This is a genomic window from Rhodanobacter aciditrophus (assembly GCF_042679525.1).
Lineage (GTDB): Bacteria > Pseudomonadota > Gammaproteobacteria > Pseudomonadales > Marinomonadaceae > Marinomonas > Marinomonas aciditrophus.
Genome location: NZ_JBHTMN010000007.1, coordinates 225,072 through 340,414, shown reverse-complemented (window position 1 = coordinate 340,414; position 115,343 = coordinate 225,072). Strand labels below are relative to the sequence as shown.

Annotated in this window: 103 protein-coding genes and 1 riboswitch (2 of these 104 cut by a window edge); of the genes, 44 read left to right on the top strand and 59 right to left on the bottom strand. The window is 49.1% G+C overall.

The genetic code is table 11. The annotated features are described in order from the left end of the window. The 7 genes from urtE to speB form a co-directional block, all read right to left on the bottom strand. On the bottom strand, nt 1-345 hold the 5' portion of the coding sequence (gene urtE, locus ACFQ45_RS06910; RefSeq protein WP_377366265.1) for an urea ABC transporter ATP-binding subunit UrtE. It extends 345 nt beyond the left edge of the window; 345 of the gene's 690 nt are visible here — the first part of the coding sequence; the start codon lies at nt 343-345; the stop codon falls past the left edge of the window. Nucleotides 346-347: 2 nt separating this feature from the next. Continuing rightward, entirely contained in the window at nt 348-1,205 is an 858-nt protein-coding gene (urtD, locus tag ACFQ45_RS06905; RefSeq protein WP_377366264.1) for an urea ABC transporter ATP-binding protein UrtD, read from the bottom strand. Next, nucleotides 1,202-2,335, bottom strand: coding sequence for an urea ABC transporter permease subunit UrtC (urtC, locus tag ACFQ45_RS06900; protein ID WP_377366263.1), 1,134 nt, complete (start codon nt 2,333-2,335; stop codon nt 1,202-1,204). Before urtC ends, urtD begins: the two co-directional genes overlap by 4 nt. Continuing rightward, nucleotides 2,332-3,927: an urea ABC transporter permease subunit UrtB gene (gene urtB, locus ACFQ45_RS06895; protein ID WP_377366262.1), complete on the bottom strand. Its 1,596-nt coding sequence runs from the start codon at nt 3,925-3,927 to the stop codon at nt 2,332-2,334. Before urtB ends, urtC begins: the two co-directional genes overlap by 4 nt. Before the next feature lie 92 nt (nt 3,928-4,019). Then, nucleotides 4,020-5,303, bottom strand: coding sequence for an urea ABC transporter substrate-binding protein (gene urtA, locus ACFQ45_RS06890; protein ID WP_377366261.1), 1,284 nt, complete (start codon nt 5,301-5,303; stop codon nt 4,020-4,022). Nucleotides 5,304-5,469: 166 nt separating this feature from the next. Next, a complete protein-coding gene (locus ACFQ45_RS06885; protein WP_377366260.1) occupies nt 5,470-6,867 on the bottom strand; it encodes a YjiH family protein in 1,398 nt (465 codons plus the stop codon). 121 nt (nt 6,868-6,988) lie between these two features. Next, entirely contained in the window at nt 6,989-7,987 is a 999-nt protein-coding gene (speB, locus tag ACFQ45_RS06880) for an agmatinase (RefSeq protein WP_377366259.1), read from the bottom strand. 151 nt (nt 7,988-8,138) lie between these two features. Here speB and ACFQ45_RS06875 point away from each other — a divergent pair, with 151 nt between their 5' ends. From ACFQ45_RS06875 to ACFQ45_RS06825, 11 genes are all read left to right on the top strand, one after another. Then, nucleotides 8,139-9,050 carry a LysR family transcriptional regulator gene (locus ACFQ45_RS06875; RefSeq protein ID WP_377366258.1) on the top strand — a complete coding sequence of 304 codons (912 nt, stop codon included), beginning with the start codon at nt 8,139-8,141 and terminating at the stop codon, nt 9,048-9,050. Between the two features lie 79 nt (nt 9,051-9,129). Next, nucleotides 9,130-9,783 (top strand): peroxiredoxin, encoded by a 654-nt coding sequence (locus ACFQ45_RS06870; protein WP_377366257.1) that lies wholly within the window; start codon nt 9,130-9,132, stop codon nt 9,781-9,783. Between the two features lie 156 nt (nt 9,784-9,939). Then, entirely contained in the window at nt 9,940-10,464 is a 525-nt protein-coding gene (locus tag ACFQ45_RS06865) for a sigma-70 family RNA polymerase sigma factor (protein ID WP_377366256.1), read from the top strand. Then, a complete protein-coding gene (locus ACFQ45_RS06860) occupies nt 10,457-11,407 on the top strand; it encodes a FecR family protein (protein WP_377366255.1) in 951 nt (316 codons plus the stop codon). The genes ACFQ45_RS06865 and ACFQ45_RS06860 overlap by 8 nt, the downstream gene beginning before the upstream one ends. 105 nt (nt 11,408-11,512) lie before the next feature. After that, the gene (locus ACFQ45_RS06855) at nt 11,513-13,909 is read left to right on the top strand and encodes a TonB-dependent siderophore receptor (RefSeq protein ID WP_377366254.1); all 2,397 of its coding nucleotides are present in this window, start codon (nt 11,513-11,515) and stop codon (nt 13,907-13,909) included. A gap of 140 nt (nt 13,910-14,049) precedes the next feature. Further along, nucleotides 14,050-14,148, top strand: a riboswitch (TPP riboswitch). A gap of 80 nt (nt 14,149-14,228) precedes the next feature. Continuing rightward, nucleotides 14,229-15,047: a bifunctional hydroxymethylpyrimidine kinase/phosphomethylpyrimidine kinase gene (gene thiD / locus ACFQ45_RS06850; RefSeq protein ID WP_377366253.1), complete on the top strand. Its 819-nt coding sequence runs from the start codon at nt 14,229-14,231 to the stop codon at nt 15,045-15,047. A 52-nt stretch (nt 15,048-15,099) separates the two neighbouring features. Next, nucleotides 15,100-15,324, top strand: a complete 225-nt coding sequence (locus tag ACFQ45_RS06845) for a ParD-like family protein (protein WP_377366252.1) — start codon at nt 15,100-15,102, stop codon at nt 15,322-15,324. Further along, nucleotides 15,321-16,097 carry a type I methionyl aminopeptidase gene (gene map, locus ACFQ45_RS06840; RefSeq protein ID WP_377366251.1) on the top strand — a complete coding sequence of 259 codons (777 nt, stop codon included), beginning with the start codon at nt 15,321-15,323 and terminating at the stop codon, nt 16,095-16,097. The genes ACFQ45_RS06845 and map overlap by 4 nt, the downstream gene beginning before the upstream one ends. Nucleotides 16,098-16,170: 73 nt before the next feature. Further along, complete coding sequence (locus tag ACFQ45_RS06835) at nt 16,171-16,575, top strand: DUF6088 family protein (protein ID WP_377366250.1); 405 nt, start codon at nt 16,171-16,173, stop codon at nt 16,573-16,575. Next, on the top strand, nt 16,556-17,524 hold the full coding sequence (locus tag ACFQ45_RS06830) for a nucleotidyl transferase AbiEii/AbiGii toxin family protein (protein ID WP_377366249.1): 969 nt from the start codon (nt 16,556-16,558) through the stop codon (nt 17,522-17,524). The genes ACFQ45_RS06835 and ACFQ45_RS06830 overlap by 20 nt, the downstream gene beginning before the upstream one ends. Nucleotides 17,525-17,550: 26 nt before the next feature. Further along, entirely contained in the window at nt 17,551-18,990 is a 1,440-nt protein-coding gene (locus ACFQ45_RS06825; protein WP_377366248.1) for a KAP family P-loop NTPase fold protein, read from the top strand. Nucleotides 18,991-19,065: 75 nt separating this feature from the next. Here ACFQ45_RS06825 and ACFQ45_RS06820 read toward each other — a convergent pair whose 3' ends face one another. The 4 genes from ACFQ45_RS06820 to ACFQ45_RS06805 form a co-directional block, all read right to left on the bottom strand. Continuing rightward, nucleotides 19,066-19,458 carry a GNAT family N-acetyltransferase gene (locus ACFQ45_RS06820; protein WP_377366247.1) on the bottom strand — a complete coding sequence of 131 codons (393 nt, stop codon included), beginning with the start codon at nt 19,456-19,458 and terminating at the stop codon, nt 19,066-19,068. A gap of 269 nt (nt 19,459-19,727) precedes the next feature. Then, the gene (locus ACFQ45_RS06815) at nt 19,728-20,237 is read right to left on the bottom strand and encodes a lipocalin family protein (protein ID WP_377366246.1); all 510 of its coding nucleotides are present in this window, start codon (nt 20,235-20,237) and stop codon (nt 19,728-19,730) included. Between the two features lie 79 nt (nt 20,238-20,316). Then, nucleotides 20,317-20,931: a LysE family translocator gene (locus tag ACFQ45_RS06810; protein WP_377366245.1), complete on the bottom strand. Its 615-nt coding sequence runs from the start codon at nt 20,929-20,931 to the stop codon at nt 20,317-20,319. A 107-nt stretch (nt 20,932-21,038) separates the two neighbouring features. After that, nucleotides 21,039-21,914, bottom strand: a complete 876-nt coding sequence (locus tag ACFQ45_RS06805) for an EamA family transporter (RefSeq protein WP_377366244.1) — start codon at nt 21,912-21,914, stop codon at nt 21,039-21,041. Between the two features lie 135 nt (nt 21,915-22,049). Between ACFQ45_RS06805 and ACFQ45_RS06800 the strand changes: the two genes are divergently transcribed. Further along, nucleotides 22,050-23,468 carry an aminotransferase-like domain-containing protein gene (locus ACFQ45_RS06800; protein ID WP_377366243.1) on the top strand — a complete coding sequence of 473 codons (1,419 nt, stop codon included), beginning with the start codon at nt 22,050-22,052 and terminating at the stop codon, nt 23,466-23,468. 115 nt (nt 23,469-23,583) lie between these two features. Then, nucleotides 23,584-24,402: a sugar phosphate isomerase/epimerase family protein gene (locus ACFQ45_RS06795; protein WP_377366242.1), complete on the top strand. Its 819-nt coding sequence runs from the start codon at nt 23,584-23,586 to the stop codon at nt 24,400-24,402. Here ACFQ45_RS06795 and ACFQ45_RS06790 read toward each other — a convergent pair. Together ACFQ45_RS06790 and ACFQ45_RS06785 are read right to left on the bottom strand one after the other, a co-directional pair. Continuing rightward, a complete protein-coding gene (locus tag ACFQ45_RS06790; protein ID WP_377366241.1) occupies nt 24,399-25,013 on the bottom strand; it encodes a hypothetical protein in 615 nt (204 codons plus the stop codon). The two genes, ACFQ45_RS06795 and ACFQ45_RS06790, sit on opposite strands and share 4 nt — an antisense overlap. A gap of 111 nt (nt 25,014-25,124) precedes the next feature. Then, nucleotides 25,125-25,853: a GntR family transcriptional regulator gene (locus ACFQ45_RS06785; protein ID WP_377366240.1), complete on the bottom strand. Its 729-nt coding sequence runs from the start codon at nt 25,851-25,853 to the stop codon at nt 25,125-25,127. A gap of 182 nt (nt 25,854-26,035) precedes the next feature. Between ACFQ45_RS06785 and ACFQ45_RS06780 the strand changes: the two genes are divergently transcribed. The 4 genes from ACFQ45_RS06780 to ACFQ45_RS06765 all read left to right on the top strand — a co-directional run bounded on the left by ACFQ45_RS06780 (nt 26,036) and on the right by ACFQ45_RS06765 (nt 30,756). Beyond that, complete coding sequence (locus ACFQ45_RS06780; protein WP_377366239.1) at nt 26,036-27,070, top strand: TRAP transporter substrate-binding protein; 1,035 nt, start codon at nt 26,036-26,038, stop codon at nt 27,068-27,070. A 108-nt stretch (nt 27,071-27,178) separates the two neighbouring features. Beyond that, nucleotides 27,179-29,257: a TRAP transporter large permease subunit gene (locus tag ACFQ45_RS06775; protein WP_377366238.1), complete on the top strand. Its 2,079-nt coding sequence runs from the start codon at nt 27,179-27,181 to the stop codon at nt 29,255-29,257. A gap of 15 nt (nt 29,258-29,272) precedes the next feature. Next, a complete protein-coding gene (locus ACFQ45_RS06770; protein WP_228190183.1) occupies nt 29,273-29,395 on the top strand; it encodes a dihydroxy-acid dehydratase in 123 nt (40 codons plus the stop codon). An 89-nt stretch (nt 29,396-29,484) separates the two neighbouring features. After that, a complete protein-coding gene (locus ACFQ45_RS06765; RefSeq protein ID WP_377366237.1) occupies nt 29,485-30,756 on the top strand; it encodes a glucarate dehydratase family protein in 1,272 nt (423 codons plus the stop codon). A 95-nt stretch (nt 30,757-30,851) separates the two neighbouring features. Here the strand turns inward: ACFQ45_RS06765 and ACFQ45_RS06760 are convergent, their stop codons facing one another. The 15 genes from ACFQ45_RS06760 to ACFQ45_RS06690 form a co-directional block, all read right to left on the bottom strand. Beyond that, the gene (locus ACFQ45_RS06760) at nt 30,852-31,742 is read right to left on the bottom strand and encodes a LysR family transcriptional regulator (RefSeq protein WP_377366236.1); all 891 of its coding nucleotides are present in this window, start codon (nt 31,740-31,742) and stop codon (nt 30,852-30,854) included. Nucleotides 31,743-31,787: 45 nt separating this feature from the next. After that, nucleotides 31,788-32,936, bottom strand: coding sequence for an L-talarate/galactarate dehydratase (locus tag ACFQ45_RS06755; RefSeq protein ID WP_377366235.1), 1,149 nt, complete (start codon nt 32,934-32,936; stop codon nt 31,788-31,790). 179 nt (nt 32,937-33,115) lie between these two features. Further along, nucleotides 33,116-34,066 (bottom strand): 2-hydroxyacid dehydrogenase, encoded by a 951-nt coding sequence (locus tag ACFQ45_RS06750; RefSeq protein WP_377366234.1) that lies wholly within the window; start codon nt 34,064-34,066, stop codon nt 33,116-33,118. Between the two features lie 87 nt (nt 34,067-34,153). Then, complete coding sequence (locus ACFQ45_RS06745) at nt 34,154-35,092, bottom strand: AEC family transporter (protein WP_377366233.1); 939 nt, start codon at nt 35,090-35,092, stop codon at nt 34,154-34,156. Between the two features lie 97 nt (nt 35,093-35,189). Continuing rightward, complete coding sequence (locus ACFQ45_RS06740) at nt 35,190-36,770, bottom strand: aldehyde dehydrogenase (NADP(+)) (RefSeq protein WP_377366232.1); 1,581 nt, start codon at nt 36,768-36,770, stop codon at nt 35,190-35,192. Between the two features lie 62 nt (nt 36,771-36,832). Beyond that, nucleotides 36,833-37,591 (bottom strand): FadR/GntR family transcriptional regulator, encoded by a 759-nt coding sequence (locus tag ACFQ45_RS06735; RefSeq protein WP_377366231.1) that lies wholly within the window; start codon nt 37,589-37,591, stop codon nt 36,833-36,835. A gap of 45 nt (nt 37,592-37,636) precedes the next feature. Then, nucleotides 37,637-38,962 carry an enolase C-terminal domain-like protein gene (locus ACFQ45_RS06730; protein WP_377366230.1) on the bottom strand — a complete coding sequence of 442 codons (1,326 nt, stop codon included), beginning with the start codon at nt 38,960-38,962 and terminating at the stop codon, nt 37,637-37,639. 52 nt (nt 38,963-39,014) lie between these two features. Then, nucleotides 39,015-39,926 carry a 5-dehydro-4-deoxyglucarate dehydratase gene (locus ACFQ45_RS06725; protein WP_377366229.1) on the bottom strand — a complete coding sequence of 304 codons (912 nt, stop codon included), beginning with the start codon at nt 39,924-39,926 and terminating at the stop codon, nt 39,015-39,017. A gap of 117 nt (nt 39,927-40,043) precedes the next feature. Beyond that, nucleotides 40,044-41,615 carry a galactarate dehydratase gene (gene garD, locus ACFQ45_RS06720; RefSeq protein ID WP_377366228.1) on the bottom strand — a complete coding sequence of 524 codons (1,572 nt, stop codon included), beginning with the start codon at nt 41,613-41,615 and terminating at the stop codon, nt 40,044-40,046. Between the two features lie 2 nt (nt 41,616-41,617). Continuing rightward, a complete protein-coding gene (locus tag ACFQ45_RS06715; RefSeq protein ID WP_377366227.1) occupies nt 41,618-43,120 on the bottom strand; it encodes a tripartite tricarboxylate transporter permease in 1,503 nt (500 codons plus the stop codon). Between the two features lie 17 nt (nt 43,121-43,137). Then, nucleotides 43,138-43,572 (bottom strand): tripartite tricarboxylate transporter TctB family protein, encoded by a 435-nt coding sequence (locus tag ACFQ45_RS06710; RefSeq protein WP_377366226.1) that lies wholly within the window; start codon nt 43,570-43,572, stop codon nt 43,138-43,140. A 68-nt stretch (nt 43,573-43,640) separates the two neighbouring features. Next, a complete protein-coding gene (locus tag ACFQ45_RS06705; protein WP_377366225.1) occupies nt 43,641-44,693 on the bottom strand; it encodes a hypothetical protein in 1,053 nt (350 codons plus the stop codon). Between the two features lie 414 nt (nt 44,694-45,107). Further along, complete coding sequence (locus ACFQ45_RS06700; protein WP_377366224.1) at nt 45,108-45,542, bottom strand: hypothetical protein; 435 nt, start codon at nt 45,540-45,542, stop codon at nt 45,108-45,110. Between the two features lie 68 nt (nt 45,543-45,610). After that, the gene (gene pdxR / locus ACFQ45_RS06695; protein WP_377366223.1) at nt 45,611-47,011 is read right to left on the bottom strand and encodes a MocR-like pyridoxine biosynthesis transcription factor PdxR; all 1,401 of its coding nucleotides are present in this window, start codon (nt 47,009-47,011) and stop codon (nt 45,611-45,613) included. 74 nt (nt 47,012-47,085) lie between these two features. Beyond that, on the bottom strand, nt 47,086-48,444 hold the full coding sequence (locus ACFQ45_RS06690; protein WP_377366222.1) for an amidohydrolase family protein: 1,359 nt from the start codon (nt 48,442-48,444) through the stop codon (nt 47,086-47,088). Between the two features lie 540 nt (nt 48,445-48,984). On the opposite strand from ACFQ45_RS06690, the gene ACFQ45_RS06685 reads away from it, so the two are divergent. After that, a complete protein-coding gene (locus ACFQ45_RS06685; protein WP_377366221.1) occupies nt 48,985-49,989 on the top strand; it encodes an ABC transporter substrate-binding protein in 1,005 nt (334 codons plus the stop codon). A 51-nt stretch (nt 49,990-50,040) separates the two neighbouring features. Here the strand turns inward: ACFQ45_RS06685 and ACFQ45_RS06680 are convergent, their stop codons facing one another. Continuing rightward, nucleotides 50,041-50,958: a choline sulfate utilization transcriptional regulator gene (locus ACFQ45_RS06680; RefSeq protein ID WP_377366220.1), complete on the bottom strand. Its 918-nt coding sequence runs from the start codon at nt 50,956-50,958 to the stop codon at nt 50,041-50,043. 129 nt (nt 50,959-51,087) lie between these two features. On the opposite strand from ACFQ45_RS06680, the gene betC reads away from it, so the two are divergent. The 6 genes from betC (at nt 51,088) to ACFQ45_RS06650 (ending at nt 58,557) form a co-directional block, all read left to right on the top strand. Next, nucleotides 51,088-52,620: a choline-sulfatase gene (gene betC / locus ACFQ45_RS06675; RefSeq protein ID WP_377366219.1), complete on the top strand. Its 1,533-nt coding sequence runs from the start codon at nt 51,088-51,090 to the stop codon at nt 52,618-52,620. 110 nt (nt 52,621-52,730) lie between these two features. Then, nucleotides 52,731-53,672 carry a choline ABC transporter substrate-binding protein gene (gene choX / locus ACFQ45_RS06670; protein WP_377366218.1) on the top strand — a complete coding sequence of 314 codons (942 nt, stop codon included), beginning with the start codon at nt 52,731-52,733 and terminating at the stop codon, nt 53,670-53,672. Between the two features lie 238 nt (nt 53,673-53,910). After that, complete coding sequence (locus ACFQ45_RS06665; RefSeq protein ID WP_377366217.1) at nt 53,911-54,558, top strand: pyridoxamine 5'-phosphate oxidase family protein; 648 nt, start codon at nt 53,911-53,913, stop codon at nt 54,556-54,558. Between the two features lie 101 nt (nt 54,559-54,659). Continuing rightward, nucleotides 54,660-55,097 carry a hypothetical protein gene (locus tag ACFQ45_RS06660; RefSeq protein WP_377366216.1) on the top strand — a complete coding sequence of 146 codons (438 nt, stop codon included), beginning with the start codon at nt 54,660-54,662 and terminating at the stop codon, nt 55,095-55,097. A gap of 123 nt (nt 55,098-55,220) precedes the next feature. Further along, nucleotides 55,221-56,963: a potassium/proton antiporter gene (locus tag ACFQ45_RS06655; RefSeq protein ID WP_377366215.1), complete on the top strand. Its 1,743-nt coding sequence runs from the start codon at nt 55,221-55,223 to the stop codon at nt 56,961-56,963. Nucleotides 56,964-57,147: 184 nt separating this feature from the next. Continuing rightward, entirely contained in the window at nt 57,148-58,557 is a 1,410-nt protein-coding gene (locus ACFQ45_RS06650; RefSeq protein WP_377366214.1) for an alanine/glycine:cation symporter family protein, read from the top strand. A 411-nt stretch (nt 58,558-58,968) separates the two neighbouring features. On the opposite strand, the gene ACFQ45_RS06645 is transcribed toward ACFQ45_RS06650, so the two are convergent. From ACFQ45_RS06645 to ACFQ45_RS06625, 5 genes are all read right to left on the bottom strand, one after another. Next, nucleotides 58,969-59,517 (bottom strand): hypothetical protein, encoded by a 549-nt coding sequence (locus ACFQ45_RS06645; RefSeq protein WP_377366213.1) that lies wholly within the window; start codon nt 59,515-59,517, stop codon nt 58,969-58,971. 13 nt (nt 59,518-59,530) lie between these two features. Further along, nucleotides 59,531-60,619: a hypothetical protein gene (locus ACFQ45_RS06640; RefSeq protein WP_377366212.1), complete on the bottom strand. Its 1,089-nt coding sequence runs from the start codon at nt 60,617-60,619 to the stop codon at nt 59,531-59,533. Nucleotides 60,620-60,734: 115 nt separating this feature from the next. Beyond that, on the bottom strand, nt 60,735-61,526 hold the full coding sequence (locus tag ACFQ45_RS06635) for a hypothetical protein (protein WP_377366211.1): 792 nt from the start codon (nt 61,524-61,526) through the stop codon (nt 60,735-60,737). 582 nt (nt 61,527-62,108) lie between these two features. Further along, on the bottom strand, nt 62,109-63,230 hold the full coding sequence (locus tag ACFQ45_RS06630) for an extracellular solute-binding protein (protein WP_377366210.1): 1,122 nt from the start codon (nt 63,228-63,230) through the stop codon (nt 62,109-62,111). An 84-nt stretch (nt 63,231-63,314) separates the two neighbouring features. Further along, nucleotides 63,315-64,658, bottom strand: a complete 1,344-nt coding sequence (locus tag ACFQ45_RS06625; RefSeq protein ID WP_377366209.1) for a glutamine synthetase family protein — start codon at nt 64,656-64,658, stop codon at nt 63,315-63,317. Nucleotides 64,659-64,900: 242 nt separating this feature from the next. On the opposite strand from ACFQ45_RS06625, the gene ACFQ45_RS06620 reads away from it, so the two are divergent. Continuing rightward, a complete protein-coding gene (locus ACFQ45_RS06620) occupies nt 64,901-66,178 on the top strand; it encodes an NAD(P)/FAD-dependent oxidoreductase (protein ID WP_377366208.1) in 1,278 nt (425 codons plus the stop codon). 118 nt (nt 66,179-66,296) lie between these two features. Next, nucleotides 66,297-66,950, top strand: coding sequence for a TetR/AcrR family transcriptional regulator (locus tag ACFQ45_RS06615; RefSeq protein ID WP_377366207.1), 654 nt, complete (start codon nt 66,297-66,299; stop codon nt 66,948-66,950). Nucleotides 66,951-67,008: 58 nt separating this feature from the next. On the opposite strand, the gene ACFQ45_RS06610 is transcribed toward ACFQ45_RS06615, so the two are convergent. The 3 genes from ACFQ45_RS06610 to ilvC all read right to left on the bottom strand — a co-directional run bounded on the left by ACFQ45_RS06610 (nt 67,009) and on the right by ilvC (nt 72,229). Beyond that, nucleotides 67,009-68,916, bottom strand: coding sequence for a methyl-accepting chemotaxis protein (locus tag ACFQ45_RS06610; RefSeq protein ID WP_377366206.1), 1,908 nt, complete (start codon nt 68,914-68,916; stop codon nt 67,009-67,011). A gap of 175 nt (nt 68,917-69,091) precedes the next feature. After that, the gene (gene modF / locus ACFQ45_RS06605; RefSeq protein ID WP_377366205.1) at nt 69,092-70,534 is read right to left on the bottom strand and encodes a molybdate ABC transporter ATP-binding protein ModF; all 1,443 of its coding nucleotides are present in this window, start codon (nt 70,532-70,534) and stop codon (nt 69,092-69,094) included. Between the two features lie 222 nt (nt 70,535-70,756). Further along, on the bottom strand, nt 70,757-72,229 hold the full coding sequence (gene ilvC / locus ACFQ45_RS06600) for a ketol-acid reductoisomerase (RefSeq protein WP_377366204.1): 1,473 nt from the start codon (nt 72,227-72,229) through the stop codon (nt 70,757-70,759). A gap of 199 nt (nt 72,230-72,428) precedes the next feature. On the opposite strand from ilvC, the gene ilvY reads away from it, so the two are divergent. Next, nucleotides 72,429-73,304: an HTH-type transcriptional activator IlvY gene (gene ilvY, locus ACFQ45_RS06595; RefSeq protein WP_377366203.1), complete on the top strand. Its 876-nt coding sequence runs from the start codon at nt 72,429-72,431 to the stop codon at nt 73,302-73,304. Between the two features lie 130 nt (nt 73,305-73,434). On the opposite strand, the gene ACFQ45_RS06590 is transcribed toward ilvY, so the two are convergent. The 3 genes from ACFQ45_RS06590 to ACFQ45_RS06580 all read right to left on the bottom strand — a co-directional run bounded on the left by ACFQ45_RS06590 (nt 73,435) and on the right by ACFQ45_RS06580 (nt 77,057). Next, nucleotides 73,435-73,704 (bottom strand): hypothetical protein, encoded by a 270-nt coding sequence (locus tag ACFQ45_RS06590; RefSeq protein WP_377366202.1) that lies wholly within the window; start codon nt 73,702-73,704, stop codon nt 73,435-73,437. Nucleotides 73,705-74,203: 499 nt separating this feature from the next. Then, entirely contained in the window at nt 74,204-75,928 is a 1,725-nt protein-coding gene (locus ACFQ45_RS06585; protein WP_377366201.1) for a choice-of-anchor I family protein, read from the bottom strand. A gap of 166 nt (nt 75,929-76,094) precedes the next feature. Further along, nucleotides 76,095-77,057, bottom strand: coding sequence for a hypothetical protein (locus ACFQ45_RS06580; protein WP_377366200.1), 963 nt, complete (start codon nt 77,055-77,057; stop codon nt 76,095-76,097). A 129-nt stretch (nt 77,058-77,186) separates the two neighbouring features. Here ACFQ45_RS06580 and ACFQ45_RS06575 point away from each other — a divergent pair, with 129 nt between their 5' ends. Both ACFQ45_RS06575 and ACFQ45_RS06570 read left to right on the top strand, forming a co-directional pair. After that, complete coding sequence (locus ACFQ45_RS06575; RefSeq protein WP_377366199.1) at nt 77,187-77,651, top strand: Lrp/AsnC family transcriptional regulator; 465 nt, start codon at nt 77,187-77,189, stop codon at nt 77,649-77,651. 149 nt (nt 77,652-77,800) lie between these two features. After that, a complete protein-coding gene (locus ACFQ45_RS06570; protein WP_377366198.1) occupies nt 77,801-79,672 on the top strand; it encodes a methyl-accepting chemotaxis protein in 1,872 nt (623 codons plus the stop codon). A gap of 76 nt (nt 79,673-79,748) precedes the next feature. Here the strand turns inward: ACFQ45_RS06570 and ACFQ45_RS06565 are convergent, their stop codons facing one another. The 7 genes from ACFQ45_RS06565 to ACFQ45_RS06535 all read right to left on the bottom strand — a co-directional run bounded on the left by ACFQ45_RS06565 (nt 79,749) and on the right by ACFQ45_RS06535 (nt 86,341). Beyond that, on the bottom strand, nt 79,749-79,970 hold the full coding sequence (locus ACFQ45_RS06565) for a hypothetical protein (protein WP_377366197.1): 222 nt from the start codon (nt 79,968-79,970) through the stop codon (nt 79,749-79,751). Nucleotides 79,971-80,104: 134 nt separating this feature from the next. After that, nucleotides 80,105-80,815 (bottom strand): glutamine amidotransferase-related protein, encoded by a 711-nt coding sequence (locus ACFQ45_RS06560; RefSeq protein WP_377366196.1) that lies wholly within the window; start codon nt 80,813-80,815, stop codon nt 80,105-80,107. Between the two features lie 28 nt (nt 80,816-80,843). Then, the gene (locus ACFQ45_RS06555; RefSeq protein WP_377366195.1) at nt 80,844-81,656 is read right to left on the bottom strand and encodes an ABC transporter permease subunit; all 813 of its coding nucleotides are present in this window, start codon (nt 81,654-81,656) and stop codon (nt 80,844-80,846) included. Beyond that, nucleotides 81,653-82,585 (bottom strand): ABC transporter permease subunit, encoded by a 933-nt coding sequence (locus tag ACFQ45_RS06550; protein WP_377366194.1) that lies wholly within the window; start codon nt 82,583-82,585, stop codon nt 81,653-81,655. Before ACFQ45_RS06550 ends, ACFQ45_RS06555 begins: the two co-directional genes overlap by 4 nt. Then, nucleotides 82,582-83,736 (bottom strand): ABC transporter ATP-binding protein, encoded by a 1,155-nt coding sequence (locus ACFQ45_RS06545; protein ID WP_377366193.1) that lies wholly within the window; start codon nt 83,734-83,736, stop codon nt 82,582-82,584. Before ACFQ45_RS06545 ends, ACFQ45_RS06550 begins: the two co-directional genes overlap by 4 nt. 77 nt (nt 83,737-83,813) lie before the next feature. Next, entirely contained in the window at nt 83,814-84,905 is a 1,092-nt protein-coding gene (locus ACFQ45_RS06540) for a polyamine ABC transporter substrate-binding protein (RefSeq protein ID WP_377366192.1), read from the bottom strand. Nucleotides 84,906-85,006: 101 nt separating this feature from the next. After that, on the bottom strand, nt 85,007-86,341 hold the full coding sequence (locus ACFQ45_RS06535) for a glutamine synthetase family protein (protein WP_377366191.1): 1,335 nt from the start codon (nt 86,339-86,341) through the stop codon (nt 85,007-85,009). A gap of 571 nt (nt 86,342-86,912) precedes the next feature. On the opposite strand from ACFQ45_RS06535, the gene ACFQ45_RS06530 reads away from it, so the two are divergent. Beyond that, the gene (locus ACFQ45_RS06530) at nt 86,913-87,731 is read left to right on the top strand and encodes a response regulator transcription factor (protein ID WP_377366190.1); all 819 of its coding nucleotides are present in this window, start codon (nt 86,913-86,915) and stop codon (nt 87,729-87,731) included. A 32-nt stretch (nt 87,732-87,763) separates the two neighbouring features. Here the strand turns inward: ACFQ45_RS06530 and ACFQ45_RS06525 are convergent, their stop codons facing one another. Continuing rightward, nucleotides 87,764-88,420 (bottom strand): nitroreductase family protein, encoded by a 657-nt coding sequence (locus ACFQ45_RS06525; RefSeq protein ID WP_377366189.1) that lies wholly within the window; start codon nt 88,418-88,420, stop codon nt 87,764-87,766. A 186-nt stretch (nt 88,421-88,606) separates the two neighbouring features. Between ACFQ45_RS06525 and ACFQ45_RS06520 the strand changes: the two genes are divergently transcribed. Beyond that, nucleotides 88,607-89,551: a LysR family transcriptional regulator gene (locus tag ACFQ45_RS06520; RefSeq protein WP_377366188.1), complete on the top strand. Its 945-nt coding sequence runs from the start codon at nt 88,607-88,609 to the stop codon at nt 89,549-89,551. A gap of 120 nt (nt 89,552-89,671) precedes the next feature. Here the strand turns inward: ACFQ45_RS06520 and ACFQ45_RS06515 are convergent, their stop codons facing one another. Both ACFQ45_RS06515 and ACFQ45_RS06510 read right to left on the bottom strand, forming a co-directional pair. Then, entirely contained in the window at nt 89,672-90,955 is a 1,284-nt protein-coding gene (locus ACFQ45_RS06515; protein ID WP_377366187.1) for an NAD(P)/FAD-dependent oxidoreductase, read from the bottom strand. Between the two features lie 119 nt (nt 90,956-91,074). Then, the gene (locus ACFQ45_RS06510; RefSeq protein ID WP_377366186.1) at nt 91,075-92,565 is read right to left on the bottom strand and encodes an aldehyde dehydrogenase; all 1,491 of its coding nucleotides are present in this window, start codon (nt 92,563-92,565) and stop codon (nt 91,075-91,077) included. A 192-nt stretch (nt 92,566-92,757) separates the two neighbouring features. Here ACFQ45_RS06510 and aguB point away from each other — a divergent pair, with 192 nt between their 5' ends. The 4 genes from aguB to ACFQ45_RS06490 all read left to right on the top strand — a co-directional run bounded on the left by aguB (nt 92,758) and on the right by ACFQ45_RS06490 (nt 95,454). After that, a complete protein-coding gene (aguB, locus tag ACFQ45_RS06505; protein WP_377366185.1) occupies nt 92,758-93,636 on the top strand; it encodes an N-carbamoylputrescine amidase in 879 nt (292 codons plus the stop codon). A gap of 13 nt (nt 93,637-93,649) precedes the next feature. Further along, nucleotides 93,650-94,726: an agmatine deiminase gene (aguA, locus tag ACFQ45_RS06500; RefSeq protein WP_377366184.1), complete on the top strand. Its 1,077-nt coding sequence runs from the start codon at nt 93,650-93,652 to the stop codon at nt 94,724-94,726. 132 nt (nt 94,727-94,858) lie between these two features. Then, nucleotides 94,859-95,182, top strand: coding sequence for a type II toxin-antitoxin system RelE/ParE family toxin (locus ACFQ45_RS06495; RefSeq protein WP_377366183.1), 324 nt, complete (start codon nt 94,859-94,861; stop codon nt 95,180-95,182). Then, the gene (locus tag ACFQ45_RS06490) at nt 95,179-95,454 is read left to right on the top strand and encodes a helix-turn-helix domain-containing protein (protein ID WP_377366182.1); all 276 of its coding nucleotides are present in this window, start codon (nt 95,179-95,181) and stop codon (nt 95,452-95,454) included. The genes ACFQ45_RS06495 and ACFQ45_RS06490 overlap by 4 nt, the downstream gene beginning before the upstream one ends. 90 nt (nt 95,455-95,544) lie before the next feature. On the opposite strand, the gene ACFQ45_RS06485 is transcribed toward ACFQ45_RS06490, so the two are convergent. Together ACFQ45_RS06485 and ACFQ45_RS06480 are read right to left on the bottom strand one after the other, a co-directional pair. After that, nucleotides 95,545-96,360 carry a toll/interleukin-1 receptor domain-containing protein gene (locus ACFQ45_RS06485; protein ID WP_377366181.1) on the bottom strand — a complete coding sequence of 272 codons (816 nt, stop codon included), beginning with the start codon at nt 96,358-96,360 and terminating at the stop codon, nt 95,545-95,547. Nucleotides 96,361-96,854: 494 nt separating this feature from the next. Further along, the gene (locus tag ACFQ45_RS06480; protein WP_377366180.1) at nt 96,855-97,094 is read right to left on the bottom strand and encodes a DUF2798 domain-containing protein; all 240 of its coding nucleotides are present in this window, start codon (nt 97,092-97,094) and stop codon (nt 96,855-96,857) included. Nucleotides 97,095-97,195: 101 nt separating this feature from the next. Here ACFQ45_RS06480 and ACFQ45_RS06475 point away from each other — a divergent pair, with 101 nt between their 5' ends. After that, entirely contained in the window at nt 97,196-98,080 is an 885-nt protein-coding gene (locus ACFQ45_RS06475) for a LysR family transcriptional regulator (RefSeq protein ID WP_377366179.1), read from the top strand. 54 nt (nt 98,081-98,134) lie between these two features. After that, the gene (locus ACFQ45_RS06470; protein WP_377366178.1) at nt 98,135-98,944 is read left to right on the top strand and encodes a TSUP family transporter; all 810 of its coding nucleotides are present in this window, start codon (nt 98,135-98,137) and stop codon (nt 98,942-98,944) included. Between the two features lie 62 nt (nt 98,945-99,006). Here ACFQ45_RS06470 and ACFQ45_RS06465 read toward each other — a convergent pair whose 3' ends face one another. The 4 genes from ACFQ45_RS06465 to ACFQ45_RS06450 all read right to left on the bottom strand — a co-directional run bounded on the left by ACFQ45_RS06465 (nt 99,007) and on the right by ACFQ45_RS06450 (nt 104,955). Continuing rightward, on the bottom strand, nt 99,007-101,865 hold the full coding sequence (locus tag ACFQ45_RS06465; RefSeq protein ID WP_377366177.1) for an FAD-binding and (Fe-S)-binding domain-containing protein: 2,859 nt from the start codon (nt 101,863-101,865) through the stop codon (nt 99,007-99,009). Nucleotides 101,866-101,885: 20 nt separating this feature from the next. Next, complete coding sequence (locus ACFQ45_RS06460) at nt 101,886-103,274, bottom strand: TRAP transporter large permease (protein ID WP_377366176.1); 1,389 nt, start codon at nt 103,272-103,274, stop codon at nt 101,886-101,888. Between the two features lie 4 nt (nt 103,275-103,278). After that, on the bottom strand, nt 103,279-103,806 hold the full coding sequence (locus ACFQ45_RS06455) for a TRAP transporter small permease subunit (protein ID WP_377366175.1): 528 nt from the start codon (nt 103,804-103,806) through the stop codon (nt 103,279-103,281). Nucleotides 103,807-103,884: 78 nt separating this feature from the next. Then, entirely contained in the window at nt 103,885-104,955 is a 1,071-nt protein-coding gene (locus tag ACFQ45_RS06450) for a TRAP transporter substrate-binding protein (RefSeq protein ID WP_377366174.1), read from the bottom strand. Between the two features lie 340 nt (nt 104,956-105,295). On the opposite strand from ACFQ45_RS06450, the gene ACFQ45_RS06445 reads away from it, so the two are divergent. Then, entirely contained in the window at nt 105,296-106,063 is a 768-nt protein-coding gene (locus ACFQ45_RS06445; protein ID WP_377366173.1) for a GntR family transcriptional regulator, read from the top strand. Here the strand turns inward: ACFQ45_RS06445 and ACFQ45_RS06440 are convergent, their stop codons facing one another. Both ACFQ45_RS06440 and ACFQ45_RS06435 read right to left on the bottom strand, forming a co-directional pair. Then, nucleotides 106,064-106,651 (bottom strand): outer membrane beta-barrel protein, encoded by a 588-nt coding sequence (locus ACFQ45_RS06440; protein ID WP_377366172.1) that lies wholly within the window; start codon nt 106,649-106,651, stop codon nt 106,064-106,066. A 183-nt stretch (nt 106,652-106,834) separates the two neighbouring features. After that, nucleotides 106,835-108,115 (bottom strand): MATE family efflux transporter, encoded by a 1,281-nt coding sequence (locus tag ACFQ45_RS06435; RefSeq protein ID WP_377366171.1) that lies wholly within the window; start codon nt 108,113-108,115, stop codon nt 106,835-106,837. Here ACFQ45_RS06435 and ACFQ45_RS06430 point away from each other — a divergent pair. The 6 genes from ACFQ45_RS06430 to ACFQ45_RS06405 all read left to right on the top strand — a co-directional run bounded on the left by ACFQ45_RS06430 (nt 108,103) and on the right by ACFQ45_RS06405 (nt 114,668). After that, nucleotides 108,103-108,438 (top strand): hypothetical protein, encoded by a 336-nt coding sequence (locus ACFQ45_RS06430; protein WP_377366170.1) that lies wholly within the window; start codon nt 108,103-108,105, stop codon nt 108,436-108,438. The two genes, ACFQ45_RS06435 and ACFQ45_RS06430, sit on opposite strands and share 13 nt — an antisense overlap. An 80-nt stretch (nt 108,439-108,518) precedes the next feature. After that, entirely contained in the window at nt 108,519-108,719 is a 201-nt protein-coding gene (locus ACFQ45_RS06425) for a hypothetical protein (RefSeq protein ID WP_377366169.1), read from the top strand. Beyond that, nucleotides 108,712-109,143 (top strand): group II truncated hemoglobin, encoded by a 432-nt coding sequence (locus ACFQ45_RS06420; RefSeq protein ID WP_377366168.1) that lies wholly within the window; start codon nt 108,712-108,714, stop codon nt 109,141-109,143. The genes ACFQ45_RS06425 and ACFQ45_RS06420 overlap by 8 nt, the downstream gene beginning before the upstream one ends. 201 nt (nt 109,144-109,344) lie before the next feature. Next, nucleotides 109,345-112,200 carry an AMP-binding protein gene (locus tag ACFQ45_RS06415; RefSeq protein WP_377366167.1) on the top strand — a complete coding sequence of 952 codons (2,856 nt, stop codon included), beginning with the start codon at nt 109,345-109,347 and terminating at the stop codon, nt 112,198-112,200. Nucleotides 112,201-112,245: 45 nt separating this feature from the next. Next, entirely contained in the window at nt 112,246-113,376 is a 1,131-nt protein-coding gene (locus tag ACFQ45_RS06410; protein ID WP_377366166.1) for an amidohydrolase family protein, read from the top strand. 2 nt (nt 113,377-113,378) lie between these two features. Beyond that, a complete protein-coding gene (locus ACFQ45_RS06405; protein WP_377366165.1) occupies nt 113,379-114,668 on the top strand; it encodes a cytochrome P450 in 1,290 nt (429 codons plus the stop codon). A 9-nt stretch (nt 114,669-114,677) separates the two neighbouring features. On the opposite strand, the gene norR is transcribed toward ACFQ45_RS06405, so the two are convergent. Next, on the bottom strand, nt 114,678-115,343 hold the final stretch of the coding sequence (gene norR, locus ACFQ45_RS06400; protein WP_377366164.1) for a nitric oxide reductase transcriptional regulator NorR. 912 nt of this gene lie beyond the right edge of the window; 666 of the gene's 1,578 nt are visible here — the last part of the coding sequence; its start codon lies beyond the right edge, outside the window; its stop codon occupies nt 114,678-114,680.

Below are 115,343 nucleotides of genomic sequence, written 5' to 3'. Positions count from 1 at the left end.
CTCAAAAATTTTCTCCGGGATCTCTTTGCTTTTGCGCACTGGCAAACCAATACGTAGGTTTTCTTCCACCGTCAGCATAGGGAAGATGTCGCGACCTTGGGGCACATAGCCAATGCCTGCGTAGGCGCGGCGTTCGGCGCTTTGCTTATGGAGCGCTTCATCACCCATGGTGATCTCACCTTTTTGGATTGGCAACAGGCCCATAATAGCCTTCATCAGGGTGGTTTTACCCACTCCGTTGCGCCCCATGATGCAGGTAATGGAACCCGGCACTATATCTAAGTTCAAATCCCAAAGAATTTGCGTACCGCCGTAAAGCTGGCTGACGTTATTAATCGAAATCATGTTTAAGCCTCCGCCGCTTCTTCGCCAAGGTACACTTCGATGACGTCCTTGTTGTTTTGAATTTGATCCATGGTGCCTTCTGCTAAGACGGAACCTTGGTGCAATACTGTTACTGTGCGGGCAATGCTGCGAACAAATTCCATATCATGCTCCACCACAATAACGGTGCGCTCCCCAGCCAAAGACGTGAGCAACTCGGCGGTGCGTTCCGTCTCCTGAGCCGTCATGCCCGCCACCGGTTCGTCGATCAATAACAACCTAGGATCTGATACAAGGAGCATGCCAATCTCCAGCCATTGCTTTTGTCCATGGGACAAGGCACCAGCCTTCATAAAGCGTTGATCTTTAAGGCCAATTATCTTCAGCACTTCATCAATCCGATCAATTTCACTAGGAGATAAACGGGCAAACAAAGTCTGAATCACACGCTTGTCGGTCTTCAGGGACAACTCTAAATTGTCGAACACGGTTTGTTCTTCAAACACCGTAGGTTTTTGGAATTTACGTCCAATCCCCAACTGGGCAATGTCCGCTTCGTCCTTGGTCAGTAGATTGTGGGTCTGACCAAAATAGACGGTGCCTGAGTCACATTGGGTTTTACCTGTAATCACGTCCATTAGGGTGGTTTTACCGGCGCCATTGGCACCGATCAAACAACGCAATTCCCCATCTTTTACGTACAGGTTCAGGTCATTTAGAGCCTTAAAACCGTCGAAGCTCAGATTTAAGCCTTCCACATAGAGAATCATCTGATTCGAGACATCCACCTTAGCGGCTTGCTCCGGCGCTAAAAATGGCCACACTTGGTCACGGCGAAAAGTCTCTCGCAGGCCTTGAATGGATTGATCTAATGCACTCATGATTGCACCTCCTGACCGCTGGGTTGACGACGTTTAGACTTCAGCTGGCCGTACAAGCCGACCAGACCTTTTGGTAGGAACAAGGTCACCAAGACAAACAGAGCCCCCAGTGCAAATAACCAGCCGTCTGGCATGATGGCGGTAAAACGTGTTTTCGCATAATTCACTAACAGGGCACCAACGATGGCGCCGATCAAGGTGCCACGACCGCCAACAGCTACCCAAATCACCACTTCAATGGAGTTGATCGGAGAGAACTCACCTGGGTTAATGATGCCCACCTGAGGTACGTATAACGCCCCAGCCACCCCAGCAATCACAGCGGAGTAAACAAACAACCATACTTTGTAGCGCTCCGTGCGATAGCCGATAAAGCGAGTACGTGCTTCGGCATCACGAACCGCCAAGGTCACCTTACCCAAACGGGACGAAAGAATACGCTGACTGACCACCAAGATGAGGGCCAGCATCAAGGCCGTGATCACAAATAAGGACACACGGGTGCTGTCTGCCTGCAAGTCGAAGCCAATGATTTCTTTAAAATCCGTCAGACCATTATTGCCACCAAAGCCCATTTCGTTACGGAAGAAGGCCAACAAGAGCGCATAGGTCAGGGCTTGAGTCATGATCGACAAATACACCCCAGTCACACGGGAGCGGAACGCCAACCAGCCAAACACAAAGGCCAATAACCCCGGCACTACCACCGCCATGATCATGGCGAACCAAAACTGATCCATCCCCAGCCAAAACCAAGGCAACTCCTGCCAGTCCAAGAACACCATGAAGTCAGGCAACACCGGGTGACCATATACACCACGGTCACCGATCTGGCGCATCAGGTACATACCCATGGCGTAACCACCCAAGGCAAAGAACGCCCCGTGGCCCAAACTCAAGATGCCGCAGTAGCCCCAGATGATGTCCACTGCAAGAGCCAGCATGGCGTAGCACAAATACTTGCCCAACAAGGTAATGCTGTAGGTACTGACGTACAGAGGCGAATCCGGCGGCAGCAATAGGTTTGCCCCCGAAGCCAACACAGTAATCGCCAGCAATAGAATCACGAATGGCAGGGTGTACTTGCCTGATGAGCGACCTTCTGAGAACCACTTGATCACCTTGCTCATTCTGCTGCCCTCCCTTTTTGTGGAAACAGCCCTTTAGGACGTTTTTGAATAAATAGGATGATGAACACCAGCACCAAGATCGCAGCCAACACAGCCCCAGTGGTGGGTTCCAAGAATTTCGTTGCGATACCTAAAGTGAACGCTGCCACCAAGGTGCCAAGCAGATTGCCCACACCGCCGAACACCACCACCATGAAGGAATCAATGATGTAGGCTTGGCCCAAGTTTGGCCCTACGTTGGTTAGCTGGGACAAGGCCACACCGGCAATACCAGCAATGCCAGAACCAAGACCAAACGTCATGGCATCGACCCATTCGGTTTTGACCCCCATGGCTTTTGCCATGCTGCGGTTTTGGGACACGGCACGCACATTTAGGCCCAAGGAGCTTTTCTTCAAAATGAGCACCAAGGCGATGAATACCAAGAGCGCAAACGCCAAGATATACAAACGGTTAAGGGTGAGGGACAGCACTGGGTTGATGTCCCATGAGCCGCTCATCCAGCTTGGTGCAGAAACCTGACGGTTAAGGGGAGAGAAAATCGTACGCACCAACTGTTGTAAGATCAGACTGATACCAAAGGTCGCCAGTAGCGTTTCCAAAGGGCGGCCATGCAAACGACAAATCACAAGACGCTCGATCAATACGCCCATTAAGCCCGATACCAAGAATGCCGCCGGGATCGCGACGATAATGGAGTAATCGATGTAATTCGGCATCAACAACTGCACCACATAAGTCGTGTAAGCCCCCAGCATGATCATCTCCCCGTGGGCCATATTGATTACGCCCATCACACCAAAGGTGATCGCCAAGCCAATGGACGCCAGCAAGAGCACAGAGCCAAGGCTTAAACCGAAGAACAACTGATCCACCAAGGCGTAGCGCTCTACCTGCTGATTAATGCTGACCAAGGCCTTTTCTGCGGCGCTGGCAATGGCGGGAGCCGGATCGTTTTGCAAACGAACAAGGACGTTACGCACGTCATTTTCTAGGCTGTCCCCAAGACGCTCAATGGCATCCAAACGCACGCTGACAGAGTTATCCGATTGCTGGGCGATGTACATGGAAAGCGCCGTGCTCATCATGTCTTTTACATCGCTGTTGGTTTCCTCAGGGTATAACGATTCCAAGGTTGCGAAGGTGTCATCATCTAACTCGGTGAGCAATGCGCGAACTGCCCCTTCGCGCACCCCAGCGTCTTTAGACGTCAACTGAATACGTGCGATCACACCTCGTAATAGGCCTCGCAGCTTGTTGTTTACTTTGATTTTTCTGACATCACGACTGGTCAAAGTGGCAATCGTTTCAGCCGTAAAAGGATCTTGATAGGTGTCTTCGCCTTTGACTTCCACCTCCACGACTAATCGACCTTGGTCGCGGGTATAATGAAGATCACCTTCCAGCCAAGCGCGAAACACGGGCAGCAATTCTTCACCACCGGCGGTCTCCAGCTGCTCGACCATATCAGGCATTTTGGATAATTTGGCTTCGGTTAGATCTTGCAACAAGCCTTGTGTGGTCGGCGTCAGGGCCGCTGCGGTGTTGCAAAACACACTTAAGAAGAGAAACAGAGAGATAAGAACTTTCAAGGTCATTCTCCAGGATTGATCAAATTTAGGCAGTCGAAAAAAGGCTCCTTGAATCTCAAGGAGCCAAGTTTTAACCCTGGGAGGCAGTCAGATTAGTAGTTCTGACCAGAACAGGTTTTCGTTTTGGTGTTGTAGTTGCCACACTTGATCGGAGCCGTCCAATCGGCAATCAGATCTTTAGAGCCAGGCAAGAAGTCAGACCAAGCGTCACCTGCCACCACACCGTCAGTTTCCCAAACCGTTTCAAACTGACCGTCGTCTTGAATCTCGCCAATCAGTACTGGCTTGCTCAAGTGATGGTTTTTGTTCATCACGGCGATACCGCCAGTTAGGTTAGGGGTTTCTTGACCGATCATGGCTTGCTCAACCGCATCCACGTCTGTTGTACCCGCTTCTGTTACCGCATTTACCCACATGTTAAAGCCGATGTAAGTGGCTTCCATTGGGTCGTTACTTACGCGCTCTGGGTTCTTAGTGAAAGCTTGCCACTTAGTGATGAACTCTTCGTTTTCATCGGTTTCAACACTTTGGAAGTAGTTCCAAGCAGCCAAGTGACCTACCAATGGTTCAGTATCCAAACCAGACAACTCTTCTTCACCTACAGAGAAGGCCACCACAGGAATGTCTTCAGAGGAAATACCTTGGTTACCTAGCTCTTTGTAGAAAGGCACGTTAGCGTCACCGTTGATGGTCGATACCACAGCAGTTTTCTTGCCTTCGCTACCGAACTTAGAAATATCCGATACGATAGACTGCCAATCAGAATGACCAAATGGCGTGTAGTTGATCATGATGTCTTCGTCCGCCACACCCATATCTTTTAGGTAAGCTTCTAGAATCTTGTTCGTAGTACGTGGGTACACGTAATCAGTTCCCGCCAATACCCAACGCTCAACACCCAATTCATCTTTCAAGTAGTTAACCGCTGGGATTGCTTGTTGGTTCGGCGCAGCGCCTGTGTAAAACACGTTTTTGGACGACTCTTCCCCTTCGTACTGAACGGGGTAAAACATCAAACCATTTAACTCTTCGATTACTGGCAATACGGACTTACGAGAGACCGATGTCCAGCCACCGAAAATGACGTCTACGTCGTTTTCAGTCAGTAGCTCACGAGCTTTTTCTGCAAACAAAGGCCAGTTAGACGCAGGGTCAACAACAACTGCTTCTAACTTTTTGCCTAGCAAGCCGCCTTTTTTGTTTTGCTCGTCCACCATCATCAACACAGTGTCTTTTAGAGTTGTTTCAGAAATCGCCATGGTGCCTGACAAAGAGTGCAGCACGCCGACTTTGATGGTATCGGCTGCCATAGAAGGCAGAGCGATGAGCGTTGCACCAGACAGTGCAATCGCAGAAGCAATCGTCTTGAGTTTCATGATTTAAGTCGTCCTATGTGATTTTTGATTTTATGAGCCGATCAGCAAGTGGCAGGTAGAACACCTACCACTTCATAACCAGTTCACTCAGTATTCAAAAATCACATGGAAAACGGTATGCGCTAAACACCCTAGTGATATACGTCATTTGACGTAGTGGCGTCTGTTACACCCACCAGTGCCCAAGCAACGCGATGATAGGAAGTGTGATTAAGGTACGCAGAATGAAGATAACCGCCAGTTCAACAAAATTCAGAGGAATCTTAGATTTCATCAGCAGCAAACCGACTTCTGACATGTAAATAAGCTGAGTCATGGAGACACCGGCGATCACAAATCGTGTTAATTCACTCTCGATACCCTTGCCAACAATAGCGGGCAAGAACATATCCGCGAAACCAACTAAAAACGCAGGTGCAGCCTTAGCGGCCTCAGGAATTTGCAGCAAATCAAGCAGTGGAATAATAGGCTTCGACAACCACACAAAAATTTGAGTGTACTCGGTCAACGCCATCGCAATGGTGCCAATCGCCATCACCAGAGGCAGCAAGCCAAACCAGATATCAGCCACATTATGCAGACCCATTTTCACCACTTGCCCAGCTTTAGGCGCCTTGCTAGCCCGAGCTACTGCTTGATGAAGCCCCCACCTAAACAGAGAAATATCCCCATGATTGTCTTCTGTCAGTTGCTTACCCACTCCTTCAACGTATTCGTCTTTTTTCCAGCACAAGGGCGGTAGCCTTGGGGTAATAATCGCTGCAATCAAACCGGCAATTAAAACTGAAGCATAAAATTCAATAAATAGGTGATCGATACCAATAAAGCTAGCAACCACCAAGCTGAATGCGATGGAAGCAATAGAAAAATTCGTGGCAATGACGGCGGATTCTCGCTTTGAGTAAAATCCCCCTTCATACTGTTGCGTAGTAATCAGAACACCAACCGTCCCAGAGCCAATCCAAGACGCTACCGCATCAATAGATGAACGCCCTGGCAGGCGAAAAATTGTCCTAAAAACATTACGTACCAAAGTCCCTACAAATTCCATTAAGCCAAAATCGACTAATAAGGGCAGCAACAATGATGCAAAAAAGAAAAAGGTAATTAAGGCAGGAGCCAAGTCGTATAAAACAACGCCACCAGTATTGCGATCCCAAATCCACTCAGGCCCTACTTCTTGCCAAGTACAGATCACAAATACTGCACCTAATACCCGTAGCAGTAACCATGGCAAACTTACCTTAAAAATTGATTGAAGAGCCTTTTTCTTCGGGGAAATGAAAAGAGAAAACACCACTGATAGCACGGCAGAAAAACTGAGCAAGAACACAGTAATACCAGGCAAATAATCCTTAAGCACAAGCTTAAAGTAATCGGAGATAACCCCCATACCAATGGTCACTTTGCCATCAATGAAAATGGGGACTAAAAAAAATAGCGCCCCGATAAGAGAGGGAATAATAAATTTCAAATAATCTGATTGGGTAAAGCAACGATTACCATCATCCTGATCACCCAAAACCACCTGCCCTGCTTCCAAGGTATCTTTATTCTGGCTCATATTTGTTCCTGCTTTATATTATTGTATATGACATTTTTTCGCCTCGTCAGCCACTGAATCAATATCTGCGAGATCTAGTTTTAAAGTGCTTGGCGCTCAGGCTTCATGGTCTGGGAGGACGCTAAAAACACGCTGAAGAAAGCACCTGAACGCCTAGCATAAGACTTTGATTTTTATAACTTATCTGTATGCCACACCGGGCAATACGCAGAGCATTTCGTAGAGCAAGCTGGGAGGTGTTGCCACTCACGTCGTAAGGAGGAGACACTTCCACTAGGTCACCACCAACGATGTTCAATCCTTTACAACCACGGACGATTTCCAACGCTTGGATCGAAGTCAAACCACCCACTTCTGGAGTACCTGTACCCGGTGCCCAAGCAGGGTCGATGCCGTCGATATCAAAGGAAATGTAGATCGGTGTATCTCCCACTTTTTCGCGGATTTCCGCCATCAGCGGCGCTAGGGATTTGTGCCAGCAGTCTTCTGCGGTATACAAGGTAAAGCCCTGCTGGGTTCCCCATTTAAAGTCTTCTGAGGAGTAGCCTTGGGCGCGCTGACCAATCTGGAACACGCGGTCACAGTCCAGCAAGCCTTCTTCCACTGCACGACGGAAGGTGGTGCCATGGGCGATCTTCTCACCAAACATGTTGTCATTGGTGTCCGTATGGGCATCGATGTGGATCAAGGCCACAGGGCCATGTTTCTCTTTGATAGCACGCAAGATAGGGAGCGTCAGAGTGTGATCACCGCCCAACGTCAGAGGGATCAGTGAGTATTGGTTTAGAGCTTTGTAATACTGCTCAATGATGTCCACAGACTTCAGCAGGTTATAGGTGTTGATCGGCACATCACCGATGTCTGCCACCGAAAGGGCATCAAATGGTGCTGCCCCCGTCGCCATGTTGTAAGGGCGAATCATCACAGATTCGGCGCGAATCTGGCGGGGACCGTAACGCGTTCCCGCACGCTGGGAAGTACCCACGTCCAGCGGGATGCCGATAAAGGCCGCATCCAAGCCTTCTAAGTTTTCGACAAATGGCAGACGCATCATGGTGGCACGGCCGGCGAAACGCGGTACGTCGTTGCCACTCTGCGGTTGATGGAAGATTTTGTCCATAGAACGTTAACCTTAATTCTTTTATTCGTGACTGGTTTTTTAATCTGGCTTAAATCAATATTGTTAAAATAAATATTCGAATTAAATAGAAGATTAGAAATAGTTACTTCATGAATTACTGAAGTATTAAAACCGTTAGAGTCATACCCTTATGAAGAACAAAAGAGTCAACATCCGTCTGCTAGAAGTGTTTGTGTCCGTAGTACGTCACCAGGGCTATTCCGGTGCGCAACAGGACTTAAACCTGACAACCTCAGCCATCAGCAACTACATGAGTGAACTAGAAGAGCATGTGGGGTTTGTATTATGTCGACGAGGGCGATCAGGCTTTATGCTGACGGAAAAAGGCCAAAAGTATCTGCAATATGTGGAGACCTTTTTAGAAGAATTCGACGTTTTAGAGAAAGCTTCTCTGGCTTTGGACGGCAATGAAATAGGCACTTTCAATCTTGCCATACTAGACGCCACAGTGATGGATAAAACCCTAAACATCCCAGAAATCATTGGCGCGTTTCACGATACCTTCCCCGCCATGCAGTTAAATCTCTTGATTCGCAGCCCCCATGAATTAGCACAAGGGGTACTGGATGAGCGCTTTGATGCGGCCATTGGCACCTTCCCTTCCAAGGTGAACAACCTTGTGGACATGCCTCTTTACAAGGAACAACATTGGCTCTATTGCAGCGATCAGCACCCCCTGTTTAACAGTCAGATGCCCGCCATTGAAGAAATCAAAAACTACGGCGTTGTCAGTCGCAGTTATTGGAAAAGTTCCGATTTGCGCAAACGGGGTTTCGGCTACAGCACCGCCACCGTTGATACCATGGAAGCGCAACTGGCGCTGATCTTGTCAGGCCGTTACGTTGGCTATTTGCCGGAACATTATGCGGAGCAATACATGAAGCAAAACCTGCTTAAGCCTATTAATCCCAGCGTTTTCGGCTTCCAAGCGCCATTTTCGCTAGTCTTTAAACGAGGGCGATCAAGGGACGTGGCCATCAAAAAGCTTCGTGATTTGACCCTTAACCACAGTCGCTCCAAATCAGGCCAACCAAAACATTAGGTAAACCTAATAAATGAATTGTCGACCACATTAAGCTACATTAGTACCTTAAGTAGTTTAGACATTGAAGAGGACACTCATGTCATTACGCATCAACGAAATACTGCCCAATTTAACAGTGAATACAGATCAGGGCCGTTTCGATCTACATGATTGGATCGGTGATAGCTGGGCCATTTTATTCAGCCACCCAAAGGACTTCACCCCTGTATGCACCACAGAATTTGGCGCAGTATCCTTGTTGGATAATGCTTGGAAAAAGCGTAACGCCAAGGTTATCGGACTTTCTGTGGACAGTGTTGAAGAGCATGCGGCTTGGAAAGCTGACATCGAAACATTTTCTGGCGCGAAGCCTAATTTCCCTATCATTGCTGACGAGTCACTGGAGATTTCTAAAGCACTCAATATGTTACCAGAGGATGCTTACCTGCCAGATGGCAGAACCGCCGCGGACTCAGCCAGCGTACGAGTGGTGTTTATCATTAGCCCAGATAAAAAGATCCAGTTATCCATCGCTTACCCCATGGCAGTCGGTCGTAATTTCGCAGAAATTTTAAGAGCGTTGGATGCGCTTCAGGCTACTTATCAAGCGCCCATCGCCACCCCCGCCAACTGGACAGTCGGCGAGGACGTGATCATAGATTTAAGCCTTAACGATGACCAAGCAAAAGAGCGATTTGGTCAGATCAACGTCAAACTCCCCTATTTACGCACCACAAAAGCTCCCAAATAACTCTATCGCACCCTACTGCTAACATCCCTTCAGGGTGTTAGCACCTTTAACCATGCCATCAGACAAGTCACTCTTTACACTGGTGAATGATTGATCTTATGATCATTTAATGATCTAATGATAATAATTATCATTAGTCTTTTTGTTGAGGAGTTTATGTCGCTACCTGCGAGTAATGTTGCACAAAGCCACTTCAACTCTTTCTATTCTGAGCACCAAACTTGGCTTTATAAGTGGATCCATCGTCGGCTGGAGTGCCATTTCGATGCGAGCGACCTCACTCAAGATACGTTTTTACGTCTTTATGAGCGCCGTGAAATCCAATCCATCGATAGCCCACGTGCCTATTTGGCAACGATCGCAAAAGGACTGATCAGCCACTTTTACCGTAGAAAGAGCATTGAGCAGTCTTATCTAGAGCACCTTGCGCTATCCCCTGAGGTGTTCCAGCTCGATGAGTTACAACGGCAGATTTTAATCGAGACTCTGACAGAACTTGACGCAAGCTTGGACCGTTTACCCGCTCAGGTTAAGCAGGCATTTTTAATGTCACAACTGGAAGGACTTACCTACAAAGTCATCGCGGAACACATGCAGGTATCCGAGATAACAGTAAAACGTTATATGAAACAAGCCTTTATGCAGTGCTTGTTACTTATGGAGGATGACCTTTTTGAGTGATGCGAGCCATTTAAAAAGCTTAGAAGAAGCCTCGGAATGGCTCGTCAAAATGGCGGAAGAAGGAACCCTCTCCAAAGCAGATCAAGCCCAGTGGGAAACTTGGTACGCCCAGCCCAATAACGCTAGAACTTGGAAACGTGCCGAGCGCCTGCTCGGGCAAATGAACGGCTTGCCATCAGAGATTGCCCTACCGGTATTGAACCGACCAGCAGACCTCAGAAAACGTAAAGCCTTGCGCAATAGCTTTTACCTGGCGCTACTGGCTCCCATGGGATTTGCTTCTTATCAAGGTACCCAACACTTTAATTTGTTAGCCCAATATCGCACCAACAAAGGTGAGCGAGAAACTATTGAGCTTCCTGATACCAGCCAAGTCACGTTAAATACCGAGTCTGCTATCAATACTCATTTTAGCGACACCACTCGTCATGTGGATTTGCTGGACGGAGAAATCTATCTCGCCGTCGCCAACAAACCTACCTTAGCGCCATTAACCCTCGCCAGCAAAGAATGCCAAATCGCCAGCGACAACGGGACGCTCTGTGTACGCCAGTACCCTGGAATCACTAAGGTATCCCTGCTCACGGGTAGTGCCACCGTCATCACTGCGAACAACACCCATAGGTTCTCTCTCCAAGCAGGGGAAGTGGCCACCTACTCTAAAGAGGCGCAACTAGGCCAAGCAAGGATTGGCAATATCCAAGCCCAAAAGGCGTGGCTTTCAGGCATGCTGGCAGTCAACGCCATGCCCATGGAGGACTTCGCAGAGGAGCTTATGCGCTATCAATACGGGTTAATTCGTGTTGCGCCGAATAAACGTAAGCTGCTTATATCCGGATCTTTCCCTGTCACAGACAGTCGCCAACTGTTTGCCATGCTGGAGCGTTCCTACCATTTAAACGTGGAGCAAAACCTAGCGGGCTTTTGGGTCAATATTTCTTAGCTGATCAAAAAAATAGAAATAAATCTCATTTGTATTGATACCTTTTTAAATCTTAAGTGGCCTATCTAGTAAATGATTCCCATTTATCTGAGGTAATTCGTTCCAATGCTTAAAGTAAACTCTTTACGTGCTGCCGTTAGAGCGGCGCTTTTCGGCTCTTCTATTGCCCTTGTGGCGGTCAGCTCTCCGGCGTTGTTGGCGCAAACAGCCAACCCTACCGCCCAAGCAGAACAGTATTTTGATATTCCTGCTGGGGATCTAGGCGTCGCCCTAACGACAGTAGCGGCACAAGCGCAGATTCCATTGGCCTTTGACCCATTGCTGACCTTTGGGAAACAAAACCCAGCAGTAAGCGGCGAATACGCCCCCCTTGAAGTGATCAACCTGTTATTGGAAGACTCAGGTCTGTACCTTGTGGCCGGCAATGACAACAGCTACTACATCGAAGCAGCGGCAAACCATGAGCTAGGCGCGGTTTCCGTCACCGCACCTTCTTTGATTCAAACTGCACCACGCTTTGCTGCTGGCCAAGTGGAAACAGGCGCGCGCTTGGGTGTTCTAGGCAACCAACAAGCGAAAGACACGCCGTTCAGCATTGTGTCTTACACTGCTCAGGTCATCGAAGACCAACAACTTGAATCCATCGGCGATGTGTTGAGCAACGACGCCAGTGTTCAATCCGGCTTCGGCTATGGTAACTACTCTGAAATCTTCATGGTGCGAGGCTTCAACCTTTACAGCGATGAAATCTCTTATGGTGGTTTATACGGCATCCTGCCACGTCAATTGGTCTCCACCAACCCAGTGGGAAGCGTACAACTTCTGAAAGGCGCAAACGCCTTTGCCAATGGCGTTACTCCAGGGAACTCAGGTATCGGTGGCGCCATCAACATCGAGCCTAAAATCCCAACCTATGACTACACCCGCTTAACCCTAGACACCACAGCACAAGGCCGCACTGGCGTGTCAGGTGATGTGGCTCGACGTTTTGGCGATCACGACCAGTATGGTGCCCACGCTAGTGTACTTCACCGTGCGGGCGACACTGCCATTGATGACGAAAACCGTGAAGAAACGTCCATCAACGTGGGCGTAGATTACCGGGAAGGCAAGGTACACACTGCCCTTGAAGCCGGTTATCAAAAACTTAATATCGAAGGCGGCCGCTCAGTGGTCTATCAAGGCTCTCTAACCGAGATCCCAGACGCACCTTCAGCAGATACAAACTATGCGCCATCTTGGGCTAGCTCTGAGCTAGAAAACACCTTTGCTATGGCGACTGCAGACTATCAGTTGTCCGAAAACTGGCTAGCCCACGGTGCCCTGGGTGTGAACCACAACAAAGAATACGGTGATTATTCCTCTCCAACCCCCACGGACAATGAGGGTAATGCCACGCTCTACCGCCTATCCGTCCCTTACGAGTCGGATACTGTGTCCTCTGCGTTTGGCCTAAAAGGTGATGTACAAACGGGCAATGTGAGCCATGACATTAACCTTGGGTTTTCTAGCTTCGACACCAAGGTGTATACGGCTTACACCATGTCTGGCAACTCTGCCACCAACCTATACGATCCAGCAGACGTTGACTATCCTGCCACTTTATATTCAGGCGGCAGCATGGATGACCCGAATATCCGCAGCCGCACGACCGCACAGGGCCTTGCCTTGTCTGACACCCTAGGCTTCCTAGATGACACCCTACTTGTGACAGTAGGTGCTCGTTACCAACAGCTTCAGGTTAAAAACTACAGCTATGAAGGCGTAAAAGAATCAGACTACGACGAAAACGCCATCTCCCCTGTGTACGGCGTGGTGTACAAGGTCACTCCATCTGTGTCCCTTTACGCCAACCATGTTGAATCCCTACAAAAAGGGGATACGGCCCCTAGTAGTGCCAGCAACAGCGGCGAAGTGTTTGAACCGTACAAAGCCAAGCAAAACGAAGTGGGGGTCAAATATGAGTCTGACGACCTAGCTACCAGCTTCGCCGTATACGAGATCAAAAAGCCTTCCGCTTACACGGAAAACGGCACCTACGGTGTCTACGGAGAGCAGGTTAACCGTGGTCTAGAAGTGAGCGTATTTGGCTCACCTGCCAACGATATCCGCTTGAATTCTTCCTTTGCTTGGACGGATGCGGAGCTGACCAGCACACAAAATGGCACTAATGACGGCAATCAAGCCGTAGGTGTTGCCAAGTACAGCGTCGTGCTTGGGGGTGAGTACGATCTACCGATCGAGCGCGCCATTACCCTAGGCGGTAAAATCATCCACACGGGGCCTCAATACCTAGACGCAGGCAACACGCTTAAACTAGACCCTTGGACACGTTTAGATCTTAGCGCCCGTTACGAAACTCAATGGTCTGATCTGCCTTTAACTTGGCGTCTAAACATCACTAATGTGACCAACGAAGCTTACTGGGCTTCTGCCGCTGGAGGCTACCTTAGCCAAGGTGACCCACGAGAAATCAAACTGTCTGTGAGCACAGAGTTTTAAGATCCCCTTTAAACCTGTCATGACGGTAAAGGCGAATAACAAAGGTTATTCGCCTTTTTTATTGATCCGCTTTTTTGCTTCTATCAATCTGAGCAACGAGAGATTAGGCCAACTCCTCATTCGTTTGATATGATCTACAACACACATAGTCGGGGAGCAGAAATGCTGAGATCGCCAGCGCGAGACCCGTTGAACCTGATTCAGTTAGTACTGACGGAGGGAACTATGGGGAACGCAATTGCTCTAGCGCTCGGCTTGTATTAGCACGTTGGAGATCTCCCCTTTTTTCCTCCCTTTGAGAGGAATAAGAGGGAGATCCATGAGCCAAACACCGATCACATTAAGCATAGCTGGGTCCGATAGTGGCGGCGGTGCCGGTATCCAAGCTGACATCAAAGCCATCTCTGCCACAGGCGGTTACGCCTGCACTGTCATCACCGCCACCACAGCACAAAACACCCTAGGTGTGACCGATGTACACCCAATCCCCCTGACGCACATCGAAGCACAACTCGATGCGGTTTTCTCAGATTTAAACGTCCGCGCCGTGAAAATCGGTATGCTGGCAAATGCCGACATCATTCGACTAATTGCTCGCAAACTGAAGCAATATCACCCCCCTCACGTCGTACTCGACCCTGTGATGATCGCATCCAGCGGCGATGCTTTACTTGAATCTGCTGCGGTACAAACCATGCTCGACGAGCTACTGCCATGCGCCTCGCTGATCACCCCCAATTTGCCTGAAGCCGCAGTGCTGGTGAATCAAACCGCACCACAAACAGAAGCACAGGCTGAAGCCTTGATCCCGTTGCTTAGCAACTTGCCCGTGAGCGCGGTCTTACTTAAAGGCGGACACTTAAGCGAGTCTCCCGACAGTACCGATTGGTTGCTACAAAACGATCAGGTGATGCCGTTTTCGACACCTCGCATTAAGACACACAACACCCACGGCACAGGCTGTACCTTGTCATCTGCCATTGCCTCCTACTTGGCCCAAGGCGCGACCTTACCTGTTGCCGTAAAACGTGCCAAAAACTACATCGCAAACGCCATCGCGCACGCGGATGAACTGCGAGTTGGCCAAGGTCACGGCCCAGTTCATCATTTTTATAATCTGACTCGACTTTCCAATTGAAGATAAAAACCATAGAATATGGTCTATATACGTTTTATATATGGATCATATCATGGGAATCATTAAAATCTCTGACGACGTACATGATGATGTACGCCGCGCTTCGCAAGTCATGTCTCGCTCGATCAACGCGCAGGCCGAGTTCTGGATCAAGATCGGCCGCTTAGCAGAGCGCAATCCAACCATGAGCTTCTCTGAAATCATACAAATGGAGCTGGACAAAGCCGATCTAGAAGAGCAAGCAATGACTGAAGTGCCCAAGCAGGCCTTAGCATGAGCGATCAGATTCACATCAAAACCGCACCAGAGATCGAACTGATGCGAGAGGCAGGTCGCCTGCTTGCCAAAGTCTTCAAACACCTCGACAGCATCGTCAAAGAAGACGTCACCACCATGGCCATCAACGACGAGGTAGAACGCTACATTCGTCAAGAATTACAGGCACGTCCAGCTAGCCTCGGCCAATACGACTACCCGTACGTGTTAAATGCTTCAGTGAACGAAGTGGTGTGTCATGGTATGCCAAAAGAACACTACGCCTTGCGCCCAAGAGACATCATCAACCTCGATATCACCCTCGAGAAAAACGGTTTCATCGCCGACTCCAGCAAGATGTACGTCATGCCTAGCGCTGGCCCAGAGGCACGCCGCCTGGTGAAGGAAACCTACAACGCCATGTGGCAAGGGATCAAACAAGTGAAGCCCGGTGCCACCCTGGGGGACATTGGTCACGCCATCGAAGCCCACGCCCGCGCTAACGGTTACAGCGTGGTACAGGAGTACTGCGGCCATGGCATCGGTCGAGAGATGCACGAAGGCCCACAAGTGCTGCACGTTGGTAAACCGGGTAAAGGCTTGAAGCTCAAGCCAGGCATGACCTTCACCATCGAACCCATGATCAACCAAGGCCGTGCCAAGACCAAAACCAAAAAAGACGGCTGGACGGTAGTCACAGCGGATCGCAAACTCTCCGCACAATGGGAACACACCATCTTAGTGACGGAAACAGGCTATGAAGTGCTGACGCTGAGGGAGGAAGAGCGTATTTAAAATGTCGTATTTTTGCTTTTGAGAAATGTCGTATTTTTGTCTATTATATAGACAACATTAACGAGGTGACGTCATGACCATTCAAAGCAGAATACAAAATAGAGTAAAGCGCTCAAAGCGTTCTGTTTTCATGCGTTCAGACTTTAAAGATATTGCAGATTACGACCAAGTTGGACGCTGTTTAAGGCAACTTGTTGATGAAGGTCTACTGCTAAAAATAAGCTATGGGTTATACGTCCGAGCGCGCATAAATAGGATCACAGGTAAACCAATGCCAGATAATCCAGCAGGCTCAGATGGCGTTATGATTGAAGCGCTTGAAAGACTCAATGTTGCATATTCTTTTGATGAAGTATCGCAATCAAGCCTCTCAGGCAACAGCACTCAAATTCCTGCCAAGATTAAAGTGACACCAAGAAGCACTCGCTTTACACGTAAGATCAAAGTAGGAAGCCAGAGTGTCAACGAACTTCGATAGCTCTCTCTTCGTTGATATTGCCGATGCCATAGGACTCGGCAACCCCGCCATTGTCGAAAAAGATTATTACATCGTCGAGCTGCTAAAACTGATCTCCACCATTGATCTGGACTACCATCAAATCGTATTTTCAGGTGGTACGGCATTAGCAAAATCCGCCATCAAGACATACAGGATGTCCGAGGATATAGATCTGAAACTGGTCCCAAAGCCGAACTACTCAGATGTTTTATCACGTAACGCAAGGCGAAATGCTCGCAAGAAAGCCAAACAACAAGTAGAGCTTCTGCTAGAACAAAGTCGATTATTTTCAATAGAAGGCACGCCTGACGTAAAAGATGAGTACCGCTATTCAGCCTTTGAAATAAAGTATCCGCAGGCTTACCTACAAGCGCCTTGCCTTAGGCCTTTCATCAAGCTGGAGTTAATTGAATCAGTCACTCTTAGCCCGCCCGAAAAAAGATGCATCCAATCAATTTATTCGGAAATACTAAAACAGTCCGATCAGACTATCGAAATGGACTGTGCCGCTATTCTCGACACACAAGCAGAGAAGTTGGTGTCAATGCTACGAAGAACAGCTAGCGCCACCCGAGATCAAAACCGAGTAGATGACGAAACACTCATAAGACATGTCTACGATACTTATCACATCCAAATGGCCGAGCCTTCCAATACAGAAAAGCTCGCAACTCTCGTTAGCAACGTCATCAAGACTGACGTTCAGCAGTATGGCAATCAACACCCTCAGCTAGTCGACTCACCACTGGATGAGCTAAGTTTTGGGTTAGAACAGCTCCTGAATAACGAGCTATATGCAGAGCGCTACAATAAGTATGTCAGCCCTATGGTATATGCAGAACATCCTGTCACTTGGCAGGATGCGATGGAAATATTTCAAACACTAACTAAGCAGCTATTGGAAGAACTAGAAAAGACTCACGATTGAGATAATTTTTATAAGGAAGTTACCGAATGCCTAAACGCCCTTTTGAAAACTGCGCTACAGGCTCAAAGCGCAAAAAGCTTGCTGAACGTTTTACTCAATATTTAATAACACGTAACACCGAAGAGCATGCTTTCCCGGTAAACCTGAATGGTGCCTGGGGAACAGGAAAAACCTTCTTTGTGGAAAACTGGAAGCGGCTGGTTGAAGAAAAGGGACATATTGGAATTAAGATTGATGCATGGGAGTCAGATTATCTTGATGACCCTCTGACAATCATTATTGCGGAGATCATTGATCAACTATCTGAGCTAACAAGGAAAGATGGTTTTTATGAACAAGAAAAGAAAGTCGTTCACTTTGCTACTCAGCTCAAAGGCAGCATTCCCAAAATACTAACTTCTTTGCTTGGGAAGTTGATCGGGGATCAAGGAAGCAAAGAGCTGCTTGAACTTTTTGAATCGATAGTAGGCTCAGCAGTTAACGCAAAAGATTATAAATCGAATCTAAATATTGGTGATCTTGGCCTCGAAACAACAAGAGCACATATAAGACACAAGCAATTCACCAAAGACTTTAAACGAGAAGTACAAAAACTCGTTGAATTCGCTCAGCCAGACACACCGAAAGAGAAGGTCTTTATCTTTATTGATGAACTTGACCGCTGCCGTCCGTCATACGCTATAGAGATGCTAGAGACTGTTAAACACCTCTTCGACATACCAAATTTTGTGTTCATCTTCTCGACAGACACGAAACAACTTCAACATTCAATAAAAGCAATCTATGGACAGGATTTCGACTCTCATGAATACCTCAGTCGCTTCTTTGAGCAGAGACTAACTTTGCCAGAGCCAGATTACTTGGAATTCATAAAAGCTCAGAAAATTTTTGAAGGCGTAAATCTCTGTAAATTATTAACTTTACCCAAAGTAAGCACGACAGAAGAACTTCAATATTCAGTAAGCTTAATATGCCAACTAAATAAGAACCACCTCCCGCTACGCAGAGTAAGACAACTCTGCTCTCATTTAGAGTCTCTATTACTATCTGATAGCTTAGACAAAAAGGCATTCTCGATTCTAACCCTAACAGGGTTGGTTTTTGGCGAAGCACTCTATACAGGTATCCCAGAGTTTGAAAAATTCGACTCCGAGCTAAGAGCAATGAAGGCTTATACTGGATCAGAAAAAATCGTCGACTTTTATTTTACTAGATCAATAAAAATGACAAAGCTACTTCAGGATCTAAATGGACCCTTGAGCCAATGCCAAAATAAGGAAGCATATAAAATCTCTCCTAACAGCCAATTCAAGCAGCATGAATTTAAAAGCATTAATGCAGACTATGTAAGCTTAAATAATCAGATTGATTTTATAAGGAGACAGCCCAATGTAACACTTCTTACAAACCCAGCTGAAATGCTAAATATCATACGTTCAACTGCTATAGCATTTGATGGTCCTTAAACTGCAAAAATTTGATCAATATGACCAAACTGCTAATAGATTATTGACCTTTAAACGAGAAGGAATAATGAACTACTAAAGCACAAGCTCTAGAGGCTGATAAGCCAATCCAGCAGACTCGCCTATATCGCCAGAGAGTTCAAAGCCGTATTTTTCGTAAGCCGTAACAGACGATAATGAAGCGCGCACTGTCATTGTATCAACGGTGACATTTTCTATTAAAGATCGCAGCAATTGTCGTCCTATTCCGCTCTTTTGGCGTTCAGGCCTGACAAACAACATAGCTAAATGATGACCATCCTTCAGTGCTGAAACGCCCTCTATCACGCCATCGATTTCAGCGACTAACGTAAGATAATCGCCGCGACTCATTCGATTGAGAAAGGCGTCGGGGGACGCAATCGTTGCAAACGTGGCAATACCCTCTTCTGATACTGTACCCGCCACGGACAACGTGAAAGCTGCCATGCAAACCGCACTTGCAGCGTCCGCATCTTGGGGTGTTATTTCTCGAATATGCATCGACATTCCTATTGTCTGATTTCTGAAGCACTGATTTCGGCTGAAAATACATCATACACAAGACGACTCTTTGTGATGGGTATTTTCACTTCGTAATGGTTGGGCTAAAGCCCACTCTACAAGGGTTGAGTCTTTTAGGTGTCTCTAATTGGTAGTGAAGTTGCTGGCCTTGTCCCCGATGCAATCGGGTCCCACAAGAGGGATTTGCGGCACTGTTATTGCTCAACAAAGATCAATTCATCAGTATCAAATCCCTTTGCCCGTGCGGCTTGGATAAAGCGTTGCTTGTCAGCTTCAGAGACCGTAGGGGTACGAGACAGGAACCACAAATACGAGCGATCAGGACCAGAAACAAAGGCTTGTTGGTAATCTTCGTCCAAATCGAACACCACGTATGCGCCATAAAATGGGCCAAAGAAGCTGACTTTTAAATGGCCAGTGCTGCTGTCCTCGACGAAGTAGGCTTTGCCTTCCGCTTCGCTCCATTCTTTATCTTCTTTTGAATAGCCACGATTAATCACTTTTACGCCACCGTCTTCACGCAGACTGTATTGCGCAGTGACTTGAGACAAACCGCGCTCAAAACTGTGGTCTAAACGTGCGATTTCATACCAAGTGCCGAGGTATTTAGGTAACGCAAACTCATCAACCGGCTCAATGCCTTTTGGGGCAGAGGTACAACCGACCAACATCATAACCACAGCAAAACAAACAGCGCGAATCATTACATACACCTCCAGATACTTTCGAAGCTATACGCATGAACGCACCGTTTGGTCTTATTCTCCCGAGGTAATGACGCCGCTACTTATCACTCAAGGCCAGCTTAATGCCAAGTGCGGCGAAGCTTGAGGCAAACACCTTTTGAATCATGATGCTGGCCCGGCGAGATCTCACCACCATGCTGCTAAAGCTGCCAGACAAAAAGCCATACACCACAAAGACAACAAAGGTCATCAGCATAAACACGCCTCCCAGAAGCAACATGCTGACGAAAGCGCTGTCTTGGGTGCTGGGAATAAACTGAGGCAGAAAGGCGAGAAAGAAGATCGAAAGTTTAGGGTTCAAGATGTTAAGTAAAAATCCCTTCACGGCAATGCTGACATAAGAACGCTCAGCTTGGCCTTCCTCTACTTCAAGAGGTGCGGCAGAACGCCACATCTGCCAAGCCAAATACAGTAAATACATGGCCCCTGCGTATTTCACCACCTGAAACAAGACCACGCTGGTATGAAATATCGCAGCCAAACCAAAGCTACTGGCCAGCAGCGCTGGCAAAATCCCCATGGTGCATCCAAAAGCGGCAAACACACTGGCACGCTTGCCCACAAACAACCCTGTGGCCACCGTGTAAATCACCCCCGTCCCCGGAATCAACACCAGCACTAATGCGGTGAGTAGGTATTCAATCGTTATCATAATAAACGTCCCTCTGTTGCAAAATGATCCCTTTGGCGTCTTAGCAAGAGTCGTTAAGACACTTAAAAACGCCTCTAAAATTCTCGTTCTTCGTCAATATAATACAATTACAGCTTAGCCAATCTACCTTTAGGGAATCTAACTTCGCTGACCGCCACACCCAATAAAATCACCACCGCTGCCACAACTTGCGGCATGGCCAATTGTTCCCCGTGAAACAATAGACCACCGATCAACGCAAACACCGGCACTAAAAGGTTCATGGGGGCCACGGTAGAAATAGAGTATTTAACAATCATCTTGTTCCAAAACCAGTAACCGAGCAAGGTGGTGGGATAGGCTTGAAACGCAGCCGAAAACAACACGGAGCCATTTACTTGGGCTAAAGACTCTGACACCGACGTAGGGCCATAGGACACCAGCGCCAGCAAGAGCAATGGCACAGGAGCGAACGCCATGCCCCAAATGTTAAAGGCGAATACAGACTGGGTGCCGGAGCGCTTAACAATGACCCCATTGATGCTCCAAAAGACCGACGCCGCCAACACCAATATCAAACCCAAAGGTGTTACCGTCCCCCCTTGATACCAGATAATGATGCCCAGCCCAAGCAGCGCTAACAGGGAGCCAAACAGCTTCTCTGGCGTCAGAGCTTCTTTCAGCACATAGCGTCCGACCAACAGACTACTGAGAACACTCATATCCAGTAGCAAGGAGGCCAAGCCAGAAGACAATCCCGCTCCAACCGACAAGGTCGTCAGCCCCCAGACCCCCACCCCAAACGTCAAACCATAAGCCATGAGGTAACGCCAAGGTACATTGGGGCGACGGATAAAGAAGATCAACGGCAACACCGCCAAAGTAAAACGCAAAGCCGTTAGGAGAAGCGGCTCAATATTATTGACCCCAAGCTTGATGACACTGAAGTTAAAGCCCCAGAGCGCCATCAAAAGCACCAAAAAAAGACTGTCTTTGCCCGTCATACCTTGCACCTTTTTATTCGATTCAACTGCAGTCAGTATGACGGGCACGCCCAAAAAGAGATCAGATACAATTTTTGATAAAAATAAGAGTACAATTTAAATAGGCAATTTAGCTAAGCCATAAACTGAGCCCTGATGATGACCTTATACGAAACCCTCGCACACGCCTTTATCGATGATATACGTAACGGGCGACTGCCCACCGGAGCACGGCTACCGGCGCTTCGTCAATTGGCTCAGCAAGAGGATGTCAGCTTGACCACAGCAGGCAAGGCCTATGCCTATTTAGAAGACAGAGGCTGGATCTATGCTCGCCCTCAATCTGGCTATTTCGTCGCAAATCGCACTCATTTTGCCGAATTTCCTAGCATTGTTCATAACAAACTCACCCCAAGGAATCCCCAAGAGTTCGCCCCTGAGCAGGGGTACAACACCGCTCTAAGTGGTTTCACACCGTTGGGCACGTCTTTGCTAGCCCCTGAACTGCTCCCCGAGACGGACCTTACCCGCACTCTTAAGCGCGTCACCCGTCGACTCAACCAAAGCCTATTTCACTACCCTGAGACCCAAGGACAACTGGCACTTCGGCAGGCCCTGTCTGACCACTTCCGCACCCAACACTTTGCCTTCAGTGCTAACGAATTGGTGATCTCCAACTCCTGCCTTGAAGCCATTCGCGTGGCACTGGAATGCTTAACTCAAACTGGGGACGCCATTGCCGTATGCTCCCCTTGCTTCAGTGGCTTATTGGACTTACTGACCACGTTAAAGCGCCAAATCATCGAAGTCCCCATCACCCATGAAGGCATTGATTTGGCCGCCTTAGAGTCTTGCTTTGCTGAACAAAAAGTCACGGCAGCATTGCTTAGCACCACCCATGTGAATCCCCTAGGCATCACCTTGCCCAATAGCCAAAAGCAAGCCATAGCGGCGTTAGGGTCACGCTATCAAATGCCTATTATTGAAGACGACGTTTACTTTGAGCTGAGCCACGGGAAAGACAAACCCTTGCCAGCAAAGCACTGGGACAAAGACGGCTACATTATTTGGTGCAGTTCCATCTCTAAAACCCTAGCACCGGGGTTAAGACTGGGCTGGTGCTTACCTGGGCGCTACCTAGAGCAGTATTTGGAACAACACAACCGCACCACCATGGGCGTCAATAACCTCACTCAAAGTTGTATTGCTGAGTTCATCGCCTGCGGTGATTATCGCCAACACATGAATAAGGTGTGTTCCGTGCTACCCTCCCAAATCCATCAATACCAACAATTGTTAGGGAAAGAGCTGCCTAGCAATACCCAAATCAGCGCCCCTCAAGGAGGCTTGGTGCTTTGGCTACGGGTGCCACAACTGGACACCAATCAGCTCGCCGCCACTGCCCAACAGCAGGGGTTAGACATTCGTCCCGGCGCTTGCTTTAGCACCTACCCCGATTACAAAGATTGCCTGCGCATTAACTGCGGTTGGCCACTGCATCAATCTCAGCAGGGCGACAGCGCCTACCAACAACTGATGAGCTTATGCGCCTTGATCAAAGCCCAATTAGCTTGACCAGCAGACCGCTAACCCCATAGGTTTTGGATAATTACTTCTTGTTTCTTCAACAAAGCACAACGCCAATCGCGCTAACTTAAAGAGATCCCCCACAGCAACAAGGAGTAAAACGATGAGTCAGCAATTCGGAATCTGTACTTGGACGTTAGGTATTGATGATCTGGAAACCTTGATGTCGACCATCGCTGAGTCGGGTTTAAACAGCGTTCAGTATTGCGAATCCATGTCTGCTCACAAGGCGGAAGACGTGGTACGCATGGCACAGAAATACAACTTAGACCTGCTCATCTTTGACCCCTTCGACTGCCGTCCGAGTGAAGAAAACGGCGAAGCCAGTCTTGAAGGTGCCGTGGCGTTTTATCAGCGTGTTGTGGATTATGCTAAGCAACTAGGCTGTGGTGCGACCCTGCAGGGATTGAGTGCTTGGACCAGCCAATGCAACACCCAAGAAGCGGCTTGGGCACAACTGGTGGAAAGCGTAAAACGCATCCAAGCTTACGCCGAGACCCGGCAGGTACACCTGTCTTACGAGCCTTGCAACCTTTACGAAGTCCCTTTGATTCACACAACCAGTGACTTTCAGGCGTTGGTCAATGACAGCCAGTGCGAGGATTTGAGCATCTTGCTAGACAGCTTCCATATGAATATCGGAGAGTCAGACCCGCTTTTGGCCGCCGAACACTATGCCGCTAAAAACGCCATTTTCCATGTGTCTGATTCCAATAGGGAAGGGATAGGTCACGGTAACATCGACTTTCTAGAACACTATGAAGCCTTGCAACGGGGTGGTTTTGATGGGCCCATCGTATTTGAGTTTGTCCTGAGCAATAACCCAGCCAATACTCCACCACGGAACGACCATGAAATGCACACCCTGCTAGAACATGTAAAACAGAGCCAGCAGGCGTGGTCATCTTTTAGCGCATTCTAGGATTTGACCTGTGCCGCCGCCATGAGTCGACTTACCACCAGGCGGCGGTACTGCATAATCAATAACAGCGCCACGCAACCTAGGGCCATTAACAACGGAAACATCACAGTGGTCATAGAGTAAGCTTCTAACGCCCCGATGGCACACACGTTGCGCAATATCACCATGAGGAAAAACAGACGGCTTTCTTCAAACGGACGGTGATAGGCTTTCCGTAAGGTCGGCCCAAAGCCCAAAAGATCAACAATGGTTAAGACGATCACGGCCCAAAGAGGGTCACTGGTCACATACCAGAGGGGCAAAGAGGCCAAAGCGGCTGTTAAAAACCACCAATCAGAACGACTGATAGACGCATCACCACGCTTCACATAGGCGAGAAATGCCACATAAATGGTGACAAAGCCTGACAAACCAATGGGCCAAGCGCCCATGCCACCTTCCGCGTCCAACTGGGCGAAAAATACGATGGTCGTGGTGATTCCCCAGATCAACCAGGAAAACACATGGGGGCGAACATGTCCCTTTAGCACCGCCCAAATGTAGGGAACAAAGCCAGCTAAAGCCAGCACTATGGCAATGCCGCTTAACACCAGCTTGATCGAGGCATCCATACACAATCCCCAAAACGATTAATGATCATTACAGCTTAAACCTAGGACGCCAGTGGTTCCAAACCAAAAGCGTCATTTCAGGGGGATTTGATGACGTTTAGGGGTAATCCCCTAACAAAAGTATTCAGGGAACTCTTCTTGGAGGCTTCTGACTCGCTCAATGGTGCCCGCCAAATGCTCACGCATGTAACCAATGGCTAACTCAGGGCTGCCCTGCTCTATGCCTGCAATGATGTTGCGGTGGCCTTCTAGCACACTGCGGATTTTACCTTCGCTGGGCAGGTGCAAACGGCGCACTCTGTCCATGTGTCCAGAGCGGGAACGTACCAGATTGAATAAGGCTAATTGCCCCACGGCCTCGTACATGGTGCGGTGGAATAATTCGTCTAGTTTAGCAAACAGCATCACATCGTCATCTTGGGACGCCACCTGCTCCTGCATATCGATAATGGAACGCAAATGATCCACTAGGGACTGGTCTTTTTGTTCCGCGAGGCGACGGATCACTTCACATTCTAAGGCTTCACGCAGGAAGTGATTTTGCTCCAACTGCGCTACGTCAATGTAGGCGACTTCGGTGCCCGATTGGGGACGCACATTGATCAAGCCCACTTGTTCCAGACGAAGTAATGCCTCCCGAACGGGGGTTTGGCTCACTTGATATTCCGCACACAATTCACCACGCACAAGGGGAGAGCCTGGGGGTAATTCCAAGTTCACGATACGTCGTAAAATCTCTTCATAGACCCGATCTACCGCGGTTCTAGGCTTTTCATGGGTGCTTTCTAGGTAACTCTTTATTAAGTAGTTACTGCTTTGAGTCATAAGGTTTACGTTCACAATTTATCCAGTCTTGGGGTCATTATCTCAAACGCCCTTTACAGGTGAAAGAGAAAAAAAGTTTGCACTTCGTAACTAATATATTAGTATATCTATCGAATCAGCAACTAATATATCAGTTTATATTCGGTTCTGGATCGCTCTACACGACAATAAATCTAACAATAATTAGGAGCATCACTATGCACTTCACTCCCCTACGCAAAGCGTTCACCGTTGCCACTGTGTCCGCAGGTCTCGCCCTGTCTGCTGCAGCCGCGAGTGCTGAAACGCTTAAGGTGCAAACCAGCTTCAACGCTTCACACATCAGCCTAACGCGCCTGAACAATGTGTGGGTTCCGAAATTAAAAGAAATGACTGGCGGCGACGTGGAAATCGAGCTGCTACCCATTGGTTCCGTGGTGTCTCACAAAGAAACACCGGTAGCGGTTTCCATGGGCATTTTGGATGGTGACCTCACCGCAACCAGTTACTTCGCAGGTAAAGATCCGGCCTTCGCCTTGATGGGTGACTTGATTGCTGGTTATGACAATCCTGGACAAATCCACGATTTCTGTATGAATGGCGGCGGTAAAGAGCTGCTGCAGAAGCTTTACAACAAGTACGATCCAGGTATTCATGTGGTCGGTTGTAGCTCAGAAAAACGTGAAGCCTTCGTGTCGAAAGTCCCAGTACGTGCGGTGAAAGACCTTAAAGGTCTGAAGATCCGTTCCCCTGAAGGTCTTGCGGCTGACGTCTTCCGTCGTGCTGGTGCCGCTCCGGTTTCTTTGCCGGGTTCTGAGGTGTACACCGCCCTAGAGAAAAACGTCATCGACGCAGCTGACTCTTCGGCCTACGCCAATAATGACGCCAGCGGTATGCACAAGGTTGCTAAGTACCCTATCTACCCTGGCATCCACTCTATGCCATTTATGCAATTCACCATCACTGATAGCAAATGGAAGTCTTTGTCTAAAGACGACCAGCAGGCGCTTACTCAGTGGTTCAGCGATGCCTACGGGGATCTACGCGTCTACCTAGATGAAAAAGACAAAGAGCTGGTAGCCCGTGACAAAAAAGCCGGTGACATCACCATCATCGACTGGCCGCAAGCTGAGCGTGATGAGTTCCGTAAGATCGCTCAAGAAGCTTGGGAAGCTTTCGCCGCGGCATCGCCTTTAGCGAAAGAAGTCTACGAAGCCCACGTGAAATACATGAAGCAACAAGGTCTTCTGTAACCCACGTCTGTCACAAGACCAACGGGTCAGCCAGCAGAACCTGACCCGTTCTCTTGCGTATTCCATTGTTGAGTCAAGTTGACTGACTCAAGGCAATAAGGTGAAACCATGTCTAATTCCCAAAGCCTTCATGCCGATGATGTGGTGAACATCGCGGATGATAACCCTATCGAACACAGCCAACCTCAGGAACAGTTCGATTACACCCCGATTGACCATGTGAGCCATTTCACAGGCATTGGTGTGTCTCTTTTGTACTTAGTCGCTGCGGGCGCAACCCTTTGGGAAGTGGTCGCACGCTACGTGTTTAATGCTCCAACCCAATGGGCATTTGAAGTCGTTATGGTGTTATGTGCTGCCACGTGGATGCTGTCCGCTGGCTACATCACACTGAAAAAACGTCACATTGGCATCACTGTGATCCACAATATCGCGTCGCCTAAAAACCAATGGCGATTAGATCTGTTTGCCATGATCGTAGGAATCACAGCACTCTTTTTACTGTTAGCCGACGCCTCCCTTCGCGCCTATTTAGCCGTGGAGCACATCGAGCGTACCGGCAGTGCTTTTAACTCCCCCATGCCTATGATCATGAAGTCACTCTTGCTGATCGGCGGCCTGCTGTACTTGTCTCAGTTAACGGTCAACCTTGTGCGTCATGTACAAAGCAACTGGGCAAAAACCCTTGTGAAGCTAGTGGGCCTGTTTATGGCGCTCTACTTTATCAATGGCCTATTGGCTTTTGTGTCTGGCCCTGAGTCTATTTTTGCTTCCGTGAGCGGTTACTTCTCTGCGATTGGCTCTAGCTTGGATCCGAGCCAAGCCTTGAACATGCGCTCCTACAGCTTAGGTGTGATCTCTTTGATCATGGTGATGATGCTGGTCTCCCTCATGATGACGGGTATGCCTCTGGGCATCGTTACCTTGATCGTGTCAGTGATCATGGCCATTGCCTTCTTTGGTCCTCGCGGCTTGTATTTGGTGTCTGCCAATACCGCAGCCCTACTGGATCACTACACTCTGATCGCCATTCCTTTCTTCGTCTTAATGGCGTCTATTTTGGAAAAATCCGGTATCGCGGAAGACTTGTTCGACGCTATGTCAGTGTTTGCGGGTAATTTGCGCGGCGGCGTGGCGGTGCAAACCGTTGTGGTTGCAGTGATTCTAGCAGCCATGTCCGGTGTAATGGGGGGCGAAATCGTAATGCTGGGTTTGGTGGCTCTGCCCCAGATGCTGCGTCTTGGTTACGACCGCAAGATGACCATTGGCTTGATCTGTGCGGCAGGCGCGTTGGCGACCTTGATTCCACCGTCCATCATTATGATCGTTTACGGCTTGTCTGCAGAAGTAGCCATTGGTGACTTGTTTATGGCGGGGGCCGTACCTGGCTTGATGCTAGCGGTATTCTACGCGGTATACGTACTGGTGCGTGTGCACATTAACCCGTCTATGGCACCGACCGCCAAAGAAGTTGCCGAGAAAACCGGCACTGAGAAAAAGCTGTCCCGCGCCCGCTTGAGCGCTGTGTTCCTAAGCATCATGCTGATCGGCTGTGTCATGGGTTCCATTTATGGCGGTATCGCCTCCGTGACCGAAGCCGCTGCTGTGGGTGCGTTAGGGGCGATGGTGGTCTCTGCGGTACGCCATGAGTTCAAATGGTCCATGCTAAAAGCTGCCCTCGTGGGTTCCATGGCGACAGTAGGTACCATCATCTGGTTGGTGTTGGGTTCGGTCTCATTTGTGGGGATCTTTAACCTGATCGGTGGTGCGGACTTTATGCGCTCCTTGTTCATGAACCTTGGCATTCCAGCCATTGGCGTCATCTTGGTGATGATGTTGATCTTGGTGGTACTGGGTACCTTCATGGAATGGATCGCCATTGTTTTAATCACGGTGCCTGTATTCGCCCCTGTGGTGATGTCCCTAGCGCCAGAACTTGGTTTAACCGAAGACCAAGCAAAAATCTGGTTCGGTATCTTGTTTGTGCTCAACATCCAAATCTACTTCTTGTCACCGCCATTTGGTCCGGCCTGTTTCTGGCTTAAATCCGTGGCACCGAAAGACATTTCGCTGCAAGAGATCTTCCTATCCGTATTGCCTTTTATCGGCTTACAGATCGTTGGTTTGATTTTGGTTATGAGCTTCCCTCAGATCGCGCTTTGGTTGCCCGAAGCCTTAGGCAGTTAACACAGGAGTCTTCTTATGATTGGTCACGATAACCACGAAGAAATCGACCGCTATGGATTTGCCCCTTGGATCGCAGGGGGAGTCATAGCAACCGCATTGATCGTTTGCATGTTCAGCCTTGCGGCCGGTTTCGCTTAAAACACGCATTCAGATTTAAACCCATTTTTGTAGGTGCCTATCGGCCAGTTTGCTGGCCGATACGGACAGCTTTTATCAGGAGAAACACTATGTCTCGCATTCAATCCATCGTCATCACACCTATCGCCTTTCGCGATCCACCTCTGTTGAATGTGTATGGGGTCCACGAGGCGTGGGCGTTACGTACCATCATCGAGCTGAAAACCGAAGACGGCCAGTACGGTCTGGGGGAGAGCTACGGTGACGAGCAAACCATCAGCCAATTGCGTCAAGTGGCTCCCCATTTAGAAGGTATGGACGTGTTTAACATGAACGCTATCCGCCAGAAAATCGAGGAAGTCATCACCTTACCTGACCCAGACTCAGGCTTAGACATTGCTCCGGGTACCCTAGGTGCGACCACTGTGCCACGTATTTTCTCTGCCTTTGAAGTGGCCTGTTTAGACGTAATGGGTAAGATTACCGGCCGTCCTGTCTGCGATCTGTTAGGTGGTAAAGTGCGGGATGAAGTGGCCTACAGCGCCTACCTATTTTACAAATTTGAGCGCCACGGTTTCACCGATGATCCATGGGTGGACAAATGGGGCGAGGCTGTGACTCCAGCACAAATCGTTGATCAAGCACGCGCCATGATCGATCAATACGGTTTCCAATCCATCAAGCTTAAAGCCGGTGTGTTTGAGCCAGAGGAAGAAATCCAAGCCCTAGAAGCCCTGCGGGATGCCTTCCCTAACCTGCCCCTACGAATTGACCCAAATGGCGGCTGGACCGTGGAAACCACCAAGCGTTTATTAGATAAATTCGGGAATGGCTTGCTGCAATACCTTGAAGACCCAGCCCACGGCAAAGAAGCCATGAGCCAAGTGAGCGCCATGACGGACATTCCGCTGGCGACCAATATGTACGTCATTGGTTTCTTTGATCTACCCAAAGCCATTGAGCTGGATTCCGTACAGGTGATCCTATCGGACCACCATTATTGGGGCGGTTTAAAGGCCACCCAAGAGCTGGCAAAAATTTGTAAGACTTGGGACATGGGGCTCTCCATGCACTCCAACTCCCACTTGGGCATCAGCTTAATGGCCATGACCCATGCGGCAGCGGCCATTGAAAACCTCACCTACGCCTGTGACACCCATTACCCATGGCAAGAAGAGGAAGTCATCAAAGGTGGCAAAATCCAATTCAAAGACGGGGCAGTGGTCGTACCAGATCGCCCAGGTCTTGGGGTGGAGCTAGACCATGAGGCCCTAGCCGTCTTAGCGGAGAACTACAAAAACTGCGGTATTCGTGCCCGTGATGATGTTTCTGAGATGCGTAAGTACCAACCTGACTGGAAGGGTACTGTACCACGTTTCTAACCTAACAACTGGGCCCCTTGTCTGCCCTGTTGTGACAAATCAAAGACAAGGTTATTGTCCTGCTTGCCCGAACTCAGTGATGAGTTCGGGCTTTTTTATGGCGTGAGTACCGAAGTTTGAATGTCTTCTAGCAAGCTTATTAAAGCAGGGTTGTCATTGTCTTCCCGCCAGATCAAATGCAAGTCACTGCTGATGCCCTCAGGCAACTCAATCGGGCGACACACCACTTGATCAAATTGAATCACAGCAGCACTTTTGGGGATCAAGGCCATGCCCACGTTGGCATTTACCAAGGACAAAATAGTCAGTGTAGAACCCAGATTTTGCACCACATTGGGAGCGATTCGAGCGGCGCGAAACATACCCGACAGTAGCTCATGGAAGGGATGATATTCGGAATGAGAGTACAGAATAAACGCCTGCTCATGGAGGTCGGCCAAGCTTATTTTAGGCTGTTTCACCAAGGGGTGCTGACGGGGCAAAGCCAATACAAATGGCTCACTTAATAGGAACTGACTCGCCAGATCCGGTTGCGGCGGAGCTGACCGGACAATGCCCAGATCCACTTGCCGTGAGCGCACGGCTTCTTGCTGTTCAAAGCTGTTCATTTCCGCAAGGGAAATCTTGATGTTTGGACGCTGCTGATGGGCGTTGGCAATCACCTTAGGGACAAACTCGTAGACGGCACTGGGAACAAAACTCAGGGTCACCGTGCCTATGTCACCTGCGGCAATTTTCTTGGCGGACATGGCCGCCCGATCGGCTCGCTCTAACAGGCTTTTGGCTTCTGTTAAAAAAGCACGACCGGCAGCGGTCAGCACCACACTGCGGGTGGTGCGGGTCAGTAAGGACACCCCAAGCTGATGTTCCAATAGCTGGATCTGACGACTCAAGGGAGGTTGCGTCATATTGAGACGCTCCGCTGCCTTACTGAAGTTTAGCTCAGTGGCAACGGTGACAAAGCAACGTAGTTGGAAAAATTCCATCGACTCACTCCTGTGAGTCGATGTACTCGTCCCACGGTTGACCGATTAACGGAACTCGCAGCTTGCTACGGTCCAATGATCGGTTTGTTCATGTAAGGTCAAACCTAAGCCCGGACGCTGAGGCACGATCATCTTGCCATCGCGGATTTCAAAGCGCTCATTAAAGGCAGGTTCTAACCACTCAAAATGTTCTACCCAAGTGCTGTGCTCGTAGGCCGCCGCTAAATGTAGGTGAATTTCCATCACAAAGTGCGGTGCCATGATCATGCCACGCTGTTCCGCCTGTGCTGCCACCTTCAAGAAAGGCGTAATACCACCAATACGAGGAGCATCGTGCATCAATACATCAACCGCTTCGTTTTCCACATAACGGTTCACTTCCGCAGCGCTTACCAGCATTTCCCCCGTACCCACTGGCGTAATCAAGGCATCGGACAACATCTTGTGACCCGCCACATCGTAGGCGTCCAATGGCTCTTCGATCCACTGTAGACCAAAGTCATCTAACGCTTTACCCATGCGCATGGCAGTCGTTCGATCCCATTGCTGGTTCACGTCTACCATTAGGGGCACGCTATCACCAAAGTGCTTACGGATCGCCTCAACTCGAGCGATGTCTTCCTTATGATCTGGATGACCCACTTTCATCTTGATGCCGCCAATACCACGGGCTAACGAAGCTTCAGCCTTATCAATGATCTCACCCACAGACGCCTGCAAATAACCGCCTGACGTGTTGTAACAACGCACTTCGTTGCGATGGGAACCCAGCAACTTAGACAGAGGCAAGTTAGCGCGGCGGGCTTTTAAGTCCCACAAAGCCGTATCAAAGGCAGCAATAGACTGAGCCACCAAACCACCGCGACCGACGGAAGCCCCCGCCCAAGTCAGCTTGCTCCACAGGCGAGAGATATCACTTGGGTCTTCACCAATCAGCAGAGGTGCCACTTCTTTGGCAAACGCATATTGCGCTGGACCACCGGTACGTAAGGTGTAGCTAAAGCCCATGCCGTAGACACCTTGCTTAGTTTCAATCTCCACCACTAACAGGGCCACTTCGCCCAGTGGTTTTTGCTTACCTGTTAGTACCTTGGCATCACTTACAGCTTGTTTCAGTGGGACATTCACGGAACGTAGTTTGATGTACGAAATTGCATCCGCTTCGATAGTCTGTGTCAGTGTGGCTTGATTCATAATGTGTCTCCTAACCCTATGTTCACAATATGAGCACATAGTAAGCAGACAACTTATTTAGGTCTAATATAGATAGAATAGAGAATGATACAATAAATGAATAAATAAGCCCAAGACATGAAAAAGCCCCTTAACTGTCAGCTAAAGGGCTTTTCTGTGAGAGCAGAAACACCTAGGGGTTACACGGCGGTTAGCAGCGGCTTTCCAGCAAAATGGGCAGCCAGATTATCCACTACCAGCTGGGCCATGGCCCCACGGGTTTCATAGGTACCGCTGGCACAGTGGGGCTGCAAAACCACATTATCCATGGTCAGCAACGGCGCTGGCACGTTTGGCTCATCCACAAACACATCTAAGCCTGCCCCAGCGATAGAGCCTTGTTGTAACAACTCCACCATGGCGGGTTCATCCACCACTGAGCCACGGGAAACGTTAATGAAGTAGCCTTTTGGCCCTAGGGCCGTCAGTACTTCTCGACTGATCATACCCTGTGTGTCTGCGCCACCCGGCACCACAGGGGCCAGCACGTCCACGTCCTTTGCCAAGGCAACTAAATCATCGTAATTGGCATAATCCACTTCAGGCTTAGGAGAACGGCTGTAGTAGCTCACGATCATGCCAAATGCTTCGGCCCGTTTGGCAATGGCTTTACCAATGCGACCTAGGCCTACGATACCGAGCTTTTTGCCCTTAATGGCGGTATTTAAAGGCATCATGCCTTTTTCTACCCAGCTACCGTCTTGAATCCAGTTCACCGCCGGTAAGAATCGACGCAGGGTTGTTAGAGTCAGCATCATGGCCATGTCCGCCACGTCATCGGTGAGGACATCAGGGGTATTGGTCACGGGAATGCCACGCTCATGGCATTTGTCCACACAGAGAGTGTCCAATCCCACGCTAGAACAGCAAACAATCTCTAAGTTAGGCAAACGGGCCAACAGGGACTCTGGGAAGCCACCGCCGCCGTGAGTCGTCACCACAGCACGAATACGCTCGCCCACCTCGTCCAGCATCGCCTCTTTACCCTGTTCATCTGCTTGGTCATAACGGTGAAGTTGGTAGGTTTCTTCCAGTATTTTCATTTGTTCTGGTCGATTTGGCCAAACCACTAATACGTCGATTTTACTCATCTTAAGATTCTCCCGTAGGCAGCCTGTCTGCTGCCAAAATATGCCTAATCCATGTTTTTTCTCGTATTGGGCTTACTGATTCGCAATTCATAGGATCGATAACAAAGGGGGGCCAATGAGCACCAACACCGCAGAACCGATTAAGGTCGAAGTGGCGATGGCGTTAGCCGTTTCTTTGCCGTTGCTACCATGGGCCACCGATACTACATAGGCTGAAGCCGCGATGGGGGCACCAAAAAACAGGAATAAATAGAGCTGTTCATGCTGGCTAAAGCCCAACAATGATGCGCCTATGGTCAGCACAATCGGGCTGATAAACACCTTAATGCCCATGGCAAAGGTGGTTTGTTTCGACATGGAAAAACGGCTGGTCGCCAAAGAGCCCCCGATGCATAAGAGCGCCAAAGGCAAGGTCACGCCCCCGAGGTATTTCCCCGCAGACACCACCTGAGACGGCACGGGCAAACCAATTAAGTTCACCAAGATACCCGCCGCTACCCCTACAATCATGGGGTTGGTGGCGATGGTTTTAAGCAGGACTTTGATGTCTAGCTTGCGATCGTCTTGAAACCGAGCGAAGGCCGTCTCTGCGAGAACGTTAAAGGTCACCGAGGTAATACTGGCAAGCACACCACCAATGACCACCCCTTCGTCACCAAACATGTTGACCACGAGGGCCAAACTAAACACCCCTGTGTTGCCACGGAATGCCATCTGAATGAAATGACCGCGCTCGTTTTCAGGTAGGTGAATACGGCCCGATGCCCACCAGGCGAAGCCAAAGGTCACCATGATGCCGACAAAGAAATACACAGGTAGCTGCCATGACATGACGTCCCCAGGAGAGGCGCCCAGCATGCTGAAGAAGAGAAGGGTCGGCATGCCCACCATGAACACAAAGCGGGAACCCGACGAGATAAAACTGTCGTCGATGATGCGTCGTTTACGTAAAAACGTGCCGACCGCGATCAACAATAGCACCGGTGCAGAAACATCCAATATTGCAGTAAACGCCGACGCATCCATATTCCACTCCTGAATAGGTTTTAGTTCGCTCCAACAAAAAAGGGGCACATAACGTGCCCCATAAAATAGCGAGTTTGGAGTCTAAGTTAGCAAATGCTTACTTTACTTTTCCATCTAGCAACTGAGGCACATTCAGAGGGTTGGCGTCTTGGATCGCCGCAGGCTGAAGCGCTACAGGTAGATCTTGGTAACACACTGGACGTACGAAGCGATCAATCGCCGCGCTGCCCACAGAGGTCGTACGGGAGTCAGACGTTGCCGGGAACGGACCACCGTGAACCATGGCATGACACACTTCCACACCCGTTGGGTAAGCGTTACACAGGATACGACCTGCTTTGCGCTCTAGAGTAGGTAGTAGGGCACGAACTGCTTCTGTGTCTTCGTCTGTCATTTGGATAGTGGCCGTTAGCTGGCCTTCCAAGTGTTCTGCCACCGCTTTGTACTCGTCCAGATTGGCACATTGGATTACCAAAGAGGTAGAACCGAACACTTCGTCTTCCATGGATGGGTCCGCTAGGAACGCCGCAGCCGTGGTTTTGAATACATGTGCCTGACACTGGTTTGGCGCATCGCTTGAGTTGCCTTTACCCACTAGCTCAACACCTTTGTTGTCCGCTAGCTTAGCCACACCTTCACAGTAGGCTTGGTAGATGCCCGGTGTCAGCATGGTTTGTGTGCCTTGGGCTTGGATTTCAGATGCTACCGTATTGATGAAAGTATCAGTCGCTTCACCATCGCAAGTCACAACAAGACCAGGGTTAGTACAGAACTGACCAGCGCCCATCATTAGGGAGCCCACAAAGCCTTTACCGACCGCTTCCGCTTGTGTCGCTAGCTTGTTTGGCATCAAGAATACAGGGTTGATCGAGCTCATCTCTGCGTACACAGGGATCGGCTCTTTACGGGCTGCAGCGATGTTCATCAGCGCCACACCACCAGAACGAGAACCGGTAAAGCCCACTGCTTTGATGGATGGGTGCTCAACCAAGGCAGCGCCCACTTCACGACCAGAGCCGTACATCAAAGAGAAAACACCTGCTGGCATGCCTGTCTTAGCGGCTGCAGCCGTGATCGCACGACCAACAAGTTCAGCTGTGCCAGGATGGGCAGAGTGTGCTTTAACAATAACAGGACAACCTGCTGCTAGTGCAGAAGCGGTATCACCACCGGCAACAGAGAACGCCAATGGAAAGTTAGACGCACCAAATACTGCAACAGGACCCAATGGGATGTACTGAAGACGTAGGTCATTACGTGGCAGTGGAGTACGCTCAGGCATCGCAGGATCGATGCGCACGTCTAGGTATTTACCTGCACGAACCACGCCTGCGAACATGCGCAATTGACCCATAGTACGGCCACGCTCACCTTCAATACGCGCTTGTGGCAAACCAGACTCTGCCATGGCGCGCTGAACTAGGGTGTCGCCTAGGGCTAGGATCTCGTCAGCAATGGTTTCTAGGAAAGTTGCACGTGCTTCAGGTGTGGTAGCACGGTACGTATCGAATGCTTGCCATGCGGCGTCAGCGGCTTGGTTAACCTGCTCTTTGGTACCACCTAGGTAAGCAGGTGCCATGATTTCGTTGGTTGCAGGGTTGATCGCTTCAATGGCTTTCAATGAGCCTTGAACCTCCTGACCTGCAATCAGAAGTGTGCCTTTAAGTTGAGCTTCCATTTGTATCCCCTTTTTGAGCGGATTAAGCCAGCCTGAGCCAGACTTAATAGTTCATCGAGAGGTTAATCAAACGTGTTGGAGACACTGTAGCGTTGGTAACGTTGGAATGCTCGGTTCAAATGCTGGTACATGGCATCTCGGGCCGCATCCGAATCTTTTGCTTGGATGCTGGTTAAGATGGCCTTGTGCTCTGCTCGCACTCGTTCCAAATATTCTTCACTGGCTACATGGTCAACGTCTGAATTAACCAAGTTAGCTCGTGGGATAACGTTCTTATTAAACTGTTCGTAGAACTGCTTAAAAAATGGATTGTGGGTCGCTTGGCAAATGGCTAAGTGGAATTCATAGTCTTCTTTACGAGCCAGCTCACCGCGCAAAAGCGCCGCGTCAAACTCTGTAAAGTGCTGTTCCATTCGTGCCAAGTCTGCATCGGTACGACGCTCAGCGGCCAGTGCACAGGCGGCACTTTCAACACTCATGCGAATCTCAAGGATGTGCAAGATGTCTTTGATCGCCGTCGGATCGACGTTGTATGCAAACACGTTTTCACTCGACATGGAGCGTAGCACGGTCGTGCCCACGCCCCGTCGAGTTTCCACCAATCCTAATGACTTGAGTTGGGTAATAGCTTCACGAATAACAGTTCGGCTCACTCCAAACAGATCACACAGGGCGCCTTCGGTGGGCAGCTTGTCGCCGACCTTAATGCGTCCAGAGGTAATCTCTGTTTCCAGTTGCTTTGCAACGGTGGTGGCGAGGCTATCGCCTTTGCCAACTCGTTGGATTTGAAGTGTGCTACTCAATGTTTCGTTACTGCCCATGCGTCTCATGCCATTATTTTTTATAGAACATTATCCTAGAGCGCATTATCTAACAAGCGTTGGTTTCTTCGGATTGAAGGTCCAACCAGGAATTAAGAACTGCATCGCCATGGAGTCGTCACGTTGACCCAGTGTTAGCGACTTGTACAGCTCATGTGCTTCCATCAATTTCTCACGATCCAATTCAATGCCTAGACCTGGAGTGGTTGGCACGGCGATCTTGCCGCCTTTGATCTTGAATGGGTCTTTGGTAATGCGTTGACCATCTTGCCAAATCCAGTGTGTGTCGATGGCAGTGATTTCGCCCGGACACGCTGCGGCAACATGAGTCATCATCGCAAGTGAGATGTCGAAGTGGTTATTACTGTGAGAACCCCAAGTCATGCCCCACTCGTTACACAACTCACCCACTGCTACTGCGCCTTGCATCGTCCAGAAGTGACAATCCGCTAGAGGGATGTCCACAGAGTCCAGACGCACAGCGTTGCGGAATTGCTGCCAGTCAGTGGCGATCATGTTAGTAGCTGTTTTCAAACCCGTACGGCGTTTGAATTCAGACATGGTTTCACGACCAGACCAAGCCCCTTCTTGACCACATGGGTCTTCTGCGTAGCTTAAGATGTCTTTAATCGGTGTTAGGTACTCAACCGCTTGATCAAGGGTCCAAGCACCGTTTGGATCTAAGGTTAGACGCGCGTCTGGGAAAGCTTCATACAAGGCACGGATACAGTCCGCTTCTTGATGGCCGTCCAAAACACCGCCTTTTAGTTTGAAGTCTTTAAAGCCGTAACGCTCGTAGGCACCTTTTGCTAGGTTAGCAATGGCATCTGGCGTTAGAGCTTCTTCACCACGAACTTTGTCCCATGCATCAATTGGATTGTCGTAGCTTGGGTACGGTAGATCGGTTTTCTTGCGATCACCAAGGAAGAACAAGTAACCCAAAGCTTCCACTTCATCACGCTGACGACCGTATTGGCCCAGTAGCTCAACCACTGGCAAGCCCATGTTTTTGCCCGCAAGATCCAACAAGGCGGACTCAATACCTGTGATCACGTGTACCGCAGTACGTAGGTCAAAGGTTTGGTTGCCGCGTACGTCGTCTGCTTGACCAGAAGTGGCTTCGCGCACAGAGGAAATGATGGACTTCCACTTGCCAACACTCTGGCCCACGATCAATTCTTTGCAACGCTCTAGGGTTGAAATGATGCTGTCTGTGGCTGGGATTTCCCCAAGGCCGATGTTGCCATCGTTGTCTTCTAGCACGACAACGGTACGGATGAACCAAGGGGCATGGCCGCCACTTAGGTTAAGTAGGAAGCTGTCGTAGCCTGCAACCGGTACGACTTCCATTTTTTTAATGGTGGTAAACATAATTCTCTCCACTCAATGAGCAAACGGGAGAGCAAACTCTCCCGTTATCGACTTATTTGTTCTGTTCGATGATCGCTTTTAGTGCCGCTAGATCAGCATCGTTAGGCATAGTTAGTGGCGGACGTACGTCACCAGCAGGCATACCTTGCAATGCAACACCCGCTTTGATCAAGCTCACTGCGTAACCTTTTTTCGTGTCACGTAGACGGCAGAACGGAATGAAGAAGTTTTGAATGATGCTGGTCACAGTCGCTTTGTCACCGGCACGCAATGCTTTGTAGAAGTTCATCGCCATTTCAGGCATGAAGTTGTACGCCGCAGAAGAATAAGTGTTAACACCGATTGATAGGTAGGCTTCAGCGAAGATCTCCGCTGTTGGTACACCACCGATGTAAACCAAACGATCACCCACTGTTTTGATTGTGTCGTTCAATGCAGCGATGTTACCCACGCCGTCTTTTAACGCCACCATGTTCGGGTTACGCGCTGCCAATTCTTTTACGGACTCAGCGCTTAGGATGCCGTTACCACGGTTGTAGTAAACGAACTGGATGTCAGCACTTGCCATGACTGCAGACGCGTATTCAACCACGCCATCTTCTGGGCATTCTGTTAGGAAAGGAGGCATCAACAAGATACCGTCACAGCCAGCATCCGCAGCAATGTTAGAGAACTTAGACGCATCTTTGATGCTACGACCCGCTGCAGCGATCACAGGCACACGACCTTTTACCGTAGCAACAGACACTTCTACGATTTCACGGAAGTCTTCTTCGTCTAGAGAGAAGAACTCACCTGTACCGCCTGCGATGAAGATCGAAGACACACCGTGAGCGATGAAAGCTTCCAAACGCTCTTTGTAAGTTTCAGCGTTAAATTTACCGTTCGCATCAAAGTCAGTTACTGGGAAAGATAAAAGACCATCACTCAATGCTTCGCGAATTTGTTCTACAGAAAAAGCCATGCTGTTTTCCTCTCTTGTTGTTATTTGTTTGAGCCTAACGGCTTGTTGGTATGATGTTTACTTGTAATACATCATACAACTATACAATTAAATAGCAATGCCATTTACGATTAAAAATCAGGTCACTGGTGCAGGGTTAAATAACACCAAGTCGTTGTGTAGGCCGAGCTTGTCTGCCGCCACTTGTTTGCGGCCAGACGCCACATCCAGAATCAGGTGGAAAAGCTCCCAACCCGCTTCTTCTAAAGTGATCTCTTTGGAAGCAATACGGCCAGCATCCATGTCGATCATGTCGTGCCAGCGCTTACCTAAGGTAGAGTTTGTAGACACCTTAATCACTGGAGCGACTTCTAAACCGTATGGCGTACCTCGACCCGTGGTGAACACCTGAATGTTCATCCCCGAAGCGAACTGCAAGGTGCCACAGATAAAGTCACTGGCTGGGGTCGCAGCGAAATTCAAACCACGCTTACGAATGCGCTCTCCAGGACTCAACACATCAACAATAGGACTGTTACCGGACTTGGTAATGGAGCCAAGGGACTTCTCAACGATGTTGTTTAAGCCGCCTTTTTTGTTACCCGGAGTCGTGTTGGCACTGCGGTCTGCTTTACCTTGGCTCAGGTAATCATCAAACCACTGCATTTCACGGAGTAAGGCCTGACCCACTTCAACCGTGTCCGCACGGGGCGTTAACAGATGAATGCCGTCGCGCACTTCGGACACTTCCGAAAACATCACGGAACCCCCTGCACGCACAATCAAGTCAGACGCATAACCCACTGCTGGGTTAGCGGTCACACCAGAGAACGCATCACTGCCACCACACTGCATGCCCACTACAAGCTCAGAGATAGGACAAGGCTCACGACGACGTTTATTCAAACGCTCAAGGTGCGCTTCCGCCATCTCCATGATGTGATCCACCATATCTTGGAAACCATGGTGATTCTCGTCTTGCAGACTGACCACATGGTCTTCTAGGGTCTTGGCCGCTTCCGAGTTCGGCAGAATGTTTACCGCTTGCTCATCATCAATCTCTAATAAGCGAGACGGTGATAACTTCTCACAGCCCAGACCGATAACCATGATCTCACCGCCGAAGTTTGGGTTCTTAGCAATGTTTTGTAGGGTACGAATGGGCACAATGGCCGCTGGTGCCGTAATGGCCACACCACAACCGTAAGTGTGGTTCAGCGCCACAACGCCATCCACATTCGGGTATTTCGGCAGCAAGGTCTTCTTGATCAGTTTCACCACATAATCCGTGATCCCCGCCACACATTGCACACTGGTGCTAATACCTAGAAGGTTTTTCGTGCCTGCGGAGCCGTCTGGATTACGATAACCATCAAAGGTGTAACCTTCTAATGGCTCAAATGCTGGTTTTTCGCGAGTGGCCAGTTGCAACTCATCTAACTTAGGTGGCGTTGGCATATCCACGACTTTTTCAGACACCCAAGAACCTTGCTTGATGTCGTGCTTCGCGTAGCCCACTACCTCGTTATAACGGCGCACTTGGCCACCGGTTTCGATGTCCACCAAGGCCACCTTGTGACCTTGTGGGACGTCTTCAATCAAAGTGATGCCGCCGGGCAATTCTGCCCCTTTTGGCGCGCCACCTTGGTTGAGAATAATCGCAACGTTGTCGCTCTCATGAATTTTAATTAGTACGTAGGAATCGCTCATGATTACGCCTCTTTATTCGCTTGTTGCTTGCTCTTCTTGTGGATCATAACCGACACCACAACAGACAGAATGATCAGCCCCCAAAGCACCATAGCAATTGGACTCTTAGTCACAAGCACCGAGTACTCACCGTAGGACTCCAAGCTTTTCACAAAGTAGACTTCCGCAGAGCTACCTAAGATAAAACCGATCACCAAAGGCGCGACTTCGATACCAATCTTGGTGAAAATCCAACCGGCCACACCGAAAATCAACAGCGTCCAAACATCAAACATGATGCCGTAGTTGATGGCATAAGCACCTACCGCACACATCATGACGATGATTGGGTAAAGGATAAATTTCGGAATCAACACCACTTTGGCAATGTGACGGATCGCATAGAACATGACGATGAACATCACAATGTTGGCAAACATCAAGCCAGTGATCATGGAGTACCAAGTATCGATGTTTTCACCGATAAACAACGGCCCCACTTGTAAGCCCTGAAGGGTAAAGGCACCGATCAAAACCGCTGTGGTACTGTCACCTGGGATACCCAAGGACAATAGCGGGATCAAGGCACCACCGGTCAAACTGTTGTTGGCAGACTCAGACGCCACCAAACCTTCCGGCTCACCTTTGCCTAATTTTTCAGGCTGTTTCGACAAGTTTTTCTGCTGGGTGTAGGCCAAAATAGACGCTGCACTACCACCGATACCCGGCAACATGCCCACAAAAGTACCGATAGAAGAGGAACGGAATAGGTTACCGATTTGACCTTTAAAGATATTGAAGGAAAACGGCTTACCTTTGGACAGGTTCACCTTGTTCTCAACCGAGGTTTCCTTGGTGCCTTTTTCCGCTTCTTCGATGATGGTGGAAATACCAAACAAACCGATCAGCACTGGCAATAGGGAGAAACCGTAGGCCAAGTAGGGCTCCATGAAATCCGCCATCAGACGGTATTCACCGTTACCACCGTTGGACACATCGTAGGTACCGATCAAGCTCAACAGCACACCTAATAAGCCACTGAAAACCCCCATTAGGATGTTTTTCGATAGGGATGCAATCACCGACATAGCAAAGAAGATCATCAAGAACTTCTCAACATAGGAGAACTTAATCGCAAAATCCGCCAAGATCGGAGCAAAAAAGAACAAGATCACAGCACTAAAGAAGCCACCAAACAAGGAAGCTACAATACAAGTCTTCAAGGCACGCTCGGCTTCGCCACGCTGTGCCATGGGGTAGCCATCAAAGGTTGTCGTAATAGAAGATGGGGTACCCGGGATGTTCAGCAATACCGCTGGCACCAAGCCACCGGAAATGCCACCCACGTATAGACCCAGCAACAGCGCCAAACCGTCGTGCAAACCCAAGGTATAGGTTAACGGCAAACACACCGCTACCGCCATAGTGGCTGTCATACCTGGAATCGCACCAAAAATGATGCCGATAATGGATCCTGCTGCCGCTAATAGGAAGTACGCAGGCGAGAGTAATTCTAAAAACTCCATAGTGTCACTCCACTAGCCTAAGGCATTGATACAAGGAAGAAATGATACAAAACGACCCAGACAAGCGTCGGTGCAATCAATGCATTAGCCGTAATGATAATAAGGTTGCGGCGCGTCCGTTCATGGCAGTAGAGCATCGACATTAAGAACACAAATGGAATCGATGCCAAAAGAAATCCTAATCCCATGTTGGGCAACATCATCCCGATGAAGTCCATACCCCAGAAGTAGGCAGGGATTAACGCTAAGGTCGCGATCAACCGAAAGAAGTCCGCGTTCTTAACAAAAAATTGGTATTGGCCTGTGCGAATAGCACGTAGTACAGGTCGGAAATTCACCACCACAATCACCAGCCCCAAAATCAACACCAGCGCAATGATGATACGCGGGAAAAACAGATGAGATTGGTCAAAATCGATGACGACATTATTCAGTGAGGAAAACCAAGACATAACAAACCTCTCTAAGAAGTCAAACACTCCGGGGGCAGGTACCCCCGGAGCGGCCATCTACATAAGGATTACTTGTGTAGACTTTGGATAATTTTCGCGTAGCTGTCGCGTTTCGCCATCAAGTGCTCTTGCGCTTCAGCAGATTTACGGAAATTAGGGATGAAGAAAGACTTCTTAAGGGTTTCTTGAACTTTACCGTCAGCAAATACTTCTGCTAACGCATTGTCTAAGAACTCAACGGTCTCTTTAGACATACGTTTGTTGTACAAGAAGAAGAACTCTTTATCGAAGGTAAAATCGTTCTCAGCATCCATTGGCACTTTTACACCAAGGCCGGATGCGTACTGCATCAACTGATCACGGGAGGTTTGTCCCATACCTTCTGGGTTCGCATCTTGTACAGTCGACGCTTTTGCAGTCAACCAAACAAAGCTCATCGCTTTTTGGTCATCAGCAGGCAGGCGAGTGTACTGCTCGTTGGCTTGCACACTACCGTTAATCACGTCCGCTAGACCGTCAAACATCGCTTGGTTTTTATCAGACTGAGAACCTGTGTTCAAAGCAACAATGTTGTCTTCTTTGCCTGGGTAAGCAAGACGCACAGCGTTTTTCATTGCAGAGAAACCGATTTCAGAAACACCACCTGGTTGGATCGCAACACGGATGGTTTCGCCGTTACCTGCCGCATTCAAAACTTCATCCATAGATTTGTATGGAGAACTTTTAGAGACTAGGTAAGCGTTACCTGGGTTGGTAGCAAAGGTTGGACCGACGTTCCATTTTTTGAATGGATCTTCATAGCCCTTCTTGCCGTACAAGTTGCCTAGGTAAGCTTGGTCATGGAAGATCATTAGGGTGTTACCGCTTGGTACACGTGCAAGTGCTTGGTAACCCGCAGAGAAACCGACAGCATCTACTTTAACGTTGGCGTCGATTTTGGCTGCTAACGCTTCGGCAATGATCGAAGACGCTTGGTAAGTGTCTCCACCGGTCGATTTAGAACCGATCACGATACGGATATTGCCACGGATTGGGTTATCCGCTGCGAAAGCGATTGTTGGTGCAGCAACAAGAGTAGTGGCTAATACAGCTACTTTTGCATTTTTTAGAATATTTTTCATAGTTATTGTCCTGTCCCGTAGTTGTTTTTGTATTAGACGAGATATCGCGCTCTTTAAGCTTTTCTAAGGATGCTTCCTACAGAGAAACGCTTAAAATTGACTAAAAGAACGACTTAATCATACATCATACAAAGTCACTTGCAACTGTCTAAACACGAAAAAATTTTCCATATCTGGCCTGAGTAAAACAGGTAAAAATCTGTCGCAAAAACCTAATGAACGTCTGCAAAATAGCGATAAAAATCCAAAAAAACTCTATAAAACAAGCAATAAAACTCACTTATTCCGTCATAAAAGACACTAAAAATACTGTCATTTTGGAGCAAGAAGACAACAAAAAAAGTTCGTTACCCCACCGAATATTCATCAATATCCGGTGGGGTTGTCAAAACTTTTGTCAGAAAAAGAAGGGAATTAAGAGGCAGAAGTGATGGCTGAAGTACTCGAACGAGGCGCTGACACCACAGGCGCTTCACGGACCTGAAGAATGTCGTAAGCATAAGTTTGAGTCAGAGTGAGGAACTCCTTTTTAATTTGCGTTAGAGCACGGGCTACCATCCCCACAATAGGGTTACTCGGAGCAAAGCTCAGTTGGAACTTACGCAAATCCAAACTTAAAGAGGAGTAAGTATCAATGGCTTGCTCAAAGCACCCCATACGGCACTGGCACTCCGCCAGATTTAAATCTGTGACCACCAAGGCGTTAATCGCTCCTTCCGTGTCGAACCAGCAATCGATCATTTGGCGTGCCGATCGCGAGGCATCACGATAGTGAATCTCCGCCTCAGTATTGTTGCCCGTATGAAATGCCTTGTTACCTGCCACGATTAACCGTTGCCACTGTTCCATTGAATACCTCTCCATCAATGAGAATTTCATTAATGATAATCAGTATCATTTGCATTTGTCCAGTTTAATCACTCAATTCTTTGCGCCACGTCAGCAATCCAACACACCCAAAGGGTCAGATTGGCCTCATCCGGTCCAGAAAAACCTAGCACCAACCCTAGTGGAGCAGGCTCCCCCGAGGGATAGTGCGAATGCAACCAAGACAAATGCAAACCCTTTGCGCGACAGCCTTGATCCAAAGCTTGCCACCAAACATCAGAAGTGTAGTCCGGTTTCACATGCAGGATGACATGCATGCCACCACTGGGTCGCTCCCAGTCAAACCACTGACCCAAATGACGGTCCAAGGCATCAATCAGCACGTCTCGCTTATGACGATACAGGCGGCGCATACGGTTCAGGTGTCGGTAAAAACTGCCTGTCTCCATGAAATCGGCAATCACCGGTTGTACCGGCAAAGACGCCGATAACCCCAAAGCCTGCTGACTCCCCATGATTCGCTCCACCTGAGAACTTGGCGCCACGATAAAGCCCATGCGTAAGCCACGAAACAGCACCTTTGAGAAGCTACCCACATAAAACACCCGCTCGCTGGCCGCCCCACGGCGCTGGGCTAATTGCATCAGGGGCGCTTGAGGTTTGCCTTGATAGACAAACTCGTTGTCGTAATCGTCCTCAATTACATAGCCCTGACCGGACGCTAAGGCTTCTAGCCATTGCTCCCGTACTGGTGAGCTGTAGCTAATCCCTAAAGGGTACTGACGGTTAGGAGTTAAAATAGCCCCCCACTGCTGTAGGTTCTCAGGGGGATGCGCCCCTTGGTCTGTTACAGGCAGGCTTAGACTGTCATAACTGGACACGCTTGCTTGAATGGGTGGGTAGGTTGGATTTTCTAACAGCCAAGTCCGTGTTTCTGAACGCAGGGCATGGGTCAATAGGGCCAAGGCATCCCGATTACCAGCGGTCAGGATAATCTGCTCAGGGGAACACTCTAATCCACGCAGCGCATAGAGATAATCCACAATGGCCAAACGCAAAGGCGGAAAGCCCGCCCGAAATCCACCAGTAAGTAGATTGGGATCTGGATTCAACCAGCTACGACGCATACTCGCCGCCCAAGCCTTACGGGGGAACGCCCCCACGTCTACCCCTGAATCAAACGCAAACGTAGGTGCCACAGGCTGAGAGCGAGCCACAGTCGAGCTTTTAGGCATCACACGCTCTACCGCAGCCACAAACACACCGCGCTTGGGCTCACTGATCAGCACTCCTTCCGCAATGAGTTGCTCATAGGTCTGAATCACCACACTGCGGGAGACTCCCAGAGATTGCGCCAAGGAGCGACTGGAAGGCAACTTATCACCTACCCCCAATCGCCCCTGCTCAATGGCTGCTAAGAGCTGTTGCTGTAACTGCTGATACCTTGGGGTCTCATTGGACTCCAAACTAAAGGAAAGGCTGGCGATCATGTTCTGGACTGGCCTTAATCTACTTAAATATTAGATTCTCAGCCTACCAGATCTTAAACCTACCACCAGAGGATTTAGCCATTGACCAGAGTTTTTAAGCGCTGAACTACCGCCATGGCGTCTTGGGCCAGTTGTTGCTCATCTACCCCGAGGACTCGCCCGTCCTGCACCACTGGCTTGCCATTGACCAAGCTGGTGTGGATCTCACAGGGTTCACCCGCCATGACAGGGGCCCATTCACTTTGATGAATGCCAGCCAAACGAGGATTGTCTAAACGATACAGGACAATATCTGCCCCATAACCCACGGCCAGTTGGCCTGTTTTAAACCCTAAAAGGTCAGCGCCATTTTCTGTGGCCAACCCCATAACGCCCTCTGGACTGGTGGCGTCGGCCCCATGCTGGGTGCGGTGCAGCAACCAAGCAAGGTTCATCTCTTGGAGCATGGAACCTCCTTCACTGGAAGCTGAGCCATCCACCCCTAGGGTGATCTTCATGCCTGCTTGAGCCATCTCAATCACTGGCGCAATACCACTGCCAAGACGGCTATTAGACGTAGGACAATGGGCAATACGTGTCCCAGACTGAGCCAATTTTTCAATGGCTGGACGATCGGCTTTCACCAGATGGGCAAACCAAACGTCCTCCCCCAGCCAACCACAGGATTCCGCATAGTCCACGGCGCTCATGCCATGTTGGGTTTGCGCCACTTGCTCGTCGTAGCTGACTTCTAACAGATGGGAATGGCGTTTTAGCCCATTGGCTTTGGCAAACTTACCAAAAGCCAGCAGATCGTCTTTAGGAGACGTGTGTACCAAGCTGGTGGGCGCCACCACCAAGCGGCGCATACTCAACTCTGAACCATCATGGTAGCGCTGACGACTGGCTTCCATACGGCTGAGGGCCATATCTAAGGTTTCTGGCTGAATCCGATTGCCCTGCATGCCTCGATGGCTGCCAGTGGTGGTCGTGGCCCCGCGACACAAAGCAAAGCGAATACCCAGCTCTTCTGCTGCCTGCCAAACCGCATCCTCTAACTCAGGGGAAGTGCCCGCATGATACAAATAATGCTGATCCGCACAGGTGGCGACACCCGAGCGCAGCAACTCATAAAAGCCCACTTTGGCGGCCACATACATGTCTTCTGGGGTAATCTTGGGCCAATAACGGTAGGGCACTTGCGCCAACCATTCCCCTAGGGGGACCTGACGACCTTCAGGGATGCCTTTTAACACGGACTGGGCAAGATGGTGGTGAGTGTTCACAAAACCGGGGTAAGCCACACAATGACAGCCATCGATGGCGATTTCTCCATCTTCTAAAGGTAAATCTTCACCTAGGGCGGTGATCACACCGTCTTGAATGCGAATACTGTTGGCCGAACCCGCAACGGTTGGCATGGCGGATAAGTTCTGTATGAGATAGCGGCTCATGTCCTCTCCTGAGTTGGAAAGAGCAATGTCTTGATCGTCATAACGATGCTAACCGCTTCTACTCTTTTGCATTGGGTACACATTACATAAAGTACAAATTACATAGGGTAATAAGTAAGGCATCGCCACGACGGCAAGCCATTAAAATGAGAAGCAAATCTTATACCAGCGTGAAACGCTCGTTTCACAACTAAATCTCACCAAAACGGTTAGACCAAGACTAATAATGTTCCGTTATAGTGCAGAAAAACATAAAACGTCGCCAATCATGGGGTTAAAAGTTGGCCTATCGCTTGCATTATCATAACCAAGGTCTCCTAAAGAGGCCCATTGGAGCTGAGTAGAAGCGGTCAGGTATTGATGATACCCGGGCATTGCTCACTCCCATTCGACGATGCCGAAGCGGCGTGTGGAATGGGAAGTGACAGCCGTTGTACTCGCTGTGTAACCCCGATCCTCTCGCCCTCACCCACACCGACTTCGTGACTTTGTCGTGTTCATTCCGCCTAGCGGATTAATCGATCATTTCGGAGTCTCACTATGTCCAAATTTCATCTTGTAAAACACCCTATTGCCCGCACTCTTGCCTTGGCTGGTCTAGCCTCTGTGAGCGCTTCTGCGTTTGCAGCGGACGCGGTTCGTTTCCAGCTTGATTGGCTACCAGGCGGGGACAAAGCACCGATTTATGTGGGCCTTGCAAAAGGCTTCTTTGAGGAGCAAGACCTAGACGTGAGCGTGGCCACAGGCCGTGGTTCAAACGATGCCATCACCAAGCTCGCCACCAACAACGCCGACATGGGACTAAGTGACTTGGTCGCCCTGTTGATGGCTAAAGCAGAAAACGAAGTGCCCGTGAGCGCCGTTTATTCCGTCTTCAGTGAAGCCCCCCATGCTTTCTTTGTGTTGGAAGATTCGGGAATTGAAAGCGTCAAAGACGTGGAAGGCAAGCGCATCGCCACTTCCCCTTACACCTCTTCCAACGTGTTTTTGCCTCTGCTACTGAATGTGAATGGCGTACCAGAAGACAGCATCAAGTTGACCAAAGCCGATCCGGGCGCTCTGAACGCCATGTTGATTCAAGGCAATACGGACGTGGTGATTTCTTGGGTGACGGATACGGTGAAATACGAGCATCAAGCTCAGATCGCAGACAAATCCATTAAGGTGATGCCTTGGTACGACGCTGGTCTCGCCTTCTACGCCACCTCGATTATTGGCTCTGATCGATTCTTATCAGAACAGCCAGAAGTGGCGAAGCGCTTTGTTACCGCCTACGCCAAAGCCATTGATTACACTTGGTCCCACCCTGAAGAAAGCGGTGAGATCGTCCATGACATGGTGCCAGAAGTGGATGCAGCCACCGCCACCGACACCATCAAATCCATTAAAGGTCTGGTGTTTAACGCCGTGTCTGAGCGTGACGGCATGGGCGCCCTGACGCCTGAACGCCTTGCTACGACTTGGCAGTGGACAGCAAAAGCCCAGAACAAGCCTGTAGACAGCTTTGATCCTGAATCCGCTATCAACCGCAGTGTATTGAAATAAGCGTTTTCGATTGCCTCGTCAGCGATGTTCACCCATCGCAATCCTGACGATTTACCGCACCGGCAACGGTGCGGTCTTTTTGTGAAGCCACTCTTTAAAAGTCTTCACCACAGGATCTTCTACCTGAGACGGTGACATGACTGAGAAATAGCCATTGGACGAACGGGTCGAAAACGCCGGAAAGGCGGTCAACAGATTCTTGTCCAACATATCATCCACTAGGGTGCCCCACCCCAGCGCCACCCCTTGCCCAGCAATAGCCGCCTGTAACAGCAGGGTATAGTTATCAAACTCCATCACCGTTTGTAGGGGCGACCAAAGACTGTTGTGCTGTTCAAATAAGCGCTCCCAAACCATCCACTTTTCATCGGACTCCGCGTGAAGCTTTAGCAGGGGCGCACTACTGATGTCGGCTAACTGGTTAAACGGCCCATATTCCTCTGCTAACTTCGGACTGCAAACAGGGAACACCTCTTCTTCGAACAATTTTTCCGACACAAAACCTTTGTGCAAACCATCACTGAAGACAATTGCCAGATCGATGTCTTGCAACCCCACATCCACATTACTCTGGGCGGTATGCAGGCGAATCTCGATCTCTGGGTGCTCTTTTCGAAACTCTGGCAAGCGCGGCATTAGCCAATAAGCGGCAAAAGCGAAATCCGTTGCGACATTAATTCGCGGGGTCTTATTTTTTTTGCGGATAAAACTGACCACCTTGCGGATCTCACTGAAGCTCGACTGAGTCGTTTTTAGCAAAATATGACCTTCGTCTGTGAGCTCCACGCCACGGTACACACGACGAAAAAGTGGTGTGTTCAAAAATGCCTCTAAGGCTTTCACTTGCTGGCTTATAGCGGGTTGGGTGGTCCCCAACTCTCGAGCAGCAGCGGTAAAACTTAAGTGTCGAGCCGAAGACTCAAACACCACCAACATTTGTAAGGGTGGCATGTCGCTTTCAGATAACATTAGTTCAGCTTATCCCAATCATAATATTTCAGTCAGTTTACACACAGTTTTATAGGGTGCAACCTAGTAACCATACACAATCTATACACCAGTGACATTATTTTCACTTATTTAATAGAGGCACCAAAATTGAGCAACAAGACTTCTAAACAGCCCAACATTCTATTCATCATGGCTGACCAAATGGCAGCCTCTGCCTTACCCTTTTATGGCGGTAAAACCGCGAAAGTCCCACATCTTGCTTCCTTGGCGGAGAAGGGCGTGGTATTTGACTCGGCTTACACCAACAGCCCGTTGTGCGCGCCATCCCGTTATGTACTCATGACAGGGCAGCTACCGACCCGAATCGGTGCATGGGACAACGCTGCAGACTTCCCTGCGGACATCCCAACTTTCCCATACTACATGCGCGAAAAAGGCTACCAAACTGCCCTGTCAGGCAAGATGCATTTCTGTGGCCCAGACCAACTCCATGGTTTTGAGCAGCGTCTTACCACAGACATCTACCCAGCGGACTACGGCTGGTTCCCAAACTGGGATGACCCAGACACACGCCCAACTTGGTATCACAACATGTCTTCTGTGACGGATGCCGGTACTTGTGTGCGCAGTAACCAACTGGACTTTGACGACGAGGTTGTGTTCCACGCCGAGCGTTACCTATACGACTATGCCCGCGGCAAGCAAGAACGTCCGTTCTGTTTAACCGTGTCCATGACGCACCCCCATGATCCTTACGCCATCACCAAAGAATACTGGGATCGCTATGATCATGATGAGATCGACTTGCCTAAGGTCACCATTGCGAAAGAAGACCAAGACCCGCACTCTCGCCGTTTGCAGGACGTTTACGCCTACTACGACCAAGAGATCTCAGAAGAAGAAGTGCGCAACGCTCGTCATGCTTACTACGGCGCTTGCAGCTATGTGGATGACCAAGTAGGTCGACTTCTGAAAGCCCTGAAAGACTGTAACCTAGATGAAGATACCATCATCGTATTCTCTGGGGACCACGGTGACATGCTGGGTGAACGTAATCTTTGGTACAAGATGTCTTACTTCGAAGGCTCCGCCCGCGTGCCTCTGATCGTTTGTGCGCCTAACCGTTTTGAGCCAAAACGCGTAAAAGCGTCCGTATCGACCATGGACTTATTGCCTACCTTTGTGGACTGGGCGACTGAAAACCAAGGCACAGAATACGCTATGCCGATTGATGGACGCACGCTAGTCCCTCACGTGGAAGGCAAAGACGGCGGTCACGATGAAGTGATTGGCGAGTACTGTGGCGAAGGCGCTATCGCCCCCTTGTTTATGATTCGCCGCGGTCAATATAAATACGTACACTGTTCCATCGACCCAGACCAATTATACGATTTAGAGAAGGACCCTCTTGAGCTAACAAACTTGGCGCAAGACCCAGAGCACGCCGACGTGGTTAAAGCTTTCAGAGAAGAAGCATTGCAACGTTGGGACTCTGATGCCATTACCCAAGCCGTGAAAATCAGCCAACGTCGCCGTCGTCTGATCGTTCGCGCCATGGGCGAAGGCGAAACCAACATCGCATGGGATCACCAGCCGTACTTCCCGGCAACAGAGATGTACATGCGTAACCATATTGATCTGGATGATCTAGAAGCCAAGTCGCGTTATCCAAAAGTGTAATGTTATGCTCTTGGGAGAGCTCAAGAGGCTCTCTCAAGAGACCTGTTACCGATTTGTAATAACAACTCGTTTCACTACCAAATGATTAGATATCACAGAGGAACCGATTCATGAAAAACCCGCGCTTATCAAAAACGCTTATTGCCACCTTCACCACTGCTGCGATTTCCAGCGGAGCCTTCGCGGCCGTGCCAGAGCAATGCCAAACGGTCACCATGACGGATCCAGGCTGGACAGACATCGGCGCGACAAACGGTTTAGCAACCACTGTTTTAGAAGCGCTTGGCTACAGCACTGATATCAAATTATTGGCGGTGCCAATCGGTTACGAAAGCCTTAAAAACGGCGAAATTGACGTTTTCCTAGGTAACTGGATGCCAGCACAAACGGCGTTTTTGGAAAAATACAAAGACAGCCTAGACGTGATTCGCACCAACTTGGAAGGGGTTAAATTCACCCTAGCCGTGCCACAATACGTGGCTGACGCAGGCGTGACAGATTTCGCTGACCTTGAGAAGTTCTCCAAAGATTTCCGTAGCCGTATCTACGGGATTGGTGCAGGCTCTCCAGCCAACCAGAACCTGATGAACATGATCGACAAGAACGACTTTGGTCTAGGGGAATGGCGTGTGGTTGAGTCTGGCGAGCAAGCCATGCTGGCTCAGGTGTCTCGCGCGGTGAAACGAGAAAACTTCATCGTCTTCCTAGCTTGGGAACCACACCCAATGAACGTGAACTTTGACCTACAGTACCTATCCGGTGGTGACGAGTACTTCGGTCCAAACTACGGCGGCGCGACCATCCACACAGTGACACGTAAAGGCTACGCCAGCGAATGTGGCAACGTGGCCCAGTTGTTAGAAAACATGGAATTCACTCTAAACATGGAGAACACCGTGATTTCTATGACGGATGAAGGCATGTCTGCCAACGACGCAGCGAAAAAATGGCTACAGGACAACCCAGCCGTACTGTCTGACTGGTTAGAAGGCGTAACCACTACCTCTGGTCAACCGGGTCTTGCGGCGGTAAACAGCGCTCTTGGCCTGTAATTCCCCCGCCTTTGCCGCTACTTTAACGGCAAGCCTTTGAGCATCACCAACGCCCACTCCTTGGAGTGGGCGTTTTTGTATCTGACGACCATCTAAACTGACTCTATATCTGAACCGACAACAATCTGGACTGGTTAAATAAATGTAATCTGGTCATTTTTAACACATCCAACTCCTTCTATGATGACTTTACTCCCACGACAGACCGTAACCATTGATTTTCACCAGAGGAAAGACCATGTCAGCGTCATTGCAAACGCCAACCAGCACCGTAAAACGTGGGGCAAACCGCGCTTCTTACGATGTTGAGCTGGTACACAAAATCCTAGATGACACCCTACTGTGTCACATTGGCCAGCAGATGAATGGCCAAGTATTCGTGACCCCAACCTGCCATTGGCGCGAAGGGGATTACCTTTACTGGCATGCCCACAGCAAAGCACGTAACACCCATGGGGCGGTAAAAGAAGGTCAAAAGGTGTGTATTAACGTTTGTGAGCTGGATGGATTAGTGCTGGCCCGCTCAGCGTTTCACCACTCGGTGAACTACCGTTCCGTGACCTTATTTGGTGTGCCTGAGCCCATTGAAGATTACGATGAAAAAATGCGCCACTTTAAGCTGTTCGTAGACAAAGTCTCCCCGAACCGTTGGGACAGCCTACGCCCAGTGAAGGACATCGAAGTCAAAGCCACAGGACTGGTACGCATCAAGATCGAAGAAGCCAGTGTCAAAGTGCGAGCGCAAGGAGCTCTGGATGATGACGAGGATTTCGATTGGCCCGTTTGGGCAGGCGTGCTGCCACTGGAAAAACAATGGCAAGCGCCACAGCAAAACGACGATCAGACCCAAGACTACCCTGCACCAACGGCGCCCCACGCTAAATAGTCTGGAAAGCCCTGCGGTCAGACGGCATAAATGCTAGTGATTATTATTTAATAGCGATACACTGAATACCTCTTTCAATGCAGGACGCAGGGGTATTCAGTATGCCAACATCTAAGCCAATCAACCTTGAGGCGCTTTTCGTCCTCGTCTTCACTCTACTGTGTGCTGCCCTTTCACCTATTTTAGAGTATTGGTTAAGTGGCTCGATTATGGCGACTGTCGCTGTCGTACTCGGTATCTGGTGCGCCGTAGTTCTCAGAAAATCCGTCTTCCACCTTCCAGCGTCATCTACCAAAAGCGGCTCGTTTTTAACCGCCAACTTGCGTCAAAAAGCCCTCTACTGTGTCTTTGCCACCGGGTTATTCATGGCTTCCTGCGCTGTGTTTTTCATCACTTATCTGGTCACACATCCTGTATTTGGCGTACCCTTCTTTGTGTTATGGGGCATGGGTCTATGTATCACTTATTCCCAACAGGTCAATCACATGCTCTGGCAGTGGGCTCTTAAGGGCAGCCAGCCTCACCCTTCTAAAACTTAGTCAGTCTCACGCTAGATTAAGAAAATCCAGCAGAATCAGTCACTTTGCTATGGTCGGTGGCACAGACTTTTCATACACTGAAAGGACCCCTTTTCATGTAAATGCCCGACGGATAGCGCACTCATGACCATCGAAATATCGAGCCAGTACATATTTTTAGCTGGGTTGCTTGCCCTGCTCAGTATCCTTGCCAGCGTTCTATCACGCCGCCTTGGGGCGCCCCTGCTGTTGATTTTCTTAGTCGTTGGCATGCTCGCAGGGGAAGATGGCATTGGCGGTATCCAGTTCGACAATTCTGGTTTGGCATTTCTGTTTGGTAACCTAGCCCTTGCCGCCATCCTACTGGACGGTGGTCTCGGAACACGTAAAGAAACCTTCTCCATCAGTTTAAAACCCGCCTTTATGCTGGCCACCGTGGGGGTGTTAGTCACCGCTGGGCTCACGGGGGCTGCCGTGCATTTCTTGCTGGGGTTCCCATGGAAAGAAAGCATCTTGATGGGGGCGATTATCGGCTCCACGGATGCGGCCGCGGTATTTGGTTTGATCCGTAACGCAGGCTTACGTCTAAAAGAACGTACCGGCGCGACCCTAGAGATTGAGTCCGGTGCCAACGATCCTATGGCGATCTTCTTAACCATCACCATGGTGGAGTTGATCAGCACCAGCAACACCAACCTTGGTCTGGCCATGTTGTTGGAGCTGGTACAGCAAATGGGCTTAGGTTTATTAATCGGTTTGTCCGGTGGCTATGTATTAAATCGGGTATTGCCCAAGTTACACCTCACCAGCTCCTTGTACCCATTATTGGTCACTTCCGCAGGTTTGAGCATCTTTGGCATTACCAACCTGTGGGGCGGCAGCGGCTTCCTCGCCATTTACATTGTGGGTGTGATGCTGGGGAACTCCACCAACATGCCCTACAAAAAAGACGTTCATCGATTTCACGACGGCATGGCGTGGTTGAGCCAGATCGGCATGTTCTTGATGTTGGGTCTGCTAGTCGTGCCCAGCCAAATCGGCCCAGTGATCATCCCAGCATTGGCGATCGGTGCCGTGTTGATCTTTATTGCTCGTCCGATTGCGGTGCTCCTGTCTCTACTACCGTTTCACTTTCCTTGGCGTGAGCAGGTGTTTATCAGTTGGTGTGGTTTACGGGGGGCGGTGCCGATCATTCTGGCCTTGTATCCTTCGTTATCAGGGGTGGAGCAAACCCCTATTTATTTCAACCTGGTCTTTGTGGTGGTGATCATGTCCTTGGTATTACAGGGCTGGACGATTCCCCAAGTGGCCCGTTGGCTTAAATTGGAGCTGCCTGACAAAGCGGCGACCCCAAGCTCCTTTAGCTTGGCCTTTGACGATTACCACAACCGCCATATTCTGGTGTATCACGTCCCTGAAGACAGCGATCTGGTGGGCTCTCCCTTGGAGTCTTTACCGACGACCCAATACTCGCGCCCAATGGGTGTCATGCGCAGTGGACAACTCTTGCTGGAGCCTGATCAAGCGCTACAAGCCCTTGATAAAGCGGCATTTTTCTCCCAAGTGGAAGACGATCAAGAACTTAACCGCGCCTTTACCCCAGGCCAAGCCCTACAGCGCACCACCATGAGTCAGTTCTACGGGGACTTCGTGGTCAACAGCGACGCCAAACTGCGGGATCTGGCTTACAACTACTTCTTCTTTATGGAAGAAAAGTATCTGGACAGCACCGTCAAAGAGTTCTTCTTAGACAAGTTCCGCGGCCATGTGGTGGTGGGGGATAAATACCGCTTTGGTGAAATCGAGCTGACCGTTCGTGAGCTAGAAGCGGGGGAAATTACCCAGTTTGGTTTGAAGATCATTCGCTCAAAAACGCACCATAATTAGGCCAATTGATTAAATTTGCACCATTTATGCGCATTTATCAGGCCTTTTTGCTTGCCTATTTTCCCTGAAACGCTAGTCTTGCCCCTTTTTTAAGAAACCTCCTCCCAAAAATAGGGGGTTTCTTCGAGCTCTATCAGAGCTCATTCCTGCAAATCATAACGACAAGACCAACTGGGAGCGCCTGATGGCCACTTTAATTGACTCGCTGAACACCTTCTTTTGGGGCTATGTTCTTATTTACGGCCTATTGGCTGTGGGTGTGTACTTCACCCTTCGCCTAGGTTTCATTCAAATACGCCACTTCCCTGAATTCGTCCGCACCGTTTTTAAAGCCCCCCAAAGCGACCGTGGTGGCATCTCTCCTTTCCAAGCTTTGTGTACCAGTCTGGCTTCCCGTGTGGGCACGGGGAACATGGCAGGGGTCGCAGTAGCCTTAGCCCTAGGTGGCGCAGGGGCGATCTTTTGGATGTGGGTAGTGGCTTTAATCGGTATGGCAACGGCCTATGCTGAAAGCACCTTGGCACAGCTTTACAAGGTTCGTGACCAAAACGGCCAGCTTCGCGGTGGCCCTGCGTTCTACATCAGTAAAGGCCTAAAAGCACCTTGGGCGGGAGCTATCTTCTCCCTCGCCTTGATCCTTGCCTTTGGCTTGGTGTTCAACGCGGTACAAGCCAACTCCATCGCAGGAGCAATGGAAGGCGCCTTTGGCATCCCTAAAATGGCCACAGGCCTGATCATCATGGGTCTGGCGGCCATCGTGATCTTTGGCGGTATCAAGAAGATTGCACGCTTTGCTGAGATCGTGGTGCCCTTTATGGCCATTGCGTACCTGCTGTTGGCGTTGTTTATCATCGCCATGAACATTGAGCAGGTGCCAGCTATGTTCGCCTTGATCTTCAAGAGTGCTTTTGGTATCGAGCAAGCCGCAGGCGGTGTGGCAGGCGCTTTGTTAAACGGCGTCAAACGTGGCCTCTTCTCCAACGAAGCAGGTATGGGTTCTGCGCCAAATATTGCCGCCGTAGCCACTCCTAATCCTCACCACCCAGCGTCACAAGGCATGGTGCAGTCGTTAGGCGTGTTCATTGATACCTTGCTGATCTGTACCGCAACGGCCTTGATGATTCTCTTGTCTGGAGTATTGGGCAACGGTGAGTCAGGCATTGTACTGACGCAATCGGCTATGTCTCATCACGTTGGTGCGGGCGGTCATTACTTCGTGGCGATCGCAATCTTCTTCTTTGCCTTTACCTCCATCATTGGTAACTACAGCTACGCTGAAAACGCCCTGACCTACCTAAAATGGGCCACAAAACCGGGCATCTTTGTCCTGCGTATCCTAGCGTTAGCCATGATTCCTTGGGGTGCGTACGAAAGCGTGGCAATGGTCTTCAACGCCGCCGATGCGGCCATGGGCTTAATGGCCACCATCAACCTCATCGCCATCGTCTTGCTGTCTGGCTTGGTGGTGAAACTGACCAAAGACTACTTCGCCCAGAACAAAACACACACCCCTGTGTTTAACCCTGATGACTTCCAAGAAGTGCAAAAAGACATTGATCTGAGCGTTTGGAATGAGAAGCCAAAACAGGATTGATGGTGTTTTAAGCTTTTAGATCTGATGATGAAGCCCGCCTTGTGCGGGCTTTTTTGGGGGGAAATGCAACAGACAATACTAAAAACAAAGCACCAAATGCACCTAAACTAAGATGCAAGCTTGCTGAACTCGCTAATATAGATTTCGCCATTGGCTCTCATTATTAGCATGATCTCAGTCTTTCAGGATGCTAAGGAATGAGATCGTTCGGACTTTTGCTGTTTTTTGGATCTTCCGCTTCAACGGGCATCCGCAAACCTTAGCGGAAACTTTAGCCTATGAAGGCTACCCAGACTCCGATAGAAATTACACATAACGCCCTGTTAACAGGCAATAAAATAGTTGGTAAAAATAAGCGGAGAAGGAGAAAAGACTACTATTTTTTGTCCTTTTTAACAGCTTTTTAGCTCTCTAGTACTCGCGATTTCTATCTCGCTCAGCACGAGTGACAGCCTCTGCTGTTTCCCTATTTAATTCAGTCAATGCTAAATAAGTATTTCTTAAGGTAAGACCTAGCAATGCAAGTTGAACTATTGAAGTAATTCCAAGTAACGTATATAAAATTCCTCGGAAGTATTCTTTTATATCAATTGCCCACTGATACAATGCCAATATTTCTTTTACAAAAGGTACTGATAATGAAATTGCTATAACAACAATGGAAATTATCATCGTTCTAACAAAGCCAATAAGTATCTTCGAATCTTCAGTAGCTCTATTAAGTGCTTCGGTTCTCTCATCAGCAGAAGCTTGTCTAGCAGCAGAAGCTGAACTTAAGGCTTTGGGATAGGTAATAGCTAACCATGCACCAGTTACACCAAATATAATTGAGGCTATAGTTCGAACATTGTCAAAATACTTAGATTGCGCTTCATAACTTATATTTTTACCAGCTATGAATAAAAAATATAAAGTTACCAATGCAATTGAAGAGGCTAATATGATTAACAACCACTTCATTCTGAGGTTCATATCAAGCCACCTGTGGTGATACATTTACTTCACGTGCAGGTAATAAGGCAATTAGTTCTTCCCTACGGGAATTGATGCTGTCCTTGAGGTTTATCATATTTAGAAGCTGGCCAACAACAACCCATTCTACATCGATACTAATTTTACCTTTTGAGTAAGATTTACTAAGCCATTCTTTTTCATCTGCACCAAATACATTATTTTTAGGGAATTTGAATCCAACATCCTCCCAGCTTCCATTGTCTTGACCAGCCTCATAATTGGCAATAATTCGATTTAACTCTCCCTCTGATGGTGTGTAGTTCAATTCATATGTTAAAGGTATTTCGTGTGGCATATGTTCATTTTGATTAGCGATTCCAATCAAGCCTAATAGTTTATCTACTGTACCCTCATGAACAGGTTGAGCTCTATCTAAATTTATACGTCTGATTACACCTCGGATCTGTGCCCGGCTTCGAATAATCAAATCTCTTTTAGCAGGGTTTTTATGTAGTGTTCTAGTAAACCTTGGCACTAATTCTATATTAGGTTGGTTATTTCCAACTGCATACCCAAGAAACTGATCATTTTCGTCAAACCTTACATATCGGCTTTCTGTTTTAATAAAAGACTCTAACCAATACGAAAATGATTTCATCCCCGTTCTAGGGGTGCCAAAAGTAATTGTGGCTATTGTGTTTTGTGAAGGCATTAACCAGAAATATGTTGCATATCCTGGAATAGATCTAGAAGGCAAATTGCCTCTATGCAAAGCTTTTTCATTAATATTGTCTATTGTAGCCGAAGGATCTAGGGCATATACAGAGTCACCAGAATCATGCGTTCTATTCCACATTGCTAAAAAATAATCACCTGAATTCGGATCGTGCTTCATGCTTACTAAGTATGTTTCGAGAAAATCCATATCTGAATCTTCACTGACTTCATAAGTACATGTATTTTGGATTAACCTTCCACCCGAGTTAGACCAATTATATATATTATTAACAATTTCTGTAAATGATCCCATTTCTGGATTTCTAGCCTTTTCGCGGTAAAGCCCACAGCTTTTAACCTTATGGAATCTAATACTTGCTTTTTCAATCATTTAGCAATCCTTTTATATAGTAAGCAAACTGTGGTGATTAAACTCTAGAGAGCTAACGCCGCGCTAACCGGTAAAATAGGAGCGAAGCTAGTATTTTATCCGTGTGCAGGATTTTTTATGGGCCGAACGATGGACCATTGTCATTATTATATTCTTGCTTTGACTTTACTTCGGGTGAATCTATATCTCCATACTTTTCACGATTCACCAGCACAGGATCATTATCAACAACCAGCTCAAGAGTATGAGAAACAATGACATCTGCTGTTACCACATACTTATACCTTATCTCTGAATCTGTAAACCCTGCAGCAGAGAGCACAATTGAATCTCGATAATCAAGACCATGCCCCATCAGTAAGCGATATCCTAACAATTCAGAAATGTTCTCTGAGTGTTTATATATTCCTCGATGCTTTTCATTCAACGCGAGTAAATGCACTGTTACCATGCTTCGACAAAGTGGAGTGGGTTTCTTTCCTATAGGTAAATAATCATACAGAATTGTATAGTGAGCCGGAGATGATTCTGAATATTGTTTTAATCGATCCCATTTTATTGATGAAAATGAGCCGGATAAGATTTTACTTCCATACGTAATTCGCTTTGCCTCAAGAAATGCAACACCTTCAACACTTTTACCTGACTCTAAATGAATCTTAACGATTAGAGCAATATCACCATGAGTTTTTTCAGAAGTACCCTTTAGCTTGTATGCATTCCAAGAAGTAGAACGGTAAATATCCTCTACTTTTACTGGGTCTTTATGTAACTTTTTCAGAGCCCTTAAAATGTCTGCGGTTATTATATTCTCATCCCACCGCCCATCTTCTCTCTCTTCAAAGCAAGCTTCAATCTGAGAGTTTACAGCCTTTTCAAGGGCAGCGGTCCAATCTTTCCAATTCAATTAATTTCTCCTTCAGGCCCATAAAATTTTAATGCGCGTGCGTGTTTATACGATAAACTATGCATGCGCATTATTCTGTATTTGGCTCTCTACTAAAAACTTATAAACTATTGATGTACATGAATATTTTAAATATCTTAGGCATGGAGATACACGCACATTCGTTTTGGCAGATAACCGTGCTTGTCAGGGAGAGGTAAAAGGGTAGGCTTCTCGTCATCCATGACTGCATTGATTACAGATTAAGCTATTCTTTCGGCATTTCCAATAACAATGGCCTTGATATAAGTCTCCATGTGTTTAATTCGCGCTGACGGTCGAAGCTAAGGAACGAAGCAAGACAATGCGCAAGCGAATTGAATTGCATGGAGGCTTTCTTTCTGAGGAGCTGGGGTGTCACGTAGTTGTCGGGCTAAAGCCCGACCTACAGAGGTTCGGGCGTTTGTGGTGGCTTCTGGTTGACATCTAGGTTGCGATCTTCGTCACCAAAAGGATTTGGTTCCAACAAGTAAGTGGTACGAAAAAGCCGCCAAGTTCGGTGAAGTTGGCGGCTTTTTGATGTTTATTTTGGGTTATGCTGGGTTAGCGTCCCGTTTTCACATCTGTCCATAGGCGTACCATTAGGCGCTCGATGCGCATGCCGCGTACTTTTTGGGCGAAGAGTTTTTCCTTCACTTCTTTTGGCGGGTAGATGCCTTCGTTGTCACGGATTTCTTCGTCTTGTAGATCCATGGCGTCTAGGTTCGGGTTGGCGTAGGCCACGTAGTTGGAGATGTCTGCGATGATTTCAGGACGTAGCAAGAAGTCGATAAACTGGTGAGCCGCGTCTTTGTTGTCCGCATCTTTTGGCACTGCCAACATGTCGAACCAAACCTGTGTGCCTTCTTTTGGAATGCTGTATTCGATGTTGATGCCGTTGTCCGCTTCGATGGCACGGTCTTGGGCTTGGATCACGTCACCAGACCAACCGATGGCGACACAGGCGTCACCGTTTGCCAAGGCGCTAATGTACTGGGAGGAGTGGAACTGGCTCACGTATGGGCGCACGCTTTTCAGCAGTTGGACGCCTTCGCTGTCTAGGGCATAGTCTGCTGGTGTGCGGCTGTTTGGATCTTTGCCTAGGTAGTTCAACACTAGCGGGTACAGCTCATCCGGTGAGTCGAGGAACATGACGCCACAGTCCTGTAGCTTTTCCATGTTTTCAGGTTTGAACACCAGATCCCAGCTGTTCACAGGGGCATCATCACCTAGGATTTCTTTGACCTTTTCCACGTTGTAACCGATGCCTGTGGTGCCCCAAAGGTAAGGCACACCGTATTGGTTACCGGGATCAACGGCTTCTAGGAAGGACAATAACTCTGGGTCCACGCGATCTAGGTTGGTTAGCTTGGATTTGTCCAATGTGTCGAACACACCCGCTTGGATTTGGCGTCCCATGAAGGAGGCGGTGGGCACCACAAGATCGTAGCCAGAGTTCCCTGCTAACAGCTTGGCTTCTAGCACTTCATTACTGTCGAACACATCTTCTACCACTTCGATGCCTGTTTCGGCTTCAAATTTATCGATGGTGTCTTCTGCAATGTAGTCAGACCAGTTATAAAATTTTAGCGTCTCAGCCATGGCAGGTGTCACACCCGCACCCAGTGCACAGACCATACCTGCAATGGGTAAAACACGACGTTTGAATCGGCTCGCTTGAGTCATGGTTTGGTTCCTTTAGTGATGATTAGACCATGCATTGGGCTGTGTTTTTCCATCCCAGTCCCAATGCATGGTGTGGTTTAAACGTTATACGTTTAGCAGTAGGTGCTCCCGTTCCCAAGAGCTGATAACGCGGTTGAATGTCTCGAATTCACTGCGTTTGACACCCATGTAGGCGGCGACAAAATCCTTCCCAAGGATTTCGCACAATGGCTCACACTCTTCTAAAAGGCGAAGGCCCTCTTCCAAGGTGCGAGCAATCTCCACATCTGGGTAATCGGATGGGGGTTCGTTGCTTTTGGTTTCTTCCGTTGGGCGAAGTTTTTGCTTCATACCCAAGTAGCCACAGGCGAGGGTCGCTGCGATGGCAAGGTAAGGGTTACAGTCCGCTCCTGGGAAGCGGTTTTCGATACGGGTGGCTTCTGGCACAGAATACGGGATACGCAGTCCGGCTGTACGGTTATCAAAGCCCCAGTTCATGTTGATCGGTGCGGCCATTTCTGGGGAGAAACGACGGTAGGAGTTCACATTGGGCGCAAAGAAGCTGATGGCATTAGGCGTGTACTTTTGCAGGCCGCCCAAGTAGTTGTAGAACAACTCGCTCGGTTTGCCGTTTTCATCAAACACGTTTTTGCCTGTTTTTGTGTCCACTAAGCTTTGGTGGATGTGCATGGCACTGCCCGGTTCGTTCTTCATAGGCTTGGCCATGAAGGTGGCGTACACACCATGTTTCAGTGCCGCTTCTCGCAGGGTACGTTTGAATACAAACACCTGATCCGCAAGATCCAATGGATCACCGTGAATGAAGTTGATCTCCATTTGCGCCGCGCCAGACTCATGGATCAAGGTATCCACGTCTAAGCCTTGGGCTTCGCAGTAGCTGTATAGGGTGTCGATAATAGTATTGAACTCGTTTACCGCATCAATACTGTAGGAGCGACGGGAGGTTTCACGCTTACCAGAACGACCCGCGGCTGGTTTTAGCTCATAATCTGGGTCCGTATTAGGCTGGATAAGGTAAAACTCTACCTCCGGTGCGATCACTGGGCGCAGACCTTCTGCTTCATATAATTTTAAAATATGACGCAGGATGGTACGGCTGGCCAATGGATGAAGGTCGCCATCTGTGGTGTAGCAATCATTGATGACTTGGGCAGTGGGTTCATCCGCCCACGGCACCATACGTAAGGTTTTGGGGTCAGGCTTGAGCACCATGTCACGGTCACTGGCATCGACAATGTCGTAGTGATTGTCTGCCCAATCCCCCGTGACACTCTGCACCAGTACTGTCTCTGGAATGCGCCCAGTCTTCTCAGCTAGGAACTTGAACGTCGGGTAAAATTTACCTCGCGCGTTACCTGTCATGTCCGCCAATGTCGACTCGACTTCCGTTATTGCATGCTCTTTTAGAAAAGCTTCAAGCTCTGTCATAACCCACCTTACGTTGTCTGCCCAATGAACCTCATCGGGCAGGAAAATTCTTTTTGCGATCTTTGCATATTGAGTTATGCTTTGCGCTAACCCGAATAATGCTTCGGTTTAAAACATATTTTAGTTTGCTTATTAAATCAACACTTTGTTAAAAATAGCTTCACAAAGCTGATTTTTTAACATCCATAAGCCGATCAATTGTTCGGTTATTATTGATTTCATGTTGTAACAGGAGTGTTCCATTGCGCACCCACGAAATGTCCTATTACGCTGCGACCACCAAAGCGGAGAAGAATCACCCACAGCTAGTGGGGGATCACACCACTGACATCTGTATCATAGGTGGCGGCTTTACTGGCACGTCTGCAGCATTGCATTTAGCGGAAGCAGGCTATCAGGTCACACTCCTTGAAGCACATAAAATCGGCTGGGGGGCCTCAGGCCGAAACGGTGGCCAGATTTGCCAAGGCCATAATATGGGCCATGCAAACATGGTCAAACAGGTTGGCAAGGAGGCCGCAGACATTCTCTGGCAGACCTCTGTGGACTCGGTAGACATGGTGAAGCAACTCACCGAGCGCTACCAGATTGACTGTGACCTCACCCCCGGAGTGTTGCACGTGGCCTATAAGAAAAGTCATGTGGAAGAGATTCAAGAAGCGGTGGAGTATAAGCGCACTGTGCTGGGCTACGAGGGCGTGGAATACTTAGACGCCGCTACCGTGGCACAAAAGCTTGGCACTGATCGCTATCATGGTGGTGAGTGGTATCGAGACGGTGCCCACATCCACCCATTGAACTTCGCCCTCGGTCTGGCAAAAGCAGCTCAATATCATGGGGCCAAGCTCTATGAAGACTCTCCTGTCATTGACTACAGTGAGGGCAAACGGCCTGTGGTGCGCACCGCAAAAGGCCAAGTGACCTGCCGCTATGTTTTGTTTGCCTGCAATGGTTACCTCGGCAAGTTGAACCGCCCTGCGGCACGTAAGATCATGCCGATCAATAACTTCATTATTGCCACGGAGCCTCTACCTGAAGAGGTGGCGGATCGCATTAATCCAGATCGTATTGCGGTGGCGGATTCCAAGTTTGTGGTGAACTATTTTCGTTTATCCAAAGATCGACGCATGCTCTGGGGGGGTGGTGAAAACTACAGCCCACGCTTCCCCAAAGACATCGCCAGTTTTGTCAAAAAACACATGGTGGAAACCTATCCTGAGCTTGATACGTATGCCATCGACTTCGCGTGGGGCGGCACCCTTGCCATCACTTTGAATCGCATGCCGCACATCGCAAGGCAGCAGGAAAACGTCTTTGTGGCACAGGGCTACTCGGGGCATGGGGTGGCGATGGCTACCTATGCGGGGGCGATTTTTGCCAAGGCGGTTCAGGGTTCGTTAGAAGAAGTGGATGCCTTTGAAAAGCTGCCTATGCGGGATTTCCCAGGGGGGACTTTGTTACGCTGGCCGGGGCTGGTAGCAGGCATGTTGTATTACTCCATGCTCGACCGTTTACCTTAAGAATGGAGCCAATCTATTACCGCGGGAATATCCAGCGCAAACACAGGTGTGTATAATTTGTACGGTCGATCGCGAAGCGCGCCGGTCTCATTTGATTTGAAGGACGCCAATCCCAATTATGGCTAAAACCTCTAGCACGACGAAAACCATGCAACCTGTGTCGCCTCGCAGCGAGCCAGTGCAAACCCGCTCCATTAAGCGTACTCAGCAGATTTTGGAAGTGACCAGTGAGCTGCTGGAAACCGTGGGGTTGAATGACCTGAATACGGCCATCATCGCTAAGGAAGTGGGCATCTCAGTGGGGTCTTTGTACCACTATTTTCCCAACAAGCATGCGATCCTATACGCCATGGGTAAAACTTGGCTGGACAGCATTGAGGAAGTTCTTAAAGAGATTCAAGAATGGGATCTGGAAGCCATGAGCTTGCCAGTTTTCATCGATCAAGTGGTGGACACCAACTTACGGACTTATCGCCAACAGCGTGCGGTACTGCGCTTGGTACAGGCCATGTTCTCTGTGCCTGAGCTGCGCGAGCTGGACGAACGCCATGACGACATGGTGATTTCACAAATGGCGAAGGTGTTTAAGCGCATTGGTCTGAACAAACACATCCGTGAACGTGAACGGATTGCCCGCCATTACTTGGAAGTGACCCACAGTAGTTATCTGGTGGTGGTGAACCAAAACGACCGCCGTGCGTCTCGCACCTTAGCAGACTTAAAGCTGATGCTAGGGTGTCTGCTTGAACACCATTTGAATACCCCAGAATAACCCACAAAAAAGCCCCTGTAGTAATCCCTACAGGGGCTTCTTACCCTATGACAACGCGTTAGCTTTTGAAGTAATGCATGTTGTCTTTTAGGTCTTTCGTTAACTGCTCCAGCTGGGTCGCCGTTTCCGCATTTTCGTGGGCAAAGGCCACCATCTCTTTGGCGCCACCATCCACGGCTTCGGTGTTTTGGCTGATGTCACGGGTGACACTGGTTTGCTCTTCCGTGGCGCTGGCGATCTGGGTTGCACGATCACTGATACTAATGATCAGGTGTTTGATCTGATCAAAGTTGTCACGTACCGCCTGAATATCGCTCACACTGCTTTCCACTTGATCATGGCTGCGCTGAATTTGTTTCACCGCATGACCACTACTGGATTGCAGATTCTCGATCATCTTCTGGATCTCTTCGATAGAACTGTAAGTGCGCTGACTTAACACACGTACCTCGTCAGCCACCACGGCAAAACCACGCCCTTGCTCCCCTGCCCGTGCCGCTTCTATGGCTGCATTGAGTGCCAGCAGGTTCGTTTGTTCGGCAATATCAGAGATGGTATTCAAGATAGAGTTGATATTTTCGGCATCTTGACTCACTTGCTGGATCACCCCAGACACTGAGCTGACCTCTGTCGCCAAGGTATGGATACTTTGTTGGCTTTTGTCGATCTGAGCTTGGCCAGATTCACTAGCAGAGACTGCTGAGTCCGCATTTTGCGCGGTTTCTAAAGCACTACCGGCGATCTCTTGGGTAGCTTGTACCATTTCGTTTACGGCCGTCGCCACCATGGCAATGCTCTCTTGCTGGGCCTGTAAACGAGTCAGACTGTGACTGGAGGTGCCATTGATTGAGCCAGCCTGAGTCGCCAAACGATCGCCAATGGCTTTGACGTTATTGATGGTGCCTTGTAGGCGCTCCACGAACTGATTAAACGCGGTCACCAAATCAGCCACTTCATCACGGCTATTGACGGTTAAACGTACCGTGAGATCCCCTTCCCCATGGGCAATGTCTTGTAAGCTTTTGGTGACTGTTCTGAGGTCTTTTAGCAACCATTGGGACACCTTAAAGATCACCAGTGCTGCCAACACCATCAACACCACAAACGAGACAAGTGCTGTCTGTGCAAAGGCTGCTACCGGCGCCATCAGTACGTTTTTATCCATCACCAAGGCCACGACCCAGCCGGTTTTACCCAGCTGCTGTAGATAAGCAAACTTTTCGCTGCCTGCTACCGTAATCTCTTTGTATTGCGGTGTGCCGGTGGCATTTTTTACGTCGGTAGAAGACAGGCCATAACCGACTTCATCGATGCTTTTTTGGATCAAGGCTTTGTCTTGATGTGCCAATAACACGCCGGCAGAGTCGGTCAGCAGAAGCTCCCCATCCCCCAGCACATCAAGCTCTAGAATGCGGTCGAGCAAATCATCCAAAAACACCAAACCACCAATGGCACCGTAATACTTACCCTTGACTATGATGGGCTCCACAAAGGTCATTGAAAGCTTTTGGGTGGACGCTGAGATATAAGGGGCAGTGACATAGGTCTTTTTAGACGCCTTGGCATCTTTGTACCAAGCACGCACACGTGGGTCGTAATCAGCGCTGTTTAAGCTTGGATCATGGCGATACATGTGACCATTTTCCAGCCCTAGGAAGGTCATACCGAACCCTAGACTGGATTGGGCTTGTTGTAACACCGAAAGGATTTTGGCTTCGTCTTCCCCGTGTTGCTCAAGCACTCTTTCCAAATGCTGACGCACCGTACTCATCGTTTGACCGCGGTCTTCATACCAATTTGTTAGGTATACGTTGATCGCGGATGCCTGGGATGACGCTTCCGACCTGACGTTGGCTTGGGTACTTTCACTGAATTTGAAATAGGCAATCAAGCCAATGGATAAAGCGACGATCAGGGTCGCCGCCATGGCTTTCATAACGATTTTGGTTTGTAGAGATAACTTCATTGGCAATCCTTTGATGATTATTAGAAGTTTTAGGATCAACGATCAATATAGTAGAAGGTTGGAAGCATCACACAGTGTGATGACAAGTTTGTGGCAAAGCCACGCGAAAGGTAACAAAACCTCTCTTGCTAAGCATCCTTATTTAGCAAAAGAGGTTTATGGAAGAAGAGGCGTGTCAGTGATTTTTGGTCAAGGCGAGGTAGTTTTCAATGCCAGCGATTTGGTCTTCTGCGTGGTGATTCACGTACAGCACTGTGGTTTCATGGCCAGCACAGATCTTTTCAATGAGCGCCAAGACCAGCTGGCGGTTCATCTCATCTAAGCCCAAGCACGGCTCGTCTAGGATTAATAAAGGTGGGTGTTTTACCATGGCACGGGCAATCAATAGCAGACGCTGATCACCGTAGGACAGCTTGTTAAACGGTTGATCCCCACGATCCGTCATGCCCAATAAGGCTAACCATTGATCGGCGATCTTCTTTTGGTTGTCGGTGGATTTAGTGTACATGCCGATGCTGTCGTAGAAGCCGGAAATGATCACGTTTTTACAACTTACGCTGACACGGTATTCCCACTGCAACGCGGTGGACACATAACCGATGAACTGTTTGATCTGCCAAATGCTTTCGCCGTTGCCCCGCTGGAAACCGAAGACAAAAATATCGTTCACATAACACTGGGGATGGTCACCAGTAATCAGGGACAAGACGCCCGTTTTACCACTGCCATTGGGGCCACTTAGTTGCCAATGTTTGCCTGCCTCGATGGTCCAGTTCAGCTTATCGACGATCACGGTATCCCCGTATTTGATCGTTGCATCGGTGAGCTTCACCAAGGGTTGCTGTGGGTCTAGGGCGGGCAGTTTGCTCGCTGGGTCGGTCTCTGGAACTTGTAGGTCAGTGGTTTTCAAATGCAGTAGTTGGTACAACTCGGCAAAGGCGGATTCGTCCTTTCGATCTACTTTAAAGGACAACTTGCCCCCGTCATGGCCGTCTTTTTCAAGATAAGCCACATGGGTGATAAATTCTGGCATTTCATCAAATCGGTTCAACACCATGACCATAGGCGTGGTTTCAACGATGGATGCTAGGTGCTCTTGCAGCATTGCCAAGGTGTCCGCGTCTAATCCATCAAAGGGTTCATCGAGGATCAATAAATCTGGCTTGCTGGATAGAGCACGAATCAGCATCACTTTGCGCGTTTCACCCGTGGAAAGCTTGCGAAACGCTCGGTCTAGCAAGTGGCTTAAACCAAACTTTTCCACTAACTCTGCGGCCAGCTCGGGGTCCGCACAGTGTTCAAATATCATTTCTTGCACCGGGGTACCGATGGCAATGACATCCATGATGTCCGCGTCGTCTTTCTTGAGTTCTTTGGCGATGAGCTCCGCCTGCGCTTCAAATGATACCAAGCCCACACGCTCAGGCAGGCCAGATAGGCTACCCCCTTCGATAGAGCCTACGCCTGCTAGCACCGCAGCAAGTGCTGACTTACCTGATCCATTTGTACCTGTAATCACCCAATGCTGATTGGCGTCTATCTGCCAGGTAACATCGTTTAAACGGAAGCGTTCATCGAAGTCGACAGATAGGTTTTCAAGCTGAATCACGGTGTCCATGGGGATATTCCTTGTGCAAGCAAACATACATAGATATAGATAACCAAAGCTTTAGAAGCTAAAAAGCCGAGTACTCTTTCGAGTCACTCGGCTTGTATATAGAGACGATGTTTCGAGCGATACTAGGGCTAGGCAAAACTTGGCGAGGAAGCGCAGTGTATAAGAATACATGAGGATTTCGAGTCAAGTTTTAACACCGCCCTAGTGAGCGCAGTAATCGTCTTAAACAATTTTCTTCATGTCAGCCATATGACCACGAAGAACGGAACCTACTGCCTCAACTGGGTGAGCACGTAGCGCTGCGTTGACTTCGATTAGACGAGCGTTGTCTACGCCGTTGTCTTCTACAGATAGGCCTTTACCGATCACGTCAGTTTTGATGCCTTTCATGAAGTCCGCTAGTAAAGGTACACAAGCGTGGTTGTATAGGTAACAACCGTACTCAGCTGTATCAGAGATAGTCGCGTTCATTTCGTAAAGTTTCTTACGAGCGATAGTGTTCGCGATTAGCGGAGTTTCGTGTAGAGACTCGTAGTAAGCAGATTCAGCGATGATGCCTGCAGCAGTCATTGTTTCGAATGCTAGCTCAACGCCCGCTTTAACCATTGCTACCATCAAGATACCGTTGTCGAAGAACTCTTGCTCAGAGATTTCTACGTCACCAGCAGGTGTTTTCTCGAAGTTGGTTTCAGCAGTGTCTGCACGCCATTGAAGCAAGTTTTTGTCATCGTTCGCCCAGTCTTCCATCATCACGCGAGAGAAAGTACCGTCGATGATGTCATCTTGGTGCTTGTTGTATAGAGGGCGCATGATCACTTTCAATTCTTCAGAAAGATCGAATGCTTTGATCTTAGCTGGGTTAGAAAGACGATCTAGCATGTTTGTCACGCCGCCGTATTTCAATGCTTCAGTGATAGTTTCCCAGCCGTACTGGATCAACTTAGATGCGTAACCTGCGTCGATGCCTTCTTCAACCATTTTGTCGAAGCAAAGGATAGAACCTGTTTGCAACATACCACAAAGGATCGTTTGCTCACCCATCAAGTCAGACTTAACTTCCGCGATGAAAGAAGACATTAGAACGCCTGCTTTGTGGCCGCCAGTACCTACTGCGTAAGCTTTTGCTAGTGCAAGACCTTCGCCTTTAGGATCGTTGTCTTCGTGAACAGCGATAAGTGTTGGAACACCGAAGCCACGAACGTATTCAGCACGTACTTCAGAACCAGGACACTTAGGAGCAACCATGATTACTGTTAGGTCGTCACGGATTTGCATGCCTTCTTCAACGATGTTGAAACCGTGAGAGTAAGATAGGCAAGCGCCTTCTTTCATAAGAGGCATAACCGCTTTCACTACAGAAGTGTGCTGCTTATCTGGAGTCAGGTTAAGAACCACGTCAGCCGTTGGGATTAGGTCTTCGTAAGTACCAACAATGAAGCCGTTTTCAGTTGCGTTTTTCCAAGACTGACGCTTCTGCTCGATTGCTTCAGGACGTAGCGCGTAAGACACGTCTAGACCAGAGTCACGTAGGTTAAGACCTTGGTTAAGACCTTGTGCACCACAACCTACTACTACCATTTTTTTGCCTTTAAGCGCTTCTACGCCATCAGCAAATTCTGAACTATCCATAAAACGACATTTTGCTAGTTGAGCTAGTTGCTCACGTAGCGGCAAAGTATTGAAGTAGTTAGCCATGGTTAACACATCCTAAATTTTTATGATTAAAGTACCGACATCAAAACATGCCGATATTAAAAATGGGTGACACAGCCACACATCTAAAACGATGTATCCTGCGAGTGGGAGTAAATGTATACCCCAAGGAATCTTTCGTAAATTGATATATTTGCAATATAACGTCCCATTTTTTGCAAAACAGGGTTATGCTTGAACAATGAACATCAAAACCCTAAAACATTTCCTCGCCTTAGCGGACAGTTTGCACTTTGGCCGTGCCAGTGAAGACTGCAATATCAGCATCTCCGCCCTGTCCCGCAACATCCGCCATTTGGAGGAAGAAGTGGGTGTGCCCCTATTTAATCGGGACAATCGTACCGTCGCCCTTACCAAAGAAGGCCAGCGATTTTTAAAGTACGCTCGAGAAACCAGCAGCCAGTGGAACTTGATTCGCCACGAATTAACCGACAACTCAGGTCAGCTCAGTGGTGAGATCAGCATTTACTGCTCAGTGACCGCCAGCTACAGCTTCTTATTTGAACTGCTCAACCGCTTTCGCCAAGTGCATCCCCACATCGAGATCAAGCTCCACACCGGCGATCCAGACAAAGCCATTACGCGCATACTAGACGGAGTCGAAGAAATCACCATCGCCGCCCGCCCCGTGTCCATGCACAAGGGATTGGCCTTCACCCCGATCACCAAATCCCCATTAGTCTTTATTGCTCCTGTGGAACAACAACCCAACGTTCCCACTACCTCCCCAGCTTCTATTAGCGACTGGGAGCGGGTGCCCATGATTCTGTCTGAAGGAGGGGTTTCACGGATTCGAGTGGATGACTGGTTTAACGACAAGAACATCACCCCCAATATCTACGCCCAAGTGGCGGGTAACGAGGCCATCGTGAGTATGGTGAGCTTGGGATTTGGGATTGGTGTGGTGCCGAAAATCGTACTCGACAACAGCCCGCTGATGGATCGGGTGCAGATCCTAGATGTGCAACCTGAGCTAGAGCCCTATGACATTGGCTTGTTTACGCTGAAGAAGAGCTTGAAAAACCCGCTTGTGGAAGCGTTTTGGGCGCTGGTTTGATGGCTCTCTTCCATGCTCATCAATACTTTTACCTTTTCAAACGCAGAAAGCCCCAGTCTTTCGACCAGGGCTTTCTGGGGAATCATTTCAGAATGAGCTGGGATTAAACCCTAGCCTCAATACCTAATGATTAGTTAGCAGAGTTTAGACGGTTGAACTCGTCTTGTAGCTCGCTAGTTTTCTCGTTGTATACCGCTTCTTTTTGAGAGAAGGTCATTGCGTGGTCAAAGGTTACCTCGTCTGCTTGGTAGCCCATTGTTTCAAGCTGAGTTGACAGTGCTTCGTAACCTGCTTTGGCTTCGCGTAGATCTTCGGATGCATTATTGTCATTAGCAAAAGCAGAAGTTGATAGACCAGCGATTGCTAGAGTAGATAGTGCAATTGAAGTTAGCTTTTTCATGGTAAACCTCCTAAGGGTTTTGAAATTTTTAAATGCGTTGTGTTTCGCGTTTCGATGGATTCAATATTAGAGGCTTTTTGAGATAACAAAAGAGCTCAAAAGTCCGTTTCAAAGTTCTTTCATCAAGCACAAAAAATGTACACTAACTGGCCAATTCCCTAGGAAAGTTGCATGTACTTAATAAAAGCTGACGCATTTCGACGTTATTTCAAAAATTGCTCAAAACTGTACTCAGTCAACACGATTTCGAGGGGCATTAGAGAGGTTTGAAAGCCATTTCTCTAACATAATCGTTTAGAAAAACAGCCAAGTCACAGACAAAAACGTGCTTTTTAAATTTTTCGCATTCACATTTGAAATCGATAAATGCGATCAGTACTGATCGAAAAGGTTGATTAAATCGGCTTCTTAGCCAATTTTGGTACTAAAAAAGCCGCCCAACTCAGTTGGGCGGCTTAATGTTAAAAGGCTGTTTGTACTCAAGCAGCGTTTTATCGGGCTATTTAATCTCGTAAACAGAGGTCGTACCGCTCACTTCATTACCCACGATCAATAGAGGCTTGCCATTTGAGCTGTCGCTGGCAGAGACAAACTTAAAGCCCTCAGGCCCAAGGTCTCCTGCTGCGGCACCCACTTCTGCAGGGTCCAGAGTTAGGTCACGATCATTAACATAATTCACAAAGATCGGCGCACTCGGAGTGGTGATGTCATACATCATGATGCCACCCATACGCTCTAAACCGATGAAAGCGTAATGCTTGCCATCGATTTCACCCACGGTAATAGCTTCTGGCTCTGGGCCTTTGGCGTCACTGCGGCCGTCTGGGTCGTGTTCCCCATTGTCATTATTGAAGTTAATGCCGTAACGCTGGGCGGTGATCTGTTCAAACTGATCCCCAGAATCAAATACCAGGGTGCCATCTTCCGCATCCCAGATTGAGAAAGAGCGTGCACCGTACACATACAGAGCTTCGAACGCCCCATCATTGTCTGTGTCACCAAGCTTGGAAGTCACTTTCAAACGACCAATGGCATCGTCTGTTTGCAATGTTGCAGCATTGGGGAAGGCGGTCGCATCAAGGGTAAGGTCTTCCACACGGAATTCTTCCATGTTTAGGTTAAGAGGGTCTCCTGCAAAATCGACTGAACCATCCGTCTGTTCTGTGCCCCAATCCGCACGGGAATCCCCTTCGTTTGCCGTCACAAAATAATCCTTGCCGCCTATCGTGTAGGTTGCAATGGAATCCGGCTGATACATGCCATAGACAGGCCAATTAGCAATGTTTACCTTGTCGTCCTTATCGCTGGCATCAAAGCCGTTACCGGAGACATTGTGATCTTTAAAACCTAATGCGAAGATTTTAGACACGGTCGCGGTATCAATGTCCACCACAGCTACGGCGTTCGCTTCTTGCATGCTCACGTAGGCGGTTTTGGAGTCTGCTGACACCGCAACGTATTCAGGCTCTAAGTCTTCTGCAACCGTGCTTGGACGAACGGCTTTGCCATTAGCGTCCACAATGGTGCCAAACACTCGCACATCCTTTGGTAGCTCATGGTGACGCGTTCCGCCCACATTAAACTCTTCAAAGGTCGCAGAGGACAAGGTGAAATCAGTAGTATCAATGATGTCCACACGACCTTCTGGGTCCATTTGGTAATCCGTTGGCTCCCCTTCAACCGCCACTACAGCGTGGCGACCATCTGGGGTAAAGGTCACCATGTCTGGTAAAGACCCAGAGTCCACCACACTGGCCACAGAAAGATCCGTAAGATCGAGGAAGACGACCCAACCCGCATCCGTTTTAGTGCCCGCTTCCACTGCAACCGCAGCCAGGTCTTCGTGTACCGCGATGCTGTTTGCCGCTCCTACTTGCGAGGTGCTGCGGATAGCAGCTTTCGCAGACACCACCATGGATTGAACGTCTAGGGTTTGAGTCAATCGCAGGTTCGTCATATCCGATGCATCAAACACATCCACTTGGCCGATGTTCGCGTTCACGGTGAAAATACGCTGACGAGATTTGTCAAACGCTACGATCTCTGCCGCACTTTCATCAAAACCACGACTGTCAGAGCGCCCGATACGCTCAATGCCTGACACAACCTGTGTAGCGGTACTAGAAGAAGAGGAAGAGCTATTCGATTCACAGCCAACCAGTGCTGCCATTGCTAGCCCTAACGCCACGGGTTTTAACGCCCAACCAATCTTCTGCGAATTCATGACATCTCCGATCATTAAGTTAATTAAAAAAGTTCGGAGCAGACTACTGATCGTATATGACTAACCTGTAACAAATTTTTGACCGGCGTGTGACAGTTCTGTGATCACCGCGGCACCCGTTGGACTGGCTCACCGCGGATTATGGTTTGAGAAACATTTAAGCCTATTAAAGAACTGGCGTTTCTTTGGGTTGCTCCTCCAAACGGCGCTGTAGATAGGACCAACGGGCCAAGATCCCGATCACTACTAAGGCAAAGACAAAACGCGCCCAAAGGATACCGGACAGATCAGCCCCCAGCAGTAGGATCAACATGGTGTCTTCTATGATGCTGTGACACAGGCCCAAAAAGCCCATGGTTAAAAAGATATCTTTGCGGCTAAGGCGACCGGACTCTGCTTCCTTGATCAATAAACCCGCGCCAAAGGTCAGACCTAACACCACCCCGATCACAGCAACATTGGCCGCCGATTTACCAATCCCCAACATGCGCAAAATGGGGAATAGCAAGGTATGGATTAAACGCTCAATGCCCAAGGCACGTAGCAAGCGCAATAAGCTCATCAAGGCGAAAATCACAAAGTAGATATACGCTAAGGTTTTGATCTGGCTGATGCCCCATCCAACAAAGCTATCATCGACCGCGGCCGTTGGCTGCCATAGCATCTGAGACGGTTGCTGTAGCCATTGAAACTGGCTGTACACCAGATTGAGTAAACCACCGAGAACCAAAGCACCACCAAACCTTAAAGCAATGGTGACACGCCAACTCACACCCATACGCTTGGCCACCGCGCCTTCTACGGGTAGCGAATGCGCTAGCAGGGTCATCGCCCCCAGCACGGTCACTTGCGCCACACTAAGAGGCTCAGACAAACCCAAATTAAAAAACACCAACATGCCCGTGTAGATATTGGTCAGCATCATGGTCGCCAGCACAATGCCCAAATCATCGGGCAAGCCCACCACCTGCATCACAGGTGACAACACATGCCCTAATAAAGTCACGCCGCCCACCATTTCCAGCACCTTCACGATCAATAGGGCTGGCACCATCACCTTTAACAGCAGCCAATACACGCTGGCGGCTTGCTTCCCTAAGGCTCCCACTTCCTTTACTAACGACATCATAACTGGCCTATTTCTATGAGCTGATTGAAGCGTCTATTCTAGAAGGTTGACGAAAAATAATGTCATATTTAAAACTCAATTCTTTTCATATAATTTGTTTATTCACTATCAAACAAAATTAAATTAACCATGACAGAATTAGATCGCATCGACCGAAACATTTTGACGTTACTGCAAGCAGATTGCAGCGTGACCAATGTGCAACTGTCGGAACAAGTGGGTCTGTCTCCCCCGGCCTGCCTAAAACGGGTCAAACGCCTAACAGAAGAAGGCTATATCACACGCCAAGTAGCCCTAGTGGCCCCTCAGAAGCTTGGCTCTATGCTGCACATGGTGGTGGAAGTCTTTATGGAACGGGATCACAAGCAGCTGTTTCAGGACTTCGCTAAAAAGGTTCAAGCCACCCCAGAAGTGAAACAAAGTTACCAAGTGACAGGTGAGGTCGATTTCGTCCTGATCGTCATGGTGAAAGACATGGAAGCCTACGAAACACTTTGCGATAGGCTACTCTACAGCCATCCCAACGTGCGCAAATTTCGCACCTTGATTTCCATGAAACGGGACAAATTTGAAACCTCAGTAGAGGTGAGGTAAGCATATCTCAGACATCGAACCCTTGCAGATTAATGGTACTGAAATGAAGGTTTTTTATTTTAAATTAGTAATTCCTACTATACTAATAATTCCCCTACGGGCATGATAAAATTTCCTAATAATCAGCACTTTCCATTTGTGGAGCCTCCATGCGTTTTAGTCATAAAGTCGTTGCGACGTCATCGCTATTGTTAGCCTTGACCGTTGGTTTACTGAGCGTCCAACAGTTACTCACTGTGCGGTCAGAAGTCGAAGGTTTAGTCAAAGTCAGCCTGAAGGAAATGGTTGTCGGGGTAGGGAATACAATCAGCGCAGAACTGTCCAACAAAAGCGCCTTGGCGCAAAGCATGACAGAAAGCATTGAACTCAATCCTAATGACCGAACTTACGTCAAACAATTGCTGGAACAACCAGCCATTAAGAACAGCTTCCTAGCCATCGGACTAGGGTATGAATCCGATGCGGTTGTGGTAGAAAACGATGATGGCTGGGAGCCTGACGCGAGCTACGACCCACGTAAGCGCCCTTGGTACATGGATGCCAAACGTGAACGCACGCAAATTTTCACAGCACCTTATGTGGATGTCTCCACCAAGCAAACCATTATCTCCATCGGTAACCCCGTCATGGAAGGCAATCGGTTTGTGGGCGCCATGTTCTATGACTTAGAGCTAGGCGGGCTATCAGAGCTAGCCAACTCTGTGAATATTTTCGATGCGGGCTACCTGTTTCTCGTGACAGACCAAGGCCAAGTCATTGCGCATCCTAACGCAGACAGTAACGGCAAAAACTTCTCTGAAGTACTGCCTTCGGTGTCCCTAAAAGAAGGCCTGCAACAACTTAAACTGAATGGTGATAACAGCCTCGTCAGTATTACCCGTGAGCCAAGCCAAAACTGGTACGTCATCGCTGTCGTAGATGAAGATAAAGCCTTCTCAGCGATCGCCAAACTGCGCACCAATGCGATTATTTTTGGCGTACTAGGCATTCTCATCAGCGTGATTGTTATGACCCTACTGATCAAAACCCTATTGCGTCCTCTTGGGGAGCTGAATGCTGCCATTCAAGACGTTGCCACGGGTAGAGGCGACCTGACAAAACGCATTACCCCAAGCAATACACCGGAGTTTGCGGAACTGGCCAACGGCTTCAATCAATTTGCTGCCAGTTTGCAGGAGCGCATTACGCACCTAAAACTACTGGGAGATGAAGTGGCCGCCAGCGGCGCACAAACCGTCAGCAGCTCACGCCAATCCTCTCAAGCCATGGAAGACCAACTAAAAGAGTTGGAAATGCTCGCCACTGCGATCCATGAAATGTCCTTGGCTTCTAACGAAGTGGCTGAGAATGCACAACGGGCGTCGGAATCCGCCAACGAAGTAGACCGCACAACCATTGAGGGCTCTTCTGTGGTCAGCGAGACCGCTAAATCGATTGATGCCCTATCTGATCGAATCGATCAAGCTGTGGAGCAAGTGAAAGGCCTAGAGCACGCCACCAGTAACATCGAGACGATTCTTGCGGTCATCAACGAAATCGCAGACCAAACCAACCTGCTCGCCTTGAACGCAGCCATTGAAGCGGCTCGTGCAGGCGAATCTGGTCGCGGCTTCGCCGTGGTGGCAGATGAAGTGCGTACCCTTGCCCAACGAACCCAAGAATCGACTACCGAAATCCGCGGCATGATTGAGCAACTACAAAATGGCTCAGCGGCTGTGTCCCATGCCATGACAGAGAGCCGCAATACGGCTGTAAAAGCCGTCGAAAATGCCCAACAAGCCGATGCTGCCCTAGACCGTATTCGTCAATCGATCGAACAAATCAGCGATATGAATGCGCAAATTGCCTCCGCGGCACAAGAGCAAAGCCATGTGGCAGAAGAGATCAATCAAAATGCTGTGAAGATCAAAACCCTGTCCACATCCGTGGTCGAGCTGGCCCAAGACTCCAGTGACGCCATGGCAAAACAGCGTTCCCATACGGAATCACAGAAAGACATCTTGGATCGCTTCAAAGTGTAACCGTCCCACGCAACCAAAAAAGCCAGCGACTTTAGCTGGCTTTTTTTGTCTTCACTTAACAAAGAGCGACTCACCCCTAATCATCGTCCTGCATGGCAATGGAAGCATGCCCCGCGGATAAGTTCGCCAGTTTTGCAGCAATGCTAGACGCCTCAGCATCGGTCAAAGGAACGGACGCATCCTGTGGAGCAAATACATACGTATCGGACACCCCATCAAACTCAATCTTACCCAGAATGCGACCGCTATCACTCAAGCAATCAAGCGCCTGCTGAGCCGGAAAAAACAACACCATCATCCACCTACTTAAAACCATTGCTAATGGCCATCGATAATAGAGGTAGGGATGTTTAGGATCAATGAAAGGATTCAGCTCCCACAACAGCCGCCTATCAGCCGCATCAGACTTAATGTGGGAGCGGATTCAAAGCCCTAGGCGCGGGCTTTGAGGAATTGGCCAATCCAAGCCATTAAAGACTGGTTGTGAATGGTTTCTTGGGCCACGCTTTGGCGAGCTTTTTCAGCCACGTCAGGGGGCAAGGTCACCCCATCATATAGGTCGATTAGCTCGTTCTCGTAAACCTTGGAAAACTCAGGGTGTCCTTGGAAGGTCAGAATACGATCTTGGTAAATCAGTCCCGCATGCTGGCAGAAATTGCTGGTTAGGAAAGTCGTCATTTTGGCTGGTTTTTCAAGCACTTGGTCTTGGTGAAAAGCACAAAAAGCAATGTCTTTCACCGCTGGTAAGGTAGGGATGTCTTCCACCACTTGGTAATGGTGAACCCCAACGCCCCAACCGCCATCAAACTTCGCCACTCGACCACCCAAGGCACGGGCAATGACCTGATGACCAAAGCAGATACCCACCAACACTTGTCCGTTAGCATCCACTTCACGAATGAAGTCGCACAGCTTAATGATCCATGGGTCGTCCCCGTAGGCATCGGATTTGGAACCCGTGATCAACCAGCCATCGCAGGCTTGGGTGCTCTCTGGGAACTCATCCAAGCGCACATCGAAAATTTCAAACGACAACTCAGGCTCTAAGGCGCCGATCTGCTGGGCAAACATCTCGCCATAGGTTGGGTACTGGGAGCGCAATGCATCCGGAGTAATACCTGCCGCAAGAATACCAATCTTCATTTACTTCTTCCTTCTAACAATGGGCCGATCACGGCCCATGGAAACGGTTTTGACGGCGCATGATGACAATCGCCGCGATGACAGCAATGGATACCGCCAAGATCATCAAGGTGGCTAGAGCATTGATCTCAGGCGTCACCCCTAGGCGCACTTTCGAGAAGATCACCATAGGCAAAGTGGAGTTGCCTGGCCCAGAGACAAAGCTGGCGATCACCAGATCATCCAGCGATAAGGTAAACGACAACAACCAACCAGACAATATGGCGGGTGCAATCAAGGGTAAGGTGATCAAGAAGAACAAGGACACCGGTTTAGCCCCTAGGTCCATGGCCGCTTCTTCTAAGGTTTCATCCAAGGACGACAGGCGCGATTGCACGACCACCGCCACGTAGGCGAGACAGAAGGTGGTATGGGCAATCACAATAGTGGTGGTGCCACGACCTGCTGGCCAGCCGAAGAGGCTTTCCATAGCAACAAACAGCAGCAATAGGGACAAACCAGTAATCACTTCTGGCATCACCAGAGGCGCTGTTACCCAACCTGCCATAATGGTTTTGCCACGGAAGCGTCCCATACGGCTCAGGACAAAACCTGCCAAGGTGCCCAATACCGCCGCTAAGGTGGCACTGATAAAGGCAATTTTTAAGCTCACCCAAGCCGCATTCATGATCTGTTCGTTTTGAAACAGCTCAACATACCACTTTAACGACCAGCCCCCCCAAACCGTCACCAGTTTGGATTCGTTAAAGCTGTAAACGATCAGCGCAATAATGGGCGCATATAAAAACAAGAAGCCAAAGCCTGCGCTGGCTTTTAGGGCGAGGGAATTTCCCTTCTTCATAAGGCCTCCTTATTGCCATTACGCATGAACATAATCGGTCCCACCAAAACAATCAGCATGATGATCGCCACCGCTGACGCCAACGGCCAATCACGGTTTAGGAAGAACTCATCCCAGAGCACACGACCAATCATCAGGGTATCAGAGCCACCAAGTAGGGCTGGGATCACGTATTCACCCACTGCAGGGATAAACACCAGCAGACAGCCTGCAATAATGCCCGGCTTCGCCAATGGCAAGGTCACGAGACAGAAGGCACGCCAAGGCTTCGCACCCAAATCAAGGGCCGCTTCCACAAGGCTCATATCCATTTTTTCTAGGGTCGTATACAGGGGCAGAATCATAAACGGCAAGTAGGTGTAGACGATGCCCAAATAAACCGCGAAGTCCGTTTGCAAAATCTGCAAAGGCTGGTCGATAAGTCCAATAGACATCAGCACTTCGTTGACTAAACCGTTCTTTTTCAACAACGCCATCCACGCATAAACACGCAGTAGGAAAGACGTCCAAAACGGTAAAATCACTAAAGATAACAACACCGTACGCATGGTCGGACCGCTGCGGGCAATCAAGTACGCAATGGGAAAACCAATGATCAAGGTAAAGAAGGTAGAGATCGCCGCAATGCGCAAAGAGCTTAAGTAAGCATCCAAGTAAAAGCGCGACTCAAACAAAAATAAGTAGTTACCAAAGGTGACTTTTAAGGTGGCGTAGGCGTTGCTTGGGTCCCATTCAAACAAAGGCGAATAGGGCGGTACGGCGATCATTGCCTCAGACAAAGAGATCTTAAACACCACCAAGAACGGAATGAAGAAAAACGCCGCCAGCCACAGCATGGGCACCAAAATCACCATCCAACGACCCAAGCGCAACGCCTGTAGCCGCTGTAACACGGTGATGCGAGACGAGTTGGAGGTTGAAGACATCATGAAGTTAACACCACGCTGCTGTCTGGGTCCCAAGCTAGATGCACTTGGTCGTCCCAAGTAAGGCGGTCACCGGTATCACGCTGGACGTTTGGTTGAGTAATGCGGATTTCTTTACCAGAAGGTAGGCGCACCTTGTAAATGGACTGGCTGCCCATGTAGGCCACTTCTGTAATGATACCGCTGGCCACGTTATGCGGCGCATCAAAGGCATCACGGCTAATGCGGATCTTCTCTGGGCGGATCGCCACACTGACGTTTTGGTTCGGCGCACAGCTAATGCCGTGATCTAGGTACACCAAGCCTTCTGTATCTGGGCAATGGATGGACGCACTGTCACGCTCATCGGCCACCACAGTGCCATCAAACAAGTTCACGTTACCAATGAACTCTGCCACAAAGCGGTTGTTAGGGTATTCGTAAACTTCATGGGGTTCGGCGGTCTGTACGATGACGCCGTTATTCATCACACCAATCCGCGTCGCCAAGGTCATGGCTTCTTCTTGGTCATGGGTAACCACAACGAAAGTAATGCCTAGCTCGTCTTGCAGACGCATCAACTCAAATTGTGTTTCTTCCCGGAGCTTTTTATCCAGCGCCCCAAGAGGCTCGTCCAGTAGCAGCAACTTCGGCTGTTTGACCAAAGAGCGGGCCAGCGCCACACGTTGACGTTGTCCACCGGACAGCATATGAGGTTTACGGCGAGCCAGATGGCCCAGCTGAACCATATCAAGGATGTCGGCCACACGCTTGGCAACCTCACCACTTGGCAAGCCTTCACGCTTCAAACCAAATGCCACATTGGCTTCCACACTTAGGTGAGGAAACAAGGCATAGGACTGGAACATCATGTTCACGGGACGTTCCCAAGGTGGTGTGTTGGACATGTCCACGCCATCGATTAAGATGCGACCGGAAGTGGGTGCTTCAAACCCTGCCAACATACGCAAAAGGGTACTTTTACCGGAGCCAGATCCGCCCAATAGGCAAAACAGCTCGTTCTTGTAAATGTCTAAAGAAACATTGTTTACGGCGGTAAAATCGCCGAATTGCTTGTTAATTTGTTCGATTTGAACAAACGGTTCCGCATCCGCCTGACGCCAAATTGGTTTGGCCTGAGACGACGCTTGAGCAGAAAGAGAAAAAGCAGACATAACCCACCTGTCAGCAGAAAATATTCGAGGAGGGCGGCACACCCCATGGTGTGCCGCCAAAGCGCGGTCGAGGGTGCTTAGCGCCCCGTCTTAATGTTGGTCCAAGCACGCGTCAGAGAGCGGTCAAAGCGTGCCGTGTGGGCCACTTGCACGTAAAGCTTCTCTTTCACTTCTTGAGTTGGGTATACGCCTTTGTTGCTAGACACTTCTTCGTCTAACAATGGCTCTGCTGCGGTGTTTGGCACAGCGTAGTAAACGTAGTTAGAAATGGCCGCAGCAATCTCTGGCTTCAAGATGAAGTCGATGAACTTGTGGGCCGCTTCAGGGTGAGGAGCATCCGCAGGGATCGCCATCAAGTCAAACCACACCAAGGTGCCTTCTTTTGGGATCACAAAGTTGATGTCTACCCCTTGGCCAGCTTCTTCTGCACGGCTTTGGGATTGGAGGATGTCACCGTTGTAACCGATGGCCACACACACGTCACCGTTAGCCAGATCAGAAATGTACTTACTGGAGTGGAAGTATTTGATGTTGTCACGGGTGCCAGACATCAGCTTGGTAGAGGCTTCAAGCTCGCCTTTGTCTTCTGAGTTCGGATCCACGCCACGGTAGTTATTCACCACTGACATCATCTCAGCAGGAGAGTCCAATACGGCAATGCCACAGTCTTCAAGCTTAGCGGCAACGCTTGGATCAAACAGTACATCCCAAGAGTCGATTTCTGAGGTGCCTAGACGCTCTTCGATCATCGCTGTGTTGTAGCCGATGCCGATCGTGCCCCAAGCATATGGGATGTTGTGCTGGTTGCCCGCATCGTGCTTTTCAATTTGTTTTGCAAGGGTTTGATCTAGGTTGCCGTAGTTGCTCAACTTAGACTTATCGACTTTTTGGTACACCCCTGCCATCACTTGGCGTTCAAAGAAGGAGTTGGAAGGCATCACCACATCGTAGCCAGAGCCACCTGCCATCAACTTGGCTTCTAGCACCTCGTTGCTGTCGTACACATCATAGTTCACCTTGATGCCGGTCTCTTTGGTGAATTGCTCTAACGCACCCGGCGCCATGTAATCAGACCAGTTATAGATGTTTAGGACATCTTCCGCATGACTGCTCATTGCAAAGCTCGATACAGCGCCCGCTACTAGTAAACTCAATGCGTTACGTTTCATTTAATGTTCTCCCATTGCCACCAACCTAAGTCGGTATTCCAGTTGTGATGTGTTTTAAAAGCCTCTAAAGGGCTATGTTTTTTATCAGCGCAGAGCGCCTCTTATAAGTAGGCTTCGTATTCCACATTGGAAATACGGCCATGAATTTTTAATTGCTCTTGTTCTTTCGCGGCACCAAAGACCCGTACAAACTCTTCCCCAAGGTATTCTCGTAAGAAGCTGCTGTCTGCGAAGCTTTCCGTGGCCAATTCCCAACGATTTGGAAGCGGCTCAAAACGCTCAGACATAGCATAAGCGTCCCCTTCGATCGGCTGTGGTGGCGACATCTTCGCCTCAATGCCATGAAGTGCCGCACCCAATACCGCTGCAAGCACCAAGTAAGGATTCGCATCCGCCCCCGCAACACGGTGCTCAATACGTCGAGCAATGTTTTCGCTTTCTGGGATACGAACGGCCACCGTACGGTTTTCATAGCCCCAGCTTGCGAAGGTCGGCGCGTGGGCACCGGTTTGGAAACGGCGGTAAGAGTTCATGTGGGGCGCAAACACCAACATGGAGTCCGCCATGTGGTTCAAACAGCCCGCCACCGCTTGTTGTAGGATGTTTGAGCCTTCCTCTGTGCCGTTATCAAAGACGTTTTTACCGTCTTCGTCTAACAGGCTGAAGTGCACGTGGAAGCCGTTACCACTTTTGTCCGCATAAGGCTTCGCCATGAAGGTCGCACCAAAGTCATGCTGACGGGCAACGCCCTTAATCAAACGCTTAAACATGATCGCATGATCGGCAGCCTGCACCGCGTCATCCGTGTGCTTCATGTTGATCTCAAATTGGCCGGGGCCTAATTCTGAAATGATGGTATCTGCTGGGATACCTTGCGCTTCACAGGCATGACGGACTTCAGCGAAGAAGCCTTCTAGGCCGTCCATTTCTTCAATGGAGTAACAGTCGGTTTTGCTCAGACGACAGCCGTTACCGTCTACGATCACCGGTGGAGAAGGGCGACGTTGGGCTTCAGAGGTACCGTCTAATAGGTAAAATTCCAGCTCGGTTGCCACCACTGGGGTGTAACCCAACTCTTTAAAGCGCTTCACTATGCGGGTCAGTACTTGGCGAGGGTCAGGGTAGAATGGCGTACCATCGGCGTTAAACATCATCGCCAAAATCTGGTCGCGGGCGGATTCTGCCCATGGCACTGGGATCGGCTGAGGGTGAACTGGCAAGCAGATACCATCACTGTCACCGGTTTCAAAGACCATCCCATTGTCGAGAACGTCGTCCCCCCAGTGATCAAACCCGATGACCGAATGAGGTAACTTGACCCCTTGAGTCATCACACTTTTTAAACCACTGGAAGGGATGCGTTTACCACGCAGGTTGCCATTTAGATCCGTAATAAACAGATCAAATTCATTGTTCCCTTGGTACATATCCGACATAGAAAGTTCTCTTTTGAAATTAGTTCTACTGCGAGAGAGTTATTCAGCATTTTTATAATCGAGCTTTCTTTCGATTTGTTATGTGCTGTGGCGCGATTAAAGTCCAACTCCTCTCGATACAAATCACCTTAACCCGAGCGAATGATGCGAGTAACTATCCCCGAGTGGGTATATGCAAGAACAATGGAAATTGTTTACTTATTACTCAAACAGATCGAAAAAACCTATCGAGAATGACGTTATCACTCTGATATAAATGGATATTTTTCTAATTGGAATGGAGGGTTTCGATCAATTAATCACCATAAGCCGAAACATCTTTCGGGTTATGGGTTTAGTTTTACTACAAGATGAAGAAAAAAGTCGAAGGAATTTTATTTTATTTCAGCGATTTCTAAATCACTTAGTTAAAAGTATAAAACCGAGTAATGAGTCGAGTTAATCACTGTTGACCGACATAATGACTTGGCCTGCGATTTGCTTTTCCGGTACGCATTTGTTTTAAAGTAACCCCGAATGCACACTTATGGACTGGTTTTCGCAAGGCTGCGCAAAAAGAGGACTCAAAATAATGCAGAGAAGCACCCTTCGCGGGCAGTTATCGCTTCCAGAGCTCATGAAAGACATTGGCCATCTGAGCAGCCATATTCGCGTACCCAGCTTTCCGAGTGCGCTTGAGGGTGTTCTTAGCAATCTGTGTTATTTCGATACCATCATAGTGGTGACCTACAAAAAGGCTCTCAAACCCATTCTGATCTACCCCAGTGACCCGTCGGAACAGAGTGCGACCCTGCGCATGTATCTGAACAAGGCCTACTTGCTAGACCCGGTGTTTAACGCCATTCAAAACGGCATCACTCCGGGGGTGTATCGCCTTGTGGATATGGCACCAGACTCCTTCGAAGAAACCGAGTACTACCAAACTTGCTATCGCAACTTTGATCTGGTGGATGAGATTAATATCTTGGTGGACTTGGACAAGACCACTACCTGCGCCGTGTCCTTAGGTCGGCAGAAGGCCGTCGGATCGATACGCCGTACCGAGCTGAATAATTTGAAAACCGTGTTTCCGGTGCTAGAAGCTTTGATTCACCAATTCTGGTTATCTCAATCAGGGGAATATGTGGAGCGAGCGCCCACCACAGGACCGTTGAAGCATGCTCTGAAAACCTTTGCCCAAGGGGTACTCACAGGGCGTGAGCAAGAAGTGTTGGGGCTACTTCTAAGAGGGCATTCGTCTAAATCCATTGCCAATGAATTAGGCATCAGTGCTGGCACTGTAAAAGTCCATCGTAAAAACATTCACGCCCGCTTGGATACTTCCACCCAATCTGAGATTTTTACGCTATTTCTCAATCACTTGGATTCATTAGATAGAGAGGCAAACTAGTCGCCTCTCTATCTTAGACATGCCATAAGCGGTTACAGAACCGTGATCACACTTTCTTTGCTCAAGCGCGATTTTGGCAAGGTCGCGTTGTAATCCTCTTCCTCGCTACGGTAACCCATAGCCAAGCCAACATCGCAACGATAGCCTTCTAATTCGTCAGCAAACAACTCACCGATCAAGTCTGCGTCCACACCTTCTAGGGACGTAGAATCAATGCCGAGACGAGCCAATACATGCAAGGTATTGCCTAATGCCAAGTAGGTTTGCGCTTTTGTCCAAGCCTCCGTATTGCCCTGTTCGTCTGTGTTCAGTTCCGCAAAGCCAAAACTACCAAACGCTTGCTCGCGGTTTTCAGGCTTCACTCGGCCGTCAGCGATTTGCTGATCCACGACCTTAGCGTAGTCATCACGAGTGTAGTGGGTTTTGTGGGCAAACAAAATGATGTGGGACGCAGCCTTAGCGTGCTTCTGGTTAAACTGAAACTTATTCGCAAAGGAGTCATGGAAGCGCTGCTTAGCTTCCTCGCTCTCGATGACAACAAACTTCCAAGGCTGGGAGTTAATGGACGATGCAGACAAGCGCAAGGCTTCGTAAATCACATCAAGATCCGTGGCAGGTATGCGTTTGGACGCATCGTAATGTTTGGTGGTGTAGCGTTTTTCTAGATCCGAAATAATGGTATGGGACATGGATAGCCTCTCAATCCTATGCTGTCAGGTTCACACCTTTTTCAACAGCCTGTTTAAATGAATACCTCCATGCTAACCCTGCCACCACTTGGGAAAAACAGCCGCTAAACTGAATCATTATCAAAATATTTTTGGTAATCTACATTTCATTCACAATTACATACGCCATAAACTAACGAGACAAACATGCAAATCGAAGACTTAGAAGTGGTGTTAAAAGTGGCAGAGCTGGGCAGCATTACCGCCGCAGCCACCCATCTCGACTTGCAACCGGCCACCGCCAGCGCTGCGGTCAAGCGGGTGGAAGCCGCCCTAGGGGCAGAGCTCTTTATTCGCTCCACCCGCCAACTCCGCATCTCCAGCGCGGGAGAGCGCTACTTACCCCTATGTGCTGACGCCTTGGCACAACTGCAGCAAGCGAAATTGTCACTTAATGCTGAGGAAGAACGCATTTCGGGTCAGCTGCGGATAGCCGTGGCCTCCGACTTGGGCCGCAACATGATTGCCCCGTGGCTGGACGAGCTGATGGACGCCCATCCTAAACTGTCTGTGCGCATACATCTGAGCGACAGCAACATGGACTTCTATCGAGATGCCCTAGACTTGGCCGTGCGCTATGGTGCCCCCAGCGACAAGAGTTTGTATGGGTTTAAGATCTGTAATGTGCCCCGATTACTCTGCGCCAGCCCTGAGTACCTTGCCCAGCACCCAACGCCTGAGCATCCTAATGACGTCATGGAACACAATGCCTTGTTTTACCAACTAAGCGACATCTTGAACGATGTCTGGCATTTTCAAGACGATCAACGCATTTATAAGGTGAAACCCAAGGCGAATCGCGCCGCCAACGATGGTGATATGGTACGGCGCTGGTGTTTGGCAGGAAAAGGCTTAGCTCTAAAATCAGCCTTAGACGTGGCGGATGACTTATTGGCCCGGCGCTTAACTCCATTAATGCTCGACTATCCCACACCCAGCACAGAGCTCTGGTTGATTTGCCCAAGCCGACAGACCATTACTCCTAACATGCGCCTCTTGAGGGACACCCTAAGAGACAAAACCTACCACCTGCTGGCGCAACTGGCAGAACGAGGGATCGTCCCACACAGCACCTTAGAGCGCTTTGTATAACAGATTAAACGCGCCTAAAGGCGTCCGGAATGAACGAAATAGACATAAAAAAGCCGCTCGAAAGCGGCTTTTTTATTTTTACCTGATGGGCGCAATTAAAATGCACAGACTAAAGCAGGCTTAGATTCCCAACTGGTCGCGCAGGTTGTAGTAGGCCGCACCAATGGCAGTGTAAGGCACACGCAACATACGTCCACCAGGGAACTGGTACTGGGGCATGCTGGCAAACACGTCAAAGCGCTCTGTGTCACCATCAATGGCATCGGACAGGATCTCACCCATTAGGTGAGAGTTGGTCACACCATGACCGGAGTAACCTTGGGCGTAGTATAGGTTCTCACCGATTTTACCCACTTGAGGCATGCGCATCATGGTCAGTAAGAAGTTACCTGTCCAAGCAAAGTCGATTTTCACATCTTTTAGCATGGGGTAGGTTTTCAACATCTTAGGCACAATGATGGATTCAATTTTACCCGGATCACGGGCGCCATAGGTGGTGCCGCCCCCATAAATTAGGCGACCGTCACCGGATAGGCGGTAATAATCCAGCAAGTAGTTACAGTCCTCGACACAGCGATCTGTGGGAAGCAGTTGTTTTTGAAGGTCCTCTGGCAATGGCTCAGTGGCAATCACCTGAGTGCCACAAGGCATGGCTTTTTTCTCTACTTCTGGAAGTAAGCCAAACACATAGGCGTTACCCGCCACAACGATCTTATCGGCGATGACTGTGCCTTGTTTGGTCACTACCTTGCCCGGAACGCCTTGCTCAAGACGCACCACTTCCGAATCTTCAAAAATCTGACCGCCCAGCGCTTCAAAGGCTTTGGCTTGGCCAAGCACTAGGTTCAATGGCTGAATGTGGCCCCCTTTGCGATCCAATAACCCCCCTGCATAGCGGTCTGAACCGATATGATCTTGGATGGAAGACGCTGTCAGCAGCTCCAGCTCGTCATGGCCATGGGATTCCCATAGGGCTTTTTTCGCTTTCAGCTCTTCAAATTGCTTAGGGTTACAGGCCGCAAACACGTTGCCGTGCTTGAGATCACAGTCGATGTTGTACTTTTCAATGCGGTGACGGATAAGCTCGGAGCCAGCGAAGGCCATTTTCGCCATCTTGTGACCAATGTCGTCACCGTAGTTTTTAAAGATGTAATCAATGTCGCGGTTGAAGCTGTTTACGATCTGGCCGCCGTTACGACCGGATGCGCCAAAACCAATGCGGCTGCCTTCCACAACGATGACTTTTTTACCTTTTTCAGCAAGGCTCAGAGCAGTGGAAATGCCTGTGAAGCCTGCCCCCACAACACATACATCACAGCGGTGCTCACCCGTCAGTGTTGGGCGCAACGTTTTATCATTCGCTGAAAATGCGTAGTAAGAATTTGCATGAGTAGGGGATGACATAAAAAAGCTCTCCTAATACACGTAGGCGTCCAGTGGGTACGCGAACTGTGGGATCAAATCGGGGCAAGACGAACGCCTTGCCCACCAGAATTAAATTGGGATCAACAGACTTGTGGCGATTACGCCAAGTTGATCCAGGTGTTTTTCACTTCGGTATATTTCTCTAGGGCGTGCCAAGACTTGTCTCGACCGTTACCGGAGGCTTTCACACCGCCAAATGGCACTGTGGTATCCCCGTCACCCCAAGTGTTTACCCATACCATGCCAGACTCTAAAAGACGGCTCACACGGTGGGCGCGGCCTAGGTCATTGGTCCAAACGGACGCACCCAAGCCATATTTAGAATCGTTCGCCAGCTCGATGGCTTCTTCTTCCGTTTCAAAGGTCATTACAGCCAATACTGGGCCGAAGATCTCCTCACGGACGAATTCCATGGAATGGTCCGCCTCGGTAAAGATAGTCGGCTTAGCGTAGAAGCCTTGACCCTCTTGGTATTCAGGCACACCGCCGTGGGCTAAGGTCGCCCCATCAGCGATGGCGCTTTCGATAAAGCGTGTCACAGTGTCCAATTGAGCTTTGTCTACCAACGGGCCCATTTTGGTCGCTGGATCCAATGGATCACCCGGCACATAAGCTTTTGCCGCTTCCAATAGGGCTTCCATGAACTCGTCTTTCACCTTGCTGTGCACGTACAAGCGGGAGCAGGCAATACACACTTCCCCTTGGTTAGTGAAGATTGCCGTGGCCGCCCCTTGCGCCGCCGCTTTGATGTCTTTGCAATCGTCAAACACGATACAAGGGGATTTACCGCCCGCTTCCAACCAAACACGTTTCATGTTGGATTGACCGGCGTATTCCATCAGCATGCCCGCCACGCGGCTAGATCCGGTGAAGGCTAAAGTGCCAATGTCATGGTGCAACGCAAGGGCTTTACCAGCAGTGTGACCAAAACCGGGGAGGACGTTGAATACACCATCTGGGACCCCCGCTTGCGTTGCTAACTCGGCGATTCTCAAAGCGCTTAGGGGAGACTTCTCCGATGGCTTCAAGATAACGCTGTTACCAGCGGCAAGCGCTGGTGAAATCTTCCACATCACCATCATCAGTGGGTAATTCCACGGGGTAATGATGGCGACGACCCCAAGCGGCTCACGGCTGATCAGGGCAAGGTTATTCGGTTTGGTTGGTGCGATTTCGCCGTACAACTTGTCAATGCACTCGGCTGACCAGCGTAAGGCGTCAATGGAATCAGGCACATCGATGCCCACCATTTCAGAGATGGACTTACCCATGTCTAGGGTGTCCGTTAGGGCTAATTCGTCTTGGTGTTGTTCCAGCAAATCCGCCCATTTTTGTAGGATGCGTTTACGTTGACCGGGTGCCATGTTGGACCAATCACCGCTCTTAAACGCTTTAGACGCCGCTGCAACCGCCAGATCCACATCCGCTTGATCACAGCTGGCCACATGACCTAGCACGCTTTCGTCCGTCGGGTTAATGCAAGCAAACGTCTCGCCGCTTTGTGCTGGCGTGTATTGGCCGTTGATATAAGCCTCGGTTGGCAATTTCAACGTTTTGCGTAGTGCTTGCCATTGTTCGTAGGTTTTCATGGATACTCCCTTTTCGGACGTCTATTCGTATTGCTATGACACTAAACTAACTGAGCGTCATGCTCTTCCACCATATCCCCGTGGGGGTATATCGTTTTTTTCTCGACGCACTAACATGGGCACATCGCTTTATCTTCACAACAACCTATAACGATAACGTGCCCATTAGGGTAGACCATTGGAGAACAAACCATGTCAAAGGTAACGGTGGCGGCAACGCAAATGCACTGTACTTGGGATCAACAAGACAACCTAAACCGCGCAGAACACTTGATTCGTGATGCGGCTGCCCAAGGTGCGCAGGTGATCTTGATTCAAGAGTTGTTTGAAACGCCTTACTTTTGTATCGAAATCCACGAAGGCTACCATGACTTGGCCACCACCCTTGCCGAGAACACAGCGTTTCAGCGTTTTACCCAATTAGCCAAAGAGCTAGACGTGGTACTGCCGTTTAGCTGGTACGAACAAGCGGGGCAAGTACGTTTTAACTCCCTTGCCATGATCGATGCAGGGGGCGAGCTGTTAGGGGTGTACCGCAAAACCCACATCCCAGACAGTGATGGTTACCTTGAAAAATACTACTTCAGCCCTGGGGATACGGGCTTCAAAGTGTGGCACACCAAGTTTGGCTGCATCGGCGTAGGTATTTGCTGGGATCAATGGTTCCCAGAGACGGCACGCTCTATGGCACTCATGGGGGCTGACATCTTGTTGTTCCCAACGGCCATTGGCTCCGAGCCAAGCCAGCCAGAGATGGACAGCATGCCCCACTGGACCAACACCATGCGCGGCCACGCGGCGGCGAACCAAGTACCTGTGATCGCGTCGAACCGTATCGGCACTGAGTCTGCCCAGCACCGTGACTTGTCCCTGACCTTCTTTGGGTCATCCTTTATCTGTGACGAGCGTGGCGAACTGATCGAACAAGCGGACCGCACCAGCCAAGGCATCTTGCTACACACCTTTGACCTTGACCATGTACGCGCCCAACGTAAAGCTTGGGGGCTATTCCGTGATCGCCGCCCAGAGCACTATGGGGTACTGCAAACCCTTGATGGACAAACAAAATAGGAGCCAACACCCCATGACCTCGACGCCTCGCCAAGACGGCTTTCATATGCCCGGAGAACACGCTCCCCAAACCAGCGTTTGGCTCGCATGGCCAACCCGCCCAGATAACTGGCGGGAGCAGGCACTGCCTGCCCAAGCGGCGTTTGCCCACTTTATGGAACGCCTCAGTGGCTACGTCACGGTCAAGGTAGCGGTATTACCTGAACATGAGACACAGGCGAGAGCCATGCTACCGGCTCAGGTACAGATTTTTCCCATGGCGTACAACGATGCTTGGATGCGGGACATAGGCCCCACCATGGTCGTGAGCGCTGACGGGGAAAAGCGCGCAGTGAACTGGGGGTTTAATGCTTGGGGGGGCAAGTTGGATGGCCTTTACGATGATTGGTCCGATGACGAAACCGTGGCCACACGCATTGCTGAGATCGAAGCCGTACAGCGCTACGACGCACCCTTGATTCTCGAAGGCGGCTCCATCCACAGCGATGGGGAAGGCACCATCTACACCACGGAAGAATGCTTACTGCATCCCAGCCGCAACCCTGACTTAACTCGGGAAGACATCGAGGCACACCTCAAAGACTACCTCAACGTAGAAAAAGTCATATGGCTAGAGCATGGCTTATTCAACGACGAAACCAATGGCCATATCGACAACCTGCTGCATGTGGTGAAACCCGGCGAAGTCATCCTAACCGTCTGTGACGACCCAACCGATCCCCAATACGCCATCAGCCAAGCCGCCTTAAAGGTACTGGCTGAGCAAACGGACGCAAAAGGCCGTCCTATCAAAGTCCACCCCATCCCAATGCCGGGGCCTTTGTACATGACAGCGGACGAAGCCGCAGGCTTAAAACAACCAGACCGCATGGCTCGGGAAGCCGGTGAACGCCTAGGCGGCTCCTATGCCAACTTCCTAATCTGTAACGGGGCGCTATTTTACCCGCTGTTAGACGCAGATAAAGACCAAATCGCCGCAGAAGTACTACAAAAAGCCTTTCCTGATTATGTACTGGTAGGCATCCCAGCGAGGGATATCCTGCTCGGTGGCGGCAACCTGCACTGTATTACACAGCAAATGCCTGCTTAGGGGTTGTTGGAGAAGTGAAAAAACCACGGCAGAGTTTGCTCTGACGTGGTTTTTTTGTGTGCGTAAGAAGTGCATTGTTGAAAAAGCAGACAACCACAGTTATCATAAAAGATAACTTCCATGGAGGGAAGCATGCATTGGAACATACAATTTTACAATGGCGTTGAAGACTCAATCCTATCAATGCCTCCGAAAATACAAGCTAGAATGATTCGGCTTTTAGAACTCATGGAAAACCATGGAGCGAACTTAGGGCCGCCTCATACAGAATCCATGGGCAATGGATTATTCGAAATACGAGCAAAAGCTCAGGAAGGCATTGGTCGTGGTTTGTTCTGTTATCTAAAAGGCAATGAAATAATCGTGTTGCATGCATTTGTTAAAAAAAGCCAAAAGACACCTAAGAAAGAACTAACCATAGCCATACAAAGACAGAAAGAGGTGCAATCTAAATGAGCCTAAACAATCTTAAACAAAAAGCACTTTCAAACCCTCAAGTACATGACGAATACCAAAGCTTGGAAAGTGAATTCTCATTTATCGATCAGCTGCTTTCTATGCGTACTGAGGCAGGCTTGACTCAAGAACAAGTTGCCGAGCGCATGCATACGCAGAAAAGCAACATCAGCCGATTGGAGCGAGGCAACGCTAACCCGAGTTGGCTGACCTTGCTTAAGTATGCTGACGCGTGTGGGTTTGAGTTGAGTTTGGGGGTTAGGAAGAGGTGAGGGTATAACGCTCAAAGCAGCGGTGCGCGATAGCTCGTCCAGCCCGAAGGGCTGATGCTGCCTTGGTTTGTTATATGCATAACATTTAAATTATCCTGGCCCATCCCTTTCAAATTCTTGAGCTATTTCAACTCCCAAAAGATAATGCCTTAATGATGCAACAACATGCCTGTAATGCTTTCCCCGACCGAAAAACTGATGTTCAAAAGGCCTTTTCATTAATATTTCCCAGCAACAGCTGGCTACATCGAGAGACCATATTGCTGCCTCTCCAAAATCTGGTGTTACTTCGGGTATGGATTTACCATTTATGACAATTCCCTTATTATCAGGAAATGCTTTAACTAACAGCCCACTCTCTGTCAGGCTTTCTAAAAAATATTCTGGAGGATAGCATGCGTGAGAGTTCATTTTACCTAGAAGCTCAATAATTAGCCCAGGATTTACTTTCACATCATGAACAGTTCCATACACTCTTGCATCTAAAGTTTTGTTCAATTTAGAAGAAAAAATAACGTCTTTTAGAGATTCAATACAAGAATCAATACCGTCGTCCCATTTCTTGTATATTTTATCTCTTAAAAGAGGGTAGGAAGAGAGCACTGTATTTGGGTTACCTATCACTATTGGTAAGACAACATTTCTCCCCTCACTATTCTCTCTGGTTAAAGCTGAACTCAATTCTGCTTCAGCCCAATTTCTTCCAACAAAGTGTTCACTTATAAATACAATTATATAATTTGATTTTTCAAGACCAGCGTTAATACTCTTTCCTAACTTATCCCCCCAAATCATTTCAGCTTCGTCAAGCCAATAAGAAATACCTTGCTTTCCTAGCTTCTCTGCGAAAGGACGAACTATATTTTCTTTATCAGGACTTGCATGGGACAAAAATACATCTTTCATCTAAAAACCTTCACTGAATTATAAAATTCCTGATGACTCATAACATTTTATTAATGCGCATGCGTATTTATGAAATAAACTGCGCCTGCGCGTTATTTTGTTTAACACTCATAAAATTAAGAAAAATAACTATATAATTTTAAAGAGTTAAACAGGACTCTCGTACGATTATCAGTGTAAAAACGAGCATGCGTATTTATCTAAATAACCGAGCATATCAAGAAGAGGAAAAGAAAGGCTTTTCGTCATCCATGACTGCATTGATTACAGACTAAGCTATTCTTTCGGCATATCCAATAACATCGGCCTTGCATAGAGCCTCGATGCGTTTGCGGTGGCTTCTATTTGGCAGCTAGACTGCAATCCTCGTCACCAAAAGGATTTGGTTCCCACGAGAGCAGGGATTTGGTTCCTACAAGCTAGGAAGAGGGTTATTGCGGTATGAAAAAACCACGTCAGGGGTAGCTCTGACGTGGCTTTTTTAATGGAGCGGTTTATTTAACGGCTTTGGCGGGTGCTGGTTTGCCAGTTGCCAGTTTGGTGGCTAGTTGGTGCAAGTATGGGCCAAAGATAAACGAGATGACGCCCGCTGCTGGCCATGCCAGTACCCAAGATTTCATCCAGAAGGTGACGAAGTCTGGATGCATGCCTAGGTTGACGAAGGTTACCCAAGCGGTCATTAGGAATGACAAGACAAAGGACATTAGGGCCGCGAAGATCATGCGATGTTTCATAGAGAAGTTCCTCTCAGTAATGCTTCAATGCATTTAGGATAGCAAACCGCTATATTGGTAAAAATAGCCACTTTCAATAACCCTTTTTACAAATATGCAAAATGTTAGATGACTTAAGAATCTTTATCGTTGCGGCGGACACAAAAAGTCTGACGGCTGCGGCGGATAAGTTGGGAATGACGATCGCGACGGTTTCGCGGAGGATCGCCGCATTAGAGGCCAAGCTTGGCTCGGTATTGCTACATCGTTCTACCAAAGGTTTAACGCTGACTACGGTTGGAGAGCGTTATTACCGAGAATGTGCGGAGTATATAGAGGCCTTAGACCAGCGGATTTCCAATCTGGATCATACGCTAAACAGTCTGGAAGGTGAGGTGAAGATTCTGGCACCGACGAATCTAGGCACTGGCCCACTTGATGACTTTTGGGCGTATTTCGCTGCAAAGTACCCAAAGATCAGCCTAAGAATCGAGTTAAGCAATTATTACGAAAGCCTACAAGACACTCAGGCAGACTTAGCGTTGCGTTCGGGGCAGTCGTCTAATTTATCCCTGATTCAGCGTAAGGTAGGCGAGATCCAAAGCATTATGGTCGCGTCACCGACGTTTACTCCGTTGCCGCAAAGTATCGAGGAATTGGAGCAGGCGGACAGTGTGGCAGGGCAGTTATTTTATGATTGGCACATCATTCATGAGTCGGGGGAGGAGCACACGCTGCAAAAGACTCATCGACATACTGGCAATGATATGCGCATCGCGGTCACGTTGGCCAAGCACGGTCATGGGGTCAGCCTGTTACCGCAAAGCATGGTGTACGATGCCATTCAGGAAGGTCATTTAATCCGAGTCATGCCCGATTGGCGCGGCCGACGTCGTGAGATCTACTTGGTCTGGGCCTATCGACGCAGTTTGTCAGTCAGAGCCAAGCTGGTACGTGATGAATTAACTCAGTTTCTCCATAGCCAAGCGTGGTTTATCCCCTCATAATTTAGTCTTATAGGTTAAACATTGTTCACGGGCTAGTGGTAAGGATTTAGAACTATGGAACAGTTACTTTGGTGGCAGTATGCCGCAATCGCAGGCATCTTCATTTGGAGTGGCTTTGTCCGCACGGGGTTGGGCTTTGGCGGTGCGGTACTGGCGTTGCCATTCTTGCTCTTGGTTCACAACGATCCTTTGGTGTTCCTACCGATTATTTCCATTCATTTGCTGGTCTTCTCAAGCTGGATCGCTTGGCGCGGTGCGCAAAAGGCTAAGGCAGAACAGCGGGCGAATGCAGCTCAAGGCCATGACACGCCCGAAGCCGAGCAGGGTAACATTGCCTGGGGCTATTTGCGTAAAGCACTGGGCATCATGATCGTGCCTAAGCTGATCGGTGTCTTTGGTTTGCTAACCTTACCCAACGACATAGTCACGGGCGTTATCTTTATCATAGTTGCGGTGTTTGCGGTGTCGTACATCTTGGCGAAGCCGTTTTACAGCAAGAACCCAATTGTCAGTACTATTTTGCTAATGATGGGAGGCTACGTTAGCGGTACGTCTCTGATTGGCGCACCTTTGATCGTATCGGTATTTGCCACCAAAGTACCCCGCCATCAACTTCGGGATACCTTGTTTGTACTGTGGTTTATCTTGGTCTGCATCAAGATGGCGTCCTTCCTGATCGCAGGTGTGGATTTGCAGTTGATCCATCAACTCTGGCTACTGCCATGTGCCTTTATCGGCCACTTGATGGGACAACACTTCCACGAGCGTATTCAAAAAGCCGAAACGCCCACCTTCTTTAAATTCATCGGCTGGGCGCTGTTGCTGGTTTGTGGGTTTGGGTTGTACTCCACGTTTGGGATGTGACTTAACCCCTCCCTAACCCTCCCCTTAAAGAAACAAGGGGAGGGAACTTGAAGCATAGCAGACTAACTCCTCCCCTTTACCAAGGGGGAGGCTGGGAGGGGGTCAGCCAGCTGGTCCACCAAATACACTATCGATTGGTACTCAATCCCCGAGTGCTCGGTTAAGCCAATCTCGCAGGTGCGGGAGTTGGAGTAGCCGACTTCACAGCCCTGTACGGCGGTTTTGAGGGTTTTCAGGGCGCTTTGGTTGAGTTCTGGTGTGGCGAAGCCCTTGTCTCCAGCAAAGCCGCAGCAGGTGATGTCTGGCGGGATGACGACTTCATCTGCCAGTTGCTCGGCCAGTTCCACGAAGGTGTGTCCCAAGCCCATGCGGGTGGTGCTACAGGTGATGTGTAAGGCCATTTTCGGCAGTTTTTGCTCAATGGATAGGTTTGCCATGACGAATTTCGATAGGAACTCGACTTGTTCGTAGAGAGCTAAAGCGGGGTCGAGGGATTCTTTCATGGTGAGCAAGCAAGGGCTGGTATCACAGACGACGGGCAGTGCGCCGTTTTGACTGGCTTCCATTAGCAAGCTATTGAGATCTTTGGCTTTTTTATCTGCTGCATCAAATTGCCCTTTGGATTGGAAGGCCATGCCGCAGCACTGGCTTTCGATGCCTTTGGGTATAATGATGTTATAGCCTGCTTTTTTGAGTACAGAGATCATGACTTCGGTGACAGGGCGTTTGTCCGATGCATTTGGCCCAGCGCCCATGACTCGGGTCGCGCAGCTTGGCATGTAGACAACGCTTGGACGTTCGTCATTCGGCTGTTTGCAATTGACTAAAGGGATGCGCTTCGGCATGGCAGCTGGGGTAGGCATTTGCGGATGCCAGTTGGGCACTAGGCCACTGGTCAGGCTGTTGGCCACCTTGGTCATGGCTTTCATTCCGCCATTCCCCACAATAGAGCGCATGCCATTTGCCACGGATAACCCTGCACGTGCGGTGTTGCTCACCCCTTCAAAATGATCAGCAATCCAATAGCCCACTTTGCTGTCCCCATAACGATCATGGCGCAGCTCTCGGCTTAGATCACCCGTGTTAATGCCCACAGGGCATTGCATGGAGCACAAACCACAGGCGGCGCAGGTGTCGACACCTTGATAAGCATACTCTTCTCGCAATTGAGCCAGACGTTGCGGAGATTCACCGGAGCGCTCAAGGCGCTGAATCTCACGCCACAAGACAATACGCTGGCGTGGGGTCAAAGTAAGATCTCGAGACGGGCAGGCATGTTCACAGAAGCCACATTCAATGCAGGTGTCTACCTTGTCATTGGCTTGAGGTAGGGGTTTTAGGTTTTCCACATGAATGTTAGCGTTGTGAGTCAAGATCACATCTGGGTTTAGTAACCCCTTAGGATCAAAGGCTTTTTTGAGCTGCCACATGATATCGTAGGCTTGTTGTCCCCATTCCAGCAGTACATAAGGGGCCATGTTGCGACCAGTGCCATGCTCTGCTTTTAAGGAGCCGTTGTACTTCACTGCCACCAGTTGGGCCACTTCATCCATTAGAGCTTCGTAACGTTTTACTTCAGCTGGATCATCAAAGCCTTGGGTAAAGACGAAGTGCAGGTTACCTTCTAATGCATGGCCAAACAGGATAGCCTCCTTGTAGCCGTACTTCTGAAAAACTGCCTGCAGCTCGGCCACGCCTTCCGCCAATTGTTCCACGGGAAACGCCACATCTTCGATGATGACGGTAGTACCCACTTTACGCACGGCCCCCACTGCTGGGAACATGCCTTTGCGAATCTTCCAATAAGTATCGTAGAGGGTCTTTTCTTGGGTAAATTCGATCTCATACAGGGCGTTCATACCCTGTAAGGCTTGGGTCACTTGGGTGACTTTTTGCTCTAGCTCTTTCGCGCTGGCACCACGCACGTCAATCAGCAACCCCGCGACGCCATCCCCTAGATCATTAAGGATCTCCGGCATGCCCGGTTTACCCGCCACCGTGCGTAAGCCCGCACGGTCGATCAGCTCGACAGCGGATACTGGAGTGCTTTTCAACACGGTCACGGCGCGGCAAGTGGCTTCCATATGGGGGAAATAAATCAGAGCAGCGGCCTTAATCGGGTGCTCCACCACCGTGTGATAGGTCACTTCGCTGATAAACCCCAAGGTGCCTTCTGAGCCGATCATCAAATGCATCAGGATCTCAAAAGGGTCTTCAAAATCGACTAAACTGTTTAAACTGTATCCTGTTGTGTTTTTAAGTCGATATTTGTGCCTTATTTTGTCCGCTAAATCGCTATTGTTTTTAACGTTTTTTGCAAGTGTGTCCAGTTCTGCCAGCAAGTCTGCATGGCTTTTAGCAAATGCTTGGCGGCTGTGCTCATCTGCAGTATCCAGTAAGGTGCCATCTTCCATAATGATGCGCATGCTTTTCACGGTGTGATAGCTGTTTTCCGCGGTACCACAGCACATGCCACTGGCGTTATTGGCCGCGATACCACCGATCATGCAAGCATTGATGGAGGCGGGGTCAGGGCCGATCTTACGCTGATAAGGGGCAAGCAACTGGTTAGCGCGGGCACCTATGATGCCCGGCTGTAGGGAAACCGCATGACCATGATCGTGAATACGATAGCCTTTCCACTGGTCTGACAGCTGAATCAGTACCGAGTCGGTCACCGCCTGACCTGACAGGCTGGTACCGCCAGCACGAAAGGTCACTGGAATATCCAGCGCTCGAGTCTGCTGTAAAACAAAACGCACTTCGTCCTCATCATGTACCCGCACCACCAACTGGGGCACCAATCGATAGAAGCTGGCATCGGTGCCATAGGCAAGGGTACGCAAGGGATCGCGAATTAAACGGTCGACATCAATGCGTTGCGCCAAAACAGAGTAAAGTGCCTGATATTGCGGTTTCATAGGGCTTTCAATCCTTTTAATCAGTTACCGTAGGCCATGGCCGGTAACCAAAGTACTAACTGGGGCCACATTACGATGATCGCCAACGCTAACAATTGCAGAATGATAAAGGGCACCACACCTTTGTAAATGTGGGACAGCTTCACATCTGGCGGGCAAACGCCTTTTAGATAGAACAGCGAGAAGCCCATAGGCGGCGTTAAGAAAGAGGTCTGCAGAGCCATCGCAACCAGCATCACAAACCACACCAATTCAGGGTTATCGATCACACCGTAGCCATTGATGTTGAGATCCAACGCAGAAATCACAGGTGCCAACAAAGGTAGCACAATTAAGGTAATCTCAATCCAGTCTAGGAAGAATCCCAACAAGAAGATGATCAAGAGCACACAAACAATGATGCCGTAATCACCAAATGGCAAAGCATGGAGCCAAGATTCAATCAGCTCATCGCCCCCTAGCTCACGTAACACCAAGGCAAAACAAGTGGCTCCAAGGAAGACCGCAAATATGTAAGCCGTAGTGTTATAGGAGCCGTGAAGCACTTCTTTGAACACTTTAAAGTTCAGCTTCTTGTTCCACCAAGCCAGCAAGGTCGCGCCAAATGCCCCCACACCAGAGGCTTCCGTGGCGGTAGCAATACCAGCAAAGATGGACCCCAGCACGGCGAAAATCAAAGCCACCGGCGGCAAGATGCTTTTGAACACATCCCAGATCACAGACCAATCGACCTTCTGCACGTTTTCTGGCAGTGGGAACATACTAGGGCGAATTACCCCCACCGCTAAGATAAAGACAATGTACATCAAGCCAAGCAAGATCCCTGGAGCCAAAGCCCCCATAAACAAATCGCCCACGGACAGCGCCAACTGATCCGCCATAATGACGAGCATGATCGACGGAGGGATCAAAATCCCTAAGGTTCCTGCGCTGGCAATGGTGCCAAGGGCTAGGGGTTTATTATAGTTTTGCGCCTGCATAGCAGGTAAAGACATCAGCCCTAGCAACACAACGGACGCCCCCACAATCCCTGTTGAGGCCGCCAAGATAATCCCAATAAGGGTCACCGTGATCGCCAAGCCACCGCGCACACGACCAAACAGCTGTTGAATCGAGTGCATCAGCTTCTCTGCCACACCGGAGCGGTCCAGCATGATGCCCATAAAGATGAACATGGGCAGGGCCACCATGACCCAGTTATCCATGACCTTGTAAATTCGGTTCACCACCAAACTCAGGGTGAGATAATCCAGCCCAGTAAAAGTATCTAAGTAGATATCAGACAAGTAACCGATGAAGGCGAATGCAACACCCACACCGCCTAAGACAAACGCCACCGGAAAGCCGGTGAACAACAAAGCAATGAAGGTAACGAACATTGCAATGACTAGAATTTCATTCATTTCCATGGGGTTAACCTCGACGCAACGCCGCAATCGTACGGATCAAACGCGCCAAACTCGCTAGGAACAAGAGCGCAAAACTCAGGGGAATCACTGACTTAATCAGCCAGCGGTAGGACAAACCAGTAGGGGATGCAGACGTTTCGCCTATGCGCCAAGCGTCATACACAAACGGCAAACTGGTATCGAACACCACGTAAATAAAGGGAAACAACAAAAACACGATGCCGAAGATTTCCCAACCGTGGCGGGCACGCTGAGACAAGGTCGCGTGAAACAAGTCCACACGAATATGGGAGTTGGTCACTTGGGCATAGGACACCCCAAACATGACGCCGATGGCGTACAAGTGCCATTGCAACTCTTCCAGCAACACCATGCCATGGTTGAAGCCGTAACGCAGAATCACCTGCGCCAAAATGACCACAATAAGCGCCACATAGGCCCACGCAAATAATCGCCCACTGGCCAATACAATTTTCTCTAAGAACATTGCAAAGGGTACAGTTGGCAAAGCGTCAGTATCAGAATGAGACACGCTACTCTCCTGCTAAATAGATCAGAAAAGCCAGTAAGTTCAGAGACTTACTGGCTGATTGCCAGATAAGGCTGAGGCTTAACGAGGTAGGAAGGCGTTGTCGCCCCACACTTTGTAGCCGTCGCGGAACTCAGATAGGTCCTGCCAAACTTTGGCAAAGAATGGGTCTTTCGCCGTTTCTTCAATGACCACTTCGTCCCATGCGGATTTGAAGGTGCTCAGCATTTCTGGGCTCCATTGCTTGATCACAACACCGCGTTTTTCAACGTTTTCTTTCATGATCGCAAATTGTTCCGCTTCCCCTTGGGCAAGAGAATCCGCCACAGAGGCTTTACAGACTTGGTTGAGTTGGGCTTGCTGGCTTTCAGACAGGTCGTTCCAAGTGTCTTTGTTGATCAACAGCTCTGCCAAAGTGGCTTGTTGGTGCCAACCTGGGAAGTAGTTGTACTTAACGATCTTGTGGAAGCCGATGTTCTTATCCACCGCAGGGATAGAGAACTCGGTGGCATCGATAGCCCCTTTCTCAAGGGCAGGGAAGATTTCAGACCCAGGTAGCAAGGACGTGGATACGCCTAGCTTCTCCATCACCTTACCGCCCAGGCCAAAGAAGCGCATGCGCAGACCTTGTAGGTCTTCTGGGGACTCGATGGGCTTAGAGAACCAACCAGATGTTTCTGGTGGCGTAATGCCACATGGCACAACATGCACGTTGTAACCCGCTTGGTCGTACATTTCTTGGTACAGCTTCAAACCGTTGCCGTAGTAAATCCAAGCTAAGTATTCAGACGCTTCTGGGCCAAATGGCACAGACGAGAAGATTGGAGACGCAGGGATTTTGCCCGCCCAGTAGCCAGACAAAGTAAAGCCCGCATTCACTTTGCCGCGGGATACAGAATCAAGAATCTCAAAAGGTGCCACCAACTTACCCGGCTCATACACCTTCATACGCAGGGTGTTGTTTGACACCAATTTCAACTGATCCGCCACTTTTAGAATGGGAGAGCCAAGGCTAGGTAAGTTCGTAGAAAACGCCACAGGCACTTTCAGCATGACTTTTTTGTCCGCCGCCAATGCCGCTTGAGGGGTAAGTGACGCCAAAGAAACCGCAACTGCTGTACTGGTAAGCAAGGTTTTAACCGTTGTATTCATGTGTCAGACCTTTGTTTGGATTTGGTTATTTTTATCGTTCTCCCATAATCGCTCGTGGCAAATTGAGGGAGTCATCCAAGATCAAATAAATTGGTAATACCAATTTACCTAATCAAAGTAGAGCAAAGATAAGAATCTGAAATAATTTTGTCAACCCGTTAAATTTACGACTTTTGTCTGCATTTTTAGCGAAAATAGTATTGGTTTTACCACTTTTATTCTTATCCACATGATTTGAAAATCGACCTTGAGTGTGTTAAAAACTCAAATATTGGTCTTACCAAATAATTAAAATCGATAAAAACCAATTAAGTAGCACACAGAAAATAGGTAGCAAAACGTGGAAAAGGGCAACTTTGGACGAGTCAAACAGCCAAAAATCTCTGACATCATCATGCAGGAGCTAGAAAGCATGATTTTGGAGGGGACGTTTAAACCGGGGCAAAAATTACCTCCGGAGCGAGAATTGGCAGAACGATTTGATGTTTCGCGGCCGTCTTTACGGGAAGCCATCCAAAAATTAGCCGCCCGAGGCGTGTTAAATTCCAAACATGGAGGCGGAACCTATGTGTCAGAAAAGCTTGGCTCTTCTTTTACTGACCCACTACAAGCCTTACTCAGTTCCCATGATGAGTTTCTCTACGATCAGCTAGAGTTTCGTGATGGATTAGAAGGGCTCTCTGCTTACTATGCGGCCATTCGTGCCACGGAAGCAGACAAAGCCATGCTCACTAAGCGTTACGATGCCTTAGTCGCCGCCAATCTAAGAGAAGATGCCAGCCAAGAATCCAAGCTGGATGCCGAATTTCACATGGCCATCGCCGAATGCGCCCACAATGTGGTGCTGCTGCACACCTTGCGCAGCTTATTTTCCACCTTGGAAAAAAGCATTTCTGAAAACCTGACAAATTTATTTGAAAAGAAGGCCGCAAGGGGCCATGTGATGGAACAACACAAAGCGCTTTATGACGCCATTATGGCGGGCAAACCAGAAGAAGCTCGCGCTGCCGTGCATTCACACCTTGTGTTTGTCGAAGATAATCTACTGAAAATGCGCCGCGAAGAGTCCCGCATTCAACGCTCTTTACGGCGCAGTGAGATGGATTAACTAGAAGTTAGCTAATATCCCTAAACGGAAAATGGCAGCTTGTGTGCTATCGTCTTCATCTGAGTCGTAATAACCACGGCCGCTTTGGAGCAGTAACTTGGCATCCAGAGAGACATTAGTGAAGTGGTAGCCCACCCCTAGAGGCACTTGGAAACCTGTAAAAGTCTCTTCATATTTGCCGTATTCATCCTTCTCTTTCCAAGTATCTCGATACAAGCCTATGCCCGTATAGCCATACCAACCAGGGGTAGCGAAGGAGGTTCCTACGAGAAAATTTGTACTCATATAGAAGGAGCTAAAGTCGCCAACATCTAATGAGCCACTGTAATAGGGAGCATCAAGTTCAAAATCAGCATCGTTAGAGAATGCCATTTCCGCTTCTACTGCGAAATTTTCCGCAAAGGAGTAACGTCCTGAAACGAATAAACCCTTGTTATTGACGGTATGATCAGAGTGATCTTGTTTGAATTCAGTTTTCACCACTTGATGGAAAAAGCCGCCACCAAGTTGAAGCTTAGACTCCGCCAACGCATTAACTGATACCGCCCCTAAAGACACCAAAAGTCCTTTTAAAACAAAATTTTTCATACGGAATATCCCTATAATCCATGTATTTTTATCACTGCACCTAGGAGCCACTTCCTGTCGCCAATCCTAAGCACATAGCCATAGTACCTAATATGATCAAACTTTCATCTGTTTTTACGATCACACCAAATCCGCAACTCGTCCCTAGGTTCTTTGGGAACCAGTAAAGACATTCTTTAAGCTCTAGAACCAAACCCCCTGCTGAATGTTGCGATGGTAACACCACCAAAGGGTGACCGCCCGAGCAATAAAGAACAGCACCATGCTCAACCAAAGACCATGGTTACCGAGTCCTTGGGTCACATACCAAAGAGGGAAGAAGACACATAACACACTGATGATCATGGTGTTTTGCATCTGTTTAACACTGGTAGTCCCGATGAAAATACCGTCTAGCATGTATGACCAAATACCCAACAGAGGGAAGGCGATCAGCCAAGGTAGGTACAGTTTGGCGTCAGCCCTAACGGATTCAACACTGGTCAGCAGGTCGATAATCAGTCCGCCAAAGACAATAAACACCAGCGACAACAATACCGCTGCGACCAGCGCCCAAGCAGTAGAAAGCTTAATCACTTTTTGGAACAGTTCGCGCTTTTTACGCCCAAGATACTCACCGCATAGGGCTTCAACAGAAAACGCAAAACCATCTAAGGCATTAGAAATAATCATCAAAAAGGTTAACAACACCGCATTGGCCGCAAGGATAGAATCCCCTTGTCGTGCTCCTTGGGCGGTAAAGAAAGTCATCACCAATAACAGTAAGATGGTCCTTACAAATAGGTAACGGTTGACCTGTACCAGCTCAATATAGGTATGCCATTTCGTGAGATCGATGAGAGGCACATGCCCTTCAAATTGTCGCAAACGCTTCGCCGCCAATACCAAGGCGAAGGCAACACCTAAATAGTGCGCCACCACGGTAGCCCATGCCACACCAACACTGGCCATATCCCAGTAGTACACGGTGACATAATCCAACACCATGTTGGCAACATTGATCATCAAGAGCATCCATAAAGGGCCTTTGGAGTACTGCACCCCAAAAAACCAACCCATTAAGGCGTAACCCGCGAGCACGGCAGGGGCGCTGTAAATTCGAGCCTCACAATAGGCCCGCGCCCATGGCTCAAGCTCCGCACTGGGAGCCATAAAGTAAATCGCCAGATCAATGATAGGGGCTTGCAACAGCACAATGAGCAAACCAATGCCAATGCCCATAGCCAGGGACTGGAGCAGCAGGGCCCGCACTTGGCGACCGTCTTCCCGACCCAAAGCTTGTGCCGTCAGACCCGTAGAGCCCATGCGTAAAAAACCAAAGGCCCAAAACAAAAAACTAAAGATGCTGGCACCAATGGCCACAGCCCCCAAATGCACTGCTGTCCCCAGATGCCCCACCACAGCGGTATCCACTAATCCGAGCAAGGGTGTGGTGATATTGGAGACCATAGGTGGCCACGCCATATGCCAAATTTTTTGGTGTAACGGCCAATCCGGCAGCAGCCGGTTTTTTAGCTGTTGAAAACTCAATCAAAGCTCCCTGTTATAAAGGTGTGATGTGCCACGCCAAAATGTGGATAACTAATTTATCCACTCATTTTCTTCAGATGACAGTAATGTGGATATTTGAATGGGTTATTCACAAAACCGATCATTTTTTCCCAATAAGCCTTGAAATTTTTATTAAATTAGGAGGTCTATGCATATTAGCGACTCATTATGAACGGTTATCCACAAATCGAACAATCGTCAAAATCACGTATCCTTTTGTATTGACATCTGGATAAGTGGTCGTTTTTTCCACAATACGCTTCAAACTGGCGGGATTTTTGCTAAAATCCGAGCCGAAAATTCTAAAGGCTTACGTATGAAAAAAACACTAAAACCCATCTTGGAAGGCCTAGCGGTCGGTCTTGTCTTCATCAGTATCACCATGCTGTTTGAAATCCCAATGTATATGAGTTTGATCATTGGTGCCTTGGCAGCCTTAGGGGGTTACCGTAACTCCATTAAAATGGACAAGGAAAAGGCTGAAAAAAACGGGCCTGTAGACAACAAAGATGACTGATCCCTTTACCCCACAATACGGTGAAGGGGATGCTACCCTACAGGCCATCGGTGGCATGGAAGGCCTAACTCAGTTGGTGAATGCCTTTTACCGCATCATGAAAGACACCCCGGCTTACCGACCGCTATTTGATATGCACCCTCAGCCTATTGATACATCCATCGATAAGTTGATCTTATTTTTACACGGCTGGATGGGAGGCGAACGTATGTACGCCAAAAAATACGGCCACATCGCCTTGCCACGGGCTCATGCTCACTTAAAAGTGGACGACAAAGAGCGCCTCATGTGGCTTAACTGCATGTCAGACGCCCTCAAAGAATGCGGTCACCCTGAGTCTCTGCGAGAGTATCTTGTCTCAGCCTTCAGCGTTCCAGCGGGACGCATCCAACAAGTTAGCCAAGCCACCCACGGCAAAGGCTAAACACAACGCCAGAGCTTCTCGAATAGAGAAAGTTTTGGCGCAATCTTCATTGTCTACCCACCACCCGCAGTAACATTTTTTAACCCATTTCCCATGCTCATCCCTGCCTTTTAACTTGTCAGTCATCCGTAAAGGCGATAATTTTTGAGAACTCTGAGTATTTATTGATCTCATTTAATAACTAAAAGAAAGGCTGTATGCATGGAACCAGCAGAGTATCGCACGCTCCCAGAGATGCTTTTCGGGATGGCAGCAGATTACCCTGAGCGTAAAGCGTTAATCAGTGACAATGGAAAAAGTCTCACCTATGGGCAACTAGTCCAGGCTACAGCCTTTATCAAAGCACACCTTGCTCAGCGAGGTATGGGAGAAGACAGCCGTGTGGCTTTGATGATGCCTCCCGGTATCACTATGGCTGCCACCACACTGAGCATGATGTCTTGCGTTATCTTGGTGCCACTGAATCCCGATAACACTCCTGATGAACTGAGCTATCTGTTTACCAAGCACGCAATTCGGTTACTAGTCACCCTCGACGATTATCCGGTTGCGGAGGATTTGCTTGCTGAACATAAGATAGAGCGCCTATCCCTTGCGCCAGGTTACCTTTGGCAATTACCAGAAGCACGACCAGTACCTTGGATCGCAGACACGCAAAGCGCGGCGCTGGTATTACATACCTCAGGCTCTACCGCCAAACCTAAGTCTGTGTGTTTAACCCATGGACAGCTCTTAGCTTCAGCCAAAAACCTCTGCCGATCATTAGCCCTAACCCCTGAGGACACCTGCCTCAGCGTTATGCCGCCGTTTCATGTGGGAGCGATTGTTGATCTATTACTGGCCCCCTTACTCGCGAAGGGCGCAGTGATTGTGGCTCCAGATCCCAAGCCGGATACCTTTTGGAAACTCGCCCACGAGTTAAAGCCCACTTGGTATCAAGGGGTTCCCACTATGCTGCAGGCGATTGTCGATACTGCCGATCAGTTTGCTCCGCCGAGTGAGATCCCATTACGTTTTATTCGCGCTGTGTCCGCCTATTTACCCAAACGCCTAGAGCAGGGCTTAAAGGCTCTGTTTGCCCTACCTATCGTACAAATTTACGGTATGACCGAAGCCGCAGGAGTCATCACGAGTAACCCCCTCTCAATGCAAAAAGAAGGCAGTGTGGGAATCCCCGTTGGCCCCCAAATTAAAGTCGTGGTGAACCACCAAGAGGTGGGAGCAAACACACCTGGGGAGATCCTCATACGTGGGGATTCGATTATTCAAGCCTACGATGAGAATGATGAGATCAATGACAACAGCTTCTTGGATGGTTGGTTTAAAACGGGAGATGAAGGCTATTTTGACGAGGAAGGTTATTTCTTTTTAACGGGGCGCATAAAAGAAATCATCAACCAAGGGGGCGAGAAAATCTCCCCTCTGGAGATCGACCAATGTGTACTCAATTATGGTGGTGTGAAACAAGCTGCATCCTTTTCTTTGCCCCATGAGACCCTTGGAGAAGAGGTTGCTTTAGCGGTTGTCACCCAAGGCAGAGCCCTTGATGTGGATGGGCTCAGAGACCACCTCAAGCGGCATTTATCTGATTTTAAATGTCCAAGACGGATTTACCAGTTAGAGCAACTCCCCATGGCCAAAGGGGGCAAATTGAAGCGCCATGAACTGGCAGGCTTGGTTCAAGCGAAGCAGCTTCTACCCCTGACCCAGAAGAGCCTTCCCACCACAGCTCTAGGCAAGCTTGTACTGTCCGAGTGGCAAAAAGTCATCAAGCAAAAAGAGATCTATAACGAAGACGACTTCTTTGATCTGGGTGGGGACTCCCTTAGTGCTGCAACTCTGATGGCCGCCATGGAACAGCGTTTTGAAGTGCAAATCCCTACCTATGAGCTCCTCGACCATCCTACTCTGGGGCAGTTTATCCAACGAATGGAAAGCCTAATCGGTCATGAGTCGTCCGCTCCTATTCAAACAACGGACTCAACCAGCACTGGGGTAATGTCTAGCCCCCTTGGCGGACGCCTAGAATATGACTTACAAAAGATCGTAGAAGGTTGGGGCGGTGAGCGCCAACGACCAGAAGCCTTAATTGTGGGCTTTCATACCCAAGGGACACTGCCCCCATTGTATTGGTGCTGCCAAGGTCGTGATGAGCTACTTCCCCTAGTGGAATTAATGGGTGTAGAACGGCCAATCTATGCCATGCGCTCCCTGAGTCAATTGGTCAAACGGCCACAACGGGATAACCCAGCCCTAGCGGCCCGTTACGTGGATGAAATACTCCAACTCCAGCCAGAAGGCCCCTATTATGTGGGAGGCTTCAGTGAAGGGGGCCGCATTGCCCACCATATTGCAGACAGACTGGAGGCATTAGGGCATACGGTGCAGCTCCTATGCTTGTACGACACCATTATTGATCAGCCATACCATGGCAAGGTGTCCGCCCATCATTGCTTAACCGGGCATCACAGTCCTTATGGTCGGTTTAATCTGCCAGAACGGGGCATTCAATACCTGTATCAGGGAGACCTGTCCCTATACTCATACGATTGCCGCCATTCAGACTGCATGGCAGACGCACCACTGCAGCGGTTTTGCCAAGATTTAACCTATGAACTCGAGCAAGCCCGCCATGGTAAAGCCTCGGTACAACATGTCCCTACGCACTTTGCAGGACATCCAGATCAAGCCCAATACGCCCGAGACATATCCGTGTCGGTGCCAAGATTCATGACCTGTCATGCCCAATATACGGCCCATGTACGCCTCAAAAACCGCAGTACTCTTACTTGGCCAACCACACCAAACAGCGGCGTCACCTTATCAGCCAAATGGTACAACTTAAAACAAGGCTTAAAGTCCGCAAAACCGGGCTTTTTGGAATTCACTCAACCACTGCCTCCAAAGCAAGCGACGAGCTTACAGCTACACTTAAAAGCACCGCCGACAGCAGGACTAAGATGGCTGGAGATCGATTTATTTGAAGAAGGTGTTGGCTGGCTGACACCGAATAGAACTGCGACCCTACGCAAGCTGGTATGGGTACGTAACGGATAACAAGACGAAAAAGAATTTAACAAGGATACCTAGGAGCATCATTCTATGCACAGTCGACAGAACAACCCTTTCTTTATCAAGCTATCGGAGCAGATCAAATCCCTAGGGGGTGTCTTTAATGCCCATTTGCATCTAGACCGGGTGTACACCTTGGATGACCAGTACATGGTGAGTAGCCAACATCGTATCTTGCAGAACTCCCATATTTCTCTGCACAAAAAACATAGCCTGATCACCTCCCTCCACGAAGGCCCTGCGTACGAGCCAGAAGACTTTAAACGCCGGGTTAACCTATGCTTAGACGGCATGGTGGCCACAAATACCTTTCGCGCCGACACCATGGTGGACGTGACCGCGGACCGTGTGGGCTTAAGTGCCTTACAAATGATGCGTGAGATCAAACAAGCCCGCGCGTCAGAGATCGACCTACAGCTGGCCGCCTATTCCCCATTAGGCTTCAAAGATGACGAGCCTGAGCGCTGGGAGCTATTCAAAGAAGGGGTCGCTTTGGCGGATTTTATCGGTTGCTTGCCTGAGGCAGACGACGTGGACGATTACCCTGACCACATTGGCTTTATGGAGCACTGCCGCCGCATGTTAGAGCTGGCTAAGGAGCACGGCAAAGCGCTCCATGTGCACACGGATCAACGTAACGAACCCAGTGAAGACGGCACCGAGCGCTTAGTGGAAGCGGTTCGACAGTATGGGGCACCGAAATCAGACAACGGCGAGCCCATGGTTTGGGCGGTGCACATGATTTCTCCTTCAACCTACGACGAGGCGCGTTTTGATGCCCTGGTTGAAGGTTTACTAGAGTGCAATATTGGCGTCATTTGCTGCCCATCCGCCGCTGTGGGTATGCGCCAGATTCGTCCACTTATGACTCCCACTTACAACTCTATCCCTCGGGTATTAGAGATGGCTGAGCGCGGTGTGCATATTCGTCTGGCCTCGGACAATATTGCCGATATTTGTTCTCCATCTACCACCGAAGACCTACTCGATGAAGTATTCGTCTTATCTGCCGCGATCCGTTTCTACGATACAGAGATATTGGCCAAGCTGGCCCATGGGGCACCACTGGATGACGCCTCCCGTGCTGTGATTCGAGAACACCTACAGAAGAACCAAGGGGAAACCGACAAGCTACTGAAAAAGCTGGCCGCTCGGGCGTAAACATGTTTTTAACCAAGCTGTTTCGCCGTAATCCCAGTGTAAAGGCCGCTCCCACTCCTGCGGCTACATTCGACCCAGGGTTTGTGTTTGACCCTTTGTCGGATGACTTTATTACCAACCCTTATCCCATACTGGCTCATCTTAGGGAGCACGCCCCCGTGCACCGCTGTGTCACTGGGGCTTGGGTGTTAACCCGTTATGAAGACGTGCTCGCGGCACTGTCAGACAAGCGCTTAAGCAATGCACCCGCCCCTTATGCAGTGGTCAATCAGCGTAATGCCGACCGTTATGTCTGCGCCCAAGTGGCCAATAATATTCTGCCTTTTTTAGATGGGGAGCTGCATCAGCGGATTCGCTTTGTCTTGGGACGCAGCTTCTTCAAGGCCATTAAAGACTTTCAAGGGGAATCCGGCAAAGCGCAGTTAGAGCGCCTTGCCCTAGACATCCTAACGCCCCTGTTAAAGCAGCCAGAATTTGACGTGATTCACGACTTTGGTACCCCTTTTTCGGGGCGGGTGATGTGTCAATGTATGGGGTTTGACGAACAGGATCTGCCGAAGTTGGCTCAATGGAGTGAGATGTTCCTCTACCTGTTTTCTGTGATGCCCAGTGAAGACATCCGCGCACAGGTGGATCAAGCGCTAACCGAATTTAGGCTCTACCTTAAAAAGGTGCTTGAGCAAAAGCGCCGCCACCCAGCAGATGACTGGATCTCCGCCTTATTGGCGGATAATCAAGAGGCCACAACACCCTTAACCGACTCGGAATTAATTGACGCCTTTATGTTGTTTTTTGCCGATGGGTTAGAGAATGTCGACCGCTTTCTCGGTACGGTTTTCAAACTGCTCTTTGAACAACCGGAGCAGTTAGCCTTGGTGAAAGCAGATCACAGCTTAATTGGGGATTTGGTGGATGAGTGCCTGCGTTATGATCCCCCCGCCCAGTTCATTGGCCGTATCGCAACGGAAGACATCACCTTACATGGACACACTATCAAGGCCCACTCTGCGGTCTTTCTCATGCTTGGGTCCGCTAATCGCGACCCGCAACAGTACTTAGAAGCGGATACCTTCGATCTAAACCATGGCTATAAGAACACCCTAGAATTCGGCCGTGGGCATCATTCTTGTTTTGGCAAAAACCTAGTGAGATACCAGATGATCGAAGCGGTTCGAGTCATTTTATCCCAATGTCCAGAACTCACATTGGCTCAACAGAGCTTTCAATGGGAGAAGAGACTGGCCCATCGTTGGCTAACTCACTGCGCCCTCGCTCCAAATCACCCAAGGTGACCCAATCCCCTAGCGTCGTTTCGTCACTTCGATGCCCAAACGCTTCCCTAAGCGAACTAAATTAGCACGATCCATACCCAGTGATCGTGCAGCTTGCGCCCAATTCAGACCCGCCTGATCCAACGCCTGCTGGATCGTCTGACGTTGAAAATTCTCTGTCGCCTGTTTTAGGTCTTGGATCCCACCTGTATCTAATGCTGCACTACCAGACAATGTTTGGGATGGTTCTTCTGGCTCTTTTGGTAACTCAAACGCATCCACAAAACCTGTGAGATGCTTGGGTTCAATTCTTGTAATCCCTTGATTGGTATTACTTTTTGCCAAGAGCGCCGCTCGAGATAAGACATGCTCTAACTCGCGGACATTACCCGGCCAAGGATACGCTTTCAGCCAATCACTGGCTTGGGGAGAAAGCGTTAATTGCTGCAACCCAAACTTTCGACGCAACTGTTCCGCGAAGAAGCCGGCCAACAAGAGGACATCCCCATTGCGTTCGCGCAGTGGGGGCACGGCAATTGGAAACACACTTAAACGATGATAAAGATCGGCACGAAAGCGCTTTTCGGCCACTTCTTGCTTCAGGTCTCGATTGGTCGCAGCGATAATACGCACGTCCACGTATTCGATCTTATCCTTACCAACAGCCTGAATTTCTTGGTTTTGAATCGCCCGCAA

Coding starts and splice junctions, on each gene's coding strand:
- ACFQ45_RS06775 (WP_377366238.1), top strand. CDS start 27,179: ATGTCTAATTCCCAAAGCCTTCATGCCGATGATGTGGTGAACATCGCG.
- ACFQ45_RS06845 (WP_377366252.1), top strand. CDS start 15,100: ATGGGAATCATTAAAATCTCTGACGACGTACATGATGATGTACGCCGC.
- ACFQ45_RS06490 (WP_377366182.1), top strand. CDS start 95,179: ATGAGCCTAAACAATCTTAAACAAAAAGCACTTTCAAACCCTCAAGTA.
- ACFQ45_RS06765 (WP_377366237.1), top strand. CDS start 29,485: ATGTCTCGCATTCAATCCATCGTCATCACACCTATCGCCTTTCGCGAT.
- ACFQ45_RS06875 (WP_377366258.1), top strand. CDS start 8,139: ATGAAGAACAAAAGAGTCAACATCCGTCTGCTAGAAGTGTTTGTGTCC.
- urtC (WP_377366263.1), bottom strand. CDS start 2,335: ATGAGCAAGGTGATCAAGTGGTTCTCAGAAGGTCGCTCATCAGGCAAG.
- ACFQ45_RS06855 (WP_377366254.1), top strand. CDS start 11,513: ATGCTTAAAGTAAACTCTTTACGTGCTGCCGTTAGAGCGGCGCTTTTC.
- ACFQ45_RS06530 (WP_377366190.1), top strand. CDS start 86,913: ATGCAGAGAAGCACCCTTCGCGGGCAGTTATCGCTTCCAGAGCTCATG.
- ACFQ45_RS06650 (WP_377366214.1), top strand. CDS start 57,148: ATGGCCACTTTAATTGACTCGCTGAACACCTTCTTTTGGGGCTATGTT.
- ACFQ45_RS06495 (WP_377366183.1), top strand. CDS start 94,859: ATGCATTGGAACATACAATTTTACAATGGCGTTGAAGACTCAATCCTA.
- thiD (WP_377366253.1), top strand. CDS start 14,229: ATGAGCCAAACACCGATCACATTAAGCATAGCTGGGTCCGATAGTGGC.
- ACFQ45_RS06690 (WP_377366222.1), bottom strand. CDS start 48,444: ATGAGCCGCTATCTCATACAGAACTTATCCGCCATGCCAACCGTTGCG.
- ACFQ45_RS06470 (WP_377366178.1), top strand. CDS start 98,135: ATGGAACAGTTACTTTGGTGGCAGTATGCCGCAATCGCAGGCATCTTC.
- ACFQ45_RS06550 (WP_377366194.1), bottom strand. CDS start 82,585: ATGATGTCTTCAACCTCCAACTCGTCTCGCATCACCGTGTTACAGCGG.
- ACFQ45_RS06790 (WP_377366241.1), bottom strand. CDS start 25,013: ATGGATGCCTCGATCAAGCTGGTGTTAAGCGGCATTGCCATAGTGCTG.
- ACFQ45_RS06645 (WP_377366213.1), bottom strand. CDS start 59,517: ATGAAGTGGTTGTTAATCATATTAGCCTCTTCAATTGCATTGGTAACT.
- ACFQ45_RS06440 (WP_377366172.1), bottom strand. CDS start 106,651: ATGAAAAATTTTGTTTTAAAAGGACTTTTGGTGTCTTTAGGGGCGGTA.
- ACFQ45_RS06820 (WP_377366247.1), bottom strand. CDS start 19,458: ATGGCAGCTTTCACGTTGTCCGTGGCGGGTACAGTATCAGAAGAGGGT.
- urtA (WP_377366261.1), bottom strand. CDS start 5,303: ATGAAACTCAAGACGATTGCTTCTGCGATTGCACTGTCTGGTGCAACG.
- ACFQ45_RS06625 (WP_377366209.1), bottom strand. CDS start 64,658: ATGACAGAGCTTGAAGCTTTTCTAAAAGAGCATGCAATAACGGAAGTC.
- ACFQ45_RS06710 (WP_377366226.1), bottom strand. CDS start 43,572: ATGTCTTGGTTTTCCTCACTGAATAATGTCGTCATCGATTTTGACCAA.
- ACFQ45_RS06560 (WP_377366196.1), bottom strand. CDS start 80,815: ATGAAGATTGGTATTCTTGCGGCAGGTATTACTCCGGATGCATTGCGC.
- ACFQ45_RS06760 (WP_377366236.1), bottom strand. CDS start 31,742: ATGGAATTTTTCCAACTACGTTGCTTTGTCACCGTTGCCACTGAGCTA.
- ACFQ45_RS06515 (WP_377366187.1), bottom strand. CDS start 90,955: ATGTCATCCCCTACTCATGCAAATTCTTACTACGCATTTTCAGCGAAT.
- ACFQ45_RS06865 (WP_377366256.1), top strand. CDS start 9,940: ATGTCGCTACCTGCGAGTAATGTTGCACAAAGCCACTTCAACTCTTTC.
- ACFQ45_RS06540 (WP_377366192.1), bottom strand. CDS start 84,905: ATGAAACGTAACGCATTGAGTTTACTAGTAGCGGGCGCTGTATCGAGC.
- ACFQ45_RS06740 (WP_377366232.1), bottom strand. CDS start 36,770: ATGGAAGCTCAACTTAAAGGCACACTTCTGATTGCAGGTCAGGAGGTT.
- ACFQ45_RS06405 (WP_377366165.1), top strand. CDS start 113,379: ATGTTTTTAACCAAGCTGTTTCGCCGTAATCCCAGTGTAAAGGCCGCT.
- ACFQ45_RS06610 (WP_377366206.1), bottom strand. CDS start 68,916: ATGAAGTTATCTCTACAAACCAAAATCGTTATGAAAGCCATGGCGGCG.
- ACFQ45_RS06555 (WP_377366195.1), bottom strand. CDS start 81,656: ATGAAGAAGGGAAATTCCCTCGCCCTAAAAGCCAGCGCAGGCTTTGGC.
- ACFQ45_RS06725 (WP_377366229.1), bottom strand. CDS start 39,926: ATGGCTTTTTCTGTAGAACAAATTCGCGAAGCATTGAGTGATGGTCTT.
- ACFQ45_RS06815 (WP_377366246.1), bottom strand. CDS start 20,237: ATGATTCGCGCTGTTTGTTTTGCTGTGGTTATGATGTTGGTCGGTTGT.
- ACFQ45_RS06450 (WP_377366174.1), bottom strand. CDS start 104,955: ATGAATACAACGGTTAAAACCTTGCTTACCAGTACAGCAGTTGCGGTT.
- ACFQ45_RS06700 (WP_377366224.1), bottom strand. CDS start 45,542: ATGGAACAGTGGCAACGGTTAATCGTGGCAGGTAACAAGGCATTTCAT.
- ACFQ45_RS06535 (WP_377366191.1), bottom strand. CDS start 86,341: ATGTCGGATATGTACCAAGGGAACAATGAATTTGATCTGTTTATTACG.
- garD (WP_377366228.1), bottom strand. CDS start 41,615: ATGAGCGATTCCTACGTACTAATTAAAATTCATGAGAGCGACAACGTT.
- ACFQ45_RS06825 (WP_377366248.1), top strand. CDS start 17,551: ATGCCTAAACGCCCTTTTGAAAACTGCGCTACAGGCTCAAAGCGCAAA.
- map (WP_377366251.1), top strand. CDS start 15,321: ATGAGCGATCAGATTCACATCAAAACCGCACCAGAGATCGAACTGATG.
- ACFQ45_RS06410 (WP_377366166.1), top strand. CDS start 112,246: ATGCACAGTCGACAGAACAACCCTTTCTTTATCAAGCTATCGGAGCAG.
- ACFQ45_RS06435 (WP_377366171.1), bottom strand. CDS start 108,115: ATGGCGTGGCCACCTATGGTCTCCAATATCACCACACCCTTGCTCGGA.
- ACFQ45_RS06420 (WP_377366168.1), top strand. CDS start 108,712: ATGACTGATCCCTTTACCCCACAATACGGTGAAGGGGATGCTACCCTA.
- ACFQ45_RS06640 (WP_377366212.1), bottom strand. CDS start 60,619: ATGATTGAAAAAGCAAGTATTAGATTCCATAAGGTTAAAAGCTGTGGG.
- ACFQ45_RS06805 (WP_377366244.1), bottom strand. CDS start 21,914: ATGACGGGCAAAGACAGTCTTTTTTTGGTGCTTTTGATGGCGCTCTGG.
- ACFQ45_RS06745 (WP_377366233.1), bottom strand. CDS start 35,092: ATGGATGCGTCGGCGTTTACTGCAATATTGGATGTTTCTGCACCGGTG.
- ACFQ45_RS06480 (WP_377366180.1), bottom strand. CDS start 97,094: ATGAAACATCGCATGATCTTCGCGGCCCTAATGTCCTTTGTCTTGTCA.
- ACFQ45_RS06590 (WP_377366202.1), bottom strand. CDS start 73,704: ATGAAAAAGCTAACTTCAATTGCACTATCTACTCTAGCAATCGCTGGT.
- urtD (WP_377366264.1), bottom strand. CDS start 1,205: ATGAGTGCATTAGATCAATCCATTCAAGGCCTGCGAGAGACTTTTCGC.
- choX (WP_377366218.1), top strand. CDS start 52,731: ATGAAAAACCCGCGCTTATCAAAAACGCTTATTGCCACCTTCACCACT.
- ilvY (WP_377366203.1), top strand. CDS start 72,429: ATGAACATCAAAACCCTAAAACATTTCCTCGCCTTAGCGGACAGTTTG.
- ACFQ45_RS06570 (WP_377366198.1), top strand. CDS start 77,801: ATGCGTTTTAGTCATAAAGTCGTTGCGACGTCATCGCTATTGTTAGCC.
- ACFQ45_RS06545 (WP_377366193.1), bottom strand. CDS start 83,736: ATGTCTGCTTTTTCTCTTTCTGCTCAAGCGTCGTCTCAGGCCAAACCA.
- aguA (WP_377366184.1), top strand. CDS start 93,650: ATGACCTCGACGCCTCGCCAAGACGGCTTTCATATGCCCGGAGAACAC.
- ACFQ45_RS06770 (WP_228190183.1), top strand. CDS start 29,273: ATGATTGGTCACGATAACCACGAAGAAATCGACCGCTATGGATTTGCC.
- ACFQ45_RS06475 (WP_377366179.1), top strand. CDS start 97,196: ATGTTAGATGACTTAAGAATCTTTATCGTTGCGGCGGACACAAAAAGT.
- ACFQ45_RS06425 (WP_377366169.1), top strand. CDS start 108,519: ATGAAAAAAACACTAAAACCCATCTTGGAAGGCCTAGCGGTCGGTCTT.
- ACFQ45_RS06705 (WP_377366225.1), bottom strand. CDS start 44,693: ATGAAAAATATTCTAAAAAATGCAAAAGTAGCTGTATTAGCCACTACT.
- ACFQ45_RS06795 (WP_377366242.1), top strand. CDS start 23,584: ATGAGTCAGCAATTCGGAATCTGTACTTGGACGTTAGGTATTGATGAT.
- ACFQ45_RS06520 (WP_377366188.1), top strand. CDS start 88,607: ATGCAAATCGAAGACTTAGAAGTGGTGTTAAAAGTGGCAGAGCTGGGC.
- ACFQ45_RS06575 (WP_377366199.1), top strand. CDS start 77,187: ATGACAGAATTAGATCGCATCGACCGAAACATTTTGACGTTACTGCAA.
- modF (WP_377366205.1), bottom strand. CDS start 70,534: ATGGACACCGTGATTCAGCTTGAAAACCTATCTGTCGACTTCGATGAA.
- ACFQ45_RS06415 (WP_377366167.1), top strand. CDS start 109,345: ATGGAACCAGCAGAGTATCGCACGCTCCCAGAGATGCTTTTCGGGATG.
- ACFQ45_RS06655 (WP_377366215.1), top strand. CDS start 55,221: ATGACCATCGAAATATCGAGCCAGTACATATTTTTAGCTGGGTTGCTT.
- ACFQ45_RS06565 (WP_377366197.1), bottom strand. CDS start 79,970: ATGATGGTGTTGTTTTTTCCGGCTCAGCAGGCGCTTGATTGCTTGAGT.
- ACFQ45_RS06800 (WP_377366243.1), top strand. CDS start 22,050: ATGATGACCTTATACGAAACCCTCGCACACGCCTTTATCGATGATATA.
- ACFQ45_RS06525 (WP_377366189.1), bottom strand. CDS start 88,420: ATGTCCCATACCATTATTTCGGATCTAGAAAAACGCTACACCACCAAA.
- ACFQ45_RS06835 (WP_377366250.1), top strand. CDS start 16,171: ATGACCATTCAAAGCAGAATACAAAATAGAGTAAAGCGCTCAAAGCGT.
- ACFQ45_RS06460 (WP_377366176.1), bottom strand. CDS start 103,274: ATGGAAATGAATGAAATTCTAGTCATTGCAATGTTCGTTACCTTCATT.
- ACFQ45_RS06735 (WP_377366231.1), bottom strand. CDS start 37,591: ATGGGCAGTAACGAAACATTGAGTAGCACACTTCAAATCCAACGAGTT.
- ACFQ45_RS06885 (WP_377366260.1), bottom strand. CDS start 6,867: ATGAGCCAGAATAAAGATACCTTGGAAGCAGGGCAGGTGGTTTTGGGT.
- ACFQ45_RS06780 (WP_377366239.1), top strand. CDS start 26,036: ATGCACTTCACTCCCCTACGCAAAGCGTTCACCGTTGCCACTGTGTCC.
- ACFQ45_RS06615 (WP_377366207.1), top strand. CDS start 66,297: ATGGCTAAAACCTCTAGCACGACGAAAACCATGCAACCTGTGTCGCCT.
- ACFQ45_RS06680 (WP_377366220.1), bottom strand. CDS start 50,958: ATGTTATCTGAAAGCGACATGCCACCCTTACAAATGTTGGTGGTGTTT.
- pdxR (WP_377366223.1), bottom strand. CDS start 47,011: ATGATCGCCAGCCTTTCCTTTAGTTTGGAGTCCAATGAGACCCCAAGG.
- ACFQ45_RS06755 (WP_377366235.1), bottom strand. CDS start 32,936: ATGAATCAAGCCACACTGACACAGACTATCGAAGCGGATGCAATTTCG.
- aguB (WP_377366185.1), top strand. CDS start 92,758: ATGTCAAAGGTAACGGTGGCGGCAACGCAAATGCACTGTACTTGGGAT.
- ACFQ45_RS06730 (WP_377366230.1), bottom strand. CDS start 38,962: ATGTTTACCACCATTAAAAAAATGGAAGTCGTACCGGTTGCAGGCTAC.
- ilvC (WP_377366204.1), bottom strand. CDS start 72,229: ATGGCTAACTACTTCAATACTTTGCCGCTACGTGAGCAACTAGCTCAA.
- ACFQ45_RS06585 (WP_377366201.1), bottom strand. CDS start 75,928: ATGAATTCGCAGAAGATTGGTTGGGCGTTAAAACCCGTGGCGTTAGGG.
- ACFQ45_RS06580 (WP_377366200.1), bottom strand. CDS start 77,057: ATGATGTCGTTAGTAAAGGAAGTGGGAGCCTTAGGGAAGCAAGCCGCC.
- ACFQ45_RS06660 (WP_377366216.1), top strand. CDS start 54,660: ATGCCAACATCTAAGCCAATCAACCTTGAGGCGCTTTTCGTCCTCGTC.
- ACFQ45_RS06510 (WP_377366186.1), bottom strand. CDS start 92,565: ATGAAAACCTACGAACAATGGCAAGCACTACGCAAAACGTTGAAATTG.
- ACFQ45_RS06630 (WP_377366210.1), bottom strand. CDS start 63,230: ATGACTCAAGCGAGCCGATTCAAACGTCGTGTTTTACCCATTGCAGGT.
- ACFQ45_RS06750 (WP_377366234.1), bottom strand. CDS start 34,066: ATGAGTAAAATCGACGTATTAGTGGTTTGGCCAAATCGACCAGAACAA.
- ACFQ45_RS06715 (WP_377366227.1), bottom strand. CDS start 43,120: ATGGAGTTTTTAGAATTACTCTCGCCTGCGTACTTCCTATTAGCGGCA.
- ACFQ45_RS06485 (WP_377366181.1), bottom strand. CDS start 96,360: ATGAAAGATGTATTTTTGTCCCATGCAAGTCCTGATAAAGAAAATATA.
- ACFQ45_RS06665 (WP_377366217.1), top strand. CDS start 53,911: ATGTCAGCGTCATTGCAAACGCCAACCAGCACCGTAAAACGTGGGGCA.
- ACFQ45_RS06465 (WP_377366177.1), bottom strand. CDS start 101,865: ATGAAACCGCAATATCAGGCACTTTACTCTGTTTTGGCGCAACGCATT.
- ACFQ45_RS06810 (WP_377366245.1), bottom strand. CDS start 20,931: ATGATAACGATTGAATACCTACTCACCGCATTAGTGCTGGTGTTGATT.
- speB (WP_377366259.1), bottom strand. CDS start 7,987: ATGGACAAAATCTTCCATCAACCGCAGAGTGGCAACGACGTACCGCGT.
- ACFQ45_RS06870 (WP_377366257.1), top strand. CDS start 9,130: ATGTCATTACGCATCAACGAAATACTGCCCAATTTAACAGTGAATACA.
- ACFQ45_RS06685 (WP_377366221.1), top strand. CDS start 48,985: ATGTCCAAATTTCATCTTGTAAAACACCCTATTGCCCGCACTCTTGCC.